Consider the following 115,343-nt stretch of genomic DNA (forward strand, 5'->3'; position numbering starts at 1 on the left):
GGCAAAGGGTGAAGCTGACGCTATCTTCGCTAAGATGGAAGCTGAGGCTAAGGGTAATCAGGAGATACTCACCAAGCAGGCAGAAGGTCTGAAGCAGATAGTTGCTGCTGCAGGCGGCGATGCAGATGCAGCCGTAAGACTCATCATCGCTGACAAGATGGAGCAGCTGATAGCTATCCAGGTCGAGGCTATCAAGAACATCAAGATCGACAAGATCACTGTTTGGGACAGCGGCGCTAACGGCGGTCAGGGCGGCGGTTCTACCGCTAACTTCCTGAGCGGTCTGATGAAGAGCGTTCCTCCTCTGAACGATCTGTTCGAGCAGGCAGGTATGTCTCTGCCTGAGTTCCTTGGCAAGGACATGAAGGATGCTCTGGAGAAGTCCCGCGAAGAGGCTATCCAGAGAGTTGCTGAGGAAGAGACCAAGAAGCTCGGCGCTAATGACGTTGAGATAATCGAGCCATAGTCGGCTAAAACTCATATCACCTCAAAATAAAAAAGATTCTGTCGGGTACGGCTCGTGCTGTGCCCGACAGAAGCATTATCTCTGATGATAATACAAAGGAGAACGAAATGGTCATAAACATAAAAAAGTATTTGTCGGCAGCAGCTGCGCTTCTGCTTACGGTGACTATACCCGTCAGCTGCAATCATTCTTCAAAGTCCGCAAAAAGCGGTAATGCTGATGATCCCTCAAGTCAGACAGAGGAAAGTACAGAGATCTCACAGGGCAGCGATTACAAATTTGAGACAAAGACACATCAGCTGGAGATAGACGGCAGTTATTATCAGGTGTACAGCAAGGAGATAAAATTCAATTATCTTGATAAACCATATGAGGAATGGCTTTCTTATGTAAGCCCATATGATGAATATGTACCTCTGTTATACAGCGATGACAGCGGATATTACACCACTCTGGATACCGTAGCTTTTGCTATACGCTACGCCTACGAGAACGGGATCGAGGAACTGGAATTCCCTGTTGAGTACGATTCTGCCCTTATTGACCTAGGCTGGCAGTACGCAGGACTTTCTTTTCCCGATGTCCCCATGACGGCAGGAGGCTGCGAATACCAGCTTACAGAGAACGGATATTACCGTATGAAGCTTTCGGATTCTGTACTGAAAGCGGCTTCTCACACCGATGAAGTTATTGCCGCCGCTAAGGAGATAGTCGAGAGCATACCGCCCGAATGTACCACTGATGCGGATAAAGCTTATTATCTTTATGACTGGGTATGTACAAATGTCGCCTATGACGAATACCATATAAACAGTACCGGTATGGTAAACAACGAACCGCAGTCAGTTTACGGAGCGATAGTAAAAAAGAGAGCCGTATGTGACGGTATCGCAAGTGCAATACAGCTGCTGTTCAATATGGCTGATATCGACTGCGGCAAGGTCGATGCAGATGCTATAAGTGCCGACGAATCGGGTCATGTCTGGAATTTCGCATACATCGGAGATGAGGTATGGGATTTCGATGCCACTTGGGATCTAAGAAACTATTACGAAACAGAGGACGATGAACTTACTTCCTTTGAAAATTCCGAATACTACAAATGGTTCGGTACTGAACGCAGTTCAAAGCTGGGAATGACCAACCTGAACGATAACTGCATATACTTCCTGCCGCCCACCGAAGAAAAGTTTTCCGCTGATTCTCCTGCGGCAAAGTGCGCGGATATCCTGGTGAACATTACAGATGAAAGCGACGACATCGAGTACATATACGACGGAAAATCACATACATCGGTGGAAAACGAAAAGCTGAGAGAAATTATCGATCAAAAGGGTCATGCGGTTTTGAAGTTCAATGATCCGTATCTTCTTGAAGGTTTCGACCATGAACTTGAACTTTATCGTGAACCAATATATAAAGAGAAAGATAATTCAGAGCTGGTATATGAACTTGACCTTGAAAACTGTTTGCTAGAACTGAGATAGCCAATTAGCTCCGGTTTGCGCCTTACAGCATGCCAGAGCTAATAATTTTTCATGTTTTATCTTTTAATTATTTTGAATTCGTGTAAAATCAACTAATATATTTATTTCAAACGTTTTCTTAAAATATCTTGTTTTTGCCACAAGTTTCATATCATTATAATTTCTTTTAACTAAAGTCACAATCATAGCATTGATAAATATATTTAACATTCAATTTTCGCGATAAACAGGGCAAATTCGGTTACAAAGTTTGTAACAATTTTAGCATTGATCATCTGCGATATAAATTTCTGACACTGCAATAGGCAAAATGACAAAAACAGTTATAAAAATTCGTGAAAATCGCCAACAAATATATAAGAACAAACATTCCTATACTATATATTGTATGTGCTTATTTTATCACAACTATATAGCTTGTAATTATTTTGTAACTAATGAACATAGCGTTTAAATTTAACTAAATATGCTTCACGTTAATAAACCTTATGGTTGACAATGCTAGTATTTTACTATATAATATGAATACAACAAAACAAACAGTACGAGTTAAGAACAATCATAAAAATATGTCCCTTTTGTTCACCCGGAGGTGAGTTCGTTGATACTTAAAAGAACAGCGGCTGTGCTCATGGCAGCGGCTATGATGTTTGGTACAGCTGCAGCATCTAGCAGCAATATCATCAAGGCTGCCGCAGCACAGGATAGAAACGGTGTATGTTCATACACATATATAGACGTCAGAAAAGACGCAGATAAGAACTCGGCTGCCAAAGGCTGGCTGGACGGCGGAGATGCAGTTAGCATACTCGGCGAGAAATACGACAGCAACGGTACACTTTGGTATAAGATACAATATGAACTTCTTATAGGTTATGTTCCCGCAGCTTCTATATCGGTAAACGGTTCTGCGTCAGCTGATTACAGCAGTGATTTTGAAAGCTATCTGGATTCTCAGGCTTTCCCTGAGAGTTACAGGATATATCTCAGAGAACTGCACAAACAGCACCCCAACTGGATATTCAAGGCTCAGCACGTTGGTATCGACTGGAATACCGCTGTAAGCGAGGAGACCGTAGTCGGCAGGAACCTTGTTCACAATGGTGCTCCTGATTCATGGAAGTCCAGAGCGAAGGGAGCTTACGATCCAAACACCGATACATGGTATCAGTTGGATACAGGCTGGGTAGCAGCTTCTGACGGTATAATAAAGTATTATCTCGACCCCAGAAATTTCCTGACCGAGAATTACATATTCATGTTTGAGAATCTCTCATACGACCCTGCTGTACATACAAAGGACGGCGTTGAGGCTATACTCCGCGGCACCTTCATGGACGGCGGATACACTTGCCCCGATACAGGCGAGTGGTATTCTTATGCAGATACATTTATGAAGGCAGCTGAGGTATCAGGCGTTTCGCCTTACCATCTTGCTTCGAGATGCCGCAATGAACAAGGCGTTTACGGTGCACCCCAGTCACTGGGTACAGTATCGGGCTATGAGAATTATTTCAATTTCTTCGATGTCGGCGCTTACGCTACTGCTTCGATGACAGCCGGCGAAATGGCTGCAAAATATGCTTCCAACTACAATGACAGCTATCTAATGCCCTGGACTAATCAGTACAGGTCTATAGTAGGCGGTTCGATATTCCTTGGCAACGGTTATATCACCAAAGAACAGGATACACTTTATCTTCAGAAGTTCGATATGACCGACGGCGGCAACGGATATTTCGCACATCAGTACATGACCTGTGTATTCGGACAAGCCAATGAAGCTGTCAGCCTGCTGAAAGCCTATAGTGATGAAGTTCTGGATTCTGCTATGGAATTCAAGATACCCGTATACAACAATATGCCTTCGTCACGTTGTCCCAAGCCTGATTCAGAATGGGACAACAATGATTATCTCAGTTCTATGAGTATTTCGGGTGTCAGCATAAGCCCTGCTTTCAACAGCTATACTGAGTCATATACCGCTAAGGTATCGGCTGACACCAAGAGCATCTACGTTTCGGCTAAAGCCAGCAGCAACAGCTCAGGTGTTTACGGCACAGGCGAGATAGCTCTTAAAGACGGCAAAAACACTATCGAGGTTTCATGCGTTTCACCTGCAGGAACCACCAGAGTATACAAGATCACTGTTAACAAAGCTTCCAAAACAACAAATACTACTGCAAAAAAGACATATTTGAAATACGATGTCAACGGCGACAACAAGGTAAATATAACCGATGTTATAGTTGTTTTAGCTCATATTTCAGGCAAGAAGTATCTGGTTTCGGCTGCTGAAAAAAGAGCTGATATCGACGGCAACGGCTTTGTCAATATGTCCGATGCTATGCTGATCATCAAAGCCGTTAAAGGTAAGTAAATAAAGATCTTTGCGAAGTATAGTAATATAGACCGCCCTGTCAGGTATCTGTCGGGACGGTCGCTTTTTTGTTGGATATGACAAATTTCACTTGACATTTAGGCAAATTAATATTATAATTATAATAACCGAGATCTTATACGGTAGAGAATAAATTTACGGCAATGCCCCTCAGGCTTGTCGGGTCAGGAGGATATATGCTGATATGCAATAAATGCGGAAAAACAAGCAAGCGCGGTAAATTCTGCGTGTACTGCGGCGGTGAGCTCACCGAGTTCTTTAAGCTGAAAACTGCCGAGAATAACAACGCCCCCAAGGGCACCTGCCCTCAGTGCGGAAAGGAGTACACAGAGGGTGGATTCTGCGTATTCTGCGGCACTAAGCTAGACAACAGTACGGTAACTGAAACTGTTGTGGAAGCTGTTCCGGTTGTTGAAACTGCTCCTGTTGCAGAGCCTGTTGTTGAAACTCAGGCTATTGACGAGCCCGAGCCTGCCGCTACACCTGAGCCTGTGCCAGAAGTTGAAACAGCTCCCGTTGCCGAAACTGCTCCCATAGCTGAGACTGCTCCTGCTGAGGAGAGCCAGCTGAAATGCAGTGAATGCGGAAAGATACACAGCACCGGAAAATTCTGCACCGCTTGCGGCGGAAGTCTTGTGCCAGCGAACGCGCCTGCGGCTGAAACAATATCCGACAAGCTTGCCTGCGTAGTCTGCGGAAAAGTACATGATGGCGGAAAGTTCTGTACCTCCTGCGGCGGCGAGTTGAAACCTGTGGGCGAGGCTGTTGAAGCACCTGGCACCGCTCCCTCACTGACCAAAGAACCCGAGGCAGCGCCTGTAATAGAAAGCGCTCCTGTAGTTGATACTCCTGTCGGCGGACTTAAATGCGAAGTCTGCGGCAAACCCCATGATAAGGGCAAGTTCTGCACTTCATGCGGCGGTAAGCTTGTTTCTGCTTCTAACGAAACCGCTCCCGCGGCGGTCATCGAAAGCACTCCTGTGGCTGAAACTCCTGCAGGCGGACTTAAATGCGAAGTATGCGGCAAGCCACATGATAATGGCAAATTCTGCACTTCCTGTGGCGGAAAGCTCATCTCTGCGGCTAACGATACTGCTCCTGCAAATACAGAAGCTCCCTCAGCTGAATGGCTGAAATGCGCTGTTTGCGGCAAGCTTCACGACAAAGGCAAATTCTGCACAGCTTGCGGAGGTCAGCTTGTTTCTGCAAGCGCGGCAGTTGATCCAACTCCTGCTGTACCCACACCTGCCGAGCCTGTGGCTTCGGTAATACCTACGCCTGTATCCGCTCCCCTGCCAAATAATCCGACGGCACCTGTTTCTGTACCATCGGATGCGAGCGCAGAAGCTTCGGGCAAACTGGTATGCAAGGTTTGCGGCAAGATTCTGGATAAGGGCAAGTTCTGCACAGCCTGCGGCGGCGAACTTGTTCCGATGGACACCCAGTCTGTGACCGCACCTATTGCTGATAACAGCGGTCTTATTTGCCCCACCTGTGGCAAAACTTTCGAACGCGGCAAATTCTGCACGGTTTGCGGTTCAACACTTGTGGCACAGAATGCGGCTCCAGCGGCACCTGTAAATGACGGCAAGCTGCACTGCGTACAGTGCGGCGCTGTATTCGATCACGGCAAATTCTGCACCTCCTGCGGAGGTCAGCTTGTGACTTCGGATAAGCTGAATGTCTGAACTCTCGACAGATGTATTGATATGACAAAAAAATCATATGGCAGATTAATTCTCGGCGGTCACGATTTTCAGGTCAAAGACTGCGGAATGACAAAGTTCTATATATTCGACAACGACGAGGACATTGACGAGGAGCGGGATATCATAACCAAAACCGTTTCCATGGAAGTCAGCTTTGAAAAAGGGAGTTTCGACAATGAAGAGATCACTCCTAGGCTGAATATAAATGAGTTTCCCACGGGAAAAACTACTCTCAGTGAAATGATCGGCATGGAGTTTGAAGTATCGAGTATCAAAGAAGCCTTTGAGCGCGAGGATACTTTGTATGTCTTTGAACATGAGCCGCTAGTAAACTACAAATGGTCTATCATCGGCGTTGAAGATAATCTCGTGCACGTTAAGATAAGCGGAACTGCTATTACGGACGGCTACTCAAAGCCTCCTAAAACTGCGGTATTTGAGGGTGAGTTCTGGCTCGCGCATTAACCAAATAATGGATAACAAGGTATCGGCTTCAGCGGTGATAACGTATCATCGCTGATGTCGATGCTTTTTTATTCGCGTACAAGAAAGCACTTCTGACAGTATTTGTCAAAAGTGCCTTTAATAGGTTATTCACTGCATTTATCAAGAAGTGTTTCAATGACGAATTCAGCGAAATCGCCGTCTCCTTTGAAGACGCTTCTGTTGGGATTTTTAAGAAGCGGGTCGAGGGCTTCGGGGATAATGGCTAGATCTGCGGCTTCAAGCATGGGCAGGTCAATGGTGCTGTCCCCTGCGGCAATGATGAATGCGCCGTTTTCGCCCTGTGCAAGACGTTTCAGTGCTTTGCCCTTGTTTATCTCAGGGGGCAGGAAGTATATTTTTCTACCTGAGAGCATAACGTCAAGCTCGGTGATGGAACTGTATCTGTCCATAAATTCTCCCACATATTTGGGCTTGGCACAGGATATGTAGAGGTACATCTCATCGACTATCCTCACCACATTCAGCTTTTCGTTGCCCTCAAGCTCATCGCGGAGTTTTTCCATCAGTGGCATTAGTTCATCGGCGAAGCGCTTTTCACTGTTACGCCAATCCTCGTTTTGAATACCATTTTCAATGAGTATCGCGCCATTTGTGGTTATCGCTCTGGTATAACAGCCTTCGGGCAATTGTATCCTTTCAAACTGTGCCACGGAACGGGTAGTCAGGGGGACAAGCTCAACATATTCGGGGAGAGCTGACATCTGAGCGTGAACTTTCCCGCTCATGAAGCCCTGCTCGGCACCGTTTAGCATCTCAACGCAGATATCTCCCTCACGCTTGTGCTTGTATGAATGTATCAGAGTATTGTCCAGATCGCTTGCAAGTAGTATCTTTCTCATATCAGTTATCTGCCATCGCCTTGATAAGCCCGCAGGCACGGTAGTGTTTCAGCGGGTACTCCACAAGCTCGCAGCACTTTTCCTCGGCGAGCTGATACAGATGCCCCAGATGCTCATTATCATCAAGGCTGTGTACCAGCATTTTCCAAGGCATTCTGCGCAGAAGCACTCTTGTGGCTTCGCCGATGCTGGGCTTGACCAGATTTATATCGGAGATACCGAAATCGCGGCAGATGCTTTTTACCTCCTCCATGGTGTTTTCTGCTGTGTCGGCGGCATTATCGGTGAGGTCGTAGTCCTCAAAGCTGAAATGCTCCTCCACGGTATTTATAAATTTATAGGTGAGGTCTTTATGGGCGAGTTCTTTGTAGAAAACTGCGCCGTGAAAGTCCTTTTTGCCTATGATATCGTTTCTCAGGAAAGTTCTGCTCAAAAGCCCCGAAACTGTGGAATTAAGGCAGCTGCTGGCTATGAGGAAATCATCGTGAGTGCCACATTTTTCGGAGATAAAGGCGGGGTCTGAAAGCACACCGAGACCTGCACTCACCTGCGGATAATCTTTCATAGCCTCTTCAAGCTGTCGGGTGATAGCGCCCTTGCCTGTCCAGCCGTCAATAAACTGGATATCCTGAGGTTTATGCCTTGCCAAGATATAGTCCATGGCATTTTTGTCGATACCTCTGCCGCGGATAATGGAGATGGTGTAGTGAGCAGTATTTATGCCGTACTTCCTGTCCATATAATGTTTCAGCAGTACACCGATGGAAGTACCTGCCCTGGCGAGGGACACCAGTACTGCATTCTCGCCTTTGTCTTTGTATATCAGCTGTCCGAGCCTGCCTACGGCTTCGGCGGTTATTCCGCTGTACATATCAAGCGCCGTGTAAAAAGACTTCATGTACTGCTCTGAGGGTTCATACTCGATTGGCAGCATTTCGCAGTAATGTCTGCCGCCCTGAATCAGTTTTTCTCTTTCCTCGGTGCTTTGGGGCTTTACCTGACCTGTGATATCTTTAAGGAGTATCGTTACATCTTCATTTTTATATGAACCGAACATCAGCTATATCCTTTCTACGATTATCTCTTTGCAGCCGTAATGCCTGAATAACGAGCCGAGTTCGTTTACAGCGTCCATATTCTCGGGCGCGGAATCTGTCACGATGAGAACAGAATCGTACTTTGCAAGGTCATACAGGAAAGTCTGCCTGCCCTTTTCGTAGAAGCTTTGAAGCTTGTAGCCATTGAATATGGGATAGCCCTCGCTTCCGCAGATACCTATGGGGCTGCGGGTGGTGGCATGGAATTTTACGCTGTTGTATGCGCCGCTGTTTTCAAGCTTTTCGGCTATGATAAGTCCCGCATACATACACTCCTCGGTGCCAATAACGGCAATATCCCTGCCTGAGGGTATCATGGTGCTGTCGGCTGAATTTATCATTTCATGGCGTGCGAGGATGTTATCGATGTACTCCCCTATCACGACGCCTGTTCTGGGTGAAGTGTCGCCATCCTCTTTCAGCAGATAAGCCGCCTTTATCATGTCATCGCTTTTATCGGCACAGGGCAGGTCGGACGCACCGCGTATCTCGAATTTGTTGACCATCTCGGTGTAATCCACGTTGTCTATCTTCAGCAGCTGACGGCATATCATTCCGTGCATTTCAAGTCTGCGGACGTTTTCCTCGCTCATGCGGTCGATGATGGAAGCAGCCACTATCTGCTTATCGCACAGCTGCGGAAATTCGTCCCTGAGCTGTTCTATCATGTTCACAAGGGTCTTGCCAGTGGAAAACTCATCATCCACGAAAATGACGGTGTCCGTGTTGTCGAGGGCGGCAGCAAAGCCGTCAGCAGACAGCTTCTGCTCGGTGGCATGGCTGTGTTCTTCCTGAAACTCTATCCATTTGCTGACCTCGGGGACTTCCTCGCGGGTGGTCTGGATATATACGCAGTCACTGCCCATATACTCTGCAACAGCTGCACCGATGGCAGTTGCTGTTTCAGCAAAGCCTACTACCAGCTTTGTACGTGGGAATTCCCTCTTCAGCTTTGCGCCCAAGGTGCGCAGCATAGTCAGGCAGTCATTTGGGCTTACGGGGATATGCTTGCCCTGCAGTGGGTCTACCAGAAGATATGTGCGCTTGGTGTTATGGAAGCGCTTTGCAAGATGCATCAGCTGCGGGAGAGTGTATTCTCTGAGTTGTTCGCAGTCCTCAGCAACTGATACGTTCATCACCGAGCTGCCCTTGATGACACAGGTCAGTTCACTTTCAAAGCTGTTTCTATTCTCTGATGTGAGCTTGTTTTTCATATTGCTTTCTCCTTTATGTTTGATTCGTTTTATGCCTTTTAAAATGCCCGCGTAAGACCGTGAGCATTATAAAAAGCACCCGATACCATTACTGTAAACACGGCTCGCACAAAAGCGTGTGAGCCGTGTACAGTTGATATGGTTATTGCTTATTCAGCTGTATTGCCGGAGCCCGAAACTGCCTTTCTGATAAGGTCAACGGGTATCATAGTAATAGCCATGAGGACTACTACTACCCAGCCTGTGATACCGAAAGGTACACAGCTGAACATCTTACCAAGCCACTGGAAAGGTGCCAATGGGATAAGACCGCAGTTTACAATAACTGCCTGAACAGCGATGATAGCGCACATAACTCTCAGGAAGCCGGGGTTCAGGTTAAGACCCTTGAAAATACCGAACTTCTCGTCTCTTACATTGAAGCCGTTTGCAAGTGCGCTGACGATGAACAGTACGAAATAGCCTGTTTTTAGCTTATCAACATCACCGTCAAAGAAATTCTGGCAGAGCAGACCCTTTGAGAGATCCTTCATCACGTCGCCGACACTGTTGCCAGCGGCAGGTAACAGGAAGAACAGGAAGCTCATGATGGTCAGCCATGCGCCCATAACGCCGATCTGTACAGCCATAGGCTTGCTGATGATGCTCTCGTCTCTTCTTCTGGGCTTTTCGCGCATATACTTTTCAAGTGCGGGCTCATTACCCAGCATGATAGCGCCGAGGCCGTCCATAACCAGGTTAACGAACAGCAGGTGTGTAACTTTCAGAGGTTCTTCGATGCCGAAGAAAGGTCCAAATGCGGATACAAGTACAGCTGCAACGTTGATTACCAGCTGGAACTTACAGAACTTAAGGATATTGCGGTAGATAGTTCTGCCGTAGAGTATAGCGTCCTTGATGGACTTGAAGTTATCGTCGAGGATAACGATCTCGCCTGCTTCCTTAGCAGCTTCGGTACCGCTGCCCATTGCGAAGCCGACATCAGCCTTTTTAAGTGCAGGGCTGTCGTTTACGCCGTCGCCTGTCATACCTACAACAAGGTTCATTTCCTGGCAAAGTCTTACCATTCTGGACTTATCGGTAGGCAGTGCTCTTGCGATAACTCTGATCTTGGGTATGATAGCCTTCAGCTCTTCATCGGACATCTTATTCAGCTCAGCAGAAGAAAGTGCAACTTCATCGTCGCTCTGGATAAGTCCTGCGTCCTTAGCGATAGCCTTGGCAGTTTCAAGACGGTCACCAGTTATCATAACTACCTGGATACCAGCTTCCTTAACTTCCTTGATAGCTTCCTTAGCCTCAGCACGAACGTCATCACGTATACCAACAAGACCGATGATAACAACATCGTCGTTGATCTGGTTCTCTACCAGGGGCTTCTCGGAATAACCGAAGCTCAGCACACGCATAGCCTTGTTAGCAAGGGCGTCGATCTTAGCATTGAGCTTGTCCATATCGATATCCTTGATATTGCCGTCAGCATCAAGGTACTTTGTAGCCTTTGCAAGGAGTCTTTCGGGAGCGCCCTTGTAGAAGGTCTTGCCCAGATTGTCGATCCTCGACTGGCTGAACTTGTTAGCGGAGTTGAAGCCCTGATATGTGGTTACTTCATATTCCTTGTTATCTTTCAGTGCGTTGAAATCAGCCTCGCCGATGAAGTGCATCAGTGCCTGATCTGTGAAGTTACCGCCGATGACGTTGTGGTTGCCGTCGAACAGTGACTGTGTGTTCTTGCCGATGGAGATATCCAGCAGTTCCTTGACTTTCTTGCAGCCTGCAAGCTTATCATTAGGGATAACTTCGCCGTCAGCTGTGAAGAATTCAACAACTTCAAGCTTACCCTTGGTAATGGTACCTGTCTTATCTGAGAACAGAACGTTCAGAGAACCTGCGGTCTCTATACCCACAGCCTTACGAACAAGTACGTTGTGATCCAGCATCTTGCTGGTATTCTGCATAAGAACCAGGGATATCATCAGAGGCAGACCTTCGGGTACTGCACATACAACGATGATGATAGCGATGGATACGCCTTCAACGATCTTCTTGATAACAGCTGGAGCGCCAAGTGCAAAGAAATCAGCAGGTCCGCCGGCTTTGATAATGAAGTAGATAATATATACGATAGCGATAACGATAGCCGAAACGTAACCAAATACAGATATCTGGTTTGCCAGCTTAGCCAGCTTTACTTTCAGAGGTGAATCGGGTTCGTCCTCGTTCATCTCCTCAGCCATCTTACCCATCATGGTCTTCAGACCAACCTGTCTTACATCGAGGTAGCCTTCACCATCGATACAAACAGCACCTCTGAACAGCGAGTGCTCATCAACAAAGGTATCACCTGTGATGTCGGTAGGCATTTCAAAACCGGGAGCAGCTGCGGTCTTCTTACATTCCTCAGCCTCACCGTTAAGTGCGGAGTTATCTACCTTGATGTTACCGTGAACGAGAACACCGTCCGCGGGTATCTTATCGCCCGACTGGAGCAATATCAGGTCGCCTGTAACGACCTCATCGACCTCGATAACGTTTGTAGCGCCGTCACGGATAGCCTTACACTTATCCTTCTCGGCACTTTCTTTCAGTTCGATATACTTCTGGTCACTTGCTACATTTGTCTTTGCCGAAACGAATGCAACTATCAGAACGGCAACTATCGTTCCGATAGGCTCGTAGGGCTCGGCAAGTCCCGCAAAAGCCATTATTATCATCAGGGCTGCGATAGCAAGCAGTATCTTGATCATGGGATCTCCGAAAGTTTCAAGGAACTCTTTCAGAAACGTGGTGGGCTCTGCCTCGGGTATGGCATTCGAGCCGTTTTTCGCGCGAGATTCTTCGACCTGTTGTGAGGTCAAACCTTTTAAATCCATAGTTCAGTAAACTCCCTTACAGCTTTTTTCCAACGAAAACGTTAGAAATATTTGTCAGAAAATAAGGAGAAACCGCGGACTTGCCGCAGTTCTCCTGTTTTCTCGATTTGAATGGGGTATCACATACCCGCGTATCTCTTGGCAAGATCAGCGATACTGCCGTCGTTGGTACCCTGACCGATAGCATTGAACTTCCATTCATTGCCGTGTCTGTATATCTCACCGAATACCATAGCTGTTATGCCGGGGTAGCTCTCGGTAAGATTGTACCTGCATATCTCATTATTGTTCCTGCCGTCTACCAGCCTGATGAATGCATTTCTGATCATACCGAAATGCTGGTTCTTCTGCAGTGCGTGGTAGATATTTACGGTAATGACTATCCTGTCATACTGAGGCGGCACCTGAGAAAGATCAACTACGATCTGCTCATCATCGCCGTCGCCCGCACCTGTCAGGTTATCGCCCATGTGGACTACCGAACCTGTTGCATGGCGCAGATTGCCGTAATAGATGATATCATTCTTGTTGGTGAGCTTTCCGCCCTGAAGCACGAATGCCGAAGCATCGCAGTCGATGGTATCACCGCCAATGCTCTGCATACTGCCTGAGGTATTGCCGCCGAAGAGGTTGGAGAAGAATCCGCCCTGCTTCTGCGGTGCGGGAGCGGGTGCAGCCTCGTCCCAGCCCAGACCAACTATTACTTTTGAAAGTCCGGCACTTTCCTTGGAAAGGCTGACTTTTTGTCCTTTTTGAAGATTAATAGACATTATCAGGTCGCTCCTTATTCAGCGTCGATGCCGTAGTGACCGCAAAGTGCAGCCAGACCGCCCTGGAAGCCGCTGCCGATAGCGTTGAACTTCCACTCACCGTTATTTCTGTAAAGCTCGCCTACAACGATAGCTGTCTCGATGGAGAAGTCCTCACCGAGGTCGTATCTTACGATCTCCTCGCCTGTTGCCTGATCAACAACGCGGATGAAGGAGTTGGATACCTGACCGAAGTTCTGTCTTCTGTTGTCAGCATCGTATATAGTAACTGTGAATGCGATCTTGGAGATGTTTGCAGGCATCAGGCTCAGGTCGATCATGATCTGCTCATCATCGCCGTCTCCGCCGCCTGTCAGGTTATCACCCATATGTTTAACAGCGCCGCTTGAGTGCTCCAGGTTGCCGTAGAAGATGAATTCCTTTTCGGAAGGGCATCTTCCGCTGTCATCTGCCATGAAGCAAGCTGCATCCAGGTCGAAATCTGCACCTGAATCGAACGCATTAACGTCCCAGCCAAGACCGATCATGATATTTTTCAGTCCGGGATTTCCCTTTGTCAAGCTAACTTTCTGTCCTTTGCTAAGATTGATAGGCATAATTTTGTCCTCCTCATAAATACATTTTGGCTTTGTGCCTTTCTTTTGGTATGGGGCTTTGCCCCTTTATCTTTCTGTATTTGCATTATAACAGATTTTTAACTGCTTGTCCAGCTACGAAAGTTGGAACTTTCGCAACGGACAGTTGCAAATTACAGATAGCGTACATGATAAGCGGTTTACTTCCTCTTGTCGGGAACGTCGTAGTGAGCCTTGAAGTCCTCTTTGATAGCTTCAAGTCTGACCTTGTCTTCCTGACGCTTCTTTCTTGCCTCAGCCTCGATACCTCTGGTCTCCTCGATACCATTCATGATGGTCTTCCATGTGGTCTCAAGAGTCTCGATCTGTATCGAGCTGCCCGAAGCAAGTCTTGCGGTCATCTTGGACTGCTCAACTGTATTGTGGGCATTCTTTATCAGCATCTCGTTGGTCTTCTGATCCAGTGCTGCCATAGATTCAGCCTGTATCTTCTGTCTCTTCAGCAGTATAGCCTGAGCCAGTGCCTGCTTGAATATAGGCAGAGTGATGATGAATGCGGAGTTGATCTTTCTTACAAGGTTGTAGTTGGAGAACTCCATTGTCTTCAGCATAGGTATGGACTGCATAGCAACGTTCTCAGCTGTTCTCAGATCCTGTACTCTCTGTTCCAGCATCATCAGTGCCTGATTGAGGGACTGGAGCTCAAACTGTATGGAGTTATCGCCTGTCTTTTCAAGCTCATCCTGCTTCTGTGCTATGTAAGCTTCCAGCTCACGGCAGCCCTGCTCGCCTGCGAGGATATACTTTACAAGATCGTGATAGAAGTTGACATTAGCATCGAACATTGTGTTCAGCTTTCTGTTGGACTGCTTGATCTCGTCCTCGTATTTTCTCAACTGAACGTAGATCTTATCTACTTCATCGCCCATTGTGTGATACTTGGCAAGTATCTTATCCAGCTGTTTTCTTGCGTTGTTGAAGAACTTCTTGAAGAAAGAAGGATCATCCTTTATCTCGTCAGCATCGAACTTCGACATGATGTTCGCCAGAATCTGCATCAGTTTGCTGGTCTCATCTATCTGTGACATATTCATGCTGTTAAGCACCTGATCTGAAGCCTTTGCTATCTCATCGGCAGCCTCTGCGCCGAAAGATACGATAGAATCAAGGTTATCCAGCTCGATAGTGCTTACAAGAGCATCTACCTCGGGTGAATTAACGAGCTCGGTGGTCATCTTTTCTCTGTCTGCCACGATGTCATACTTTTCTACTACCGAAAGCTCTGTCTCCTGCTGTACAGGAGCTGCTGCCATTGTAGGCATTGCGTCTGTTGTCGGTGCTGCTGCGGGTGCAGGCTGTGGTGCAGCCTTTGTGAAATCAAGTCCCATAGTTATTTACCTCTCTTAAATATTCTTTCTCGCCATGAAGTTGGCTGTTTTTTAACTACAAATCTTCTCAAATCGGGCACGTTAAGATCATAGACGTACTGCCCTATCTGATGTTCCTCCATCACAGTTGTGTTGAAGAATTTTTCAACGCTCTGATATCCCGTAGGCACGAAGAAAACTATATCAAAGCCTATCAGGTTCAGGAATGCGATTATGATGGAATCCTCCAGCGATATCATTCTCTCGCCGGGATTTATATACACGAGTTTGGGATTCGACTTTGTGAAATCAAAGCTCTGTATTTTTCTGACCATATCCATATTAAGGTTCATAATGGTCGCGACTATCGTATATTCGGTGCCGTTTTCAAAAGTACCCTTTATCATACGGCTGTCGATGAGGAGCTGAAGCTTATCCAGCATATGATCCTGTATCTCATCACGCAGGAATCCATATCGGTAGCTGGGGTGATTCTTTATTACACGCCTTTGCAGCATACCTCTTTTAAGGAATTCGGTGCTGTAGCTCTTCATCTCGTTATAGCTGTCAGTGCTTATATAAGGCGCCTGAGTTATAAGGAACGTATCGGGAGTAAGCAGCTGTTTTATGCTGCCCCAGTACTGTTCCAAATCTCCGTCCTTAACACCCGATACCTTCGCGAATATGACAGGCATATTCACAACATCCTCAACGGTGCTGAAATTCGGGCGGTATTTAAGCTCCTCTTTCCACAGCAGAGCTATCTCCTCGTACATTGTTTTCAATGTCAGGGCATTCGCCTTTGAATACTGCCTGTTGCGGTAGATGCCCGAATCCTGATACATCAGGGTGTCAAGTTCGCGCTCAGCATGATAAGCAAGAGTGCCCATCTGTATCTGTGTGGTCTCTGACGGGAATTTCTTCGCATCGAGAGTCTCGGCACAGTTCTGCTCGAAAAGCAGTTTATCGGTAAGGCAGCATTTATCTGCATTAAGGTTGGGGACGAGTATCAATACGTCCACAGGCAGCCTTGCCAGAAATCTCAGGAACATAGCTTCATGCTCGTTCTTGCAGCCGCCCATCAGTATGAAGCAGGCAAGCTCGGGCATACGCCAGTTGGCGAAAAGCTGTGTCATATAGCGTTTCAGCCAACATATGATATATACCGCTTTATTTGTCAGCCTGTTGAGGTTGCTGTTATCGGCGGCACATTCGCCCAGCATGGTATCAACGAAGCTCTTCACCATTACCCTTTGCAGCTCGATATTGTTGCCGTAGCGTATCTGCAAAGCAAGGTCGGAAATCATCTGTTCGGGCTGGTTATAGTATTTTCTGGGAACGCCGTTTATCTCATCCGGTGTGGGAAGAGGTATTCCCTCGTCTATCACCACAACCTGTCTGCCACTCTTTTTAAGTTCGAGCTGCATCTGGTAAAGGTCGTTGAGGTAGGTCAGCTTATCCCAAACGCCGTTTATCCGTGTGAAGATGTTATAGAACATCTTGGGGTCTGTACCTCTCTCGGCGGCAGGCTTTTTGAAATCGGCGATATGTTCTTCTTCGCCGCTCATCCATGCGTTGGTGCAGTTGGTGAATCTCGGCTCGGGTCCGTAGAGCCTTTGCCTGTTAGCCTCAGCCTGCTGCATCTGGCGCATACCCTTAAGGCTGAAACCATCGGGGAAAGCACCCAATCCTGCGATATCCAGTTTATAGGATGTCTTCGACATAGGGTCGAGTTTCAGATATTCGTCATCGCCGTTATACTGCAAAAGCACCACATCGCACCCTGCATTTGAAAGCACGGTTATCAGCAGAAGTTCGTAGTTGCTGATATCGCCCTCATAGAGTATCTTCGGCACTTTGCTCTCGCCCAGCTGAGCTGTCACGCGCTCAAACTTATAGTAAAGCCAGCACATGAATTTTATATAGCAGTTTTTGAGCATATTATCATTCTTGCCCTGACTGCGCAGCTCATTCAAAGTATTATAAATAGAACCTGCCACGGCACCGCGCTGGTAATCGCTCATTCGGGGGAGCCATTTTTTCAGCTTCATTGTCAGGAAATTCAGATCCATCTTGAAATCCATGCCCATCATTTCTTCAAAATAGGCAAGGTTCTTATTATCGGGATTCGGTATCCTGCCCTCGATGATGACACCGCTTGTCCGTGCGGCTTCGTAATATTTTTTCAGAAATTCCGCTACCTGCTCGTTATATCCGCAGACGCGGTAAAAATAAACTCCTTTTTCGGGTCTTGCGCTAAGTTCCTTGAAGTAGTCATCAAGCCCGACCAATCTCTTATGTTCAAACATTCAGACATACCCTTATTTATCCGCAAAACAAGCCTTTTTCGGCAGTTTTTGGCGGAGCATTTTTTCTTTTGGATAATACCGTTATTAAGGTATTATTTTCCTTATCTATTATACCTCATTCAGCAAATAAAAGTCAAGAGTTATTAATAGTTTTGACTTCGATTCGTTAATTTAGATATATCGGCTCGATAATTGTTAGTCATTTCACCCAAAGTGAATATGATGATATTGTGAAAATCGACAGAAACGGTATCGCTTTGCTCAATGAATAATGAATAGTGAATAACGAAAAATGAATAATAAAGGTATCGCCTTTGGCGATGTTTTTTCTTGACATGAAAACGGCACTTCTGCCTTTTTGACAAAAGTGCCGTTATGGTTAATTTAGTAAAATTCAAAGCCATCTGCGCGGATAGCATCTATCAGGTCGGGGAGTATCTGCGCATTGGTGGCAGACACCGAATGCAGCAGATATATCGCACCGGGATGGGCGGCGTTTTTCAGCTTTTCAAGGGACTGCGCGGGGTCGGCCTGGTCGTCTGTATCCCAGTCAGCGTAGGCAAAACTCCACAGCATCGTCCGGTAGCCGCAGTCAGAAGTCACCGCAAGGGACTGCTCGGAAAATTCACCCATGGGCGGACGGAAAAGGTTCATCTCAACACCAAAATTTTTCTTCATATACTCATGAAAGTCAAGTATCTCACTGCGGGCGGTTTCTGGCGTAAGCGTTGGCATTGAGTAGTGATGCACCGAATGGTTTGCCACGGTATGACCCTCATCTATCATGCGGCGCACAAGCTCGGGATTTCTCTCGGCATAGTCCTGCACGAGAAAGAACACCGCTTTGACGTTTTTCTCTTTCAGCGTATCGAGTATTCCCGAAGTATAGCCATTTTCGTACCCCTGATCGAAAGTCAGGGTTATCTTTTCCGTATCCTCATTCAGCGCCGTTGCGTTGAACTTTCCGTATGTGCGGTTAAAATCCAGAGCGCCTGTGGTACGGTTCTTTTCGTCCACCTGAACGCCCTGTCCGTAGCCGTGTTTTTCTGACGAAAGAGCTGAGAGATCTTTTACTGCCTGGGCTGACATCATCACAGGTTCAGCTTCGGCGGTGGTGGTCTCAGGAAAATCCTCATTTTTGCCAGACTTCCCTGTTACACCGCAGGCAGTCAGCACACCCGCCGTGAAAACCGCCGCGAGCCTTGCAAGTATAAGCTTGTTCATGCACATTCCTCCTTTTTCACAGTATCTGCAAAAGCTGAGGATACATACATAAAAAGAGGACGAAAAAATTTTCCGTCCTCTTTGACAGCTTATTATCAGTCCTGAAGATAATTCTTCACAAGTGCCTGAAGCAGTTCATCTCGGTCAATATGACGAATAAGACTTCTGGCATTATTATATGTGGTTATGTAGGTTGGATCCTCTGAAAGGATATATCCTACTATCTGATTTACAGGATTATAGCCCTTTTCTTTCAGCGCATCATATACTTCCGTCAATGTCTTTTTAAGTTCGGATTCCTTATCACGCTGAAGCGAAAATTCCATTGTTCTGTCGTTCATATGATTCATCTCCTTGCTATACAGGATCACACCGCTGCAATCAGGCTGGCGTATATGTTCCTTTTTATTATTATACTCTATTTTTTGGAAAATAACAAGGGGTATAATGAATTTTATCAAATTTGCACAATTTTCGCAACAGAATTTTTACAATTAACATTTATCTCAGCTCTGCGCCGATAGCAGAAAGCTCCTTGATAGCCTTTTCCATTGCCTTATCAGCCTGATCATCGGTCAGTGTGCCTTCGAGAGATCTCATGGAAATGGAGTAAGAAACTGACTTCTTGCCTGCTTCGATCTGCTCGCCTCTGTATACATCAAAGAGTGTAACGCTCTCGAGTATTCCGCCGACAGCTTTCTTGATAGCCTTTTCGAGTGCAGCTGCGGGAACTTCCTCGTCACATACAACAGAGAGGTCTCTTGTGGATGCAGGGAACTTAGGCAGGGGCTTGTAAGTCTTGGTATCGCAGGAAAGCTCCATCAGCTCGGGGATATTGATCTTGCCGATGTAGGTTCTTGCTTCGATGCCGTAGTTCTCCATTACCTTGGGGTGGAGCTCACCGATCACACCTACCTGCTTGCCATCGACCTTGATAACAGCGCATCTGCCGGGGTGGAATGCGGAAACTTCGGGGAACTCGCAGTTCTCATCAGGTCTCTCGTACTCAACCTCTTCAACGCCAACTGCATTCAGCAGACCTTCTGCCATACCCTTGAGGGTGTAGAAATCAGCGGAACTGTCAGTGGTATCATAGAAACCGAAACCAAGTCTCATAGGCTCGTTAGGGAGTACTTCGCCCTCAACGGGGATATATTCATTACCCATCTCGAAAACATAGCACTCGGGGTTACGGTAGCTGAAATTTCTTGCAACAACTTCCAGTACAGAGGGAACGATAGTTGTTCTCATAACGCTGGTGTCCTCGCCGAGAGGATTCATGATGGTAACGGTATTTCTCAGCTTGCTGTCAGCAGGAAGAGCGATCTTATCGAAATACTTGGGTGAGATGAAGGAGAATGTCTCGATCTCGTTGAGACCCATGGAGAGCATAGCTGCCTTTACCTTGCGCTCATAGTTCTGCTTAGGAGTACGCTGTGCATTTGCAACACCTCTGATTATAGTATCGGGAATGCTGTTGTAGCCGTAGATACGCGCAACTTCCTCAGCGATATCAGCCTTGCAGCCGATGTCAACTCTGAACCAGGGAGCGTATACTCTGCCGTCCTTAACAGTGAATTCCAGCTTATTGAGAATGTTTATCATCTCAGCTTCGGGGATATCTGTTCCCAGAAACTTGTTTATCCAGTCAGCGCTGAACTCAACATTAAGGGGAGTTTCGTTCTGGTAATTCTCGTCGATGATCGTCTTTACAACCTCACCTGCGCCCAGCTCTTCAACCAGCTGGCAAGCTCTCATGAGAGCTTCATAGCACTCGTGGGGGTCAAGACCCTTGTCGTATCTTGAAGAAGCGTCTGTTCTCATTCGGAGCTTCTTAGCAGTTGTAGCAACGCTTGCGCCGTCAAAGCAGGCAGATTCAAATACAACGGTGGTTGTATCGTCCATGATGCCGCTGTACTCGCCGCCCATAACACCTGCTACCGCAACAGGCTTCTTAGCGTCTGCGATGACCAGCATTTCCTCGGAAAGCTCTCTCTCGATACCGTCAAGAGTTGTTATCTTTTCGCCCTGTTTAGCATTGCGGACATTTATCTCTGCACCCTCAACGTATCTCAGGTCGAACGCGTGCATGGGTCTGCCGTATTCCAGCATTACGTAGTTTGTGATATCAACGAAATTGTTGATGGGACGAACACCGCTGGCACGGAGTCTTTCTCTCATCCATCTGGGAGAAGGACCTATCTTTACGTTCTTTACAATAGCGCCGATGTATCTCTTACAGAGATCGGTGTTGTGTATCTTAACTTTCAGCATTTCATTAATATCGCCGTCAATGCCCTTGAATTCAGGCTTCTTGACTTTCAGTTCCTTGCCGAAAGTAGCGGCAGTCTCTCTTGCAAGACCGATAACGGACATACAATCGGGACGGTTGGAAGTTATCTCAAATTCAACAGTAGTATCGTTGAAACCTATAGCTTCACGGATATCCTTGCCGATGGTCTTGTCGCAGTCATCACCCAGGATGAAAATGCCATCCTCGATAGCGTAAGGGAAATCATGAACGGAAATACCCAGTTCGCCCAGAGAGCAGAGCATACCGTTTGAAGCCTCGCCTCTCAGCTTACCCTTTGTGATCTTTACTGTCTTGCCCTCGTGAAGTACGGTGGACTTGTGCTTTGCAACAGGAACGAAATCGTCCTTTTTAACGTTCTGTGCACCTGTAACTATCTGTACCAGTGCACCCTCGCCGACATCCAGCTGGCAGATGAACATATGGTCAGAATTGGGGTGAGGAACTATCTCCTTTACCTGACCTACCACAACATTCTCCAGATAATCGCCCTCAACGCCGTAACACTCCACCTTTGAGCCTGAAAGGGTAATACCCGAAACAAAATCCTTTATAGGCATATCGCAGTCAACATAATCTGCGAGCCATCTCATTGAAAGATCCATTTATTTATCCTCCGTTTAAATTATTTTTATTTCCAAGCCCGCCGCCCCACAGACGGCTGAGCCATACATACGATTTTTACTTTTTCTCCTCGATAAGCTTAGTGAAAGAATCAAACCTGCCTTTTATATATCTGCCTTCCTTTACAGTCACTATATGGCTGTCTTTTTCGCCCTTAATTTTTATGCTTATCTTGCCGTAGACATCACCTTCCGCCACTAGCTCTCCGATGGCTCCGTCGACATAATTCTGTTTAAGTGCGATATCGATACTTTCAATATCGCTGTACCTTGTAAGAAAGCATATATCCGGCACACAGAGAAATTTATCTGTGAAATAGAATTTTTCAAACCTACACTCGGGGGCAGCACCGTACAGCGACTTTATCTCATCTTTGCCAACATGAGCCATACACCGCTTCATTCCGGCAAAATAAGTGTTTTTGAAGTAGCCTAGCACCAAGCCCAGCAGATACAGCAGAAGCGCAATCATACACAGTGACAGAAGCCATACTATAGGCTTTGGAAGTTCGCGTATAAGATATGAAGATAACCAGATGATCACACCAACATATATACAAATACACAACACACCAAGTTTAGCCCGTTTTGAAGCTTTTTTGAAGAACCAAGTTCTCATAAATCTCATTAATGTCATACCGAAAACTCCTTCATGCTTTGGGTCAGCTATCACTGTGAGTGAGACTTTTTTTCTTTTCCTCGATCATACGCATGAATTTTCTCTGCTCTATAAAAAATGTTTCGCTGTCTGCGATACGTATATCTACTTTTCTGTTATCATCAAGCAGTACCCTGAGATAATAAGTTACATCGTTCGACCGCGGAGTAGGCATTTTTAATACAGACAAATCCTTTATTTTATCATAACGCAACAGAGCAAAATATGCCGGTGCGCAGAGGAATCTATCCGTCAGGTAGAAAGTGTCGTAATACATCTTGTCTGGAGGATTAGCGCCCAGACTCTCAAGTTCGTATTCTGACATTCCTTTCATAAGCTTTATCAGCTTAGGGTAAAGCGAGAACATTGCAATACCGCCAAAAGCCAGCAAAACAGCGCCTAAAAGTGTTACTGCACACCCAAGCTTTGTCACCGTCTTCAGCTGTGACTTTACACCTGCTATCGTAACAAAAATACCGATACCAAAAGCGACAAAGTGAATGACAAGATGTCCTATGCACATCTTATAGAACCAGTTGTTTCTGTAATTGCTCATATCTCACTCTCCCTTATGCAGATCGGTCTGTCTGAGTTTTGGGTTCAGTACGAACATGCAGTTTTTGCAGTTACTGCGGTGCGCGAAGGTAGCTTCCGATGCAGTTCCACAGTTCTCTTGTATGTTCACCAAGGAGTTTTTCTGCCCTGTCATAGGTCATCTTATCGTCCCACAGGGGTTCCAGCAGAGTTACCTGTACAAGATTCTGTACTTCTTCATCACCCTCTGCCGCAAACTCTTCGTACATATCAAAGATACGGTGCAGAGTTTCGTCTGATAAATGACCGTCACGCATCAGCAGTTCTTCGGTAAGCCTATTGAAGACATTCCCGAAAACTACATGAGGCAGGAACTCGCCATCATCTGTTTCAGCTTCGGTCTGTTCCTTTAATTCGGGGAAACGGTCGGTTATCGTTTCCGCACCAAGTTCAGCATATGCGATCATGGTCTGCACCTCACTTTATCGATATTCTGCTGTAAAAAGTAAGCCTATTCTCGTTACATTTCTGCAAATTCAGCATTCAGACAGCGGTCTTTCAGTGTACCGCAGACAGCTCCGAAAACATAGTCTGCAAAAGTATTATAATCACCGAATTTTCTGAAAGTATAGGTCTTGTCTGCAGTATGCTCCTGTTATATATCTTCCAGAATGTTCAGTCATATCAGAACTGCTCCAGGAATCTCATATCGTTCTCGTAAAGCAGACGCATATCGTTTATGCTGTAACGTCCCATGGTGATTCTTTCAAGACCGATACCGAAAGCGAAACCGCTGTAAACTTCGGGGTCGATGCCGCATTCTTCAAGCACCTTGGGATGAACCATACCCGAACCCAGAAGCTCTACCCAGCCTTCCTGCTTGCACATTGAACAGCCCTTGCCGTGGCAGTTGAAGCACATGAGGTCAACTTCTGCTGAGGGCTCGGTGTAGGGGAAGTGGTGAGGTCTGAATCTTACCTGAGTTTCCTCGCCGTAAAGACGCTTCATCAGCAGTTCAAGAGTACCCTTGAGGTCAGCCATTGTGATGCCCTTATCGATAACGAGACCCTCTATTTGGTGGAAGAGAGGTGAATGAGTAGCGTCAACAGCATCGGAACGGTAAACTCTGCCGGGAGAAATGATGCGGATAGGAGGCTTTCTGTTCTCCATAGTTCTTATCTGAACGGAGGATGTCTGTGTTCTCAGCAGAACGTTCTCATTGATATAGAATGTATCCTGAGTGTCTCTTGCAGGGTGGTGCTTGGGCATATTCAGTGCCTCAAAGCAATAGTGGTCTGTCTCGACCTCGGGACCTTCAACTATATCAAAGCCCATACCAAGGAATACTTCCTCGACCTGCTCGAGAGTTACCTGAAGAGGGTGAGCTCTGCCTATCTTGGTCTTCTTGCCGGGGAGTGTAACGTCAAGTCTTTCTGCTTTAAGACGCTCTTCCTCAGCCTTGCTCTTCAGTTCTTCCTTACGTGCGTTGAGGGCTTCCTCGATATCGCTTCTGACCTTGTTTGCCAGCTGACCGATCACAGGTCTTTCCTCAGCTGAAAGCTTGCCCATCTGCTTGAGAATAGCAGTAAGCTCGCCCTTTTTGCCAAGGAACCTTACACGGAAATCCTCCAGCAGCTTGATGTCGCTTATGCCCGAAAGTTCGGACTTTGCGCGTTCCTCGATGCTAGTTAACTGTTCTTTCATGTTTATCCTCCTAAAAAAATATATACTTAACTTGATTTATCTTATGGCTTACGTACTGTTTTAAGTATGTAAGTATCGTCATAAACAACTTTTCCGCCGTGGGACATCACAGCTTTGTATACGCCCTCAAAGAACGGAGTTCGGTACGGCTCTTCCAGCATGATGTGGTCGCTGTGGGTACCGATGTACTGTATGTACTCGTCGGCAGTGTACTCCCGCCTGCCTTTGAAATACTTCGTTTCAAGCCCTGTGAAGCCGTAGTTCACAGCGTTATCGTAAACGAAACCGCCCTTGTAGTTGGTGGGGGGCTTGAAGTAAGCGTCATAGACCTTCTGGATATCCGCAAACAGCGCGGGGTCGGGAGTCTGATAGTCTCCATGGAGATACATCATCGCCAGCATACCGCCGCTTTCCAGCAGTTCAAAAGTTTTTGAAAAGGCGATATCCTCGGGTATCCACTGTATCGTCGCGGCTGAGTAGATAAAATCGAACTTCGCACCGCCGAAATCATGTGTGATGAAGTCATCGTTTATAAGTGAAAAATTCTCCCGTCCGCCGTACTTCCTGCGCAGCATCTCGGCGAAATTCTCACCAAGCTCAATGGCGGTATAGTCACAACCCGTGGCAAGTATAGGCTCGGTAGCCTGCCCCGTGCCGGGACCAAGTTCAAGCACTTTTGTGCCCCTGCCTATGCCCGTCTTGGCGATGATATGCTCAAAAAGCTCGGGGCTGTAATGTATGCGCCATTTATCGAACTGCTCGGGTATCGTATCAAAGCAAAGCCTGTATTCCATACTCTCTCCTCTGAAACAAAAACGGTCTTGTCCAAAAAACAGGACAAGACCGATAATGACGTTCTTGTATACATTCAAGCTGTACTTGAATGTGACCACCCTGAGGAACCAACATTCCCCTTTCCCGTAACGCAGGCTCAGCGTCCGTGCTTACAAGCCAAAGCCTTCGGCACAGCCACTCACAAGTGAACTTCGGCACTCCGCGAAATAAACCGCTTTCAGCCCAACGGCGGTTCTCTCTGAAATCCGTGTTGAGTACTTACTCTCTTGGTCATAGTGTTTGATGTGATATTGATTTACAAAGTATATGATAGCATATTCTTTCGGGGATTTCAAGAGGTTTACAGAAATTTTACATTTATAAAACATATTCTTTTCTAGTGTTTTTATCAACAATTGTTTATTTCTCTTGATTTTTAAATATTATATATTGCTTCTGTTTAATTAATGACCATAAATATAATACTAGCCAGTATAGACAATAACACCATCTAAACCTTCTACTTGATCCAAAGTTGATAAAAAGAACTGATCCAAACTATGTGTTGAACTATCATCATATTCTGAGTGAAAGATACCTGCTAAAGCAAATTTTCTTCCATCTTCAACAAAAGCTACATTCGCTTCCATATTATTATCAAATTCAATGTTAACTACTTTGCTTCCAGAAACCTCTTCTACCTTTCTCCTAAAGCACTCACTCATAGGATAAAGCCCATCTTCATTATCGGGATAAGTCACTATCCCCGTAACTTCGGGCTGTTCAGCGGGCACAGTGGTTTCGGTAGTGCTCTCCGTTTCAGTGTTTTCAGGAGTTTCGGCAGCTTCTGTTTCCGTCTGTTCGGGAGTTTCTTCAACTACAACAGTTGTGGTAGTCGTTTCCGTCTGCGCCGCCGTTGTTGTAGTAGTCACTGTGGTATCATCAGCCTTTTTTTCGCCAGCAGTTTCTCCACAGCCCGACATGATTCCGAGAGAAAGAACAATAGCTAATGCAGAAACAATCATTTTGTAGGTTTTCATAAAAAACTCCCCTTTCAAACTAAATGTTAATGTTAGTATAGCACATATCGCAGACAATGTCAATATGTCACAAACATAGTTTTACAAAAACAAGCCCGCAGGTCACCCCGCAGGCTTGATTAACTATGTTTAATCTTTACTCAGATACTTCTCATGCAGTATATTATTATAAATAAATACCAGTACCGCCATGGTGATAATTATCGCGTAGCCCACAAAGCTCCATTTATCTGGGAACTGGTTCATGAAAAGTATACCGAGGATAGTCGAGAATATCACCTGTGAATAATCGTACACCGATATCTCTTTCGCGGGGGCGTGGGAGTATGCCGCGGTTATGGAGAACTGTCCGCCTGCCGCCGAAATGCCGGCGCCCAGCAGGAAGATGAACTGCCATATGGTCATAGGCTTGTACTGGATTATAAGGAAAGGAAGAGCAAACAGGCTTGAAAACGCCGAGAAGTACGCAACTATCACAGGGCCTTTCACGCCGTGCTGTCCTAAATAACGTACACAAGTATAGGCAAGACCTGCACCCATTCCGCCTAAGAATCCGCATATCGCAGGGAAAAGCTCAACATTCGAGAAAGTTGGCTTGATGATGAACAGACTCCCAAAGAAAGCACCCGCCACCGTCAGTGCCTGAAATGCCGTCAATTTCTCTTTCAGGAAAATAAATGAGAAAACTATAACGAAAAACGGCGACATTTTGTTCAGCATCAGCGCGTCCGAGAGGTGCATTTTGCCAAGGGCGTAGAAATTTCCCACCATGCCGATAGTTCCGCCGAAAGCTCTCACGAACAGCACCGCATGGTTCTTTTTGTCGCCTATCTCGAATTTCGTGCCGCTTTTTTTCAGCGAACCCAGCGCGATGAACAGTGCGAAAAAGTTTCTGAAAAAGACTTTCTGCATTGTGGGCAGATCACCTGATTTCTTTACAAAAAGCCCCATCAGCGCAAAGAAAAATGCCGATAGTACTATATAAAATACTGCCTTGTATTTACTCTTGACCATCGTTCTCACGCTTTCCGCGGGAGTTCATGTACTCATGCTCCCTTGCAAGTTCGCCCGCCAGCGCGGACACCGTCCAGTCTCTGTTATGGGGCGTTACCATAGCTTTCAACGGAATATCACAGCCCTTGCTCCTCAGCATAGTTACTGCCTTGTTGAGGTCTTTGCTGTCCAGTCCCGAGAAGATAAGCAGTTCCTCGGTAACTTCCGTTCTTGCTGTGCTTTCGGTATACCCCGAAAGTCCGCACACGTATCCCACACTGTCTGCGCCGCAGTCTTTGTCCGCCGCGGTGAACTTTCCACCCACTGCCGCCATGACTTCGGCGATGATTTCAGCCTTTTCCTGCGGGATATTCACACCCGCCGCCACCTTTGGCAAAGGCGAGCTGAGCCTTGCTTTCATTTTACCACTTCCTATAAACCGTGCTTATGGAGAGGATCCCACTCCATATCTTCCTTACTGTAAAAATCGTCATCGTCGGTGATGACTTTGTAATTTTTCTTCGGATACTTTATCTCCTCATGCAGTTTTTCTATCAGCGTGAGCTTTGACTTGGTGTCGATGAATTTCAGCACCGCAAGGCTGTCCTTGGGCTGATGATCGCTCTCGCCGCCCTTTCTGCTGACTTTTGTAAACTGCGACTTCTCACACTTTTTCAGCTTGAAACACATATTGCCCCTGCCGTCCTGAGATGAACGCTCGACTTCATCGTAATATAGGGTAACTTTCAGCATATCCCCCATGAGACCCAGCTTCTGCAGATGTTCAAGTCTGTCGGTATAGATACGAGTGTAAAGCCTTGTATCCCGCGATAGGGTGTAGTATCTGTACAAAATAATTCCCACCGCCGCATTACCTGTCGCAAGGAGCATTAGCAGTACCTTTATGATGATGAACTTCACAAACAGCGAAAGAGCGAATATCACTCCCGCAAGAATGAGATTTCTGTACATCTGTTTGGACATTTTCCTGTGTTCTGCAAGATCATTCAGCGCCTTAGCTTGCTTTTCAGTCCGCGAAAGCTTAGGCGGGAATACGTATATAGGCTCATTCTCCAAGTTCATCACACCTCTTTTCCAAAAATTTATTATATCATATCCCAAGTAAAAAATCAACCCCGCGGAAGCCGAGAAAACTGTATTATTCCGACGAAATTCCGTGTTTATTGGAATCAGATTTTTGATACTTGGGATTTCTCATCATCATCTGATCAGACTGTGATAATTACATATTTTAGTAACGGATTTTTCCTGAAAACCCGCAATTCTCGGCAAATTGTATTTCTACATCGGTAATTTTTACATTTTGTTCATGGAACGGCTTTCTGTGTATGGTATAATATTGTTTGACTTTGAATAAAGTCGATGATTCAACCAAACAGAAATGGGGGAAATACATGACATATATTTCAAGGAAATTCTGTGCTGCCATTGCATCTGCGGCGCTTGTGTTCTCGCAGGCAGCTGTGTGCGCGTTTGCAGACAGCGAGGAAGAGCAGGATGTCTCTGCCGCTGAAAGCTATGCGACTGAGGATGTTGTAACAACAGACGAAGAAAGTCGTTCCAACGTCAAATATGCAGCAGCAAAAGCTGAAGCAGCAGATGATGAAAAAGAACAGCAAGAAGAAAAAGAAGAAGAATACGCAAAGGGCGATGTTAACAACAGCGGTAAGGTCAATATCACTGACGTGACTTTGGTTGCAGCTCACATCAAAATGAAAAAGATGCTGAGTGAAAAAGGTCAGAAAGCAGCAGATATCGATGGAAACGGCAAGATAAACACCACCGATCTGAGAGCGATAATAGCTCAGGTCAAGGGTATAAGACCCATTAACTGGCTTGAGTTGCTGGAAACCGTCGATGAAAGCAGCATCGTTCCCGAAACGACGAAATTCACCAAACTGGATGATATCGTTTCAGTTCGAAGTGATGTTACGGTGAACTGGACAGCTGTTGAGGGTGTAAGCGGTTACGATGTCGTCATCTCGGGCGCAAAGAGAACCGAGAGGATCCAGCCCCGCTACAATAAGCTCACCATCAATGAGCTGAAATGGACTGATGATGATATCATCTCTGTAAAGGTAATGCCATTTAAATATTACAATACCCCCAGCAGACGCGGCGTTAAAAGCTTCTCTGACGGTTACGAGTGCAAGTTGCGTATCAAGCCCGCAAACGTGACAGGGCTAAAAGCTGTTTCCGAGCGCAACTATGTAAAGCTGACATGGAATGCTGCTGCAGATGCTGATGTTTACAACGTCTACTATAAAGTTGACGGCAAGGAACACTACTACGGTCAGTATTCCGAGCGCAGTTTAAAAATCAAAGCTTCGCCCGAGAAGGACTACGAGTTCAGAGTACTGGCGGTGAACACCTTCGGCAATAGCTATGAAAATGCTGATAAGTCACCTAAGGTAAAGGTACACACACTTCCCTACTATGCTAAAGCCGAAGCAGTACTTGATAAAGTGGGCTGGGATCTTCAAAAGGCATTCAATTGGTGCGTAATGCCTTACTCATACTATATCGACGGCGAATATCTGCCGAGAGACGGTTCTCCCGGAATGGAATGGTATGCTGACAGGGGCTTCAAAGCACACGAGGGCAACTGCTACGTTATGGCTGCCTGCTTCTGTGAAATGGCTAAAATGCTGGGTTACGATGCTCATCAGATTGCAAGCTGCACACTTAGCTGGGGTAGTTCCTGCGACCATTCATGGGTGGAGATAAACAACTACAACGGCAGCGGAAAGACATACATCTTCGATCCCGATTTCCAGTACGAAAAAGGTCAGAGCGGCTTCCAGATAACCTACGGTGATAAGGGTACATGGATGTATGATATAAACGGCACGGTAAAACGAGAGATAATGAGCTGATTAAATGGAGGAAAATAAAATGAATAATATAATTATGAAGAAAGCATCTATTCTTGCAGTAATAGCTGTTACTGCACTGAGCATTAGCGCCTGCGGCGATACCAAGAAGAACGATGAGTCCAAAAAAGATACCACTTCTTCTGTTGCTGTCGCAGTCGAAGTAAGCACATCAGATGAGGAAGTAGCAGTAGCTCCTGCACCTGTTGAAAGCAAGGTTGATGAAGCCCCAAAGGTAACAGAGATTGCTGAGAAGATCCACGTTGAGTTCAACAACAACGCTGGCGTAGCTATAACTCTTATACAGGTACTCGACAAGGATGGTAAGTGTCTTGCTGATCTGATCGAAGAGGGTGCTTTTATCTCCACAGGTATGTCCATGGGCTTTGAGATTCCTTCGGGTCAGGATCTGACTATCAGATACGGTACCGAGGATACTACTATTTTCGATATCAAAGGCGTAAACACAAGTGATTATACTTATATACAGCTCTGCCGCAACGTAAATGAACCTTCCTTAGAGTGCATGACAAAGGACGGCGAAACAGTTACCATCAAAGGCAAGTATGTATCAGGTTTTGAATACAGCGAGTATGCTCCCGGTGAGATCGATCCTAACTACAACGATAACACATACGATTATAATAACTACGATGATACTACCGACTATAACAACTATGATAACAATGCCGATTACAACAACGATGGTGACACCTATACCGATAATGGCGGCAATGGCGATGGTGGCTGCGTAGGCGACGACGCTTTCACATTCTGATATGAGCAAGGACACTGAAAAGAAAAGCAGGATACTGTATTTCAGCCGAATAAAGGCGCTTGCCTGCATAGCAGTCGTGGTTCTTCACGGCTGCTATATGACAGGCGGTGCTTTCGCAAGAAATAACATCGTTCGAATGACCACCCTGTTCACGGTGCGCAACCTGATGTACTGTGCTGTCCCGTCTTTCATGATGGTGAGCGGAGCGCTGATGCTGGACGCAAAACGAAAGATCGACTTCAAAAAGCTCTTCGGGAAATACCTGCCGCGTATGGTGATAGCACTGTTTGCTTTTGCCGAGATATTCGCGGTGTACGACCACGCAGTTTATCAGAAGGACTTCAAACCCACACACCTGCTTGAGGGCGTGCGTCACGCAGTCTTTGATACCTTCACCGAAAACGGCATGAGCTGGTCACACACATGGTATCTTTACCTGATGATCGCCTTTTACCTTATGCTGCCGATATACCGCATCATAACGAAATCGGCTGACAAAAAGGAACTGCTGTATCTGCTTGGTCTGCTGTTCGTGGCTAATTCTGTGATAACAGCGGCTAAAACGCTTATCGGCTGTGACACACTGGTGTTTTACATATTCGCCAACAGCATCTTCCCGCTGTATTTCTTTCTGGGATACGCCATCCATGGCGAAAAGCTAAAGATAGGGCGGATAGTCAGTGTGATATTCATACTTATCGGCGCGGCGGGAATGATCTTCCTGACCTACTACCGTCTGCACACCGCAGATACCGAGACTGCTGAACGTGTGAAAAATATCGCTGATCAGTACTTCGCGCCACATACCGTGCTTGCCGCGATGGGAGTTTTCGCGCTGTTCAAGTCTTTTGACAATGGCAAGGAGATACCTCTCCTTGATAAAGCAGCGGCTGAGATAGACAAGTGCTCTTTCGGGATTTACCTGATACACATGATCGTGTACAAGCACATCTTCGCAGTGATGAAGTTTGACCCCTTTGCACACGGCGGCGCAGTTATGCTTATCCTGATAATGCTGATCGCTTTTGCAGTGTCTTATGCGATAACAAGAGTACTGAAATTTGTACCCTTAGTAAAAGAAATAATATAACACAAAACGGAGGATAGAAAAACTATCCTCCGTTTTTTATGATATACTGTTCAGGACAATAGATCAGTTGCTGAGTTCGTCCATCTGCTTGATGAGGTCACCGAAGAGTTTGAGGGCATCGGTTACGGGTTTAGTGGTGGACATATCCACACCTGCATTTTTCAGCAGAGTTATTGGGTCAGCCGAACAGCCGCCGCATAGGAAGCCTTCGATATAATCCTTAACAGCGGGAGCACCCTCTTTCAGGATACGCTGAGAAAGCGCAATCGCCGCAGAATAGCCCGTTGCGTACTGATAAACATAGAAATCATAGTAGAAATGAGGAATCCGTGCCCACTCCATCTTGATGTCTTCGTCCAGAACTATGCCGTCACCGAAGTACAGCTTGTTCAGGTCGCCGTAAATCTGGCAGAGAGTATCTGCTGTGAGAGTATCGCCCGAAGCGCATATCTCACTGCATTTAAGTTCAAATTCCGCGAACATGGTCTGCCTGTAAAGGGTGGTGCGGAACTGTTCGAGGAAATAGTTTATCAGGTAGGCTTTTTCTTTCTTGTCCTCGGTGTGGGCAAGAAGATACTGCATCAGCAGTGCTTCGTTGCAGGTCGAAGCCACCTCAGCCACGAAGATAACGTAATCGCTGTAAACAACGGGCTGATTCTTGTTGGAAAAATAGGAGTGCAGTGCGTGACCCATCTCGTGCGCCAGTGTGAACATACAGTCAAGGGTGTCCTTGTGGTTCAGCATTACAAATGGGTGTACCCTCGCACCCGCAGAATAAGCACCGCTGGCCTTGTTCTCGTTCTCGTATACATCTATCCAGCGGTTCTCAAAACCCTCTTTCAGTATCGAGATGTACTCCTCTCCCATGGGTGCAAGTGCTTTCAGAACAGTCTCCTTAGCCTCTTCAAAGGTGACTTTCATGGTGAAATCCGATACTATCGGGGTGTAGAGATCATAGAAATGCAGTTCGTCAACGCCGAGAAGCTTCTTTCTCAGAGCAACATAATCGTACATATAGTTCATGTTGTCGTGAACTGCCTTGATAAGGTTGTGATATACCTCCACAGGAACTTCGTTGGCTGAAAGCGAGCTTTCAAGGGCTGAGCTGTACTTTCTCGCCTTTGAATAGAATTCCAGCGCTTTCATCTGAGAATCGAGAGTTGCCGCACAAGTGTTGCGGAAACTGCCGTAGCCCTTGTAGATCGATGCAAACGCAGACTTTCTCAGCTCTCTGTCAGCATCCTTTACCAGCGGGATATAGCTGCCGTGAGTTACCTGATGTGTCTTGCCATTGCTGTCAACAGCGTCCTCGAATTTCAGATCGGCATCTGAGAACATTGAGTATATCTTATCAGCAGCATTGCCCATCTCGCCTGTCATGGCGATAAGCCTTTCCTCGGCTTCGGAAAGAACATGGTCTTTTTTCAGGCGGATACGGTCGAGATGTCTGCGGTAAAGTTCAAGACCGCTGTTTGCCTTGTAGAAGCCCTCAAGCACATCATCGGGTATAGCGATGAGTTCTGGGGTCTCGAAACTTCCTGCCGCACCGATAGCAACATATACGTTCATCAGCTGACCTGTATAGCCCTGATACTTAGCCACAGCTGTGTCCTCATCGGACTTTCGGTGTGCGTAGTTTGCAAGTGCATCGGCAGATACGGATATCTCGTCACACAGCTTTAAATATTCAAGCAGAGTATCGGCGCTTTCGCCAAGTCTGCCCTTATATGATGCGATAGTTTCGGGGAGCTTTTTGAAGTCCTCCAGAGCCTTCTCCCAATCTTCATCAGTAGGGAAAATATCTTCCAGCGCCCAGGTGTTCTCCTTAGCGACTTCACTTCTCTTTGGTATTCTTTCTTCGCTCATTTGTTATCCTCCGTTCGGTAAAAAATATAACAGTAATATTATACCATGTTCTGCTGTAAAATACAAGCGTTTTATAAAAAATAGTTTTTCGCGACTAACCAGAATCTTTACGGAATATTACAAGAACATCTACCATATCTTTGCCGTCAGATGAAAAGACAATATGATGTACATGACTTTTTAATTCGAGTGTTATTTTAACAAGTTTTCTAAAGTTTTAAACTGATTTTTTGGATATATATTGACATATGTTTCTGCGACTGTTATAATATAGTTAATAAGTATCAAGCTGATTATCATTTTGCTTGATAAATATTGAAGAAGGAGGAACTCGAATGGACAAGATTCATACGAATGTAGCAATTTATAACGCAAACGTCAATGATATGTAGAAAGGTCAGGTGTTATTTTATGAAAAAGAATTTATCGAATAATATGAAGAGAGTAGCAGCAGGTCTTTGCGTGGTCATGATGATAAGCGGCGCAGTACCTGTGGGCGTTATCGGCGGCGTTGCGGCTATAAATGCAAGTGCTGACACCCAATATGTATATACCCCTCCCGTTATCAGCTATCTGAAGGGTGATAAAGCAGTCAAGCTCAGCTGGAATGAGATAGAAGGCGCTGAAAGATACGCTATTGCAGGCTACATCAACGGCGAGTGGAAGATGCTGGACAGGACAGAGGACACGACCTATATACTTAGTGGTCTTACTGCAAACACAGAATACAGGGTATCAGTTATTCCAATGCTGAACGGAAAATACGTCAAGGATTTCTCCAACAGCATAGTTGTAACACCTAAGCCTGTTTATCCCAAACTCATCTCTATACAATACAACAAGACCTATCATCAGTTCAGGCTGAGCTGGAGCAAGATTCCTAACGCAGAGTGCTACGGTGTTGCTGTATATCTGGCAGGCAAGTGGAAGATAATCGATCAGAATATTTCTGCTAATACCACCACCTATACTTCACCCAAGCTGAGACCCGGCAAGTCCTACAAGATGATGATCGGCGCCAAGGTAAACGGCAAGTGGGATCTCACCAATGTGAACAGCAGATCTTTCACCGTTACTGTCAAGTAAGTACTGAATAATTCACTTTTTTATAGATCTTTAAGAACCGGGATTAAAATTATAGATAAAACGAAACCGCCATACTGCTTTAGTACGGCGGTTTTTCTGTAATGATATATACCGGAGCCCAATGCCCCAAAAATCACTTTTCATAAAGTCGGACTTTACTTCCTGCTGTCCTTACGGGGGAAAAGTTCGCTTATGAAACAATAAACTATCCCTGAGATACCTCCCGGGTCAGCAAGCAATGGTATCAGTTCGAGCCACGGGTGCTTGAATCTCAGCGATATGAGCACGCCCACAGCACACAATATCCCGCCGTAAAGCGGCGCACCCGAGGGAACATAACTGTCGACTTTTTCGGGATCCTTTCTGTTCTGCCTGAACTTGAATATAAGATAGTAGTTTATAAATATCATCGCCGCACCGGGCACGAAAAACACCAGCCCAGCCAGAAAGTATTGAAGTGCCATGGATCACCGCCTCCTTTAGATCAAACTCCCTGTCTATCTAATGGCAGGGGGGATTTATTATCTGTCGGTCTGCACATTTTTTCATTGGAAATATTGTTCACAATTTATGTTATCTTACTTATTTCTGTCTGGCAAAATATTCTCCAATTTCACCATCGTGAAAAGATAAAATAGCAAATACCATTTGGGTATTCCTTCTCTAAAGCGCATCGTCTCACAACCTCTATATTTGTATTGATTGCCATTTTCATCAATAATAATTCAATCGTTCTCAGGCTCAATTTTCCAAGGCAAAACAACTAACAGAGCAAACTCATTTCGGATAGTCAGTTTTGATATCTGTGCGGCTTTATAATAGTCAAACCAAACTAAGATATCGACTCCAGCGGTATCTGCTCTAAGTCCCATGTGCTGTCGGAGTGTATGGTTATCAGTTCGGCGCCGCGCTGTTTGGTCTCATTGTCGATGCCCGGCATTGCAAGATAGTCGATACTCATGCCGTATGTCAGGCGGATACCCTTGTATTCCAGCGATGCGTTGTTATAGTGGTCGTGTCCGCAGAACATACCGGTTGTGCTGCCAAGTTCGACTGCTGTATCGAACAGCTTGCTTGGATATTCGGAACAGCACACAAGATTATTCGTGATACCGCCGTGATCACCGGGGTTTTCGCCGAAGTAGTGTTTTACCTCATTACTGCCTTCAAGATAAAGCTCAGTGGCGGTCTTGTATTCCTGAAGCGGGATATGGAAAAACAGCAGCGAATTTACGGTGTGACCCGCTTCGGCGTTAAGGCGCTGAACTTCATCCGCGTACCAGTCGACCTGATCATCGTGGATATAATCGTAGACATTTAAGCCCTCGCCCGTGTAAGCATTTGAGTCGATCAGGAAAAGACCTGTATTCAGCGAACCATCGGAATTGCGCAGCTCGATAAGCTGATTGTTCCTTCCCATTATATCGGGCTGAACATAGGGGTACAGCAGATTTGCCGAGGTCTTATACGAAAGGGATTTATATACCTCATTGAGCTCGGTCTTGTTCAGAGTGGACATATTTTCGGTGTCGTGGTTGCCGTAGGTGAACGCCCACGGGATACCGGTATTTCGCATAAAAGCCGCAAACTGTTGAACAGGCGCGGAGTTGTTCAGCGACATGGACATAATGCCCATTGGGAAACACATATCACCTGTAACTATCACAAGGTCGGGGTGAGAGTGTTCGATCTCGGCATAGCAGGCGCGGAGAGCTTTCAAGTCTTCGGGGTAGGAATACAGGCTTCCGCCGATGTGGATGTCGGTCAGGTGAAGTATCTTGAAATCATCGGTGGTCTTGGTTATTGTATAAACGCCTGTATCTTCGTCATAGCTGATCTTATGGGTGTTATGCTGTACAACGGGTACTGAATTTATGTATGTCTGGGTGTACCATCTGTCGCGCTTAATAAAAGTAAATCCCGTGACTGCGATAATAGCAGAGGTGAAAACTGCTATCCTAAGTCTGTTTATCTCGATATTCCTGTAGGTGATCTTTTTTCTCAGGGTGAGGTCGTAGATGAGGAGCAGTATCGCAAACAGAATGCCAACAACGGGCAATATATTCATCGGGAAAATGACTTTGCTGCTGTAAATTACAGAGAAGATCGTCGCGCCTATCCAGTAAACCGCTGAAAAAATGATTATTCCGCGGACGTGCTTTCCGTATTTTGATATATCGGGTATTTTTATACGCCGCTGGAAAATCCACAGGCAAAGGATATTTTTTAGCAGGATAAATACAGGTATCTCAACTGCGATGCTGTTTATAAAAGCAGTTTCGTTGAACTCTGCGGGTTTTGAGTTGCTGTAGATATAGAAGAATATCTCCGCTATGAGTATTAGGAATACCATGGCAAATAATAGGGCGATACTGTTCAGCAGACGTTTTGTATACTTATCGCTTCGTCGGCGGAGATATTTATATGCTTCGGTGTCGTACTTATTTCCCTCAGCCTCTTTTTCCGTTTTATGGTATCGTTTAAATGGTATGTAGGCGCATAATAGCCAGAATGAGATAAAGCCTATATCCCCAACTGCATACCGCGGTCTGACAGCGATATCGTGTATCAGCCAGAAGAGCTGTAGTAGGGTCGCTGAAAGAAATAACGCTATACGATACACCCTGATACGCTGTTTCGTGATCTCTTTTCTGAGCGGTTGGAGTGCCTGTGCTTCGCCCTCTTTGCGCCATTTATCTGCGCTGTCCGCGGGATAGCCTGCAAGCTCTGCCATTTGTGAAAGCTTGCCGTATCTGCCAAGGAGTTCTTCCAGTGCTTCGTCCTCGTGCTTATCCGCTTTTATCTTGTCAAATTCGGTATTAAGTACTGCTTCTATCTTCGGCTGAGCTTCGTTTACTTCATCGGAATATGATATATCGTCAAACATCATATCGACAACAGCCTTGATCTTGCGATTGGGCTGAGTATCAACAGAGTTATTCTTCTTGCCCATAAGCGGACTTCCTTTCATATTATTTTGTTAATGACTTTTGCAATATTTAAATATTAATACAATTTATAAATATAATTCTTTGATTGTACATATATTATATCAATTTAATCGCGCTGTGTCAAGCGGACAAATATTTTTTCTCATGTATACGAGATCATTAAGCCGCGCTGAATGTAACTTTCGAGAAATATCAAAATATTTTTTCAAAAGCCCTTGACAAAGGGTAATTTTTCGTATATAATAAATGACATGATTTTACAGATCTGAAATATTAAAGAAAGGAGTGTTTAAAATAATGACAATGAATAAGATATCAGTCAATAACAATATTTTCAAAAGTCATTTGGTCACAGCAAAACGCTCCGAGGAGACAGGCGTTTAATACTCACGCTGTCTTGTGATATATATGCGTTTATGCCCCTGACCTGCTTTTGGTCGGGGGCTTTTTGTGCCATTTTTTTGAAAAAGAGAAAGGAGTGACCTGAAATGGAATATTTTGACGTAATGCCGAAACCTGTCGAAACGGAACTCGTCAAGCACGGAGTATTTGCTGATAAACTGCTGTACTGCGTTAAATCAGATCTTGATGCAGAGGGCAATTATATCGATGTATACCTGACATTTACGGAGGAAACGCTTTCTGTCATTTCGGGCTATGAGGAATTCGGGAAGCTGAAGCGTGGAGAAAAACGTCCTGTGCTGATGGATTTCAAAACCAGTGGATACGAGGAATATCCTCTTGCAGATATAAAAAAGATCTACGTTGACAGATACGCAAATGCCGCAAGACTTATGATTGTTCCCGCCGATGGCGAGGAATTTTCAATAGCAAGATTTTCACTGGGCTTTTCGGACAAGTTTGAAAAATTCTCCGAGAGAGTGAACAAGACCATCGCTAACGAACCGATAGACGATTCACTGCTTGAAGGCAAACACACACACTGTCCCATATGCGGAGAACCTTACCCCGACCCGAACAGACCTGTCTGCCCAAACTGCGTTGACAGGCGCTCGACTTTCCGCAGACTGCTAAAACTATTCGGAGAGTTCAAGTGGTCGGTAGCATTGATACTTCTGACGATACTCCTGTGCAACGTCATGGCTGTGCTGACCCCTGTTTTCGGGACAAAAATGCTATATGATGACATTCTCACAGAGAACGGCAAGCATTACGGACAGCTTGGGCTTATGGTGGGGATTGTTGTTTCGATAGATCTTATATCTCTTATCATGAGAGTTATATCGGGCGTTATAACCTCAAGAGTTGTGCCCAAAGTTGCACACAAGCTTAGAATAAGGATATTCAGTTCGATGCAGGAATTATCTCTCGACTTTTTCACAGGCAAACAAACAGGTTCGCTGATGTCGAGAGTTGACCGCGACAGCATGAACATATACTGGTTCTTTACGGATATAGTACCTTTCGGACTGACGAACATGGTAAAACTGCTGGGCATAACCGTTATCATGCTGACGTTATCGCCTGTGCTTTCCATCGGGCTTATACTGGCTATCCTGTTCATAATGATAGTGCAGTCAAGATTTTACAAATCCCAGAGAAAGCTTTACCGCAAATTTGACGTGGCAACACGCTCGGCAAATTCGGTGCTTTCAGATGCTATGAACGGTCAGCGGGTGGTAAAAGCTTTTGCAAACGAGAGTCTTGAAGCGGATAGATATTCCAAAAAGAACAGCGCGGCTTTCGCCATAAACTGCAATATCAATTCGCGTATTGCGGGGACAATACCTGTAATATGGACAGTCTACAGAATTTTCAGCAAGCTGTTTTTCTACATCGGTGCTGTGCTGGTCATCAGGGGACATCTGCTTTTTGGTTCGCTGACTGCTCTTGTTTCATACACTGAGCTTGCTTATGAACCTATCAATTTCTTCACATGGATAGGCGACCGCTGGGCGAGATGCATGGATGCAGCTTCCCGTATGTTTGAGATAACCGACGCTCTGCCCTCGGTAAAGGAAGCCGATGACCCTGTTCGCATGGAAAGAATGAAGGGAGATATCGAGCTTAAAAACGTAACATTTGAGTATGAAGCAGGACGTCCCATAATAAAGGACGTTAGCCTGAAAGTCGAAGCAGGAAAAATGTACGGTATCGTCGGAAAGACAGGTGCAGGAAAATCCACCATAATAAATCTTATGGCAAGGCTTTACGATGTAACAGGCGGTGAGATACTTATCGACGGCGTAAATGTGCGTAATATCGCATTTGAGGATATGAGGCGGTGCATCGGTATCGTTTCGCAGGAAACATATCTTTTCATCGGTTCTATCGCTGACAATATCAGATATTCCGACCCGAATGTTTCCATGGAAGAAGTAATATCTGCGGCAAAGGCGGCTAATGCTCATGACTTTATAATGAAGCTGCCCGATGGTTACGATACTAAAGTCGGTGAGGGCGCAGTATCGCTTTCCGGCGGTGAAAAACAGCGTATCTCCATCGCGAGGGCTATCATACAGCGCCCCGATATACTTATACTCGATGAAGCCACAGCCGCGATGGATACCCGCACGGAGCGCAGGATACAAGCGGCGATAGATAATCTGAAATCGGGCAGGACAATAATCTCAATAGCCCACAGGCTTTCGACTCTCCGTGATGCAGATATGCTCTGCGTGATCGAGAACGGCGAACTTAAAGAAACAGGAACACATGATGAACTCATAGCAAAGAAAGGCAAATATTTCGAGCTGTACAAAATGCAGTTTGAAGCCCTGGGATTCATCAACAACTAAGGAGGCAAAACATGACTAACAACGAAGAGTTATACAAGGTCGATGAGCTGAACCTCCTCGACTGTAAAAAGATACATTTCACACATGAAAAAAGCGGATTTCTGACCCTTGAATATGAGGGTAAAACATATCACAAAACAGACCCCACAAGGCTCATACCTTTCTTCTCAAAAATCACATATATCAGCCTTTCATATGAGAACGAGGAGCAGGAATTCAGGGAGATAGGGGTCATCAAGGATATGGCTGATCTCGATGAAGAGCAGTACAATATACTGGACAACTATCTTAAATACAAGTACTTCATGCCTGAGATACTAAAGGTTTACAATATCCGTGATAATATGCAAGGCTCGATTTTCGTGAAGTCTCTGACGACTTCAGGCGAGAAAACTATATGCGTCAAGGACTGGTATCAGAACTTCCGTATGCTTTCGGATAATTATCTGTACGTCAACGATGCAGACGGAAACAAGTATTTCTGCGAAGATATACACAAGCTTGACAAAAAGAGCCTTGCGGTACTGGAGATGTTCACGTAATATCAGGCATCAGGCAAAATTACCCATAGCAAAGGAGGCTGATAAACATGAAGCTTATCTTGAAGCTGCCGCCCGAGAATGACAGCGGGATAGTGTATTCACTGCCCTTCGGATTCACGGAAAGCGGCGATAAATGTGACGGAATATTCGCTGTTACTGACACAGATATCCGTATATACATAGACGGCAAAGCTGAAGAAGTGTACAAGATATCGGACTTTACAGAATTTTTCGTCCGCCGCGGAGTTGGAACTTCCATGATACAGGGAAAGACCGCGAATGGCGAAGTCATCGGGCTGTGCGGATTTTCTCAAGATCTTTTTCCGCGTTACGGCGAAGTAGCAAAGCTGCTGAGTCACTACATACGCACAAATGAACTTATCAGGGACACCGGAGCAGACGAACCTGTCTGTCCGAAATGCGGTATGCCGCTGGAGGGCAGCAGCGAATGTGTCTTCTGCAAAAGCAAAACTTCTACCATGCTGCGGCTGGTGAAAATGATACTCCCCTACCGCAAAAGTTTTATTATCGCACTGATCTGCACGGTGCTGTCGCAGGCGGTATGGGTATCATATCCTTATCTGGACAGGCTGCTGATAGATAAATACATCACTCCGAAAAACGAACACCTTGCGGGTATCATACTGATAGGCGTATCGATGATGGTGCTTAAAATAATTGAGGGCGTGTTCAACTATTTCAATATGAAGCACAGCTTTAAAGTATCGCTGAATATCGGCAGGAATATCCGCGAATCTGTGTTCAGGAAATCTCAGCAGCTTTCGATGAACGCTATCTCGCGACGCACAGCTGGCGAACTTATAAACCGTATATCCAACGATGCGGCTAAGCTGGAAGATTTCATAACCGCGAACGGTAAGGATGCTATCGTTGATATATTCTCGGTTGTAGTCATCGGCGTACTGCTATTCACCATGAACCCGAAGCTGGCACTTATGGCGGTGTTACCCATACCCTTTGTACTCATGCTTTCCAAAAAGCTCCACGAGATCATGGCGGTAAACTACACTAGAGTATGGAAATACAGCACACATCACGGTGAACTTCTGCACGATATCCTTAACGGTATACGCGTGGTAAAGACTTACGGAAGCGAAAAGCGTGAGGCTGTTCGTTACAATGAATGTTCGGAAAAGCTGGCGAGAATGAATATCCGTGCCGAAACGATATGGTATCTGACGATGCCCTTTTCATGGTTCCTTATTACGGCGGGAAATTATTTTGTGCTGTATTTCGGCGGAAAAAGCGTTCTCGGCGAGACCATGAGCTTAGGTCAGCTGGTGCAGTTCACAACCTATGTTTCCATGCTTTACGGACCCCTCAGCTGGTTCATATATATCCCGAGAACCTTTGCGGACGCTTCTGTTTCGGCGGGTAAAATATTCGAGATACTGGACGAGCGTTCGGATATTATGGATAATGAGGATTCGCGTGAGATAGAAATCAACGGCGAAATCGAATTCAGCGATGTGAGTTTCGGATACAAAGCCTACGACCCTGTGCTGAAAGAGATATCCTGCAAGATTAATAAGGGCGAAATGATCGGAATCGTGGGACATTCGGGCGTAGGAAAATCCACAATGATAAATCTTATCATGCGCCTTTACGACTGCACCGAGGGTGAGATAAGCATCGATGGCGTTCCCATAAAAAATATCACACAGAACAGTCTGCGTTCACAGATAGGTGTGGTGCTGCAGGAAACTTTCCTGTTTGACGGAAGCGTTTATGACAACATCGCTTACGCTGACCCGACTGCATCTTTTGAGGATATAATCCGCGCGGCTAAGACTGCTAACGCTCACGATTTTATTGTGAAGCTTCCCGACGGCTACAATACCAAAGTCGGAAACAAGGGTTTTCAACTTTCAGGTGGTGAACGTCAGCGTATCGCCATCGCGAGGGCAATACTGCGCGACCCTAAGATACTGATACTCGATGAAGCGACGGCTTCCCTTGATACCAAAACAGAAAAGCAGATACAGCAAGCGCTTGACCGCCTGACCGAAGGCAGGACGACCATCGCCATAGCACACAGGCTGTCAACGCTTTCAAACGCAGACCGTCTTTTTGTGCTGGATAAGGGCAGACTTGCGGAAACGGGAACTCACAAGGAGCTGATGAGCCGGAAGGGCGTGTACTATAAACTTGTAATGGCACAGCGCGAGACTACAAAGATGAGGACGGCTGTGTGATATACAAAAAAATGCAAAAGACGAGGTCAGCAACTCCTCGTCTTTTGCTTTTTCAGATATTATTTCATGGATACATTTTCCGGATAATTCGACTTTTATGTATCTATATAAAGGGGCTTATTAGTTTTTCCTTTTTCTAATCATAAATGCCGCACTGCCTATCAGGATCAAAGATGCAAGTGTACTTCCAATAACGGACTTTCCTGTTTTGGGGTTGCTGTTGGTACTGTTTGAATTTGCGTTTGCCGTATTTGCACTGCTTGAAGTGCTTGTGGTCTTGGAAGAGCTTTCAGATACTGAAGACGATGATGCCGAACTTTCTGAAACAGATGTATCTGCTGCCGATGAAGATATGTCTGCATTTGATACACTCTCGGGTGCGGACTCCGGAGCCGATTCAGAAGATACTGTGCTTTCGGGAGCATCTACTTCGGCGGAACTTGAATCTTCTACCAGGGCAGGAGCTGCCTGAGTTACATGGATATAATTCTTGTGGCATCCTGAACCCATCCAGCAGGTGAAAAGGATATCACCGGGCTCATCGGGTGTGAACTCATAGATGAAGTTCTCGCCCTGCTGCAAAACAATATGACCCTCTTCCTTATTGTGAGTGTCAGTGCCGAATCCCAGACCGGGTATCTTTACAGTTGCACCGCAGCCCCTTGGCTCGGTACCCTCGGGAACGGAAACATACCACTGAACTGTTGTACCTTCCTCAACGGTTATATCGGTGCTTGTCCAGAGGTCGGCATAATCTGTAACCAATACCTTTACATTTTCTGTCTGTTCGGCTGAAACTTCAAAAGCTGTATTCGATGAAATTGCTGCTCCTGCGATCACAAATGATGCAAGCACTGCTGCACTGTTTCTGATAATTCTGTTCTTCATTTCTCTTTCCTCAACTTTCTTCAATTGATATTACTTTTATTACCTCATTTTCCATAGTACCCGTTACGGTGACATAAAGCCCGTCAACACGCTCTGTCTGTTCAAGATATTCAAGGGTGAGCTGCTGCCCTGCTTCATCGAACATATAGAATTTCCACGAACCATCCTCCTTCTGAATATCAAGACCATATCCGCTTTCACGACACCCCTCCATGAACATACAGTTCGTTTCGTGTATCGCGGGGTCTTCGATATCTGAACAGCACTCGTCCATCAGTACGCCGAAAAATGTATCATACTCTCCGCTGCTGACATCAGAGATTTGGGTCTTAATTTCCGTCTGCGGTTTTCTGACTTCGGCAACATCTGCATTTGCAGAAGCTCCGCAGCCTGTAAGAAGCAGCGCTGTAAATGCCGCTATTATCGTTTTTCTCATCAGAATGATCTCCTCATCTGATACCATTTTACTCCACCTATCACTGAGCCTTCCGAAATACCTTCGTTGACAAAACCGAAACGCTCATAAAATCCTATAAGAGATTCTTTGCAAGTGAGAACTGCACCACGTCTGCCTTCGGATTTTGCTATTGACAGAAACTCGTTCATGAGTGTCTGTGCGTATCCTCTGCGCCTGTGATCGGGCAGGGTATCAAGACCGAAAATCATCTGCCATGAACCTTTTTCATTGTGCATTTCGGGCTTCACGTACATCTCGTCCGTTAGATCTGGAATGTTGGTAACAAAGCCGTTTATAAACGAAATTATCTTATCGTTGTCATCGCAAAGCACTAAAAAATGATTCGGATATTTTTTCAGCCGTGCACGAAACTGTTCAAGCCCCGCAGCCTGTTCTGGCGGAAAACAGTTACTCTCTATTGCTGCTAATTCTTCAAGATCTTTTATGTTACCTTTACGCGATCTCACGTTTTATCCCCTCCTGTTTTGTCAAAACTCCCGCATCCATGCGGTATATCTTATGGGCAAAATCTGCCGCTGTGGTGTCGTGGGTGACTGAAATAACTGCCGTTCCCTGTTCAGCTGTTTTTTTCAGCAGTTCAAAAATTATCTGCGTATTCTCGTCATCAAGATCGTTTGTGGGTTCATCGGCGAATATCACTGAGGGCTTATTCACAAGTGCTCTTGCTATTGCGAGTCTTCTAAGTTCGCCGCCCGAAAGTTCATTGGGATAGGCATCTTTCAGTTCTGCAAGACCTACTGTTTTCAGAATTTCTTCTACTTCATTATCGGGTATATTTCTGCCGATAAGTGCCGCGGGAAGAAGCAGATTTTCGAGAACAGTGAGCGCACCGAGAGAGCTCTGACCCTGCGGAATGTATCCTATATTTTCGGCACGAAATTTTGAAAGTTCGCTGTCGTTAAGTGTGAAAATATCCTTGCTTTCATATTTCACCCTGCCCGAAGTCGGCTTGATAAGACCTGAAAGGATATTCAGAAAAGTTGTTTTTCCGCTGCCCGATCGACCGAAAATGACTGTAAGTTTACCGCTTTCAAACTCAGCCGATGTGGTTTCTACTGCTGTGACCTGACGGATTTTTCTGCCTTTTTTGATGTAGCTTTTGCTTATGTTTTCTGCAATGATATTCATATCAGTCACCCTCTCTTAGAATATTTCCCGTATCCGCACGGCTAAGCCTGTATGCCGAATATGCCGAGGATATCACACCTGTCAGCAGAACTGCCACAGCAGTGATGACCGCATATCTGATATTGCTGAAAATATCAGGCGAAAGATATGGAAGTCCTGTGCGCTGTTCTATAAGACTTCCAAATTGGAAAACCGTAACCGCCGTCAGCAGGATACCTGCGATTATCCCGCCTGCACATATGATAGTGCTTTCCGAAAAGACCTCTGCACCAAGCTGTTTTCTGGAAAAACCTATGGTCCGCATAATTGCAAATTCACGCCTGCGGACACCTGCCAGCACGGAAAATGCAGCTGTCAGTATCACCGCCGCGAGTATCCAAACTGCTGTTTTTATTATGCCGATGCTTCCCGAAATTGCCGAAAGTCTGTCAGCAGTACCCGTTATCATGGAGCGGGTGCGGACAGCTTCAACACCGTCAACGCGGAGATTTATCTCCCCAACCACCTGCGAGATATCATAACCATCCTTGACTTTTATATAAACCGAGGATATGACATCATCGGGACTCTGCTTTGAAAGGACACCAATCCCCTTTTCCATTGATGCCTTTATCAGTGTGCGGACTGTTTCAGGGGTGGTATAGATCGCTGTGTCCAGCCCTGTTCCCGTTGCATCAAGTTTGCCCACTGCCTTGCAGTCAACGCCGTAAAGTTTCAGCGTGTGACCCACCTTTGTGGAAAGAGATGAACCAACGATTATCTCATTCTCACCAAGTTTGCCGTCATAGCACTGTTTCAGCCATGGCTTTATGGAAAAATCGGAATCTTCATCAAAACCGATGATCTGCACCTGAACTGAGCAGCATTCTGCATTTGCAGAAACCAGGAAGTACTGCGGCGAGGTTAGTTCAACACCCTCTATCGACGCTATTTGCTCCTCTATGGACTTATCCATATAGAAATATCCCGGAGTACCCTGAAGAAGTATATTTTCAAGTTCGACTTTAGCTTCTGCATCTTCGGGAACGACGATTATATCAGCACCCAGCCGCTGTTCAAGGCTGTCAAGACCGTTTTTCATGCTTGCCGCCGCCACCGAACCGCCGAAAAGAGCAATCGTCATCAGCGCCGCGATAAGCACAAGTGCACCTGTCCTGAATGGCTTTTTTCTAAGATTTTTCAGCGGCAGAGTTTTCAGTTTCATTTATCTTTCTCCATTCTTTTGAAGTTAGTCACAGCATCTATAAGGGAGACCACAGCAAGCAGTGATGCTGTTACGGTAACGGCAGGTCTGAACACTGTGTGACAGCGCATGGTCTTCATCATGCAGAGGTTTATGGCTGTTCCCGGAATAAATATCACTGCCACCGCAAGTGTGAATATGCTTATGGCAAGACCTGTCTTTATTCCTCTTAGCTTTATGATCATCTTGGCAAATGTCTGAAGTACCAAAACTATGCCAATAACTGCGAACGCATTCTGTGCCCAGTGGCAAGCCATATGTCTGCCCTCTTCCGAATCGCAGGCTCTGAAAATTGTCAGCGAGCCTATGGTCAGCAAAAGCGACAAGACCAGTTCTGCTGTGTCATATATTTTTTCTTTCATAAAAATTATTCTTCCTCAGATCATATACTCGGGCTGAGGCTGTGCCTGCGCAAGTTCAAAATGCTCGAGTATGGATTTTCTCATAGCAAGGAATTCCGAACCGCCGCGGTGACGGGGTCTTGGGAGATCAACATCGATAATCTTGCTGATCTTTCCCGGACGCGGGGTCATGATTACTATCCTGTCACTGAGATATATCGCCTCGTCGATATCGTGGGTGACGAGTATCATTGTAATGCCGTTTTCTTTCCAGAGTTCAAGTATTTTGTCCTGAAGATCTGCGCGGGTGAAGGAATCCAGCGCACCCATAGGTTCATCAAGGAGAAGAGCTTTCGGTTCGTTTATAAGGGCTCTTGCTATGGCAACACGCTGTGCCATTCCGCCTGATATCTGGTGGGGATAGGATTTCTCAAAACCGTCAAGACCCACCATTGATATATATCTGCCTATCTTGTCCTTGTTTTTCTTGTAGACTTTGCGTGCTTTCAGACCGTAGGCTATATTGTTCTCAACATTCAGCCAGGGGAACAGACCGCCCTGCTGAAAAACATATCCGCGTTCTGGAGAAACGTCTGTTATTCTGCTGCCGTCTATGGTAAGTTCACCCGACTGCGGTTTATCAAGGCCTGCTATAAGACGAAGCAGTGTGGTCTTTCCACAGCCTGAGGGTCCTATTATGGAAATGAACTCACCGGGATGGATATCAAGGTCAACATTATATAGTGCGTTGACTTTGTTGCCCTCGGCATCGGAATATATTCTGTTTACATTGTTTACCGATATGGTACTGCTCATTTTTTCAGCACTCCTTCCTGCCAGCGCAGCGCACGCTTCTGGATACGTCCTATTATGTGATTTATCAGCGAGAACAGCACTGCCATTATGACGATGGCTGCCAGCACTTTGTAATATGCGCTCCATACTTTCGACTGGTTTATATAGTAACCCAGTCCACCGGGCTGACCCAGCATCTCGCTCATGACGAGGGTAGTGAAAGCCATGGCATTTGCTGAACTTATGCCTGTGAAGATATCGGGCATAGCATGGGGTATTGCAACGTTGAATATCAGACCGACCTGCGAACTTCCGAGTATCCTTGCGGCTTCATAGTTCTGCTTTGGTGTTGACTGTATGCCCTGAGCTGTAAGGAAAGCTATCTGGAACCATGCGCATATCACGATGAGAAATACTGCTGCTGTGAATGAATTAGGCAGTAAAGTCAGGGCGAAAGGCATCCATGCAACTGCGGGGACAACGCCTGTGATTTTCAGTATCGGGAATACCCAGTAATATACTTTCGGGAACCAGCCGATAAGTATTCCTGTACCAACTCCCAGAAGTACACCGCAAGAAAATCCTGCTGCGTATAATCTGAGGGAATATAGAGTGTTCTGTACTACGTACTCGCCATCGGCAAGATATGCTTCGATGACCTGTGCAGGTCCCGGGAAGAAAGGCTGTGCGAACACCTGGGTTTTTGTTCCGCCGATATCCCACACAGCCAGAGCGATACCCAGAGCAAACCTGAACGCTGCGGCTTTGCAGAATTTTCTGCGCTTGTCCTTATCTTTCAGCGACACGATTCCAACGCATAAAAATACCAGTATCAGAGCAGCCAGCAGAAAAATATATGCATCGTTTATATTAAGGCTGATGCTGAGACCGAGTGTGTTTATCACATAGGTCTTAAATTCGACTGCCGCTTTCTGGGGGAATACCAGATTTACTATTATCGCAGCAACAAAACCCGATATGGTGAGCAGTGCTTTCAGGGCATAATAGCCGTTGTGCCTGTATCCCCATTTCACTTTCTTTTCGGCAGTCGGCTTTTCCTTTTCAGCTGCGCTTTGCAGGCTGCCCTTTAAAGCTATCTGTCCATTCATACGTTACCGTATCTCCTCTCTTTACTGATTACTATTTTACTTCAACTTTCTGATAAATGTCCTTTGCGAACTGGTCGGGGTCGCTTTTGAGGTAGCCTATCTTTGCCAGACCGTCAACGAAGTACTTTACGTCCTCTTCAACGTGAGTATCCCAGTTTTCATCATGCTCGGCGGCTGACGGGAAACCGTAGCTCTTTATCAGATCAACTGCAAGTTCCTTGTCCTCGATGGAAGCGTAATTCTTATTGATTATGATATCAACCGATTCCTCAGGATTTTCGTATATCCACTCCTGAGCCTTGCGGTATGCTCTGAGGAGAGCTGCTACTTCTTCGGGATCTTCTTCAAGTATCTTGTTAGATGCGTAGAGGAAGCAGCAGAAATGATCTGCGAAATATGGGTCTGTACCAAGGTCGAAAAGTATGCGGACATCGCCTGCTTTTTCGTGGATAGAACCAAGCGGATCCCAGAGGGCTGCTACATCTATCTCGCCGCTTGCCAGCGCCTCAAACTCCAGATTGCCGTCTGAGTAGGGCAGGAATGTTACTTCACCGTCAGAAGGGTCAGCGGAGATGCCTGCATTTTCAAGCCAGAGAGATGCCACCTGATGAGGTGTGCCGCCTATCTCGTCAACACCGATCTTCTTGCCTTTCAGGTCTTCAACAGACTTGATATCGGAATCGGGATTTACCGCAAATTTGATACAGCCCTCATGCAGACCATCGACGACTTTTACGTTTATTCCGTTCTCGATAGAGGGAAAGAACTGGAAATCTCCGTTTACTATTGGGATAGAACCGTTGTTAAGACCTATCTTTCTTGTTTCAAAATCAGCAGAAATGAGAGTTACATCAAAGCCCTCTTCGGCAAAATAGCCGTTCTCATAAGCTATATAAATAGGTGCGCCGCAGAGGGCACCGTCCTTGCCGGGGATATCTATCTTACCGTATTTGAAATCGCCTGTGCTTTGTGCGGCATTATTACCAGCACCCTTTTTTCCATTATCAGAACTTCCCTGTTCGCTTACCGAGCACGATGCCAGCATAATTGCCGATGCCATTATTGCTGCAAAAATACTTTCCTTTTTCATTTCCAAAACTCCTTTGTGTTTGCTATCGTTTTTTGCGATGACTAAAGTTTATCCGAAAACAAGGCAAAAGTCAATTTGTAAATGTGATAACGTTGTCTTTTCAATTGCTGATATATACCGATCTGTATGAGATTTATGGGAGAATCTGTATCCGATATTGCGTTTTATGATAGTATTTCTGTCATTCGTGATAACGATATCTTTTCCGAAAACAAAGGGGTTTTCAAGGGCATTTAGTCGCAGAAATATTACATAAGAGGTGATTTTTGTGAAACGATAAGAATACGTTATCGTAAAATAGGTTTGTTATAAAAGATATTTATAACGCTTAATAGACGGCGGATATCGGCTGAAACAACATGAGATCAGTTGATATATAAGATAGAAAAATTCGCGAAAAAAAATTTAAAAACAGCTATTGACAGGGTCGGAAAAATGTGTTATAATCTAAAAACATATTAATCATATATGAAAACTATAATAAATAAAAAGGAGAGCGAGCATATGCCTATTAGATTGAAAGAAACACTGCCCGTTATTGAAAAGCTGAAAAAGGAAAACATCTTTGCAATGACTGAAGAACGCGCGATGCATCAGGATATAAGAGAGCTTAAAATAGCTGTGCTGAATATAATGCCCGACAAGGAAGAGACCGAGCGTCATCTTCTGCGCCTGCTTTCCAATTCACCTTTGCAGATCGAAGTTACATTTATAAGGCTCACAACTCATAAATATAAGAATACGCCCATGAGCTATCTGCTGAAAAACTATCTTCCCTTTTATCAGATAGAGCACAAGTATTATGATGGTCTGATCATCACCGGTGCGCCTGTTGAAAAGCTTGCTTATGAGGATGTTGATTACTGGGGTGAACTTTCGGCGATATTTGAATGGAGCAGGATACACGTAACCTCTACACTGTACCTTTGCTGGGCGGCTCAGGCAGGGCTTTACTATCATTATGGTGTGCCAAAATATGATCTTGACAAAAAGCTTTCGGGAATATTCAGGCACACTGTCACAGATCCAAGCAGCGAACTGGTGCGTGGCTTTGACAGGAATTTCTATGCACCTCATTCCAGATATACTGGCATCAGCAGAGATGAGATACTGAAAATAAATGAGCTTTCGATAATCGCTGAATCCGATGAGACAGGTGTATATATCGTCAGCGACGGCGGAAAGAACATATTCGTGAACGGTCACCCTGAGTATGATCTTTACAGGCTGGCTGAGGAGTATATCCGTGATACCGACAAGGGTATTTCACCTGATATACCGAAGAATTATTTCCCCGATGATGACCCCGATAAAGAGCCCGAGAGTAGTTGGATATCGGCTTCGAGCCTGCTGTTTTCAAACTGGCTGAACTATTTTGTTTATCAGATAACACCTTATGAATTCTGATATACTGCGCGGATGATGGTGAGTTGTCCGCGCTGTTTTTTATGTCATTTATTAAATATTACAGTGTTAACAATTCGTTTACAACAATTCATATTGACATTATAGGATTTATATGATATAATCTATATATCATATTGATTTAATAGGAATAATTCTGAAATATGAACCTGAATGATAAGGTCACATAAAAACAGCTTCTGTATTAAGGAGGACAAATGAAAAATCAGCTTATATATAAAGGAAATTTCGGATTGGAACGCGAGACTTTGCGTGTTGATAAAAACGGCAGACTTTCACAGACGGCGCATCCTTTTGAGGATGACGGCGAGATAACCCGCGACTTCTGTGAAAATCAGATAGAGTTGGTAACGCCTGTCTGTTCAAGCGTTGATGATGTTATGAAAGAGCTTGATCGTCTGGATAAAAAGGTTAGAAAAGCCCTCGATGATATGGATGAGCGCATCTGGCTTTACAGTAATCCGCCGCATTTTTCGGACGACAGCGAGATACCTGTTGCTGATTTCAAGGGTGATCTTTCAAGCAAGCGTTTCTACCGCGAAAAGCTTGAATTACGATACGGTAAAAGGCTGATGCTCTTTTCGGGAATACATTTCAACTTCTCATTTGATGACGAATATCTGAAAAGCATATCATCAGGCGAAGATTTTTCCGAATTCAAAAATAGATTCTATCTCAGGCTTTACAAACAGCTAAGCAGGCACAGCTGGCTACCGCTTCTGCTTACTGCTGCAAGTCCAATACATGACCGTTCGCTTTATGAAGACGGAGAAAAGGGTGGTACTGTCAGCAGATATTCTTCCATAAGGAGCAGCGAAAAAGGGTACTGGAACAGCTTTGTACCTACTCTGAAATTTGATAGTCTTTCATCATATGTTGACAGTATTCAGAAGTATGTGAACGAGGGAAAGCTGTTTTCGGCAAGTGAGCTGTATCTGCCAATAAGGCTGAAACCAAAGGGTGAAAACAGTATCGAGAATTTTGCAAATGGTGTAAGCCATATTGAGCTGAGAATGTTTGACCTCAACCCGCTGGAACCGCTGGGTATCAATGCGGATGATCTGCGCTTTGCTCATCTGCTTGCAGTATATCTTTCGGAACAGCCTGATTTTGAATACACCGATGAATTGCAGGTCCAGGCTGTACATAATCACAGAAATGCCGCACTGCTTGACCTTGAAGGTGTGACCATAGATGGTACCCCGATACTTGAACGTGCAGGGCAGATTCTCGATAAAATGTCGGAGCGTTTTTCTGACAATAACGAATATCAGAATGTCATAGCTTATGAAAAAGCAAAACTCAGCGACCGCATTTGCAGCAAAATTATAAATGAAAAAATCTACGGATAGAAGGTGATACAGATGTGTGAACTTATCGGCTTTTCTGCCGCCAGACCAACAGATATCAAAGAACAGCTCAAAGAATTTTTCTCTCACAGTGCAAGCAATCCTCACGGTTGGGGAATAATGTACGGTGACAGGCTGATAAGAGGATGTGAACGAGCATCTGACAGTGCTGCCGTTGAACGGCTGCTGCAAACTCTCGAAGACCAGACCACTACTCTGGGGCATATCAGATTTGCGACCGTGGGCTCGATAAAGCTTGAAAACTGTCACCCTTTCACAGGGCGGGATATAACAGGCAGACAATGGACACTTATCCACAATGGGACGATATATTCAGGCAGCAGTCTGATACCATACCTTAACAATCAAAGCGGTGATACCGATTCGGAAAGATTGTTTTTATTCCTGATGGATACACTGAACAGCGCTCAGCAGAATGGCGAACTTTCACAGCAGGAGCGCTGCGAACTTGTGGATAATTTCATTAAGGAGATGTCACACAAAAACAAGCTGAATCTCATGATATATGACGGAGAGCTGCTTTATATACATAAAAATATGAAAGACACAATGCTGTATCGTAAACTGGATTCGGGGTATTTATTCTCCACAACTGCCCTTGACGACAGTGAGTGGAATGACGTACCTATCGCACAGCTGATGGTATATAAAGAAGGCGAACAGGTATACATCGGCAGGCAGCACGACGGGATATTCATACCAAGCCTGCAATATATCAAGGCTATGGATGCTATGCATATCTGACACATATCTTGTATAGAAGTCTTTCGGAAAAAGTTTTGGGCGCTCATCGAGATAATACTACCGATGAGCGTTTTAGTTTATACGGTGAAAAGGAGAACAGTATGACACTTCAACAGATAAATTACGCGCTTATGATAAGCGAGAGCGGTTCAATGAACAAGGCGGCAGACAAGCTGGGGATATCTCAGCCGACCCTTACAAATGCAGTACGTGAACTTGAACGCGAGATAGGTGCTGAGATATTCCTGCGCACACCAAAGGGCGTTGTGCCCACAGCAGAGGGCGAGGAATTTCTTTGCAGTATCGGACAGCTGTACAGGCAGTACGAGCTTGTATGCGAAAAATATATCAACAAGGATATGAAGCGAAAATTCGGTGTATCGACCCAGCATTATTCCTTCGCCGTAAGTGCATTTATTGAGACGGTTAAGCAGTTTGGCACACTTGAATTTGAATTCGCCATAAGAGAGACCGAGACACTGAATATCATACACGATGTGGGCAGTTTAAAAAGCGAGATAGGTGTTTTGTATATCAGTTCATTCAACCGCAAGCCTATAACGAAACTTCTGGAAGAGAACGAGCTGGAATTTACAGGGCTGATAAAATGCCGCGCATATGTATATATGTGGCGCGGGCACCCTCTTGCGGGTGAAGAATCTATTGGGCTTGAACAGCTTGCGCCATACCCTTGTCTTTCATTTGAGCAAAACGGAAGCAACGGATATCTATTTGCCGAGGAAATACTCAGCGAGAATATCTATCCTAGAATGATAAAGGCTACTGACCGTGCCGCTATGGGTGAGCTTATGAAAACTCTGTACGGATATACACTGTGTTCGGGAATACTCTGTGAGGAAATGAACGGTAGTGATTATGTTGTTGTACCGTTCCGTGAGGACAGCGAAAATCACAATACAGTTATGGAGATAGGATATATCCGAAAGAAGCACGGAGCTCTCAGTGAGATAGGAGAAAGGTATATCGAGGAGCTGAAACTGAGTCTTAAAAAGAACGCAAAGCCCGAACCGATAAACACTGTTTATCAGGACTAATAAGGATATTTTATAACAAACGCCATATATGATAACGTATTCTTATCATCTCACAGATGATATATCATATATCTGCAAATCAGCTGAATTTAATGTCAAAAACTCCCGATTCTACAAGCAGATAACGTTGTCACGTTTTCGATAAAACGCTCTGATTATATACTGAAAATCGTGCATATCGATACCCATAACAGACTGGATTTGACTATCGATCGACAGTTGTATGACAACGATATCACCTTTTATCGTTGACCTTTTTACTGTTTTCGGGTAAACTGTAAACATCGAAAACAAAACAACACCGAAAGGAAGATCATTATGGCAGATTTAAGATTTGATACTAAGAAAATTAAGGCAGGTTACAGTCCTCTGGATAACAACCTCGCTATCTCGCCCCCCATATATCAGACAGCGGCTTACGATTTCAAGAATACCGAGCACGCGCAGAATCTTTTTACATATAAGGAAGCGGGATATCTTTATACACGTGTTGGCAACCCCACTGTTAACTATTTCGCTGAGAGAGTAAAGGCTCTTGACGGCGCAAAGAACGCTGTTGCAGTAGGTTCGGGCATGGCGGCTATAAGCTACACACTGCTGAATCTGGCAGTCGGCGGCGGAACGATACTTGCTTCACCCTACGTTTACGGCGGAACGATAGATGCATTTGACAGACTGTTCCCCGAGTTCGGTATTAATATCAAGCTCACAGAAGCTATACTTGACCCTGCAAAACTGGATGCTGAGATAACCGACGATGTTAAGGCGATATATGTTGAATCCATCAGCAACCCCAACGCTTATCTGCTGGATATCGATGCTATATCGGAAGTTGCTCACAAGCATGGCGTACCTGTTGTAGTTGATAACACCCTTGCAACACCTTACCTTTACAGACCTCTCGAACACGGTGCTGATATCGTTGTATATTCCGCAACAAAGGCGCTGACAGGTCACGGAAATATCATCGCGGGTCTTATACTTGACAACGGCGATATGTCACTGTACACCAAGGAGAGATATCCTCAGTTCTACAAGCCCATAGTAATGCTGGGCGGTAAAGCCCCTGCGGATATCTTCCCCGATAACTTCTTTATATTCCGCGCTATACTCGTTTACCTGAACCTGCTGGGCGCTGCGCTCTCACCTCAGGATGCATATCTCGGTATCATCGGTCTTGAGACACTTTCAGAGCGTGTTGCAAAACAGTCAAGAAATGCTGCAAAGATCGCTGCATATCTTGAGAGCTCACCTGCTGTTGAATGGGTACGCCACCCAAGCCTTGCAAGCTACAAGTTCAAAGAACTGGCTGACAAGCACCTCACAAACGGCGGCGGCGGAGTGCTGTCCTTCGGCATAAAGGGCACACCCGAACAGGAGGCTGAGTTCCTTAACAACATCAAGCTTTTCCACTATCATGTAAACCTCGGTGACGCACGTTCTCTCATAGTTGACTCGCCTAATACAACTCACTCTGAGCTGACCGAGGATGAGTTCAAGCTGGCTGAGATACCGCGCAATCTGATTCGTATTTCTGCAGGCTTAGAGGATGCTGACGATCTCATCGAAGACCTCGAACAGGCTTTCAAGGCGGCAGGACTGCTGTAATTATTCTGATATCTGGACATCTCCGTAATATACGGAGATGTCTTTTTGATATAAGTGGAATAACAAAAAATTCACAAATACCTAGTTGACAAGTAGGAGATAAAATGTTATAATCATATATGTCAGATAGGATTACATATATTTCACAGAGGGGAGCAAAAATATGTCTCTGAAAGAAATAGCAAAAATGACAGGAGTATCGGTATCTACCGTGGGCAGGATACTCAGCGACCCGAACCATAAATGTTCCAGTGAGGAAGTTAGGCAAAGGGTCATAGAAGCTGCCCGTGAGATAAATTATATCCCGAATGCCAATGCCCGATCCCTGAGAGCGGGCGGCAGGAATGAGGACAGGATATATCATATAAATATCCTTGTTACCCACCTGGGCAGCGGTGCAGCAGACCCATTCTATGATGAGCTGCTGATGATACTCGAAAAAGAGCTGAGAAACAGCAGCTGTATAGTCAACAACGTATGGCATCGAAGTGAGTTTTCAGATGAGAAGATAATACAAAGTGACAAGCTGCAGAATCTGGTGGAAGAACTTTACCGAGACAGTACGCATAAGTCAGACGGACTAATCATCATAGGCAAGGCTACGAGCCGTGCTCTTAAACAGCTGAAGACCAAGGAGAAGAATATCGTTTCGATAAACCGAAACTCGACCAATTATGAAGTCGATGAGGTGCTTTGCGACGGCAGCAGGATAGCCCGCACGGCGATCGCTTATCTTGCAAAACTTGGTCACACGAAGATAGGATATGTTGGTGACTGCCATAACGAATCGAGATTTAACGGATATCAGGCGGCGATGACCACATTTCATCTTTCACCGGATATCGACTATATCTTCGATACTACCCCGAATGAAGCCAACGGCATAGCGGCTCTGGAATACTTTTCGGGACTTGCCGATCCGCCATCGGGTATATATTGTGCAAATGATATCCTTGCGGTGGGTATGCTTAAAGCTCTTAACCGCCGAAGATCAAAGATATATTCACCATCCATCATATCCAATGATGATATCGATGCAGCACAATACACCAAGCCCATGCTGACAACGATATCACTACCTAAAAACGAGATGGTGCGCTTTTCGCTGATGCTTCTGCTGGACCGCATAAAAGGCGGACACAGGATAATCTCACGACTGGAAGTGGAAGGAACGCTGATAATACGCGAAAGCTGCCGTCCTTACGGGGAATTGAACGAACCTGAATACTACATCTGAAAGCGTGATAACGTTATCACATTTAGGTGTTGACAAATGGAAGAATATGTTGTACAATATAGTCACGATATAAATCATACTATACAGATATGAATGATATGAAAGGAAGTATGGACTATGAGCTACAACAATATTGAAACTGCGCTGATACACGGCGGTATATCAATAGATGAAAGAACGGGTGCTGTTAACGTTCCCATCTATCAGACATCCACATTCAAGCAGGATGGTCTGGGAAAGATGAGAGGATATGAGTATTCAAGAACAGGCAATCCCACAAGAGAAGCTCTTGAAGCACTTATCGCAGAACTTGAAGGCGGCCATGCAGGATTTGCTTTTGCCAGCGGTCTTGCCGCTGAAACAGCAGTCCTCAGCCTGCTTAACACAGGTGACAGAGTGCTGATATCTTCAAATGTATACGGCGGCACATTCAGACTGCTTTCCAAAATATTCAATCACTTTGATATAAACTATACTATATCGGATACAGAGGATCCTGAGGCTTTTGAAAAGGATATCACACCTGATGTGAAAGCAGTTCTGATCGAAAGCCCTGCAAATCCCCTGATGACCATAACCGATATACGTGCGATATCCGAGATAGCTCACAAGCACGGTCTTCTGGTCATCGTGGACAACACTTTCATGACACCTTATTTGCAGAGACCTCTTGAACTTGGTGCTGATATCGTTATCCACAGTGCTACGAAATACCTGGGCGGACACAGCGATGTTGTTGCAGGTCTGGCAGTAGTCAAGACTCAGGAGCTTGCCGAAAAACTGGCGTTCATACAGAATTCCACAGGCGGTGTGCTTCCTCCCTTTGACAGCTTCCTGCTGATAAGAGGTATCAAGACACTGGGTGTTCGTCTCGACAGACACGTTGCAAATGCCGAGGCTGCTGCCAAGTATCTCACTGAGCACCAGGCTGTGAAAAGTGTTCATTACCCCGGACTTCCTACCGACAAGGGATATGAAGTCAACAAGCGTCAGGCTAAAAACGGCGGTGTGATGATATCCTTTGAGCTGAAGGACAACTACGATATCAACACATTCTTCGAGAGCCTTGAGCTGATAACATTAGCTGAAAGCCTCGGCGGAGTTGAATCGCTGGTATGCCACCCATCAAGCATGACTCATGCTTCGATACCCGAAGAAATTCGTAAAAAGGTTGGTATAACCGATGGTCTGATAAGGCTTTCAATTGGTATCGAGAATATAGATGACATTCTGAACGACCTTGAACATGCTATCGCAAAAAGTGAGGTAAAGTAATATGCTGTATGAAAATATGCATGACCTTATCGGTCACACACCACTTGTCAGGCTGAAAAATATGGGGGTCTCCCCCGATGTACATATTTATGGTAAGCTGGAAATGTATAATCCCTCGGGAAGCGTCAAAGACCGCATTGGTGAATACATGGTCAAGGCAGCCGAAAAAGAGGGTCTCCTAAAAAAAGGCGGTACTATAATTGAAGCTACCGCAGGCAACACGGGACTGGGAATTGCATTCGCAGCACTCGGAAGAGGTTACAGAGTGATCTTCACCGTCCCGACGAAGTTTTCCGCTGAAAAGCAGGCACTCATGAGAGCGCTTGGTGCGGAGGTTATAAATACTCCCCGTGCTGAAGGTATGCTGGGTGCAGTACGCAAGGCTGAAGAACTGAAAGCACAGATACCTGATTCGATATCTCTTGGACAGTTCAAAAACCCCAACAATCCTCTGGCACATTATGAGGGTACAGGCAAGGAGATATTCGATGACCTGAACGGTGATATCGACTATCTGGTAGCAGGTGCAGGAAGCGGCGGAACTTATTCGGGTATCGTCAGATATCTTAAAGAACACGGCAAAACAGTCGGTATCCTCGCTGATCCCGAAGGCTCGACCATAGGCGGCGGCGAACACTCCGATTACAACATCGAGGGTATCGGCAATGATTTTATCCCTGATACGATGGATATAAGTCTTGTGGATAAGGTCATAAAAGTCAACGATGAAGAAGCATTTTCAACAGTACGCGATCTCGCAAGGAACGAGGGCATAATTGCAGGTTCGTCTTCGGGGGCGGCTGTGGCAGCGGCTTTAAAGCTGGCTAAAACTATTGAAAAGGGAAATATCGTGGTCGTACTGCCTGATAGAGGCGACAGATATTTCAGTACAGGATTATTCGGATAGCGGTGAGTTAATGGTTTTTAAAATAGCATTTGCAAGCTCCGACGGAGTTAAGGTAGACAGTCATTTCGGTGCGGCGGAACGGTTTTATATCGTGACACTGGACACTGAAAAAGAGGAATACGACATAACCGATCAGGTTGAAGTTCGCCCCCCTTGCAACGGAGGCTGGCACGAAGTTTCAAAGTTCGGCGCAGTGCTTGAACAGCTGAGCGATGTGTCTGCAATAGTTGCACAAAGAATAGGACCCGGGGCAAAGAAGTATATTGAAGAAAACGAAAAGGCTGTTTATCAGATACCGCTTGATATCGAGCAGGCAATATGTCTGCTAATGGAAGAAAAACAATGGGAGGTGGACAAATGGCGATCTCATACGAAGAGCTGACTACAAAGCATCCCTGCTTTGCAAGAGGCGAGAAAAACGGTTCGGGACGAATACATCTTCCCATAAGCCCGAGCTGCAATATCGAATGTCGATTCTGCGAACGCAGTTTCAACAATTACGAGATCCGACCGGGTGTCAGCAGAACAGTAATAACACCTGAGGAAGCTTTAGATGCTATCAAAAGGGCGCTTGAGGTCTGTCCCGATATACACGTTGCGGGAATTGCAGGACCGGGCGATACGCTTGCAAGTCCATATGCACTGGAAACTTTCAAGCTGATAAAAGAAGAATATCCCGAGCTTGTGAAATGCATGAGCACAAACGGACTTCTGCTTGCCGAAAAAGCACAGGAGATACTGGATGTGGGGATAGATTCACTCACGGTAACGGTTAACGCAGTCGATCCAGAGATCGAAGCAAAACTCAATGATGGTATCATATGGCACGGCAAACACTATACGGGTGTTGAAGCCGCTGAGATACTTATCGAGCAGCAGCTGAAAGGTATAAAGATACTCAGTGATGCGGGTATGACGCTGAAAGTCAACACGGTATTCGTTCCCGAGATAAACGGTGACCATATCGAAGAAGTTGCAAGAACAGTTGCGGAAGCAGGGGCTACGATATACAATATCATACCGCTGATACCAAATCACAAACTGAAAGACTGCCGTGAACCTGACTGCATGGAACTTGAAAGAGCGATACTGAAAGCATCAAAATATATAGATGTATTCAGACATTGCCAGCGGTGCCGTGCGGATGCGGTCGGAATACCAGGCGGCAAAGATTACGGTGAAGAGATATATCAGAACTTGCAGAGATTGACAAGAAAAGATACATTCTCGCACGGATAAAATACCATATGAAATATATGAGTAAATCTTAAAATACCATATACGGTATTTTATATATAGAAATATAAACTATTATTTGAAATGAGGTAAAGTAAAATGGCTAAGGAATTAAGACAGATTGCAATATACGGTAAGGGTGGTATCGGTAAGTCCACCACAACACAGAACCTTACAGCAGGACTTGTTGAGCGTGGAAATAACGTAATGGTTGTAGGATGCGACCCTAAAGCTGACTCCACCAGACTTCTGCTGGGTGGTCTGCACCAGAAGACTGTTCTGGATACTCTGAGAGATCAGGGCGAGGACGAGATCGAGCTGGACGCAATCCTGAAAGAAGGCTTCATGGGCACAAAGTGCGTTGAGTCAGGCGGACCTGAGCCCGGCGTAGGCTGCGCAGGACGCGGTATCATCACATCTATCGGTCTGCTTGAAAGACTGGGTGCATATACCGAGGATCTGGATTATGTATTCTATGATGTACTTGGTGACGTTGTCTGCGGAGGTTTCGCAATGCCTATACGTGAGGGCAAGGCTAAGGAGATATACATAGTTGCATCGGGCGAAATGATGGCTCTGTATGCAGCAAACAATATATCAAAGGGTATCGCAAGATATGCTCGTCAGGGCGGTGTTCGTCTGGGCGGTATCATATGCAACAGCCGTAACGTTGACCGTGAGGCTGAACTTGTAAGAGCGTTTGCTAAGGAACTTGGCACACAGATGATTCACTTTGTTCCCCGTGACAACGATGTTCAGCGTGCTGAGATCCGCAAGAAGACAGTTATCCAGCACTTCCCCGAGTCCAAGCAGGCTGACGAGTACAGAGCACTTGCAGAGAAGATCGAGCAGAACGATATGTTCGTAATACCCAAGCCCATGACTCAGGAAAGACTAGAAGAGATACTTGTTGAGTATGGTCTGATGGACGATCTGAAGGACGATTATAAGATCTAAGATAATTCATAATTCACAATTCATAATTCATAATTACTGACATGGATCAATGCTTTGTGTTTTTATCATAACTTACTTGATACTCTGATTTTATCAGAATAACAAAAATAAGAATAGGAGTTTTGATAATGAGTAAAGTTAATTTGAATATACCCGAAGTCGAGATACGTGAGATACGTCTCAACTCGATCACGGGATTTCAGGGAACTGCAAAGGAGCTTGTAGATGCTTGCTCTGCCTGCGGCGGAAAAATGAAGGACAAGAACCGTTCTTTCAGCCAGTGTCTCGGATGCGGCACATCAAACGCTGCCTGCACACTGACACTTATACAGGACGCTGCGATAATCTCTCACGGTCCTGTGGGATGTTCTACTTGCCTGCATGAGTTTGCTTTCACCTACCGCGTAAATGCATATCTCAGACAGCTTGAACATCCTACACAGAGAAAGATATACTCCACCAACTTGGAGGAAAAAGATACAATCTACGGCGGCAGTAAGAAGCTTGAAGCTGCTATCCGTGAGGTACACAAGCGCGCTAAGCCCAGTGCAATATTCGTTATAACCACCTGTGCGGCAGGTATCATCGGTGATGATGTTGAGAGCGTTACCAATGCCGCTCAGAAAGAACTTGGAATACCCGTAGTTGCAGTATTCTGCGAGGGCTTCCGCTCTAAGATGTGGACATCTGGCTTTGATGCAGGATATCACGGTATTGCAAGAAAGATCATCAAGCCCGCAAGACAGAAGAGAAATATCATCAATGTTATCAACTTCTGGGGTAGTGATATTTTCCGTGAGTGGTTTGCAGAGTTCGGTTATGAGCCTAACTACATCACACCATTTGCAACTGTGGACAGCCTGAGCTATTCAAGTGAAGCTGCCCTGACCATACAGGCATGTTCAACACTGGGTTCATATCTCGGTGCAGCTCTGGAACAGCAGTTCGGCGTTCCCGAGATACGCAATTCGCCCCCTTACGGTATTGCACAGACCGATCGCTGGTTCAGAGAACTGGGTCAGATAATCGGTAAGGAAAAGGAAGTTGAAGAATTCCTGAAGCGTAAAAAGGAAGAATATATGCCCAAGATCGAAGCTCTCCGCGAGAAACTAAAGGGCAAGACCGCATATGTTACCGCTGGTGCTTCACACGGACACTCCCTGCTGGCTCTGCTGAAAGAGCTGGGCATGGAACCTCAGGGTGCTGCGATATTCCACCATGATCCTCAGTATGATAACGAGGATGAGCGTGCTGATACCCTGAGACATACAGTATCGGATTACGGTGATGTACCCAACTACAACGTCTGCAACAAGCAGGAATTCGAGCTTGTTAACGTACTCAACCGCATCAAGCCCGATATACTTCTGGCACGTCACGGCGGCATGACTCTCTGGGGCGCAAAACTTGGTATACCATCACTGCTGGTGGGCGATGAGCATTTTGGTATGGGCTATGAGGGTCTGGTAAATTACGGCGAGCGCATACTCGAAACTATCGAAAACGATGAGTTCGTAAAGAACCTGGCTAAGCACTCAGCTAACCCCTACACTAAGTGGTGGCTGGATCAGGAGCCTTACACATTCTTGGGAAAGTAAAGGAGAAACAATATGGCAGGATTGATTGAACAGGAGCGCTACACCTGTGCCATAGGCGCATTACAGACAGTAGTAGCTATTCCCCGCGCTGTGCCGATACTTCACTCGGGTCCAGGCTGCGGAGTTATGATAAAGGGCTTTTTTGAACGTTCGTCAGGTTACGCCGGCGGTGAAACTGCACCCTGCACGAACTTCAGCGAAAAGGAAGTTGTGTTCGGCGGAACGGACAGACTTCGCAATATAATCAAGAATACCTACAAGGTACTGGACACCGATCTGCAGGTAGTCGTTACAGGATGTACCGCAGGTATCGTTGGTGATGACGTTGCAAGCGTCACCGATGAGTTCCTCTACGAAGAGGACAGACCCATAGTTCACGTTGAAACTTCGGGTTTCAAATCCAACAATTATGTATCACATTCAGCAGTTGTGAATGCTATAATCGACCAGTATGTAAGCCGTTTTGAGGAAGAAAATCCATCCCGTTCGGAGAAGAATCTGGTGAACGTTATAGCTTCCATACCCTATCAGGATCAGTTCTGGAAGGGCAACCTGAAAGAATACAAGAGACTTCTGGAAGGTCTCGGTCTGAAAGTAAATATCCTTTTCGGACCTCATTCGGGCGGCGTAAAGGAATGGAAGACTATTCCAAAGGCAAACTTCAATGTGTTCGTATCTCCCTGGTACGGCGAGCCCATAGTTAAGAATCTCCAGCGCAGATACGGTCAGCCTTATTTCAAGTTCGGCTATCTGCCGATAGGTGCAAACGAGACTACAAAGTTCCTTAACGGCGTGGTAGATTTTGCACTTGAACAGGGTGCTGAGATCGACGAAAAGAAGGCAAGAAAGTTCATCGAAGAAGAGGAAAAAGCTTACTATGAAGAGCTTGACAACCTCGCAACTTTCCTGCTGGAATTCCGTTACGGTCTGCCAAGCTACGTACATATTCTCCACGATGCGGGATATGTTGTTGGTCTGACAAAGTTCCTGCTTCACGAAACAGGACTTGTACCCAAGGAACAGTTCATCGTTGATAATGTTCCCAAAAAGTATCAGGAACAGATCGAAGCAGACATCAAGGCTACATCTGACAAGCGTGAGATCCCTGTATATTTCGACCCCGATGCAGGTGCTATGCAGGACGTTATCAGAGGTCTTGAACACAAGGGCAGAGGTCTTATCCTCGGCAGCGGCTGGGATAAGGAACTTGCAGCCGAGATCAATGCAGACTTCCTCTCCATCGCTTGTCCTACACCTTACCGCATAGTTATGACAACGAATTATGTTGGTTATACAGGCGGACTCAGAGTTATAGAGGATATCTACAACACTGCGCTTGCAACTTATAAATAAGCAGATATCTCCTGTCAGCCGACAGGAGATATTTTTAAAAGTGAGGTATATGATATGTCAAAAATTGCAGTAGCAACATCTGATGGTTTTACAGTTAACGAGCATTTCGGTCACGCGAATTTCTTTCGTGTATATGAGCTGAATGAAACAGGTCATACATTTCTTGATGTGCGTGATGCGGTTGCAGCTTGTCAGCATTCCCTCGGTCATGATACTACCCGTTTCGATAAGATAATCGAGCTGCTTTCGGACTGCGACGCTTTGCTGGTACAGAAGATCGGCGAAGGTGCAGCAGCGTATCTGATATCGAAAAACGTCCGCGTGTTTGAGGTAAGCGGACAGATAGATGCTGTGCTTGATAAGTTCGTTGAAGATAAGATAATATAGATTCAAAATCCCCTGTCAGATGACGGGGGATTTTTTACAGCAGATATAATATAAAGTTAACTGTTGACATTATCAATATTTAGCAGTATAATATTAATCACAGACAGATCAAAAAATATAAAGGAGACGGACACCATGAAAGCAAGATTAAAGAAAAAATTTTTAATCATTTTTATTGTACTGGCACTGCTTTTAATTACAGCAGTCTGGTATTTTCAGTTCACAAAGATCGGCTATATCCAAAGTATCCCATTCAGACCGGAATTTCAGGAAATAGAGAATAATGTATATCTCAACAAGGATAATTCACTGACCCCCGACGAGATCCTTGAAGTGACCTCAGAAGCAAAAGCACGTGTAAAAAACTTTTACGGGGATATGCAATGTCTTGATAACACCATGGTCGTCATCTGCGACGACAAGAAGATATCAGACAAGATAGGTGAAAAAGACACAACAACTTTTCTATTCCCTACCAAGAAAGATTATATCTGTTTATCTAATGAGTATTTCAATGTTGATGTTGTCGCACATGAATTTACTCACGCTGAACTGCACTCATATCTTTCATCCAACACTCAGCGAAATCTGCCGGTATGGTTCGATGAAGGACTTGCAACACAGAATGATTACCGCGAAAAATACAACTATGAGAACTGGGTCAAAAGGACTGACAACGGTAAAAAAGCTACTCCTTTGAAGGATATGGATTCATACTCCGAGTTTCAATCTAAAGATGAAGACGAGCGTCAATTTCACTATTTATGCGCAAAGCATGAGATCAAAGAATGGCTTGACAATCATTCTGTACAGGAACTGATGGAACTGGTCAAGGCTGTGAATGACGGCGAAGATTTCTATGTTTTATATAGCCAGCCCTGATATTTCATGACCAAAAATATTACCCCCAAAGCGCAGATCTGTCCGCTTCGGGGGTCATTTTTCTATTAAAATATTATCTGGGTTTATATCGTCCATATCAGATATAGTACATATAATTTTTCTTTTCAGCGTGTTCATTCTGACACTCTTTGATAAGATCGGCAAGGGACATCTGCTCGGTAAAACGCCGCATATAGTTGTTGATATTTCCCCAAAGACAGCTGTTCACCGAAGCCCTGATATTGTTGTTTTCCTGATCTTCATCTGCCTCGTATGTATCGGCAAGGATATTGTTATCTAGGGCGTTTAGTATCTCGGAAAGGAATATCTTTTCAGCAGGACGTGTGAGGACATATCCTCCGTGAGAACCTTTCTGACCCTTTACAAATCCGCCCTGACGTAGTCCCAGGACTATCTGTTCAAGATATTTCTGGGATATATTCTGTCTTTCAGCAATCTCCGCAGACGATACTGTATTCCCCTTTTCCGAATTAACAGCAATATCTGCCAGCGCTACGATACCAAGCTCGACTCTTGTTGAGATCTTCATATCAGCTGTCACCTCCATTCAGCAGCTTCTCCATTGTGTTCCAGCTAAGCAGAGCACATTTTACTCTTGCGGGCATTTTTGAAACGTTCTGCAATGCCCCTGCCTCTTCTAGTTCTTCAAGTTCTTCATCGGATATCTTTCCCTCTATCATCTTATGGAAAAGTGAAGCGTAGTACCTTGCTTCATCGGGAGATTTTCCGATTATCAGCTCCAGCATTATATCTGCCGATGCCTGAGATATAGCGCAGCCCAATCCCGTAAATGAACCGTCAGTGATAAAACCGTCATGTATATCAAGATGCAGCTCGATATCATCACCGCAGGTAGGGTTCAGACCCTTACACACATGGGTCGCACATGGCAGCTCATGCCTGTGGAGCGGGTGCAGATTGTGGTCGGCAAGCACCTCGCCGTAAAAGTTATCCGTCATATCCCATTCTCCTTCTTATTGTTTTCAGCGTTTCGATAAAACGCTTTATATCCTCTTCGTCATTATAAAATGCAAGACTCATTCTTGTGGTGGACTGCACACCCAGATGCTGATGCAGAGGCTGTGCGCAGTGATGTCCCGCGCGTATCGCTATATTGTCCGCATCGAATATCGCTGCGATATCGTGTGGGTGAACACCCTCGATGGTAAAGGTTAGTATACCGTGGTGATCCTCAGCTTTTTCCGAACCGATGATATTCACGTAAGGTATATTTTTCATTTCGTTGAATGCAAGTTCGGTAAGCTCGTTTTCTCGCTTTTCGATGGTTTCAAATCCGATATCGTTGATATAATCTATAGCCGCTGCAAGACCAACTGCACCGCCAACATTCACGGTGCCTGCCTCGAACTTATGAGGAAGTTCAGCATAGGTCGCACCCTCTCGGGTTACATACTCTATCATCTCACCGCCCGAAAGGAAGGGAGGCATTTTTTCTAGTAGTTCTTCACGACCGTAAAGTACGCCGATACCCATCGGTGCCAGCATTTTATGTCCCGAAAACGCGAGGAAATCAACGTCAAGATCATTGACATCAACAGGGATATGAGGAACGCTCTGGGCTCCGTCACAAACGATCAGTGTTCCGTTTTTATGGCATATCTCAGCAAATTCTTTTATCGGATTAACTCTGCCGAATACATTGGAGATCTGCGCTATTGCAAATATCTTTGTCCTGGGTGTCAGGGCTTTTTTCAGATCATCTGCCTTATATTCACCGTATTTATCGCAGTCGAGATATTTGATCGCTGCACCCTTTTCTTTCGCAAGCAGCTGCCACGGAAGAAGATCTGAATGATGCTCGGATATCGCAACAAGTATCTCGTCACCGCTGCCGATATTCGCCCTGCCCCAGCTGTAGGCGATAAGGTTCAGGCTCTCGCTGGCATTCCTTGTAAAAATGATCTCTTTGGTACTTTTGGCACCGATAAACTCACGAACTTTTTCGCGGGAATTTTCATATGCATCTGTAGCCTTTACGCTGAGATCATAAAGTCCTCTCAGCGGATTGGCATTCTCCTCCCGATAGTATTTCTCAACACGTTCAAGCACCTGACGGGGCTTCTGCTGGGTTGCGGAATTATCGAGATAAACCAAATCTTTATATTTTTCAAAGACAGGAAAATCTGCCTTTGAGATCAGTTTCTCACTCACTTTCATCACCTCTTCCGAGACGCGCATATATACGTGCAAGCGTCTCCTTGTCATCTATCCTGCTGATGACCTTTGCAAGCTTTGCCTGAGCCGCAAGGTCGTATATTTTTTCTTCGTCGATACCTCTGGACTGCATATAGAAGAACTGCTTTTCATCGATTCGTCCCACTGACGCACCGTGACTTCCCTCTACATTTTCCTCAGCGCATAGTATCAGCGGAACTGTCTTGTTGACGGCGGTATCGCTCATCAGCAGGACTTCTTCTTTTTCAGCACCCTTGGCACCGTCGGAACCGTTTTTGAAATCGATAGTGCCCTTGAATGTCTTTTCAGCATCTCCGCCCAGAACACCGCTGGCATTTATGCGGGATACAGTCTTTCTGCCGTGATGATCGGCTAGAAGGTTGATATCAAGCTTGTCACCATCGTCAAGCTTGAATCCGATATCAGCTTCAAAAGATGCTTTTCTGCCTTTAAGATCGGTAACTATCTCGCTTACAACTTCACCGCCCAGAAACAGCTCAACCAGTTCCAGTGTTGCATTTTCGCCAAGCTCTGCCGTAACTTTCGACTTAGCCTGTCCCTTAACATCAAACACCTGAACAAGCTTCACCTTTGAACCGTTTTCAGCGCTGATGTGGATATCCGAAGAACCCTCGCGGTCGATGTATACTACTTCGGACTTGCTCTCGTTTTCCGAAACGGATATCTCACTTGAATCAGTTTTAAATTCTTTTATATCATGCTTGTAATCATTCACACCGAGCCATCTGAATGTTGGCACGGGCAGAATATTTATTTTTGTTTCGCTCATATTATTCACCCTATGCCTCCCTGCATTTCAAGACCGATGAGGTTATTCATCTCAACTGCGTATTCCAAAGGAAGCTCCTTAGAAACGTTATCCGCAAATCCGCGGACGATCATTGCTCTCGCCTGCTCTTCACTCAGTCCGCGGGACATCAGATAGAAAACTGTTTCATCACTGATACGTCCGATCTTAGCTTCATGCCCGATATCGCACTGTTTTGTGCGTATGTCCATAACAGGCACGGTATCAGATCTTGATATACTGTCTAACATAAGGGACTCACAGTTTACCGAACTCTTACTGCCCTTAGCGTTTTCCTTTACAACAACCGCACTTCTGAAAGTGCTTACGCCGCCGCTCTTCGAGATGGACTTTGTGTTCATATACGAAGAAGTCTCAGGGGCATTGTGAACCATTTTTGCACCTGTATCAAGGTTCTGACCCTCACCTGCAAAGGTTATGCCTGTGAACTCCGCACTCGCTCCCCTGCCGTTTAATATGCTCATAGGATAGAGATATGAAACGTGAGAGCCAAAGCTACCCGATACCCACTCTATCGTTCCGTTTTCTTCTACAAGAGCTCTCTTTGTGTTGAGATTGTACATATTCTTCGACCAGTTTTCTATGGTGGAATATCTCAGCTTTGCTCCCTTGCCGACATACAGCTCGACACAGCCTGCATGAAGCGATGCTTCGTAATATTTCGGTGCTGAACATCCCTCGATAAAATGCAGATAACTGTTCTCTTCAAGGATTATCAGCGTATGCTCGAACTGTCCTGCGCCTTTTGCGTTCAGTCTGAAATAGCTTTGCAGAGGTATATCCAAGTGTACATTTTTTGGTACGTATACAAAGGAACCTCCCGACCATACCGCACCGTGAAGTGCCGCAAATTTATGATCTGTCGGGGGTACCAGCTTCATAAAATGTGACTTTATGATCTCTGCATACTTAGGATCATGCATAGCGCTTTCAAGGTCGGTATAAACAACGCCAGACTGCGCAACCTCCTGACGGACATTGTGATATACAAGCTCACTGTCATACTGCGCACCCACACCTGCCAGCGACTCACGCTCAGCCTGCGGGATACCCAGCTTCTCAAAAGTCTCCTTGATATCCTCGGGAACGTCCTCCCAGTCCGTCTTCATACGGTTTTTCTGACGGATATATGCAACGATGCTGTCAACATTCAGCCCTGATATATCGGGACCCCAGTCCACCATAGGTGTACGATCATATATTTCAAGAGACTTAAGACGGAACTCCCGCATCCAGTCGGGATCGTTCTTTTCATCGGATATCGCTTTGATTATTTCGGGCGCTATGCCGCTTTCAAGATATTCGCTCTCATCCTCTTCATAACGAAAATCATATCTCGAACGGTCGATATCGACCACCTGTGTTTTACCCTTCATCATCTCACTCCCTGCCCGCGAACTGCTCAAAGCCGTTCTCGATGACCTCATCTACCAGCTCTGCGCCGCCTTCCGATACTATACTTCCTGCCGAAAGGATGTGTGTTTTATCAACGGTCAGCGCTTCAAGTATCTTTGTGTTATGAGTTATAACTATCAGCGCTCCGTTTGTCCGCTTTTTATATTCTTCAATGCCCTTGGACACTGTCTTAACCGCATCAACATCAAGACCCGAATCTGTTTCATCGAGTATCGCCAGCTTAGGCTCCAGTATAAGAAGCTGAAGTATCTCGGCTTTCTTCTTTTCACCGCCAGAGAATCCAACATTCAGGTCACGGTCGGCATAAGAGCTGTCCATATCAAGAAGTTCCATAGCTGCTGCCAGCTTTTTCTTGAAATCCCACAGCTTCAGATGCTTGCCTGTTACCTGTTCAAGTGCGTTTCTTAGAAAATCCGAAAGCGTGATACCGGGTATCTCGATAGGATTCTGGAATGAGAGGAATATACCGAGCCTTGCACGCTTGTCCGCGCCAAGTGCTGTTATATCCTCGCCGTCAAATATCAGTTTTCCGCCTGTAACTTTATATTCTGGACTGCCCATGATCACCGAGCCGAGAGTTGATTTACCTGCGCCGTTATGACCCATAACAACGTGAGTTTCACCCTCCGATACTTCAAGTGATACACCATGAAGCAGTTCCTTATCCTCAGCCGCAGCCGAGAGATCTTCTATCCTGAGTAATTCTGACATACTATCTTTCCTTTCTTATCTGAGGAAATATTTTATTCCTATGATTTTGCTATGATTTATTATACAGTGTAAATTATAGTTTGTCAATAGGAATTATATATTTTCATCTAAAGTTTACTTTTCATATATAGTTAGTCGGAAATTGTTGTGCATTATCACCAGACAAGAAAAAAGTGCAAACAATTTCCGCCAGCAGCACTCCGGCAGTATACAGCATAATTAGATTCTGCCAGTGCCAAAGCTTTTTCGTACCTGATTAAGAAGAGCCCGATTATCTGATCATCTGCCACGTTGTCTCACCTTTCTTTATTATATAAAAAATCCCACATAAAAACGTATTCATTAATACTTCTGCCGGTATATCATATATCTAAAATATGGAAAAATTATACTATAATATTTATAAGAATATTCACATAATATCAGATGACTTTTGACCTCATCGGTATTATAATAGGTGTATTATTTTATAACGGAGGTATATGATGTCACGCAGCAGGATAATGACTGAGGGCAGCGAAATAGAATGTATAATCAGCTTTACGCTGCCACTATTAGCGGGAAATCTTTTGCAGCAGACCTATAATTTTGTTGATACCATGATAGTCGGCAAATATCTTGGCGATGATTCGCTAGCGGCTGTGGGTGCGACAGGCTCGATAACCTACCTGTTCTATACGCTGTGCATAGGACTTTCGATAGGTGCGGGAGTGCTGATATCACAGTATTTCGGCGCAGCACGTCCTGACAGAGTACGGGCGGCGGTTGTCAATTCGGCTGTGATAACGCTGATATTCGCCATAGTAGCAACCATACCTTCCGTGCTTTTCGCAAGGCAGGTGCTGACTTTTCTCGGTGTCAAAGCTAACCTCCTGGGGCGTGCTGCAACATATATGCAGATAGCCTGCGCGGGTACGATATGCGTTGCCGCATACAACTGGATAAACTCCGTCATGAGGGCGCTGGGCGATTCAAAAACTCCGCTGATATTTCTGATAGTATCAACGATACTGAATGTCATACTTGATCTGCTGTTTGTGATGGTATTCAAGATGGGCATTGGCGGCGCGGCATTTGCTACTGTTCTCGCTCAGGGTATATCAGCGGGAAGCTGCATTATCTACTGCTTTAAGACGAATACTGATATCCGCCCCAAAGAAGGCGAATGGAAGATCGACCCTAAACTCATACAAAAATGCATTACCACAGGAATTCCGATAGCTGCACAAAATGGTCTGATATCATTATCCATGGTAGCTTTGCAGAGCGTTACAAACAGATTTGATGAGAGCATAATGACAGCATATACCGCAACAATGAGGATAGAACAGCTTGTTCATCAGCCATATTTCAGTATGAGCGCGGCAGTGACCGCTTTCACGGGACAGAACATCGGCGCGGGCAAGCAGGAACGTGCGGTAAAGGGATATAAGTCTTCAATGAAGATAGGCTCGATATTTGCAGCAGTCATGTTCGTGCTGTTTGCATTTTTCGGCAGGAATGTTATCGGTATTTTCGTCAACGGCAACCATACAAAAGAAATCGGTGCCCTCGCACTTATCATCACTGGCAGCTGCTATATCCCTCTGGGCGCTATTCACATCACAAGAGGATTCTTAAACGGCGCAGGTGATACAGGCTATTCGCTGGTCAACGGTATCTCCGAAGTATTTTGCAGGATATTTTTCTCATTTGTCCTTACAAGGATACCATACATCGGCTGGCGCGGGATATGGATAACAACTGCCTTAACATGGGCAATAACAGGTGCTGTCAGCATATTGAGATACAAAAGCGGCAAATGGAAACTCAAAGCCGTTAAATAAATTACAAAGTGCCCGAATCACGTTTGTGTGATGCGGGCACTGTTTTATTATCTATCAATTTGGTACTATCATTATTCTGCCGCTTATCTTGGGCAGCGGGAGTCTGTACTTTCCCGCCAACTGCGGACCGCAGGCTGCAGATCCAACACCTGCCATAGCAAAATCTGCGCATATGACATTGTGTGCGCACTTTACAAGTTCATAGTTGTGACGCTTTGCAGCAAGTTCTTCCTGAGTGTATTCAGAAGCGCTGAAAGAAAAGCCGTCAGGGTTTAAAAAGTCGAGCTTATCGCACCCGTTTGTCAATGACATTCTGGTACAGTCCCAGTGAGAACCGTTCTCCTGAGGTCTGATATAGTCCTCATGCATATCGGCGATCTTTGCGCTGAAATTGCCGACATATGACGCCTGATGTTTGTCGGTATAGCTTTCATATTCTCCATAGCCGAAATAATCAACGCTGTCAAAATCCTTGTCAACAAACAGCCTCAAACCGAACCTCGGCAGGAATTCCACCTTGTTTGAAAACTCCGCATCACATTTGATATCCAGTTCTCCGTTGTTACCGATACGGTATTCGGCTGTCATTCTTGCAAATGGCTGATGTATACTCCAGCCGAAAGACTCCTTCACCCGAATCACTGCACAGCCGTTTTCAGCGGATATACTCGTTTCATATACTTTTGTGATATAGTCATTCAGATGCGCCGCATACCAGTCATTCTTCATTATGTCGTTGTCAACAGGGGCACGGAAGAAGTTGTACTCCATTGGCTTTGCAAGCAGATTTTTTCCGCCCTTGAAAATTCCATCAAACCGCGCTGTCCGTCTGTTGAAGACGTATCTTATCTCCCCCGCTGTTATCTCAAACTTAAGTGGTGTTTCGTTAAATTCCGAAGCTTCCCCCTCTGCGGGAACTGACTTTCTTTCAGCCGTGAAAATCTTTATCTGGTCAAAGCAGACTTCCTCACCGTCAGCAAAAACGCTATAGCCGTTCTTCGCCACGAAAATAAATCGGATATATGCGTCGCGGTCAAAACTCTGTGCGACTTCGGGAATAGTAACTTCTGCGCTGCCCATGGGGTCGGCAGAAAAATCAAAACTTCCAGATGCAGCCTTTCCGCCGTCGTAGGTTATCTCCCAATTGCAGGTGAGATATTCACCCGCATCGATAAAGCGAAGCAGGTTGTTTACTGCAAATCTGTCAGCGGATATCCGCGTTACGCGAACAGGGCGATATACCTGCTTCATTTCGGCAAGACCTGTATGTGGTGTTCTGTCAGGATAGCAGAGGGCGTCCATGCAGAAATTTCCGTCATCGTGTTTTTCGCCGCTGTCACCGCCGTAGCCGTATTTCGGCTTGCCGTCCGCAGTATATCCGAGTATTACCCCATGGTCAGCCCATTCCCAGACAAGCCCGCCAATAAGCCTTTCACTTTTCATGAAAAGCTCATGGTATGCTTCAAGGTCGCCTGGACCGTTGCCCATGGCGTGGGAATATTCGCACAATATAAATGGGCGTTTTTCGTCCTCTCTTTCCAGAAATTTTTGTATATCTTCGGGCGAAGTGTACATCTCCGAAACCATGTCAAGAATGTCATCGGGGGTTTCATCAAGCTTGTAGGTGCTTTCATAGTGCACAGGACGAGTGTTGTCCATGGATTTAATAAGCTTTGCGGCTTCACGCAGATTTTCGCCGTATCCCGATTCATTTCCCAAAGACCATATCACCACGCAAGGACGGTTCACATCTCTGATGACGAGAAGACGCTCGCGGTCGAGTAGCGCTTCACGAAAAAGTGGATCTTTCGCGATAAGCGCAATGCCATTATATGCGTTCTCCGCCGACCATTTCAGGTCATTGTAAACACATACACAGCCGTGAGTTTCAAGGTCGGCTTCATCGATGACATACAACCCAAGTTCATCGCACATCGCATAGAATTCAGGGGCGTTGGGATAGTGTGAAGTACGTACAGCGTTGATATTGCTGCGTTTCATTAGAGTAAGGTCATGAAGCATTTTCTCACGGTCAGCATAATATCCGGTGTCAGGATAGCTGTCATGACGGTTCACACCGAACAGCTTGATATGCTTGCCATTCAGTCTGAAAATACCGTCAACTATCTCAACTTTTCTGAAACCAACTTTCTCTCCGATAAGCTCGCTGTCCGTTTCTATCTCCAGACGATAAAGGTATGGGCTTTCGGCAGACCAAAGCCTGACATCTGCAATCTCACATTCAAAGGTCTTATCCTCAGATGCTTCGCCCTCGCAGATCAGCTTTTCACCGTCATACAGCCTAAGTTTCGACGATGCACCCTCAACAGATACACGCAGTTCACCCTTTGTAAAAGAACCGTCAGGCTTGGCAGTGATACGTAAATTTCTCAGACATTTTTCGGGACGCGAAAGCACATAAACATCACGGAAAATGCCCGAAAGCCTGAACTTGTCCTGATCTTCAAGATATGTGCCGTCACACCATTTAAGAACAGCCACGGTCAGGCGGTTTGTGCCCTCATGCAGAAGTTCGGTGATATCAAATTCGGAAGTGTGATGTGACACCTGCGAATATCCCGCAAAATCACCGTTAACATACAAGTACAGACAGCTGTCAACACCCTCAAAACAGAGGATACGCCTCAGACCATCGGCGGTATAATCATAATCTCTGCCGTAAACACCCACAGGGATATCATCGGGAACATAGGGCGGGTCGTAAGGTATCGGGTAGTTGACATTGGTATACTGCGGCTTGTCATAACCGCAGAGCTGCCAGTTTGAGGGGACAGATATAGTTTTATGATCTCTCATATCCGTAAGATCATCGGGCATATCAATAATGCTTTCGCAATAAACAAAGTCCCATAGACCGTTCAGCAGTTCAAAACGCTGTGAGTTCTCGCGCTCGGCAAAAGCGTTCTGACCTTTCGCAAACGGTATAAAATACGCATGATCGGGCAGAGTACCGATATGAAGCGCATGAGTGTCTTCGTGATATATCATTTCTGACTTTGGTGAACCTTTTTTTGCAATAACTGAAATATCCATAATCTCTCCTTTTCTTACGAATAACACAGAACGTATCGTATTATATTTATTATACCCTTATTGACAAAACTGTCAATAAATGATAGTATATTGTTATAACAATAGTACCATCTTTTTGCGGAGGTATGAAAATGTATTTCTATGATTATCCCATCAAGAACAAGGAACTCGGTCTGCCCATATTCATTGACAATATCGGCAAGCACACCTGTCAGCCTCACACTGTCAGGAGCGGAGGCTTCCCTCACCCGCAAATACTCTACTGCACCAAGGGCTGCGGAGCGCTTCGCATTGACGGCACCACCACTGAAATATCGCCGCATACCGCCATATTCCTGCCTGCAGGATATCCACATGAATACTATCCCACTTCCGATGACTGGGATATTCACTGGGTGGTGCCCGACGGATATGCCTGCACTGATCTGCTTAAATATATCGGGCTTGAAAAGCCCTCTGTCTTTGAGATAAAAGATATGGCACTGCTGGAGCATTTCTTCTCACGTATGCACGAATCTATTCTCGGTGACAGCATCAACGGCAATCTCAGAGCATCGGGGTATTTGTATAATTTTCTCATCGAGCTATACCGTCAGAAAAGCTCTGGCAGAGTTGTCAGGACTTCCAACCGTGCCATCGTCACTGCCATTGACCACATCAACAACAGCTATATGAACAAGATAACAATGGAAGAACTATGTACTGTGACAGGACTTTCAAAACAGCAGCTTTGCCGCCTTTTCAAGCGATATCTCGGCTGCCGCCCAATGGAGTATATCGCAAAACGGCGTATTCAGACCGCCAAGGAACTGCTCTCCACAACGGATATGTCAGTCGAAGCTATATCCGAAAAGGTGGGCTTCTGCAGCGGAAGCTACTTCACAAAACTGTTCTGCCGTTACGAGGGAATGACACCAACACAGTTCAGGATCATATAAGCACAAAAAACGGATAGCCGCCGATTTAGACGGTCTATCCGTTTTGCATTTTATCAGCCCTCGATAGCTTTGATAAGGTTTATCATCTCGATAGCACCCTCAGCACACTCGCTGCCCTTGTTGCCTGCCTTTGAACCTGCACGCTCTATAGCCTGCTCGATGTTTTCTGTGGTGATAACACCGAACATAACAGGAATGCCGCTTTCAAGAGAAGTCTGTGCTATACCCTTTGCAGCTTCGTTGCAAACCAGATCATAGTGAGAAGTGCTGCCTCTGATTATAGCGCCAAGGCAGATAACAGCGTCATACTTGCCAGACTTTGCCATTTTCTTTGCAATAAGCGGTATCTCGAAAGCACCCGGTACCCATGCAGTGTCGATAGCATCCTCAGATATGCCGTGACGGACAAGAGTATCAACAGCGCCGCCCAGCAGCTTTGATGTGATGAATTCATTGAAACGTGCAACTACGATGCCCACACGCACGTTTTCGGGGATAAGTTTTCCTTCAAAAGTGTTCATAATAACAGCTCCTTAAAATATTATCAGTAGTCAAGAATATGACCCATTTTATCACGTTTTGTCTTCAGGTAGAACAGATCGTATGCGGTGGCAGACATCTGTATCGGCACACGTTCCTTGATCTCGATGCCAAAACCGCTGAGACCATAGATCTTATCAGGGTTATTTGTGAGAAGTCTGAGAGTCTTGCAGCCAAGGTCACGGAGTATCTGTGCGCCTATGTAGTACTCTCTCATATCACCGGGGAATCCCAGCGCAAGGTTAGCTTCAAGAGTATCCATGCCTTTGTCCTGAAGTTCATAGGCACGCAGCTTGTTTATAAGACCAATGCCTCTGCCTTCCTGACGCATATAAAGCAGTATTCCCCTGCCCTCGTTCTCGATTTCTGTCATTGCCGCCGCGAACTGCTGTCCGCAGTCACATTTCAGCGAACCGAAAGCGTCACCTGTAAGACACTCGGAATGTACGCGGCAGAGTATGTCCTCGCCGTTTCCGATATCGCCTTTTACAAGCGCCACATGGTGTTCGCCGTTGAGCTTGTTGATAAAGCCAATAGCACGGAACTCGCCGTACTTTGTAGGCAGCTTGGTATCAGCCACACGCTCAACCAGCTTATCATTTACCTTACGGTACTCTTTCAGCTGACTGATGGTTATAAACTTCATGCCCCATTCCTTGGCTTTTTCCTGAAGTTCCTCAGTGCGCATCATTGTGCCGTCATCGCGCATTATCTCACAGCAGAGACCACATTCTTCAAGTCCTGATAACCTCATGAGGTCAACAGTAGCCTCGGTATGGCCCTCACGTTCCAGAACACCGTTCTTCTTGGCGGTCAGCGGGAACATATGCCCCGGCCGACGGAAGTCCTCTGGCTTTGAGTTAGGATCTGCAAGAGCTCTCGCGGTATATCCCCTCTCCTCAGCAGAAATACCGGTAGTTGTATCCACATGATCTATCGACACAGTAAATGCGGTCGAATGATTATCGGTATTAAAATCCACCATCTGAGGCAGATGAAGTCTGTGACAGATAGCCTCGCTGACGGGCATACAGATAAGCCCCTTAGCGTGCGCAGCCATGAAGTTCACATTCTCGGTGGTAGCGAACTGAGCCGCACATATCATATCGCCCTCGTTCTCTCTGTCCTCATTGTCGGTGACAAGTATCACCTCACCGTTACGCAGAGCTTCAAGCGCTTCTTCAATAGTATTGTATTCAAACATATATGCCCACTCCTCAGATAAATCCGTTCTTCATAAGCTGCTCCATGGTTACGCCGCTCTTTTTCGGCTCGGCGGGACGAAGCAGCTTTTCCACGTATTTTCCTATTATATCAGTTTCGATATTTATTATATCCCCCACTTTTTTATATGGCAGAATCGTCTGCTCAGCGGTGTGGGGTATCACCGATACAGTAAAATCCGTATCCGTCACCGCTGCCACGGTAAGGCTTATGCCGTCCAGGGTTACAGAGCCTTTCTCAACTATATACCTCAGCAGTTTATCGTCCGCCGATATGGTATACCGTACAGCGATGCCGTCCTGCTTTATATTGCTAACAGTTCCTGTACCGTCGATATGACCCGACACTATATGTCCGCCGAAACGTCCTTCCGCCGACATCGCTCTTTCGAGATCCACCTTGCTTCCCTGTTTCAGCGTTCCCAGAGAAGATCGGCTAAGGGTCTCGTTCATAACATCAGCCCTGAATATCTTACCGTCATGGTTGGTAACCGTAAGGCACACGCCGTTGACTGCGATACTGTCCCCTACTTTCGTACCATCAAGGACTTTCTCTGCGGCTATGCGTATAAAAGATGCATTACCGTTTCGGCAGACCTCACATACAGTACCCGTTTCCTCTATCAGTCCCGTGAACATCTCTTCACCCGTCCTTCTATAAGTATGTCGCCGTCAAGCTCGGATATCCTGCGGTCTTCCAGCAAGAAAGCTTCATCGGGCACAGACACGCCCTGTCCGCCCACAGGAGTTTTTGCTGTACTTCCCCCGAATATCTTAGGCGCTACGTATGCCATCACCTTATCAACTATGCCGCTTTCAAGTGCAGACCAGCCCAGCGTTCCGCCGCCCTCGATAAGCACGCTGTCTATCTTTTCTTTTCCGAGATATGTCATCAACGCCGCAAGATCGGTACTGCCATTTTTATCAGGCATACTCAGCACCTTACAGCCGTACTTTTCATACTCCCTGATACGCCCGCTGTCCGCATCACCACAGACTATCAGCGTTGGAATTTTATCCGCAGTGCGCACGATATTGCTGTCAAGTGGTGTACGCAAATGGGTGTCACAAATTATCCTCAAAGGGTCCCTGCCGTTTTCGATGCGGCAGGTAAGCATGGGGTCATCTGCCAGCACCGTGCCTACACCCACCATTATCGCAGCATGACGCAGCCTTTCGCGGTGAACGTGCTTACGTGCGGTCTCACCTGTTATCCACTGTGATCTTCCTGTATAGCAGGCGATCTTTCCATCAAGTGTCATGGCATATTTCAAAGTAACAAAGGGCAGACCCGTTGTTATGAACTTGAAGAATATCTCATTAAGGCGGTCACATTCATCTTTCAGCACACCTTCGGCGACTTCAATACCGTGATCTCTGAGTATGGCCGTTCCCTTGCCCGCCACCAGCGGATTAGGATCGGAAGAACCCACAAACACCCGCTTTATGCCGTGTTCTATCACCGCATCAGTGCAGGGAGGCTGTTTTCCGTGATGACAGCAGGGTTCCAGGGTGACATACATATCAGCCCCTCGGCAATCTATGCCCTTTGCGTCACATTCCGCAAAAGCACTGCGCTCGGCATGGAGATCGCCGTACCTTTTATGATATCCCGAAGCGATGATTTCACCGTCACGCACTATGACAGCTCCCACCATAGGATTCGGCGAAACGAATCCCATGCCGCGTTCAGCCAACGCGAGAGCCCTGCGCATATAGTCTTCATGCCCCATGATGACACTTCCCCTCGTAAAAATACAAAAAGCCCCCGCAGCATACGGGGGCAGAACATTCGATTTACCGTAAAAACGGCGCAGTCATCTTCTTTCATCCGGACTATACCGTCGGCTCCGGGATCACACCGGATCAGCCGCATTGCGGCTCGCAGGCTATAACTGCCGGTCAGGAATCTCACCCTGCCCCGAAGACAACTAAATTATATCACAGCATCACGCTGTTGTCAATAGGCAGAATGACATTTCTGCCATAAAAATCATATTTGTTTTTCAGACCTCAGCCTTTACTCCACATCATAAAATCATCGTACACAAGGGGCTTTGAATAATAATATCCCTGAAAACTGTCAACGCTGTACTGCCTGAGTATATCGCCCATACCAGCTGTCTCTACGCCCTCGACACAGACACTTGCGCCACAGGTGTTAGCCATCATGACGAAAGTCTTCACCAGTTCACGCTCCTTGATATCCTCTTCTATCCTGCTGACAAGGCTCCTGTCGATTTTTATCGTATCGAAAGGAAGCTCCTTGACTATGCCGATAGATGAAAAGCCTGTACCAAAATCATCGAGAGCCACCTTTACTCCCCTGCTGCGCAGACTGCATACAGCATTGCCCAGCAGGTCGATATCCAGAAGCCTGCATCTTTCGGTAACTTCAAGGCACAGGTTCTCAGGGGGATAGCCTGTCTTTTCAAGAATATCCATAACCATATCCACAAAATCAGCTTTCTCGATCTGTGAATACGACAGATTGACATTGATGGTAAAATCAGGATATTTCTCCCGCATTTTCTGAGCATCTTTTACTGCTGTCGTGAGTATCCATTCACCCAGCGACGGAAAGAGCGGATCCTGTTCCAGCAGAGGTATAAAGTGATCCGGGGGCACCATGCCGTACTCTTCACTTCTCCACCTCAGCAGTGCTTCAGCACCTTTGAGCTTCTCGGACTTAGCATCCACAAAAGGCTGATACATAAGGTAGAATCCCTCAAAGCCTTGTGTTATCGAGGCTCTTATGGCATGGAATTTCTCTATCCTCTGCCTGTTTCCGCTTTCGAGATCATTGTTGAATAAAACAAGATCACCGCGTCGTTTTATCTTTGATTCATTATACGCAAAGGAAAGGCAGGTCATTACCGTCTGTGAATCGATGTTGAAGTTATCTATATTTATCATGCCCGCATTGAGTTCCAGCATGATCTTTTTGTCATCTATGACTATGCCTTCTCTGAAACGAGCACGCAGATTGTTATACCGTTCAATTGTTCTCTCAACTGAAATATCTTTGGTGCTGAGTAAAGCAAACTTTGTACCGTCCAGTCTGTACACACTGGCGAAATCCGCTGAATTATCAAAAAGAAACCGACCTGTCTTCTGCAGTACAAGATTTCCGAAATGATAACCGTAGATCTCATTGATCTCCGAAAACTTTGCAATACCCACAAGACCGATGTGCATAACATTGTTTTTGACAATGTTCGACTGCACCTCATCAAAGAATCCGTACTGATTTCTAAGTCCTGTAAGGCTGTCGATGTTGCTCTGTATGCCGTGATCTCTTATAGCGCCCACAAAGTATTCGGGTTCGCCGTTTTCATCTTTCAGCACTATACCGCGGCAGGTGCATACATTGTATTCTCCGTTTATTCTCCTTGCGCGGTACTGCATATCATGGCCTTTGCTTTTGCCTGAAAAAATGTCCGCAAGACCGCTGTGATATGCTTCCCTGTCCTCCTCATGGATATGCTCCTCCCAGATATCTCCCGCGCCGTACATATATTCCGAGGGCAGTCCGTAAGAATCCACTGCCGCCTTTGACCATCTGGAAAAATCATACTTCATATCACAAATGTAGATATACATCCCGTCAGCGGCTATGCAGTTCATCTCGAACATACCGTCAAGTACCCTCTTGCGTTCCGCAGGTATGCGCTTTGCGGCTTCCTCCGTCTTATTGATCTCAGCAACAGGTCTGCCGTCTTTCAGCCTGAGTTTGTCCTGATACATATTCTCGTCAGCACGCTTGAAAACATCCGAGAACTTCTTATCGTTCAGCTTGTCATATACACCTATGCCTACAGCCAGCACAGGACCATCATTTTTCTTGAAGTTTTCAAGAGATAATTTTCGCAGTGTTTCAACAAGTGAAATGCGTTTTTCGTAATCCGAACCTGCAAGCACTGCTGTAAATTCATCTCCGCCAATCCTGAAAACAGGGCTGTGGGCAAAAAGTCCGCATATTATCCTGCATGAAGACTTGATATATTCGTCTCCCGCCTTATGACCTTCATTGTCATTTATGGTTTTAAGATCGTTGATATCACATATCACCACAGCGAAAGGAGAATGTCCCGCACCGCTGTCCATGCTGTTCTGGATAGATTCTTCAAACTCACGGAAAGCGATCATATTTCTGGTCTCTGTCAGACCGTCCCGCCTTGCAAGCTCATTGGCTTTGTTGAGCGCATCTATCTGCTCCTGTTCCTTCTTGACTTCTTCATCTATATTTTCAAGACCGATGATAAAATGCGTTTTATCTCCCGAACGCATTACCGTCAGCCTAGTATGGGTGGTTCTGCCACGCGACCTTAACCTGAAATCAGCACTGTACTGGCTGTTGGTTTCAAGGGATGTGATCATATAGTCCTTGTCGCATAACGAAAGTATCCTGTCCCTGTCCTTTGGGTGTACCTGCTTGTTGATGACACTGACAGCTTCGTTATAAAAATCCTTGCCGTCAAAGTTCAGCGAGCCGTCAACCGCAGGATGATCCGATGAATACCGCGAATAATCCCCGGTACTGCTGTTGACATAGTATATAACATCATAGCGCAGAGCAAGGGTGTTTACAATATGACCGTAAGCCGCTTTCTCCTTCATGGTCTCTTCAAGAAGCTGCTGAGTTTTTACTTCATCATTGATGTTCTCGATACCAACTAGGATATGCTTTTTATCATTCGCCCATATCTGAAGACAGCGACAGTGCATCACCGAACCGCCCACCATAAGTCTGTAGGTAAGATTGAATGACTTTACTTTTTTCAGGTTTTCCAATATGGTCTGCTTTTTGAACTGCGGTATTACTCTCTCCTGATCTTCGGGGTGAACATATTTCTTCATGTTTTTGTGGCTCTCGCTGAAGAAATCGTCGCCCTCCGCGGGAACATTCAGGCTCTTGTATATATCCGTGGAGGAATATTCAAAGTATCCGTCAGTCTCCATATCGACATAGTAAAGCGTATCGTAGTGCGCAGCAAGGCTGCCCGCGATCTGATTATAGACCTCAAGCTCATACTTATTCTTTTCAGCCTTCTGTCTTTCTCTAACTTCCTTGTCAACATTTCTGATACCAATAACAAAGTGATTGGTATCTTCACCCACACCCCTTATCAGGCTGAGGGCATGATAGACAGGCTTACCACTGAGTATCACACGATACTCAGTCCTGTATTCGCCGCCTTTTTCCAGAATTGAAAGTAGGTTATCTCTCCTGAGATCCTGCAGGAATATATGTCTGTCCTCTTCATATATGACACGTTCAACATCTTCTTCAAGATCAGCAAAGAAATCCTTGCCGCCTTGTTCAAGTTTGATCGACCGTGAAGAGGCATCAGAAGAATACCACCAATACTCGCTTGTTGCTGCATTGATGTAATATATACCTTTATATTCGATAAGCAGTGTTTCTGCTATTTTTAAGAAAACGGGATCGTTGTTTAGCATAAATAATACCTCCTGCAAACAAGGCAAAATGTATTTATATAATTATACACTATTTCGTTAAGAAAATCAATACAATGATTAATATAATATGAAATTTCAAATATCCAAACAAATATTACAGTGCGATATTGGTCGAAATCACAAGATATTAAAATATTTAAGTAAAACTGAGATTCAGATATAATAGTGCCCCTCAAGGGATATTCCCATTGAGGGGCATTAATATGGAAGAACAAATCTGTAAAGCTAAGTTAAATCGGGAATTTCCCTTATCTTGCGGAATGGGCATAGCTTGCGATGCAATTCTTTTTATCGGAATATTTTGCCTTTTCGCGGGCGAATATCACGATGAAAGCCGCAGAATTTATCAGCAGTGCGCCTACCCATGCGAATATCTCAGCAGCTGCAGTGGCTTTGAAGCCCATGCTGTCGATAAGAAGAACTATCGCGCCAATGCGTAGCACCATTTCAGCTATGCCCGAAAGCATTGGCACAAACGGGAATCCCATTCCCTGCACACCGTTCCTGATAACGAAAAGCATATCGACTGAAAGTATCATAACGCCGCAAACAGGCAGGAACTCTGCCGCGTAGCTTATCTGCTTTTCGCCTGAAAGTATCAGCGAAGCAAGCCATTCGGGGAAAAATACCATCACCGAACCGAACACCAGATATGCCGCGCCTGCAATGCCAAGGCAGACTTTCAAGCCGTCCCATATCCTGTCGAAACGCTTTGCGCCGTAGTTCTGGCTTGTATAGGAAGACATGGCTGCACCAGCGGTTGCGGCAGGCTGCATGAACATATTCAGATATCTGCTGCAAGCCGAGTATGCCGAAGTGAACGCAACTCCAAGACCGTTTACGAAATACTGCACAGCCATACAGCCCACAGCAGTAATTGAATTCATAAGCGCCATAGGTATGCCGTTTCCGAGAAGTACGGAATACATCTTTGTGTCATGGGAAAAATCCGACTTCGAAAGGGCAAGGAAATCTGTTTTGCGCAGTTTATCGAAGCACACAGCACCCGAAAACACCTGTGAAACGATAGTTGCAAGCGCCGCACCTCTCACGCCCCAGCGGAAAATGAAAATGAACACCGAGTTGAGAGTGATATTCATTACCGAGGATACTATTATAGCTTTCAGCGGTGTTTTGCTATCACCGAGAGCACGGAGTATCCCCGCGCACATATTGTACATTATGGTAGCGGCAAGTCCGCCAAAAAGAATGTAGCCGTATTGCAGGCTCTCCTCAATTATCGAAGGATCTGTTCTCAGCAATATAAGTATAGGTCTGAGAAAAAACGCGCTGAAAAGGGTGAGCAGTACTGTTATCACAGAGGCAAGTTCAATGGAATGCGCCAGTGTCCTGCGTAGCTTATCCATGTTCTTTTCACCAAAGCTCTGAGCTATCAGTATGGAGAATCCGTTGGAAAGTCCCATAGAAAAACCTATTATCAGAAAACACAGCGACGACATATTACCTACTGCAGCAAGTGAATCGTCACCGAGACCTTTTCCGACTATGGCGGTATCAGCAAAAGAATACAGCTGCTGCAGTGAATTCGTCAGCAACAAAGGAAAGAAGAAACGCATTATAAGTTTGAACGGTCTGCCTTGTGTAAGGTCGGAAGTACTGTTCATTAAAAGAGATCCTCCTTTTTTGATTGCCCTATTGATTTTTTTTAATATTTGTGTTACAATATTTATATATAATTGGAAAAAACTGCATAAGAAAGGAATCAGCCTATGAGTTCCCTTTTTGAAAAGCAGGACAGCCTTAATTCGCCTATCGAAACTTTCATTTTTGATACCGAAAAAATGAGCTTTCCCGTAAAACCACACTGGCATTATTTTGCTGAATTCATATACGTTATCAACGGTAAAGCCGCCGTAACCTGTGACGGTATACCATACGATGTATCAGAAGGAGAACTGATGATATTCTACCCCTCCTCTGTACATTCAATAATGTCTGCCGACGGAAATCCTATTCTTTTCGCGGGACTTAAATTTGATCCCGCCAAATTCCCGAATTCTTCGTCATATGCACCATCAGTTACTGCCGTTTTCAGATACGCACGATCAAAAGATATGCGGATACATTTTAACTCTGCCGAATCAGACGAGCTCAACTGCCGTGAGATCTTCGATGACTGCGTTAAGGAGACCGAACATTATCTTTACGGCAGGGATATTATCCTCCGCTCCCAGATCTATCGTCTCATTTTCGGAATTGTAAGAAAATGGATATCCTCAGGCCTTGATATCAACGGCTGTCCCGCGAACTCGGCAGATGTTTTCGGCATTGAAAATATCGCAGAGTATATCGACAGCTGCCTCGACGAGAATATCCGCGTAACGGATATCGCCGACAAATGCCACATGAGCTACTCGGGCTTTGCGGTAAAGTTCCGCGAACAATACGGCATGAGCTGTAAGGAATATATCGAGCGTATGCGCATATTCAAAGCCGAAGAGTATCTTCTTTTCACCGATCACGACCTGACTTTCATCAGCCAGCAGACAGGCTTTTCCGACTGCAGCCACTTTATCCGCAGCTTCAAACGCCAGCGCGGGCTGACACCGAAACAGTTCCGTATATCAAAAAAGAGATCGGGTGGTTGACGTATTACATTATAACACCACTTGCCGGATAAAAATATCACTATTTGCTTCAAAAATTGTATAAATCTATAAATGTTTCCTCAGACCGTTGAAAAGCGACGGGAGATTTGCTATTATATGAGCACGGAAAATCAACAGACCCACCAAGGAGGTTTATCATGAGAGTATTGCTTATCGGCGGCACGGGAACTATCAGCATGGCAATAACAAAATTGCTTTTGTCAGGTGATAACGAGGTCTATCTGCTCAACAGAGGCAGCAGGAACAGCGGACTTGAAGGTAATATCAAATTTATAACAGCGGATATCAATAACGAGGAAGAGACCACTGAAAAGATCAAGGATATGGAATTTGACTGCGTGGCTGAATTCATCGGATTCGTTCCCTCACAGGTCGAAAGAGATTTCAGGCTTTTTAATGGCAAGACCAAGCAGTATATCTATATAAGTTCTGCATCTGCATACCAGAAACCACCTCAGAGCTATCTCATAACCGAGGAAACTCCTCTTGAAAATCCTTACTGGGAATATTCAAGGAACAAGAAAGCCAGCGAGGAATATCTTTTTGAAAGATACCGTAAGGACGGCTTCCCTGTTACTATTGTACGCCCCAGCCATACCTATGATGAACGCAGCGTCCCCCTTGGGGTACACGGAAACGGCGGAAGCTGGCAGGTCATCAGACGTATCATGGAGGGCAAGCCTGTTATAATCCACGGCGATGGTTCCTCACTCTGGACGATAACCCACAACAGCGATTTTGCCAAGGGCTTTGTGGGACTTATTGGTAAAAAAGAAGCCATTGGACAGGCTTACCATATCACCTCCGATGAAAGCGTCAGCTGGAACAGCATATACAAAGCTATTGCCGATGCGCTGGGTGTTGAACTTAATGCATACTATGTATCCTCGCAAATGTTGGCAGCTATGGGCAAAGAATATGACTTTACAGGCAGTCTTATCGGTGATAAGTCAAATTCGGTTATATTCGATAACTCAAAGCTGAGGTCGCTGGTTCCTGATTTCAAGGCGGAGATAAGCGCGGCAAAGGGTATTGAAATGACTGTTAAAAACATCCTCGCACACCCCGAATACCAACATGAGGACAAGGAATTCGACCTGTGGTGTGACAAGGTAATTGATACTATCGAAAAAGCAAAGGAGAATATGAATGGTTGATGTAAAAGGACGCTGGGCATTTATAACAGGTGCCGCAAGAGGTATCGGATACAGAGCAGCGCTGTTCATGGCTGAACACGGCTGTAATCTTATAGTTCATGGCAGAACTCCCGCCCACTGTGAAAAGGTGGTAGCGGAAGCAAAAGCGCTGGGTGTACAGGCTTATGCGGTAAGTGCTGAATTTTCCGACATTTCGCAGGTAGAAAAAATGCTTGCTGATATCGACGCTCTCGGTGTGACAGTTGATATAGTACTGAACAACGCAGGCATACAGGTGGCTTACAGAACAGAATACCTAGATACGCCTGCTTCTGATTACACAGAAAGCTTCAAGATAAACACCATAGCACCAATGATGATAACCTATCATTTTCTCGAAAAAATGGGCAAAACAGGCTTCGGCAGGATCGTTAACACCACCAGCGGCATCCGTCTTGAACCCGAGCAGGCAGGTTACAGCGCAAGTAAAGCCGCACTCGATAAGGTTACTATGGATCTCGCATCAAAATACAACGGCACGGATATCTGCATAAATATCACCGATCCGGGCTGGTGCAGAACAGACCTCGGCGGTCCTCATGCACCCAATGACCCCGACAGCGCTCTTCCCGGAGTTGTGGTCGGTGCGTTCATCGACGACAAAAAGTCGGGAAGAAATTTTGCGGCAGGAAATTTCCACGGAATGACCCTTGAAGAAGCAGTTAAAAAAGCTGAAAGCGATATACCCGTTTACACAGGTTCCATCGGACTTTGATCTAAAGGAGGACATTTATGAATAACTTCAATTTTTACAGCCCAACAGAATTTGTATTCGGAAAAGACAGAGAAAATGAGTGCGGAACTTACGTAAAAAAGTTCGGCGGAAGCAAGGTTCTCATTCACTACGGCGGAAGCTCCGCTGTAAAGTCGGGATTGCTGGACAGAGTTAAGAGATCCCTTGAAAACAGCGGTATCGCTTACTGCGAGCTGGGCGGCGTACAGCCCAATCCCCGCGACGGTCTTGTATACAAGGGCATAGAACTTTGCCACAAGGAAAATATTGATTTCATTCTCGCTGTCGGCGGAGGCTCGGTAATAGATTCTTCCAAGGCAATTGCGGCTGGCGTTCCATATGACGGCGATTTCTGGGATTTTTACAGCGGTAAGCATATCGATAAGGCTCTCTCGGTGGGAACAGTACTGACCATAGCTGCGGCAGGCAGCGAGGGTTCGGGAGATTCTGTCATCACCAAAGAGGACGGTATGCTCAAAAGAGGTGCAGGCGCTGATGCACTGCGCCCCAAGTTCTCGGTAATGAACCCAGAGCTGACACAGACACTTCCCGCTTATCAGACAGCCTGCGGTGCTACGGATATCATGGCGCACGTTTTTGAAAGATATTTCACCAACACAACAGAAGTAGAGATAACTGACCGTCTTTGCGAGGCAGTGCTCATTACAATGGTGAAAGAAACTCCCAGAGTTATCGCAGACCCCAATAACTACGAAGCGAGAGCGAATATCATGTGGGCAGGAATGGTGGCTCACAATAATATCGTAGGTGTTGGCAGAGAGCAGGACTGGAACAGCCACGGCATCGAGCATGAGCTTTCAGCCCTGTATGACTGCGCTCACGGTGCGGGACTTGCCGTTATCATGCCTGCATGGATGGAGTTCGTTTACAAGCATAACATCATGCGTTTCTGCCAGATGGCAGTAAGAGTTTTCGGCTGCAAAATGGATTTTGAGAACCCTGAAAATACTGCACTTGCAGGTATAAAAGCTTTCCGCAGGTTCTTGCACGATATCGGTATGCCGATCAATTTTGCAGAGCTTGGCGCTAAAGAAGAGGACATTCCCGCACTTACCGAGAAATTCGGTCTTGGTGATGGCAAAACAGGCGGTTTTGTACATCTCTCCTCCGAAGATGTAACGCAGATATATAAGATCGCTGCAAAAGCTTCACTTCCACAGTAATTAGAACATTCCGAAACACAAGGTTTAACCTGTGCTGTGCTCGGTAAAAAAGATTCTGAATGTCTTTCAGAGGGAAGAATATCATATAACGGACAGCCGCTCTGTAACGGCTGTCCGTTATTATTTCTGTGTTCAAAAAATCTCCGACCGATCTGCATTTCATTTCCCAAAAAGCTTGAATCGATCAAGCTTTTGTGGTATAATATAAAAAACACAGTTCAGCAACTTCGGGAGGTGCAGATATGGATAGATTTATGGCAATAGCTGTCACGGAAGCAAGAAACGGTATCCGCGCAGGACACGGCGGTCCTTTCGGGTGCGTTATCGTGAAGGATGGTGAGATCATCGGCAGAGGACATAATGAAGTTGTTCTGCAAAAAGACCCGACCTGTCACGGTGAGATAATGGCAATACATAATGCCTGTAAAACACTGGGCACTTTCGATCTTTCAGGCTGTGAACTTTACACCACAGCTGAACCCTGCCCCATGTGCCTTGGGGCTATCCGCTGGGCGAATATAAAAAAGGTCTACTACGGCTGTAATGTCTCCGATACTGACAAGATCGGTTTCCGAGATCAGCAGTTTTATTCCGAAACCGCTGACTTTCTTGAAGAACTCGACCGCAAAGAATGTCTAGAGGTCTTCTATGAATACCGTGACATCGAAGACAAGATCGGTTACTGAACCCTATGTTACAAAGAATTTACGCACATAACGCAAAAACGGCAGTCCGCACGGAACTGCCGTTTTTATATTCTCCAAAACCGATAATTACCTTACAGTAACAGTTATCGCATTCTTGATAGGATCGGTTGTATTCCACTTGCCGTTAACTCTTGCAGCTACAGCGACCCTGTAGGTCATGCCGGATGTCAGGTTCTTGGGAGTTACATAGCTGTTTGTAGTAATATTGGAAGTCTGAACTCTCCACTTGCCTGCCAGATATACAGCAATGCCGTACTTGTCAGCACCATCGACCTTATCCCAGATGAACTGGATCTGATGATACTTGGAGTTGGTTATAGCCCTTACATTCTTAGGATAATCATCATTCTGGGGATCGGGATCACCGAAGGATGAATTATCAAATACCACGTTCGCATTGTTCAGGAAAGTCGAATTTGAAGGCTTATCAATGCTGTTCCACTTGTCCTGTGTGCCGTAGAATGTGATTGTCGCACGGCTGTTTACGTCAGAGAATGCATAACCATCGATCTTTGTAAGGTTGCTTGAAAGCTTCAGCTCGCTGAGCCTGTTGCAGTATGAAAATGCCATCAGACCTATGTAAGTTGCACCCTTTGCATCAACAGAAGTCAGGTTCTCACAGTAGAAGAATGTGTTGTCACCGATTTCCTTAACGCTTGTAGGGAAAACAACGGAAGTAACATCATTGTTTCCTGCAAAAGCGCTGGGAGAAACGTACTTTACACTTGAAGGTACAGTAACATCGCCCTTGGTAGTCTTAGCGTCGATAAGAGCGCCGTTAACGATGACCATAGGGTTCTGTTCACGCTGTGCTTTCAGCCAGGGAGTGGAATCAAAGCACTTATCGTGTATCTCTACCAGCTTGTTCGGGAATTTAACTGTATCGAGACTGGTGCAGTACTCAAATGCGTGCATCTCCATAACTTCAAGGCTTGAAGGCAGAGTTACAGACTGAAGATTTGTAGACATCGAGAACGCATAATATCCGATCGTCTTTACGGAATCTGGTATTGAGATGCTTGTAAGCTTAGTGCACTGGAATGCATATCTCGCAATAGCGGTAACAGGCAGACCATCGATAGTTGAAGGTATAGTCAACGAGGTAGTACCGTCGGTACAGCTGTAAGCCTCGATATGGTCGGAATATTTATAGTACTTCAGATTGCCCGAAGTTCCCACAGTATAGTTAGTATCGGTAGGTCCGTAAGCAGCACTTGCAGTTATCTGTGCATTAGGGAATACACCCTGAGCTGCCATCGAAGAAACGGACGCAGCCATAACTGCAATAGCTAAAGCAGTTGTTCTGATAATTTTTCTTCCTGTTGTTTTCATTTTCACACTCTCCATCTCATTTAATTAAAAACACATCCATATCGAATAAAAGCATAGCTACACCGGCTATATAAATGTTTTATCCAATATAACGATTTTATTATATCATATAACAAATCCTTTGTCTACAAAAATTTTCAAATATGAATGTAAACTTTTTGCGGTTTTGTCAATGCGAACTTGACTACATCAAGAAGAATGCAGAGTTCAGGAGCAAGGCAGGGCTTAACTGCTACATAGAGCGTAAGGACGGGCACAACTGCTGTGACTGGTGCTCGAAACTTGCAGGGCGTTATCGCTACCCCGATGAAGTCCCGAAAGATGTGTACAGGCGGCATGACAACTGCACCTGTGATGTATCCTACGTTTCGGAGAAAGGGCGGCAGAACGTTCACAGCAAGCGGTGGGCTAATGAGCAGGCTAAGGCTCAGAGGATAGAGTATGCGGCTAGTCTGCCTAAGCCTATGAAGCTGACTAAAGCAGAGGCGATTGCGAAAGAGTCCGAGATTTTGGCTCGTAAAGAGTTGACTTATGACGAAAAAAGCGGTATAATGAATACGGTGAATAACACTCAGGATTTCATGGACCGTGAACACCATAACACACTAAGCCGTAAGGTAAACAAAAGCTGAGTTGTTCGATTTAGTTAAGGAGTTGATGGGATATGATGGCAAAAGCAAGTAACAGGGAGATAGAGCTATTAAACCAGCTTGCCCCTTGGCTCATAATAAGCGAAAAAGATGGCGAACCTGCAAAACTGAAACCAGATGCTCCCGATGAGATAAAGAAACTCTATAAAGAATGGCTTAATATGTAAACCGATTGACTAAGTTAGGCGATTTTTTCATACCCGAACAACAAAACACCCGAACCCACCTCAAAGCCGCCTCCTGCTGCTGATGAGGAAATAACCGCTATGCTTGAAACGTTGGGAACAACTGCAAGCGGGCTCATAGACGACTAGCATTTGCGACCGACATCAATGTCGGCGGCAGGTGCTTTTTTTATACCTATAAGGATCAATTCTTCTGCTTGCGATATTCAAGGGGTGTGATACCACAGCGTTCTTTGAACTGCCGCGTGAAATGCTCGTAATTCCGATAGCCGCATTTTCCTGCGATATCATGGGCTGTCAGGTTTGTGGAAGTCAGCAGCATCTTTGCGTACTCCGTCTTGGCGTTGATGAAATCCTGTACGAATGTCACGCCGAAGATCTTCTTATAATAGTACTGAAAAGACGCAGGGCTCATGCGTACTTCATGCGCCGCCCATGTTACCGAGCGCGGGATGTAAGGCTCGGCGTATATCTTATGGCGGATAGTCAGCAGTATCTCATGCTCGGCATCTTTTATCTGCTTGTCGGGCAGATAAAGTGTATCGCTGACGCGGTTGAATATCAGCCACATATAGTGCTCCATATTCTCCTGCGCATATGGTGACCCCGAGGTATATTCGTCAGCGATAGCCTTGATGCACCAGCTTAAAAACTCAACAGAATCCGTCGGCACTCCCTTGGCATAGGGTATCTTTCTTTTCAGAAATTCCGCTTCTTCACCCTCACTGAAACGAAAATGTACCCAGTCGTTCGCAAATTCATGCTTTGGAACACACCTGTAATACTGCGCCACGCCCTGAGGATAAATAAAGAAAGAATTCTTCGGAACAAAGATATCTTGACCGTCTATCGTGAAAATGGTTTCGGTTTTGAGTATCAGCAGCAGACAGTCTCCGCTGCCATTGGGACGCTCGATAAAAAAGTCCGTATCGTGCCTGTGATTATAGCCAACATTATTGATTATCATCATATATCACCCGATTTTTTCTAAAAACATCATTCAAGTTATATTATATATCATTGAATTCTCATTGTCAACAGTGTATAATAAATTTAGTTCAGGGGACAGCTTTATGCGCATTATTCACAATGGATATGTGGATTAATGTACATTATCTACAAGGGGTTAATTCAGCACACACTTAGCAACAGGTTAATACACGGCTGATTTTTTCTGTCCCCATCACAGTCAAATGGTCAGATAAGGCTGTGACAGCAACCAAAACAGGTCTGCCGCTTAAATGAGAGGAGTATGCGGCAGACGAGAGCAAAGCAAAACTTTATGATTTAGAAGGGGTAGTTTTTTATGAAAACTAGAAGCAAAAAGACTCTTGCGCTTTCAGTGGTCTGCGCAATGGCAGTTTCCTGTCTTTCAGCCATTGAACCTGTCCGTGCTGAAGCCGCTTTCGAGAAAAACGCTCAGCAGACTGTTGCCGATATGGGTCTGGGGTGGAACCTGGGCAACTCGCTGGACAGCTATTCAGGTACTACGGTAGGTTCTAACAGAGGAAGCACATCTTCCGAAACGGCATGGGGAAATCCCGCAACGACCAAAGCCATGATCGACATGGTAAAAAAATCGGGTGTAAAGACAGTTCGTGTACCCGTGACCTGGTACGAACACATGGATCCTGTCACCTACAAGATCGACGAAACATGGATGAACAGGGTCGAAGAGATCGTAAACTACGTACTCGATGATGATATGTACTGCATCATCAACGTACATCACGATACAGGTGAAAAGGGCTGGCTGAAAGCAAACAGCACGAACCTTCAGACAAAGAAAGCCATGTTCACATCTATCTGGGAACAGGTCAGCGACAATTTTGCCGATTACGGCGACAAGCTTCTGTTTGAGGGCTTCAACGAGATACTGGACGACAGTGCAAATCAGTGGTGGATACCAAGCTCGGAAGCTTGCCCCATCTCCAACGATCTCAACCAGATATTCGTTGATACTGTTAGAAAATCGGGTGGAAACAACGCTAAGAGAAATCTGATATGCAACACCTACTGCGGCGGTGCAAACAATGAGATCACCAGCCAGTACGTTCTGCCTAAGGATACCATCAGCGACAGACTGATAGTTGAAGCTCACGTATATCAGCCATTTGAGTTCACCCACGAAAGTTACCCCGAGATAACATCGTGGACAAAATCTCCGCTGGATAATGTGCTGGATAATCTCAACAGAACATTCTCCCAGAAAGGCATACCCGTTATCATCGGTGAGTTCGGCTGTGCAAACAAGAACAATATGGATCAGATCACTTCATGGGCAAAGTACCTTGTAGAGAAGTGTACAAATTACGGTATGTGCTGCATCTGGTGGGATAACGGTTCTCAGTATAAGATCTACAACCGCCGCACACTGAAAGTTACTCAGCCCGAACTGCTGAATACTATGCTGGCAGCTGCAGGTTCAGAGGTTAACGTTGATCCTCAGAAAGAGGTCAAAGGCGATATCAACGGTGACGGCAAGCTAAACGATACCGACAAGGAACTGCTCCGGAATTATCTGGTGAAAAAGTCCACGAATATCAGCATGAAAGCCGATATCAACAAGGACGGAGAGATCGATATCCTCGATCTCGTTGAGATGGAAAGAGCTATCCTGAACCCCGAGACTGTTCCCGATGAGAATAATCTCTGTGCCAACGAAGACAACTGGGCAAGCTGGACCGATACCTCAGAGGGCGGTCAGGGCGAGCTGTTCTATGTTGACAACGGCGTATCAATGCAGGTAGATAAGGGCGGTAATTACGAATGGAACGCACAGTTCTTCTATGATGCCATCACCCTTGAACAGGGCGCTACTTACAAGCTCTCATTCGATTATATCAGCAATAAGCCTCAGTCCACAACTGTTATCGTAAATCAGGGTCACGGTGATTATTTATCATATTACAGCGATACCCTTAACTGGACGACCTCAGCTCAGCATTATACCGCAACTTTTGATTATACTTCAAAGACCGACAATGCCTGCCGTGTAACATTCAATCTTGGAGGCAAAGGCGTGAACGTTCCTTACAAGGTAACTGTCACAAATCTTTCTCTTGTCAAAGTCAGCGGCGGTTCTTCCACAACAACACAGCCTTCTACAACAGAACCTACTGTTACAACAGGAACAAATATGACATCTGATGCTTCCAAGTTCTCAGGCTGGGCAAATACCGAAGGCGGCGCGTCTGCAACATTCAAGAATCTGAGCAACGGTCTTCAGATCGCTGTTAAGAATTCAGGTACAGACGTTTGGCACGTTCAGGGTATGTATCCCGACCTCACACTTGAAAGAGGAGCAACTTACGAGATCTCATTCGATTATCAGGCAGACAAGTCCGTAGAGATGGGCTATAAATTCCAGCAGAATTATGACCCCTACGATCAGTACTTCTACGCACCTCTGAACTTCACAACTCAGAAGCAGCATTATTCCAAGACTTTCGCGATGACCGAACCTACTGATGATAATGTTGCCTGCGTATTCACCTGCGGTGGTGTAAATGCTCCCGTTACAGTTACCATCACCGATCTCGTTATTAAAAAGATATCTTGAATATAACCTCTTTAGTTGAAAGATCACCTTACAAAAAACTCTCTGTCAGAGCGGCAGAGAGTTTTTTGCTTATATTTTTTTATGATCAGCGTCCCAGAAGCTTCCGCTTCATTTCAACAAGATCCATGATATCGATCTTGCCGTCCATGTTGAAATCAGCCTGTGAAAAATCGTTCAGACTGCCTTGTTTTGCAAGATATCTGTGAAGCATATCGGCATCATTTTCATTAAATACACCGCTTCCGTCAACGTCACCGCTTATAGTAACAACAGGGTTTATCACAAAAGCTTTCTTGGCAACAGGCTCAAATACATAATCTGATCCCTGACCGTTGGCATCCACCAGCTTGTAGCTTCCGTCAGCATTGCACTTTATAGTGTAAGTTCCGCTCTTGCCGTTTTCCTCTGTGAGAGTGTATCTGCCGTCGCTGAGACGCTTGACATTGCGGTTTCCTGTCACCTTTCCGTCGGATACTCTGCGGAAACTGTACACGCCATCGTTTACAGCAGGGCAAACAGGAGTTACCGAGAAGAGCTGACAATCGAAAGTATTGTAAGGATACTGGGCGATATTTCCGCCGTTTTCCTTTGACCACTCAAACACATCAAGGGAGCTTTTCGCACCCGAGCACTTGGTAAGGAATGCGTAATATCCGTTGCTTTCAACTACCTTGAACAGCTGATTATCCGCCCCCGTATAGGTCGAAAGTTCAACATTTGTGCCGTCAGCCCCGGTATTGTATGCAACAGAAATGACCTTAGACTCGTCACCCACCGATGCGATCCTGCACCAGCCGCCATCTTCAGCAATGATACGGAACTGCTGTGCAAAGCAGCCGTTCTGATCCCACTGCTGGATATTTGTGCCGTTGGCGGTACTGCCGTTTGGCAGGTCAAGGGAAAGGTTACTGTTCTTATTCACGATGTAATAGCTGACACCAGAAAGCAGATCAGTGCCGCTGACTTTCAATGAAGCGCCCGGTTTTTCATTCGTTACGGAATCAGTATTGTACACAAGATCGTATCCCGCGTTGGTATAATCCCCTGTCCAAGCGCGCTCAGTGCCGCTGAACTGATCGTTCTTTGCACCCCAGACTGTCTGGTTATTACTGCCCACAGCGGTGAAACTCATGACCTTTTTGCCCTTCTCATTCTTTCCTGCGTAGAAATAACCCTTGTAGGTCTTGCCATCGATGACCAGAGTAGCATCGGCGGTAGTTCCACCCTGCTTCCATGTGCCGCTTGCGTCGCCTGAGATAGTTCCGTTTGAATTCAGATATATGGTCTTATAGTTGATGATATTGCCGTTGGTTGCATTTCCGTGATTGATATACTCATACTTTCCGACGATATCACTTTCATTGTATCCGCCCTTTGAAAGCTTATCCCCCGCATATTCAAAGGGAGTAACAACAGGCCAGCCCTCAGCGTTGAAATACATCTGATGAACACGCACCTGATGTATCTCATAGCCGTCATCGAACCTTGCGTGATATACAAGATACCACTGACCGTCATCATCACACAGAACGGAATTGTGACCACAAGCCATGTACGCTTTGTCAAGCGTCGAGAACTTGTAGTTGCCCATCACTTTCAGTCCCACGGAATCAAGGTTTGTGTTGGAATTCAGCACCGCGGGATTTCCTGCGGCATCAACGAAAGGTCCGAGGGGTGACCTTGAACGTGAAACACGCATATTGTATCCGCCCGAGGAAGTCAGACCGCCGTAGGTCGTCCAGAGGTAGTAATACCCTGTATCTGCATTGTATTCGATGAAAGGACCCTCACCGGATTTGCCGTAGCCGCCTGCTATCTTCGTGCCGAAGTAGCTGTCCACCATTCTGCCGTCAGAAGTCTTTCCTGTTTTCGGGTGGATACACTTGCCTGTTTCGGGGTCGATCTCCAGCGTGAAGATACCACCCGACCAGGAACCGTAGGTCATGTACATCTTGCCGTCAGTACCGTAGTATATAGTGGGGTCGATGGCATTAGGGAACAACTGATTATTGAAATCATGATTATTGAACCAGCTGTTATTGTAAGTTACCTCACCACTCGCCATAAGTTCATCTATATTGGTAGATGTATATTTGCGGTTAACGCTCTTGCTTGAACTGTAAACATAGCTGTCAGTGTCGTAAAATCCCGAATATATCAGCGTATCACCAAAGGTATAAGTTCCCTTGATGTTCTTCGACCACGCATAGCAAATAACCGAACGCTTGTAAGTCGAGCTTGTGCAGAAGTACATCACATAAGCGCCGCGGCTTCCGTCAGGACATTTAAAATCGGGATTCCAGATAACATCGGGAGCCCATACGGCAAATCCGCCCTTGCAGTCCTCCAGATCTTCGCCTGACCATGCAAATGCTTTTTTCAGGTTTTCCGAGAGATTGCCAAACTCCACATTGTTTGTACGTGCATAGCCGTTGGAAAAAGTATTCCAGTTCATGAGATCACTTGACTGTGCCGCATCTATATGTGAACCGAATACATAGTACATACCGTTAGTCTTGATGATAGACGGGTCATGTACGGAAACTCTCTGTCCCGCCGCATTTGCGCCGATGCTGCTCATACCCGAGATACTCAGGCTAAGTGCCAACAGAGCTGCGCTGATCCTGCGCTTTTTCATAATTATTCCTCCTTAGTCCTTTGATTAAATTTTCGGATAAATGTATTATTAAATATTATAACATATAATCCGAATGCTGACAATAACATATACGGTCATTTAGCTAACATTTTCGGTCAAAAAACGTCATCGGCAAGACTTGTATTCGTTTATTTTTTTGATTTCATATTTTTTTAATTTAAACAAAAATGCCCCGTTTTGCGCACACAGCACAAAACGGGGCTGATCATGACTAACGGATATCAACCTTGTGATCGTTCATCTTTCTGAGTATTTTATGGTAATACATAGCTTCGTCAGCTTCAAGTATCAGGCTGTCAAGACGTACCTCCTCGGTCAATCGGCTCAATGCTACGCCGATGCTGGCAGTCACTGAATATGGCTTCTGTAATTTGTCCGTATACTTTTTCAACGCCTGATAGAACCGCTCCTTCTTCATATCCAGAACGATATCATCATAGGGTCCGATGCCGATGATGTAGAACTCATCTCCTCCCGCACGTACACAAAGCTCGTGTTCGTCCGTTATCGAAGCTGCCACATCTCCGATAGTTTTGATGGCATCGTCACCCTCCTGATGTCCGAAGTTGTCGTTTATGTATTTCAGACGATCCATATCGATAACGCAGACAAAAAGCTTATCATCGGGAGCGGCATCTCTCCGCATTTTCTCAAACTCACTGTGCATTCCTCTGCGGTTGAGAAGTCCCGTCATCTTATCATGGAATGACATATCCACAAAATGATGCTTTGAGCGCACCATTTCAAGGGCGTTGTTTGCAAATCTAAGCCAGTTGCGGTAAACAAGATTGATCTTTTCCTTTTCCGAAAGCTTTCTTTGCAGCACAGAGTATCCGAGAGTATTATCGCCGAAGTGCATGGGCGAAAAATAATAAACATAGGGAACGTCACTGTCTTCAAACATTCCCGGAAGCATCTCCTTTGTACTGAACACCTTTGCTTCGGTGTTGGAACAAAGATCGCCGCGGCAATCTTTCGATCTGCGCATGACAAGCTTCATTCTGTCGGTATAGCCTTTCTTGTCCTTTTCGTACATATCCAGCCAATCCTCGCACATACACAGGTAAAAATTCTCATAAGGGAAAAGAATGTACGCCGCATCATAGAGATTGCTTATACATTCATCGGGTGTCTGCGATGCAGTCAGCTTTTCAGGTATATAGCTCTCCATTAGCATACCGATGTCGATATTATCACTGAACAGATCCGTTGAGTAGTTTTTTGAGATAAAGTACATGGATGATTTTACCATATCCAGTGTTTTTTCGATATCGGGCTTGCAGCCGCAGCTTTTGCCAAGATGAAGCATATTAGCAAGATCCGGCTTGAATGGTATTATCTCCTTATCGGGTTCGATCTCAGCGGTTATAATGTCAACTGCATCAGCAGCACATTTTGCAAAGTTCGATTCTATAGTGGTGAGGGATATACTGTTAAGGAGCGCTTCATGAGTTGCTTCAAACCCAAACACACGGATATCTTCGGGAACTCTGACATCGTTGACACGAAGTTCCTCCATAAGCCCGAGAGCCATATGATCGCTGGAAGCTATAACAGCATCGGGCATGGATATTTTTCCCGATAATATATCATCAGCCAGTTTCTGACCGCTGAAATACCAGAAATCACCGTAGATGATATGTTCGTCCCTGACCTGTATCCCCAGCTTTGAAAGCTCGTCCAGCATGACAGCAAGGCGTGATTCAGCTTCGGGATTTCCCTTTTGTCCCGTCAGCAGACATATCTCTTTGCAGCCGTGTACATTTACAGCATGGCGGCAGAGTTCACGGAACATAAGGTCATTATCGCTTCTGACCATTCTGATATCACCGATAGGGATACCTACTCCCACCACAGGAGCATCCGTCTGTTCTCTTATCCTTTGGCAGATCATCTCGGCATTCTCGAACCTGTTCTGCAGCACAAGGCTTATTACATCAATAACTATCCCGTCAAATCTTGAAAAATCAGGAAGATCATATATAGTCATCTCGCCCTCAACATATTCTCTGAAAAAGAAATCCGGCGCTGTCATCGCAGAAAATACAGCCACATTGTAACCGTATTTTTCACACTGTTCAAATATACCTGATGCAAGTCTGTTGGCGTGTACCGATTCCGGAACAGCAGTCAGAAAACATATAGTTTTACGTTCGGACATATCATCACCCCTTTCATATCCTGTAAGCCACGGGCATGACCCGATGCTTCACAGAACTATTTACAGCAACTGTTTCTATTAAATAATTATACAGCATAAAGCAATTAATGTCAATATAAAAATTGTGAAAAACTTACATTTCCAGAAAAATATATTTTTTAATTAACGGATATGGTGCACAAAATCACACAGCTTTTTTATCCCTTAATTAAGGATATTCAAGTTATTCGATGATTGTTTACAAATATAAAAGTCTACTACTTGTATAATCTATTGACAAAGCTGTAAAAATTCGGTATAATATACACGCAGTTCAAACTGCAACTAGTTTTGAAGAGTAAAATTACGTTCGTTAAGTGTTGACTGAACGGGGAGTTGTCAGTCAAACGAAAAGCCGTGCAGATGATCTGCGGGCTTGCGGTTCGTATTTTGCATCCCGCTTCATAGGACAATAGACAAAAGACTCATGGCAGTATATCTGCCTATACGCCTTCTTTTCTGTCGTATGATGTGGAAAAGGAGGTTATTTTTATGCAGACAAACAATTCAGCAGCAAGAAACAACATCAGGGTATTCGGAACTGTAGCTGTTATGACAGCTTCGGCGATACTCGCAACCCTCAGTATCATACTGGGCAAGTTTCTCTCTATACCTGTGGGAAACAGCATACGCATAGGATTTGAGAATCTTCCTATCGTAATTGCATCTATCTTCTTCGGTCCTGTGATAGGCGCGACAACAGCAGTCGTTGCGGATATCGTAGGCTGTATACTTCACTGTTATGCTATCAATCCCATAATAACTCTGGGCGCACTGTGCATCGGTCTTATCTCGGGTTTGGTTTACGGACAGATAGCTAAAAATGACGCAGAATACATAAGCACAGACAGAGGAATGCACTGGGTCAAGATATTCATAAGCGTTATCTCAGCTTATGCTGTCGGTTCAATGGTCATAAAGTCGCTGGGACTGTATATTGCATACGGTACACCTCTCCAGACCATAGTTTTCCGTGTTATCACCGCATCTATCAGTGCAGTTGTCGATACGACAATAATCTGGGGACTTATACAGAATAAAGGTCTTATGAGAACACTGGGCAGGATAACAAAGCGATGATGTACGAAGAAGCACTTGATTATTTGAAGACCGCTGCTTCACGTGGCAGTGTACTGGGGCTTGAACGTATAAAAGAACTCCTGCGTCTGCTTGGCGAACCTCAGGAAAAGCTGAAGATAGTACATATCTCAGGAACCAACGGAAAGGGCTCGTTTGTAGCCATGCTGTCATCGGTACTGCGTAGTTCGGGATACAGGACAGGCAGTTTCTGCTCACCTGCAATGACAGGCGTTACCGACAGCTATCGTATAAACGGCGCTGAGATCTCAAAAGAACGCTTTTCCAAGCTTATCGCCACTATCAAACCAATTGCAGAATCAATGGCTGAAAAGCCCACCGAGTTTGAAGTCATAGCGGCGGCGGCATATCTGCTTTTTGTGGAAGAAGGCTGTGATATCGCTGTGGTTGAATGCGGCATGGGCGGCGACGGCGATGCTACCAATCTTATGAGCGCTCCCCTGCTGTCCGTCATAACCAATGTTGCCCTTGACCACTGCGGATTTCTTGGCAATACCATCGCCGAGATTGCAGGACACAAAGCCGGTATAATCAAACGTGGCTGTCCCGTTTATTTCGGCGGAAGTGACAGCGATGCACTCGCTGTGATATCAAAGCACGCGGAACAGCTTGGCGCACCTCTCACACTATTTGATGACAGCCCGCTTTCAGACATAAAATACAGCCTTGATGGTATATCTTTCAACTGGAACGGAGAACGTTTCAGCGTACCACTGTGCGGCACATATCAGCGCGATAACATCGTCAACATTATGCGCTGTGTAGATATACTGCGAAATTCAGGCTTGATGATCAGCACAGACAGCCTGCGCAGAGGTCTTGCGGAGACAGTATGGAAGGGCAGGTTTGAGGTAATGCGCCGCGATCCTTATATTGTATTCGACGGTGCCCACAACCCCGATGGCATCGCTCGTGCGGCAGAAAGTATTGAAATGTACTTTCCCGACAAGGTAGTTCTGCTTATAGGCGTTATGGCGGATAAGGACTACAAACTGTATACGGATATGCTGGGCAGGTTCATAGACAAAGTCTTCACCGTGACTCCCGACAACCCCAGAGCGCTGGATAGTGCCGCACTTGCCGATGTATTTTCTGAAAAAGGCATACCCGCCGAAAGCTTTGAAAAGCTTCCCGACGGTGTATCAGCTGCATACAGTTACGCCAAAGAAAAGGGTTTGCCTATGATGGCGCTTGGCTCGCTGTATATGTACCGCGAATTCAAGGAAGCTATGGGGCTTATCCCCGGTTAATAAGTTTTCACACATAAACAAAAGATCATCGGAGCTGATATTCCGATGATCTTTTTTATCTGCTGAAGACCAACACAAATGTTCCACGTGGAACATTTGTACCACAGCCAAAGCAACACAAGAAAAGTATCCCCTGTCACAGTGACAGAGGATACTTTTTCGGGGAAATGTTAATTTAGCTGAGACTCCAACTATCTACAGTTGCGTTGTTGTTGAATACGAAGTAGAGATCATTCTTGCCACTGAGGTTTATAACAGGAACAGTTATCTCCTGCATGGAAGAACCTGCGGGTATCTCTACATATGTAACAGCTGTTCCGCTTGCACTGCCTGTGCATACCTTTACGATACAGCCTGTGCTGGAAGAAGCCTTGATCGTCAGGTTCTGAGGATCACTTCCGCAGTCAACACCCTGAACGCGGTACCAGCTTCCCTTCTTAGCCTGTACCATAGAAGAAGCTCCGCTGCCGCTGATGGTGATGCCGCCCTGATGCGAGAATGTAGCTGCACGCTGAGTCTTGTATGGATCAAAGGACTTGATCTGGCTCAAACCCTTCTTAGTGCCTGTAACAGCCTGTATAGTACCATCGGAATTGATGTTCACCTTGTCGATATGAGTGCTGCGGTATCCGCCCTTGAGTCCCATGCTGTCCTGTAAGTACTGTGCATGGTATGTCAGGTACCACTGATTGTTGAACTTGAAGAATGTGTGGTGGTTGTTTCCGCCTGTGCCGAAGAATGTACCTATGCCCTTGAATGCTTCGCCCTTGTAGGTGAAGGGGCCGAGAGGACTGCTGCTGACCATGTAGTTGATAGCGCCGCCTGTCAGACCATACTGATTTCCGCCGGTGTTGAAATTGGAGCAGTAGCTGTAATAGTACTTGCCGTTGAACTTGTGTATACCGCTGTCCTCAAAGAGATAAGGTGCATCGATGGCCTGAGGTGTACCAACGATAGAAGTCATATTATCGCCGAGCTTTACGCATCTTGCAGTCTTAGGATGAGCGTACTGTGAGTTTGGAACACCGCCGCCGAAGTACAGGTAGCCTGTGCCGTCGTCATCGACCAGTACAGCGGGGTCAAACAGCCATTCAACGTTGCCGCAGTTAGGAGTCTGACGGGAGATCAGTGCCTTGCCGATAGGATCTTTCCAGGGACCTGTGGGGCTGTCAGCTTCCAGTACAGCTATTCCGTTGCCGCCGTTTGCGAAGTACAGGAAGAACTTCTCCTTGCCGTTGATCTTCTTATGGCAGGCAGTAGGTGCCCAGGAATTTCCGCCCCATTTGCAGAGACCGTTAGAACCTGCTGCATTGATGAGGCCGTGATCTGTCCAGTTTACAAGGTCATCGGAAGAAATGCATCTCAGGCAGTTTATGGAACTGTACTCAATGTCCTTGACCTTGCCGTTGCTGTACAGCAGATGGTCATCTGTCATAAAGATGTATACTCTGCCGTTGTATTCCATTACTCCGGGATCTGCGCCGAAATACTGGGATATCAGAGGATTGTTCTCGTTATCCTTCTTGTAGCATCTCTCAAGATTTACATTGCCGAACTTGCCTGCCATCTCTGTGAGATCCATCTTAAATACTGTCGGGAACTTGTCTATCTTACCCATGATATAATCCTGAAGTGCGTTGATATCATCGTTGTTTACCTCACCGCTCTTGTCAACATCGGCAGCCTTTTCAGCATTCTTATCCTCGAATCCTCTTATCAAGCCGCGCTTAGCAAGAATAAGATCCATAACATCTATATCGCCGTCGAAATTGACATCGCCTCTGCCGTCACGCTTGGGCTTTGAGGTGCTACCTGAACCGCCTACACTTACTACCTTTGCTTCGTCAATATAGAAATTGCCTGTAACATCTACAGTCTCAACATAGAGTACCATGTCGCTTGCGTCATTGGGAAGCTGGAAGCTTGGGTTTGAAAGCTCCATCCACTGTCCGCGGGAAGCTGTGCCTTGCGCTATGTGAGCGTAGTTTACAGTACCTGTCGAATCGGTATACTGAAGTGAAAGCATGAATGTCTGCTGGCTTTCACCTTCCTCGTAATCTACGTGTATGCTGAAGCTATAGCTCTGACCGGGTATGAAGTACGAAGTATCAAGAGTCTTCTGAAGACCCTGCCATGCGCTGGTACGGTCTTTTATAAGAAGTGCGTTAGTTCCTGCATAAGGATGTCTGCCGCTGAGCGTTAACTCGCCTGAACCTCTTACCTCCCAGTTATCACTGCTGTCCTCAAAGGTATCATAGTAATAATAGCTATCCTCGGCGTTTGCTTTGATAGCAACATCTGCCGGCAATGCTGATTGTGTAAAAAGCATAGCTCCCGCTAAAGCCGCGGTAGTCAGCTTTTTAACATTCGAGCTGATTTTCATGTCAATTCCCCCTCCGAATATGTATAAAAACAATTAAGAATCCCGTCACCAAATTGGCACATATTCTATTTTGTTATTTAATTATACTAAATTCATTTAAATCGGTCAACTCACATTATGAACATTTGACGTAAAATGTGGACATTATTTTGTTCAATTTTTTATTATTTTTATCAAAAATTAAATGTTATCACACATAACAAAACATCTTAAAAACTCCGTAACAGCTGAGTTATCCTCACTTTCATGATACACCGCGATGATAATATCTACAAATGTTAATATCTTAATATCGCATCCAATACTATTTGGAAAAAATTGTCATCAAGCTAAAAAACCTAAAGATGACAGCAGTTTTAATACTCTTTCAGGATTTAACCTATTACAGCATTTATCCTACGCTGTTTTTGAAACCGATTTCAACAAAGTCACGAAAATATAAAGCAGATATAGGTCAATTCGCGGAAAAATCTTTTTACTTATTGACAATCTTCTTATAATATTGTATAATATCACCATATTAAACTGTCTGCATTGTGTTCTGACAGGCAGATGGAGAGGGGAATGTATTTTATGTTGAAAAAAATCATCTCAGGGCTGACCGCTGCAGCATCTGCCTGCACGATAGTCCTCGCTCCGGTTTCGGGCATAGCCGAAAAAAGTGCGGCTATTATCACCGCGAGCGCAGCAACTCCCGATTCTTATCACGATGACTGGCTTCACGTAAACGAAAATGCCGAAGTCGTTGATATGAACGGAAATCCCGTATGGATGACCGGTGTAAACTGGTTCGGTTATAACGTAGGAAGCCAGGTATTTGACGGCGTATGGAGCATCAATATGCATCAGGCGCTCAACGAGATAGCTGACCACGGCTTCAATCTGCTCCGTGTGCCCATGTCCACTGAGATACTTCTGCAGTGGAAGAACGGCAAGCCCGATCCTATCATCAAGATAAACGAGTGGAAAAACCCCGAGCTTACCATTGACGGTCAAGTGGGTGGCAAGCCGATGTACAGCTTTGATATATGGAACAAGGCTGTGGAATGGTGCAGAGAGAACGGCATCAAGATAATGATGGATATCCACTGCGCTACCACGAACGCTGCAGGTCATAACTACGCCCTGTGGTATGATGACAAATACAGTGAGCAGGACTGGCTGGATGCACTGGCATGGTTTTCTGACTACTACAAGGATGACGATACCGTTATCGCTATCGACCTCAAGAACGAGCCTCACGGCAAAAAGGATGACGGCATCTTCGCTAAGTGGGACGGTTCCAAAGATGCAAACAACTGGCGTTATGCCGCTGAAAAGGGCGCTAAAGCCTGCCTCGACAAGAACCCGAACCTGCTTATAATGGTAGAGGGTATCGAGTGCTATCCCAAGTTTGAAAAGGGCTTCGACTGGAATTCAAATTCCACCGATTATGCTCATTACGGCGACCCTGATTATCAGCCTTACCATGGCGCTTGGTGGGGCGGCAACTTCCGCGGTGCAAGAGATTATCCCGTAAACCTCGGCAAATATCAGAGCCAGCTGGTTTACTCACCCCATGACTACGGCCCTCTGGTTTATGAGCAGTCATGGTTCCACCTGCAGGGCAAGGGTCCCAACTACACAAGCTATAAGTTCGACAGAGAATCTCTGCTGAAAGAATACTGGTATGATTCATGGGCATTCCTGGTAGAAGAGAAGATTTCTCCTCTGCTGATGGGCGAATGGGGCGGACGTATCGACAAGGAGAATGACCCCTCAGGTGCAAACAAACACTGGATGGAAGAGCTTCGTGATTATATGATCGAAAAGCGCATCCACCACACATTCTGGTGCTTCAACGAGAATTCCAGCGATACAGGCGGACTTATCGCCAGCGACTGCAACTGGGATCACTGGGACGAAGAAAAGTATGAGTTCGTTAAGCCTTCGCTGTGGCAGGACGAAAAGGGTAAGTTCATCAGCCTTGACCACAAGATAAAGCTGGGTCAGTCCGGAAATGGTATATCACTCAGTGATTATTATTCCACTTCACATTCTGATCCTGATCCCGACCCCAAGCCTCAGAATAATGATTATCCTAAGAACATTAAGGTCAATTACAGCGCTCAGTATCATCAGGTACAGTTTATGTGGGATAAGGTACAGGGTGCTGACAAGTACGGTATCGCTGTTTACCTTGCAGGTAAGTGGAGAGTTCAGACTTCCAACATCACGACCAACAACTACGTAACTCCCAAGAACCTGACTCCCGGCATGACCTACAAGGTTGCTGTTGCCGCAAGAGTCAACGGTAAGTGGAACACGACCGATCCTATCAAGAACGCTATCACTGTTACTATTAAGTAATATAATTCACAGAACCTATAACGGCAGTTTCTTCGGAAGCTGCCGTTTTCTTCTGTATAAAAAACACCGCCCGTACCATAAAAAGCACGGACGGTGATATTATTAATAAGCGTTCGCCAACAGAACAAAATTATTTGCTCTTGGCTTTCTTATCCAGAATAGCACTTTTAAGTGCACCTGTTGGGTCTTTCACCAGTAAAACTATGACCCAGATTACCAGAGCCAGTGCGATGACCGACAGACCAAGGAAAGTATCATTCAGCATATCAGCCGCAGCAGGCTGAAAGTATTCAGCGCCGCTTTCAAGATATTCGACCACTGCATCTACGAGCCACATCAGTGATGCGCCCCAGAACATATACAGCAGAACGCCTGTTTTCAGCTTTCTTGCCTTTTCGCTTGAATACCAGATAACTGTGGATACCACAGCCGCAATTACAGTAATAAGAAGTGTCATGCAGTTGCACCCGCTTTCTTTTCGGATTTATTAACGGAAGCTGTTATCTTATTTGATGCTATCACCAGACCAGCCCATACAGCGGTAACAAGTATCGCCATGGCAGAACCCGATGTCGCCATTTCGTGAAGCATTTCCGCGGTATCAGCGGGATCATTCGCCGCTGTCAGGAAGGGAAAGAACGGTGTTACTTCACCGTGCCAAACGTGCTCAAAAGCAAGCAGTCCCGAGCCGCCCCAAAGCATACCGTTGAGCCATTTCAGCTTATCGGCAAAGCTGAGCTTCATCTCACCGCTGTTTTTATTATCAGCGCTCTCCTTTTTCGCTGCCACTTTCTGTATAACAGTTGTAACTATCGCCTCTGTTGCAGGCACTATAAAACAAGCCATTTTTATTCCTCCAAATTATTTATCCCAGCCAAGCGCTTTTCTCTTGGCTTTCATATCAGCAACTATCTTTTCGCCCAGCTTGACGGGGTCGGTGTCAACATTCATGGACGAACCGAGAGTCTCCAGTGTACCGTATTTCAGGAACTCGATAACGTTCTTCGAGCCGTATATCTGAGCTTCAACGCAGTGATAGGAGCTTATACCGTTGAGTCTGAATCCCAGCGACGCATCTACGCCCTTTTCGTTGCCCCATTCGGGCGATGAAAATGCAAAAGGCATCTCATACATCTTATGGCCCAGCGCACCTGCAACTCCTGCAAATATTCCCGATGAACGTGTATTATCGATACATTCTCCCACGTGCCATACAGGGGGCAGATCGGGTTCAAGAAATTCTCTCAGGCTCTCCCCTGCTTTTTCCTTGCCCGATACAGCACAGTATCCCAGCTTCATCAGCGGGAAAGAAGCACAGCCGTTGGAGATTATCAGAACATTGTTTTTCAGCAGAACATCAGCCACATCTACAATGCACTTTTCGTACAGCACCTTGGGATTGTTACAGCCAACCATATTCACGATACCCAGTATCCTGCCGTCCTTGATAGCTTCTGCAAGGGGCTTCATGCTTCCGAAACGTCTGTGGATATACTCCACCGAGAAACCGACTTCGGCTTCCACCTCGTATGGCGGTATGTAAACGGGTATGCCCTTTCTGGCTTCAAAGCTTTCGATGGCACGGCGGACGATCTTCTCAGCGAGCGCCTTTGTCTCGCCGATATTTGAATGGTGATGATCGTATTCGTAGCGTTCAGCACCCGGAAGTCTTGCAGATTCGCTGGTGGTAACGACGGTAGTCTTGAAGCAGTGTGCAACTTCCATAATGGAGGGGAATACGTCCTGAACATCGGCAACCCAGAGATCAAGAGCGCCTGTTCCAAGTACCAGTTCGGCGGATACAGCATTTGAAAGTGGTATGACACCCGCGTATCTGTACATAGCCGAAAGTCCCGAACAGCATATGCCGTAAAAGCGTATGCCCTTTGCGCCTGCCTTTTTGGCAAGTTCTATCAGGTCTTCACGCTTTCCTGCTTCAACTATCTGGCTGACAAGCAGAGGCAGATGACCGTGTACCGCGATGTTTACATAACCCTTTTCAAGAGCGCCGATATTTACCTTTGAAGTAACTCTGTCGCCAACACCGAACAAGCTGTCCGTCGCGATAGAAGCACCCACAACTCCCGAGAATGTGAAAGCAAGACCGCATCTCAAAAACTGCTGCATAACCGACTTCCAATCACCGTCAGTAGCACATCCCGATTTATGATATGCCTCAAACACCTCGTGGTACGCACTTATGGGCAGTATATCCAGGTCTTTCCAGACTTCCTGTCTTTCGGGAACAGCACAGGCTGAAATAGTCTTGTACTCACCCGGCACCGATCTGGACATATCTTCAAGAAGTGCATCGGCAAGATCTTTGGCAACATTTTTCAGCTGACGATTCTTCTGCTTGATGCCGAAAGCTTCAGCAGTGGAGCGTATTTTCTGCTCGCCAAGTATCGGAACATCAAGCTTGCCCTCTGCCGCCCATTTCAGTGCAAGCATTACTTCTCTCGCGTGCATACCGTGCTGTGCAGCACCTGCCGCAGCGGAACGAAGCAGATTTCTGGCAACGATGAGATCAGCATCAGCACCGCAGATACCCTTTGGGGATTTCGCAGTTATACGGCATGGTCCCATATTGCATATCTTACAGCATATGCCTGCCAGACCGAAATTACACTGGGGTTTCTGCTTATCAAAGCGGTCGAACGCAGTATCTATACCAAGCTGTTCCATGCGCAGCAGCATTTCCCTTACAGCAGGGTCGGGGGTCTGATCGATGACGTCCTGCTTGCTGGGAAAAGTCTTTTTATATTCTGTAACCGCATTCATATAATCCCTGATGAATGCCTGCGGATCATCAGCTTCGCCCTCGCCGTGGCTTGCCTTCAATATCACAGTAGGGATACCGTGTTCATCAAATCCGATGATATTTCTGTGTGAATGGATATGCGCAGGCGAATGATGGTCGTGCTCATGTTCGTGATGATGCTCATGTTCATGATCATGACAGTGATTATGTATTTTCTCGCTCATAATACCAGCCTCTCGTAATAATTCTCAAATACATATTATATCACAATAGTATGATTTATTCAATTCTTGGTCGGTCAATAAATACACCATAAATCAGATATAATACTCTATATATTCGTCGGTCTTCATATTGAAAAGTTCAAATATGCGGTCACGGACGTATAAAAAGTTCTCGCCTGTCCTGTTGCGGTGTTCGCCCAGTGGAACCTTAACGATGCTCTTTATCCTGCCGGGGTCAGCCATCATCACAACTATCCTGTCAGCCAGAAATACCGCTTCTTCGATATCGTGGGTAACAAAAATTATAGTCTTTTTCTCTTCGTGGGAAATCCTGAGGATATCTTCCTGAAGTTTCATTCTTGTAATAGCGTCAAGTGCGCCGAAGGGTTCATCCATAAAGATGATATCAGGGTCTACCGCCAGACCTCTTGCGATAGCCACTCTCTGCTGCTGACCGCCCGAAAGCTGCTTAGGATAGCGCTTTTCATACCCGCTGAGCCCCACCAGTTCCAGATACTTCTGTGCGATGGCAGCACGTTCAGATTTGGGAACTTTTTTGGACTCAAGTCCCAGTTCAACATTTTTCTGAACATTTCTCCAAGGTAGAAGTCCGTAGTTCTGGAAAATTGTTATATTGTTTATAGATGGCGCAGATACTTCTTTGCCGTCTATCTTGACACTTCCGCTGTTGACCTTTTCAAAACCTGCGAGGGCATTCAGCAGTGTGCTTTTTCCGCAACCCGAAGGTCCCAGCAGGCAGATGAACTCACCTTTTTCGATATCAAGAGATACATTATCAAGGGCAACGAACTCTTTGCCGTCCTGAACATAATTCTTGCAGGCATCTTTGACCTCAATATACATCACGCAGCACCTCCCCAAGATTTAAGTATCAGCTTTTCAATGAGTTTCAGCAGACCATCAAGCAGTATACCGATGATACCGATAACAAGTATCGTTGCAAGCAGTATATCCGCGCGGATATTGTTTCTCGCGTCGATTATCTGATAGCCGAGACCCGACTGTGCGCCCACCATCTCGCCTGCAACAAGGAATATCCATGCTGTTCCCAGCGCAAGATGGATACCGTTTGCGATCTGGGGAAAAGCCGCAGGGAAAATAACTTTCCAAGTCAGCGCAGGCTGTTTTATGCCGAAATTCTTAGAAACTTTCAGGTATACGGGATCGATATTTCCCACCGCCGATACCGTTGACAGCAAAACAGGGAAAAATGCCGCAATAAATATGATAACGATAGCAGGAACATCACCGATACCGAACAGCAGGACGATAAATGGCATCCACGCTGTAGGTGAGATAGGTCTCAAAAGCTGCACCGCAGGATTGATATACTGAAAAAGCTTTGGTATCCTGCCAAGTATCAAACCCAGTACCACAGCAACGATCACCGAGCTGAAATATCCCGTAACAAAGCGGTACATACTCGTTCTTATATTCTCAAACAGTTTTCCGTTCTCTATCAGTTCTACCAGAGCATCAAATGCCATTTTAGGCGACGGGAACAATGCCTTGTCGTAACTGCTGACAGTGAACAGCAGCTGCCATATCAATATCAGTATCGAGACCGATATAATTACATTTTTCAGAGAGAGTAATTTTTTCAAGTTGATCACGCCTTATCAAAAATCATTTTTCACAAAATCCGCATAAGCAGGAGGGTTATCTGAAAGTCCGTATTCCTTGACTTTATCTGCAAGCTCATTGTAAGCTTCCTCGGTTATGTCAAGGTCATTGTAGGAAATCCACTGCAAAGATGTATCAAGTACATCATCTGTCTGATTCAGGTACTTCTTAGCCACTTCTTTTGCTTTTTCCTTATCAAGGGCATTTCCTGCCGACTTATAGCTTTCAACAAATGACTTTGCATCATCATAGCGCTCATCAATGAACTTGTCAGTCAGCACCAGTCCACAGCAGAGGGATTCTTCCCAAAGTTCTTCGGAACTGAAAAGCACCTTTCCTACACCAAGGTTCACGCCCATAGCACCAAAGGGTTCAGCAACGCAGTAACCGTCTATCTGACCGCTTGCCAGAGCGGATGGCATCTCGGTGGGCGCAAGCTCGGTGACATTCACATCTCCGATATTAAGACCCGCTGTTGCCAGAGCATCATTCAGCAGTATATTGTGTGATGACTGTCTGTGAGGTATAGCGAAAGTCTTGCCCTTGAGGTCAGCGGCAGAATCAATATCGTTTGATACAATGATAACATTTCCGTCGCGGTGTCCCAGAGCCACGGCTTTCACCCCGATACCTTCCTCCTTGGATTTCATCGCAAGCTCTATCAGCACCGATGCGCCGTCAACTCTGTTTGAGTTGAGAGCGTCCAGCAATTCTGCCCATGAACCGTACTTTACAAGCTCAACTTTCAGCCCCGATTCCTTTTCAAGCTCCTCAGCCTCTTCAAGCAGTGCCAGGGAATGAGTTATGGGGAGATAAGCTATCTTTACACTGTTTTCGCTGTCCTTGCTGTCGGATTTTCCGCAGGAAACAGCAGAGAACGCAAGTGCAGCGGAAATTATAAATGCAGGTAATCTTTTTTTCATAATATTTTTCTTCCTTTCAGTATCAATAATTTGATCTCAGTATTATAATAGTACCTATCTTTAATATTACTAAACATATAATTTATCTCAAATATATATTTCATATAGGTTTGGTAGGCTTTGCTTATTATACATCATAAACACCCCTCTGTCAAGAGAAAAAACAGCGCAGAAAAAAAAGTCGTACAAATTACTACAATTTTACTAGGAATTAGAAAAATTAATTGTGATTATTCACACAATCAAGGCGGTAACACAAAAGCATTTACAATTAATAATAGGATATATGGTTGACTTACCTACTGTGATCAGATATAATAATAATGAGCGTAAATTTGAAATACTAACAAGGAAGATGATATCTATGAGCTTAAATGTTCTGCTGAAAAAGATCGGCAGAAAAAGAGCGGTCTCATTTTTGATACTGTTCATTATTTGCATCGGGGCGGTGATATTCACCGAGAACGACTATTTTCTTTATAACAGAACTATAGCCGAGGTCGTTTCAGTGTCGGAAGACCTCACACGCACATCCCCTGCCATGATAAATTCAACGGAATATCAGTACACTCAGCGGCTGACTGTTGAAATAAAAAACGGCGAACACAAGGGCGAACTTGCGACGGTAACAAATAAATATTCTTCCTCACTTGTGACCGATGAAAAATTCTC

99 protein-coding genes and 2 riboswitches (2 of these 101 cut by a window edge) are annotated in these 115,343 nt (G+C 45.5%); of the genes, 42 read left to right on the forward strand and 57 right to left on the reverse strand.

Going from position 1 to position 115,343, the window contains the following annotated elements; translation table 11 throughout:
• The 5 genes from BMY75_RS06405 to BMY75_RS06425 form a co-directional block, all read left to right on the forward strand.
• On the forward strand, positions 1 to 466 hold the 3' portion of the coding sequence (locus BMY75_RS06405; protein ID WP_074831368.1) for a flotillin family protein. It extends 995 nt beyond the left edge of the window; only the last 466 of its 1,461 coding nucleotides appear in the window; its start codon lies off the left edge, out of view; it ends in the stop codon at positions 464 to 466.
• A gap of 59 nt (positions 467 to 525) precedes the next feature.
• Positions 526 to 1,953 (forward strand): transglutaminase domain-containing protein, encoded by a 1,428-nt coding sequence (locus BMY75_RS06410; protein WP_139199735.1) that lies wholly within the window; start codon positions 526 to 528, stop codon positions 1,951 to 1,953.
• 601 nt (positions 1,954 to 2,554) lie between these two features.
• Positions 2,555 to 4,333: a dockerin type I domain-containing protein gene (locus tag BMY75_RS06415; RefSeq protein ID WP_074831374.1), complete on the forward strand. Its 1,779-nt coding sequence runs from the start codon at positions 2,555 to 2,557 to the stop codon at positions 4,331 to 4,333.
• A gap of 197 nt (positions 4,334 to 4,530) precedes the next feature.
• Entirely contained in the window at positions 4,531 to 6,042 is a 1,512-nt protein-coding gene (locus tag BMY75_RS06420; protein ID WP_074831377.1) for a RodZ family helix-turn-helix domain-containing protein, read from the forward strand.
• A gap of 21 nt (positions 6,043 to 6,063) precedes the next feature.
• Positions 6,064 to 6,528: a hypothetical protein gene (locus BMY75_RS06425; RefSeq protein ID WP_074831380.1), complete on the forward strand. Its 465-nt coding sequence runs from the start codon at positions 6,064 to 6,066 to the stop codon at positions 6,526 to 6,528.
• A 125-nt stretch (positions 6,529 to 6,653) separates the two neighbouring features.
• Here BMY75_RS06425 and BMY75_RS06430 read toward each other — a convergent pair whose 3' ends face one another.
• The 16 genes from BMY75_RS06430 to BMY75_RS06505 all read right to left on the reverse strand — a co-directional run bounded on the left by BMY75_RS06430 (position 6,654) and on the right by BMY75_RS06505 (position 25,462).
• On the reverse strand, positions 6,654 to 7,409 hold the full coding sequence (locus BMY75_RS06430) for an HAD hydrolase family protein (RefSeq protein ID WP_074831383.1): 756 nt from the start codon (positions 7,407 to 7,409) through the stop codon (positions 6,654 to 6,656).
• A gap of 1 nt (position 7,410) precedes the next feature.
• Complete coding sequence (locus BMY75_RS06435; RefSeq protein ID WP_074831386.1) at positions 7,411 to 8,466, reverse strand: cysteine protease StiP family protein; 1,056 nt, start codon at positions 8,464 to 8,466, stop codon at positions 7,411 to 7,413.
• Positions 8,467 to 8,469: 3 nt separating this feature from the next.
• Entirely contained in the window at positions 8,470 to 9,720 is a 1,251-nt protein-coding gene (locus tag BMY75_RS06440) for a phosphoribosyltransferase domain-containing protein (RefSeq protein WP_081350464.1), read from the reverse strand.
• A gap of 149 nt (positions 9,721 to 9,869) precedes the next feature.
• Positions 9,870 to 12,593 (reverse strand): calcium-translocating P-type ATPase, PMCA-type, encoded by a 2,724-nt coding sequence (locus BMY75_RS06445; RefSeq protein WP_074831389.1) that lies wholly within the window; start codon positions 12,591 to 12,593, stop codon positions 9,870 to 9,872.
• A gap of 119 nt (positions 12,594 to 12,712) precedes the next feature.
• Positions 12,713 to 13,363 carry a TerD family protein gene (locus BMY75_RS06450; RefSeq protein ID WP_074831392.1) on the reverse strand — a complete coding sequence of 217 codons (651 nt, stop codon included), beginning with the start codon at positions 13,361 to 13,363 and terminating at the stop codon, positions 12,713 to 12,715.
• A 14-nt stretch (positions 13,364 to 13,377) separates the two neighbouring features.
• On the reverse strand, positions 13,378 to 13,959 hold the full coding sequence (locus tag BMY75_RS06455) for a TerD family protein (RefSeq protein WP_074831395.1): 582 nt from the start codon (positions 13,957 to 13,959) through the stop codon (positions 13,378 to 13,380).
• Between the two features lie 179 nt (positions 13,960 to 14,138).
• Positions 14,139 to 15,326, reverse strand: coding sequence for a toxic anion resistance protein (locus BMY75_RS06460; protein ID WP_074831398.1), 1,188 nt, complete (start codon positions 15,324 to 15,326; stop codon positions 14,139 to 14,141).
• Positions 15,327 to 15,328: 2 nt separating this feature from the next.
• Entirely contained in the window at positions 15,329 to 17,614 is a 2,286-nt protein-coding gene (locus BMY75_RS06465; protein ID WP_074831401.1) for a YceG family protein, read from the reverse strand.
• A gap of 384 nt (positions 17,615 to 17,998) precedes the next feature.
• Positions 17,999 to 18,838 (reverse strand): polysaccharide deacetylase family protein, encoded by an 840-nt coding sequence (locus BMY75_RS06470; protein ID WP_074831404.1) that lies wholly within the window; start codon positions 18,836 to 18,838, stop codon positions 17,999 to 18,001.
• Between the two features lie 95 nt (positions 18,839 to 18,933).
• Positions 18,934 to 19,179: an IreB family regulatory phosphoprotein gene (locus tag BMY75_RS06475; protein ID WP_013498984.1), complete on the reverse strand. Its 246-nt coding sequence runs from the start codon at positions 19,177 to 19,179 to the stop codon at positions 18,934 to 18,936.
• Positions 19,180 to 19,339: 160 nt separating this feature from the next.
• Complete coding sequence (gene pheT, locus BMY75_RS06480; RefSeq protein ID WP_074831406.1) at positions 19,340 to 21,754, reverse strand: phenylalanine--tRNA ligase subunit beta; 2,415 nt, start codon at positions 21,752 to 21,754, stop codon at positions 19,340 to 19,342.
• A 76-nt stretch (positions 21,755 to 21,830) separates the two neighbouring features.
• Entirely contained in the window at positions 21,831 to 22,409 is a 579-nt protein-coding gene (locus BMY75_RS06485) for a hypothetical protein (protein ID WP_074831409.1), read from the reverse strand.
• A 25-nt stretch (positions 22,410 to 22,434) separates the two neighbouring features.
• Complete coding sequence (locus tag BMY75_RS06490; RefSeq protein WP_037287040.1) at positions 22,435 to 22,986, reverse strand: hypothetical protein; 552 nt, start codon at positions 22,984 to 22,986, stop codon at positions 22,435 to 22,437.
• Positions 22,987 to 23,056: 70 nt separating this feature from the next.
• A complete protein-coding gene (locus BMY75_RS06495; protein ID WP_074831412.1) occupies positions 23,057 to 23,431 on the reverse strand; it encodes a DUF7674 family protein in 375 nt (124 codons plus the stop codon).
• Positions 23,432 to 23,648: 217 nt separating this feature from the next.
• Positions 23,649 to 24,668: a phenylalanine--tRNA ligase subunit alpha gene (pheS, locus tag BMY75_RS06500; protein ID WP_074831415.1), complete on the reverse strand. Its 1,020-nt coding sequence runs from the start codon at positions 24,666 to 24,668 to the stop codon at positions 23,649 to 23,651.
• Positions 24,669 to 24,709: 41 nt separating this feature from the next.
• Positions 24,710 to 25,462: a class I SAM-dependent methyltransferase gene (locus BMY75_RS06505; protein WP_074831418.1), complete on the reverse strand. Its 753-nt coding sequence runs from the start codon at positions 25,460 to 25,462 to the stop codon at positions 24,710 to 24,712.
• A gap of 27 nt (positions 25,463 to 25,489) precedes the next feature.
• On the opposite strand from BMY75_RS06505, the gene BMY75_RS18220 reads away from it, so the two are divergent.
• Complete coding sequence (locus BMY75_RS18220; protein WP_207646262.1) at positions 25,490 to 25,651, forward strand: hypothetical protein; 162 nt, start codon at positions 25,490 to 25,492, stop codon at positions 25,649 to 25,651.
• Between the two features lie 276 nt (positions 25,652 to 25,927).
• Here the strand turns inward: BMY75_RS18220 and BMY75_RS06515 are convergent, their stop codons facing one another.
• The 4 genes from BMY75_RS06515 to BMY75_RS06530 all read right to left on the reverse strand — a co-directional run bounded on the left by BMY75_RS06515 (position 25,928) and on the right by BMY75_RS06530 (position 28,558).
• On the reverse strand, positions 25,928 to 26,482 hold the full coding sequence (locus BMY75_RS06515) for a hypothetical protein (RefSeq protein ID WP_074831424.1): 555 nt from the start codon (positions 26,480 to 26,482) through the stop codon (positions 25,928 to 25,930).
• A gap of 129 nt (positions 26,483 to 26,611) precedes the next feature.
• Positions 26,612 to 27,496: a DMT family transporter gene (locus BMY75_RS06520; protein WP_074831427.1), complete on the reverse strand. Its 885-nt coding sequence runs from the start codon at positions 27,494 to 27,496 to the stop codon at positions 26,612 to 26,614.
• Complete coding sequence (locus BMY75_RS06525; RefSeq protein ID WP_074831429.1) at positions 27,483 to 27,896, reverse strand: DUF3783 domain-containing protein; 414 nt, start codon at positions 27,894 to 27,896, stop codon at positions 27,483 to 27,485. Before BMY75_RS06525 ends, BMY75_RS06520 begins: the two co-directional genes overlap by 14 nt.
• 11 nt (positions 27,897 to 27,907) lie before the next feature.
• Positions 27,908 to 28,558, reverse strand: a complete 651-nt coding sequence (locus BMY75_RS06530) for a hypothetical protein (protein ID WP_242940187.1) — start codon at positions 28,556 to 28,558, stop codon at positions 27,908 to 27,910.
• Positions 28,559 to 28,890: 332 nt separating this feature from the next.
• On the opposite strand from BMY75_RS06530, the gene BMY75_RS06535 reads away from it, so the two are divergent.
• From BMY75_RS06535 to BMY75_RS06545, 3 genes are read left to right on the forward strand one after another with little or no spacing between them, the layout of a single operon-like run.
• Positions 28,891 to 30,372 (forward strand): dockerin type I domain-containing protein, encoded by a 1,482-nt coding sequence (locus BMY75_RS06535; protein WP_074831432.1) that lies wholly within the window; start codon positions 28,891 to 28,893, stop codon positions 30,370 to 30,372.
• Between the two features lie 19 nt (positions 30,373 to 30,391).
• Positions 30,392 to 31,147 (forward strand): hypothetical protein, encoded by a 756-nt coding sequence (locus tag BMY75_RS06540; RefSeq protein WP_074831435.1) that lies wholly within the window; start codon positions 30,392 to 30,394, stop codon positions 31,145 to 31,147.
• A 1-nt stretch (position 31,148) separates the two neighbouring features.
• Complete coding sequence (locus BMY75_RS06545; RefSeq protein WP_074831438.1) at positions 31,149 to 32,237, forward strand: acyltransferase; 1,089 nt, start codon at positions 31,149 to 31,151, stop codon at positions 32,235 to 32,237.
• A 63-nt stretch (positions 32,238 to 32,300) separates the two neighbouring features.
• Here BMY75_RS06545 and pepF read toward each other — a convergent pair whose 3' ends face one another.
• Positions 32,301 to 34,103, reverse strand: coding sequence for an oligoendopeptidase F (gene pepF, locus BMY75_RS06550; protein ID WP_074831440.1), 1,803 nt, complete (start codon positions 34,101 to 34,103; stop codon positions 32,301 to 32,303).
• Positions 34,104 to 34,514: 411 nt separating this feature from the next.
• On the opposite strand from pepF, the gene BMY75_RS06555 reads away from it, so the two are divergent.
• Positions 34,515 to 35,189, forward strand: a complete 675-nt coding sequence (locus BMY75_RS06555) for a fibronectin type III domain-containing protein (protein ID WP_074831443.1) — start codon at positions 34,515 to 34,517, stop codon at positions 35,187 to 35,189.
• A 155-nt stretch (positions 35,190 to 35,344) separates the two neighbouring features.
• On the opposite strand, the gene BMY75_RS06560 is transcribed toward BMY75_RS06555, so the two are convergent.
• Both BMY75_RS06560 and BMY75_RS06565 read right to left on the reverse strand, forming a co-directional pair.
• Entirely contained in the window at positions 35,345 to 35,653 is a 309-nt protein-coding gene (locus tag BMY75_RS06560; RefSeq protein WP_074831446.1) for a hypothetical protein, read from the reverse strand.
• A 368-nt stretch (positions 35,654 to 36,021) separates the two neighbouring features.
• Positions 36,022 to 38,142, reverse strand: a complete 2,121-nt coding sequence (locus BMY75_RS06565) for a metallophosphoesterase (protein ID WP_074831449.1) — start codon at positions 38,140 to 38,142, stop codon at positions 36,022 to 36,024.
• Positions 38,143 to 38,628: 486 nt separating this feature from the next.
• On the opposite strand from BMY75_RS06565, the gene BMY75_RS06570 reads away from it, so the two are divergent.
• The 3 genes from BMY75_RS06570 to BMY75_RS06580 are packed head-to-tail and all read left to right on the forward strand — an operon-like array spanning position 38,629 to position 43,657.
• Positions 38,629 to 40,899: an ABC transporter ATP-binding protein gene (locus BMY75_RS06570; protein ID WP_074831451.1), complete on the forward strand. Its 2,271-nt coding sequence runs from the start codon at positions 38,629 to 38,631 to the stop codon at positions 40,897 to 40,899.
• A gap of 11 nt (positions 40,900 to 40,910) precedes the next feature.
• Positions 40,911 to 41,441: a DUF1854 domain-containing protein gene (locus tag BMY75_RS06575; protein ID WP_074831454.1), complete on the forward strand. Its 531-nt coding sequence runs from the start codon at positions 40,911 to 40,913 to the stop codon at positions 41,439 to 41,441.
• A 47-nt stretch (positions 41,442 to 41,488) separates the two neighbouring features.
• On the forward strand, positions 41,489 to 43,657 hold the full coding sequence (locus tag BMY75_RS06580) for an ABC transporter ATP-binding protein (RefSeq protein WP_242940188.1): 2,169 nt from the start codon (positions 41,489 to 41,491) through the stop codon (positions 43,655 to 43,657).
• Between the two features lie 120 nt (positions 43,658 to 43,777).
• On the opposite strand, the gene BMY75_RS06585 is transcribed toward BMY75_RS06580, so the two are convergent.
• From BMY75_RS06585 to BMY75_RS06625, 9 genes are read right to left on the reverse strand one after another with little or no spacing between them, the layout of a single operon-like run.
• On the reverse strand, positions 43,778 to 44,545 hold the full coding sequence (locus tag BMY75_RS06585) for an LPXTG cell wall anchor domain-containing protein (RefSeq protein ID WP_074831460.1): 768 nt from the start codon (positions 44,543 to 44,545) through the stop codon (positions 43,778 to 43,780).
• A gap of 10 nt (positions 44,546 to 44,555) precedes the next feature.
• On the reverse strand, positions 44,556 to 44,981 hold the full coding sequence (locus BMY75_RS06590; RefSeq protein ID WP_074831463.1) for a putative periplasmic lipoprotein: 426 nt from the start codon (positions 44,979 to 44,981) through the stop codon (positions 44,556 to 44,558).
• Complete coding sequence (locus tag BMY75_RS06595) at positions 44,981 to 45,469, reverse strand: GNAT family N-acetyltransferase (protein ID WP_074831465.1); 489 nt, start codon at positions 45,467 to 45,469, stop codon at positions 44,981 to 44,983. Before BMY75_RS06595 ends, BMY75_RS06590 begins: the two co-directional genes overlap by 1 nt.
• Positions 45,456 to 46,151, reverse strand: a complete 696-nt coding sequence (locus BMY75_RS06600; protein ID WP_074831468.1) for an ABC transporter ATP-binding protein — start codon at positions 46,149 to 46,151, stop codon at positions 45,456 to 45,458. Before BMY75_RS06600 ends, BMY75_RS06595 begins: the two co-directional genes overlap by 14 nt.
• A gap of 1 nt (position 46,152) precedes the next feature.
• Complete coding sequence (locus BMY75_RS06605; protein ID WP_074831471.1) at positions 46,153 to 47,355, reverse strand: ABC transporter permease; 1,203 nt, start codon at positions 47,353 to 47,355, stop codon at positions 46,153 to 46,155.
• Positions 47,352 to 47,756, reverse strand: a complete 405-nt coding sequence (locus tag BMY75_RS06610; RefSeq protein WP_074831474.1) for a DUF4418 family protein — start codon at positions 47,754 to 47,756, stop codon at positions 47,352 to 47,354. Before BMY75_RS06610 ends, BMY75_RS06605 begins: the two co-directional genes overlap by 4 nt.
• A 15-nt stretch (positions 47,757 to 47,771) precedes the next feature.
• Complete coding sequence (locus BMY75_RS06615; RefSeq protein ID WP_074831477.1) at positions 47,772 to 48,551, reverse strand: ABC transporter ATP-binding protein; 780 nt, start codon at positions 48,549 to 48,551, stop codon at positions 47,772 to 47,774.
• The gene (locus BMY75_RS06620) at positions 48,548 to 49,639 is read right to left on the reverse strand and encodes an ABC transporter permease (RefSeq protein ID WP_074831480.1); all 1,092 of its coding nucleotides are present in this window, start codon (positions 49,637 to 49,639) and stop codon (positions 48,548 to 48,550) included. Before BMY75_RS06620 ends, BMY75_RS06615 begins: the two co-directional genes overlap by 4 nt.
• Before the next feature lie 31 nt (positions 49,640 to 49,670).
• Positions 49,671 to 50,729: an ABC transporter substrate-binding protein gene (locus tag BMY75_RS06625; protein WP_074831483.1), complete on the reverse strand. Its 1,059-nt coding sequence runs from the start codon at positions 50,727 to 50,729 to the stop codon at positions 49,671 to 49,673.
• Between the two features lie 504 nt (positions 50,730 to 51,233).
• On the opposite strand from BMY75_RS06625, the gene BMY75_RS06630 reads away from it, so the two are divergent.
• The 15 genes from BMY75_RS06630 to BMY75_RS06700 all read left to right on the forward strand — a co-directional run bounded on the left by BMY75_RS06630 (position 51,234) and on the right by BMY75_RS06700 (position 66,763).
• A complete protein-coding gene (locus tag BMY75_RS06630) occupies positions 51,234 to 52,136 on the forward strand; it encodes a homoserine O-succinyltransferase (protein ID WP_074831486.1) in 903 nt (300 codons plus the stop codon).
• A gap of 215 nt (positions 52,137 to 52,351) precedes the next feature.
• Positions 52,352 to 53,506, forward strand: coding sequence for a glutathione synthase (locus BMY75_RS06635; protein ID WP_074831489.1), 1,155 nt, complete (start codon positions 52,352 to 52,354; stop codon positions 53,504 to 53,506).
• 12 nt (positions 53,507 to 53,518) lie between these two features.
• Positions 53,519 to 54,268, forward strand: a complete 750-nt coding sequence (locus BMY75_RS06640) for a class II glutamine amidotransferase (protein WP_074831492.1) — start codon at positions 53,519 to 53,521, stop codon at positions 54,266 to 54,268.
• A 101-nt stretch (positions 54,269 to 54,369) separates the two neighbouring features.
• Positions 54,370 to 55,323, forward strand: a complete 954-nt coding sequence (locus BMY75_RS06645) for a LysR family transcriptional regulator (protein ID WP_074831495.1) — start codon at positions 54,370 to 54,372, stop codon at positions 55,321 to 55,323.
• Between the two features lie 318 nt (positions 55,324 to 55,641).
• Entirely contained in the window at positions 55,642 to 56,931 is a 1,290-nt protein-coding gene (locus tag BMY75_RS06650) for an O-acetylhomoserine aminocarboxypropyltransferase/cysteine synthase family protein (RefSeq protein WP_074831498.1), read from the forward strand.
• Positions 56,932 to 57,094: 163 nt separating this feature from the next.
• The gene (locus tag BMY75_RS06655) at positions 57,095 to 58,168 is read left to right on the forward strand and encodes a LacI family DNA-binding transcriptional regulator (protein WP_074831500.1); all 1,074 of its coding nucleotides are present in this window, start codon (positions 57,095 to 57,097) and stop codon (positions 58,166 to 58,168) included.
• 117 nt (positions 58,169 to 58,285) lie between these two features.
• The gene (locus BMY75_RS06660) at positions 58,286 to 59,443 is read left to right on the forward strand and encodes a trans-sulfuration enzyme family protein (protein ID WP_074831503.1); all 1,158 of its coding nucleotides are present in this window, start codon (positions 58,286 to 58,288) and stop codon (positions 59,441 to 59,443) included.
• A gap of 1 nt (position 59,444) precedes the next feature.
• Positions 59,445 to 60,350, forward strand: a complete 906-nt coding sequence (locus BMY75_RS06665; RefSeq protein ID WP_074831506.1) for a PLP-dependent cysteine synthase family protein — start codon at positions 59,445 to 59,447, stop codon at positions 60,348 to 60,350.
• Positions 60,351 to 60,360: 10 nt separating this feature from the next.
• Entirely contained in the window at positions 60,361 to 60,732 is a 372-nt protein-coding gene (locus tag BMY75_RS06670; RefSeq protein ID WP_074831509.1) for a NifB/NifX family molybdenum-iron cluster-binding protein, read from the forward strand.
• Complete coding sequence (locus BMY75_RS06675) at positions 60,708 to 61,589, forward strand: radical SAM protein (RefSeq protein ID WP_074831512.1); 882 nt, start codon at positions 60,708 to 60,710, stop codon at positions 61,587 to 61,589. The genes BMY75_RS06670 and BMY75_RS06675 overlap by 25 nt, the downstream gene beginning before the upstream one ends.
• Positions 61,590 to 61,685: 96 nt before the next feature.
• Positions 61,686 to 62,543 (forward strand): nitrogenase iron protein, encoded by an 858-nt coding sequence (gene nifH / locus BMY75_RS06680; RefSeq protein ID WP_002851636.1) that lies wholly within the window; start codon positions 61,686 to 61,688, stop codon positions 62,541 to 62,543.
• Between the two features lie 128 nt (positions 62,544 to 62,671).
• Positions 62,672 to 64,141 (forward strand): nitrogenase component 1, encoded by a 1,470-nt coding sequence (locus BMY75_RS06685; RefSeq protein ID WP_074831515.1) that lies wholly within the window; start codon positions 62,672 to 62,674, stop codon positions 64,139 to 64,141.
• 12 nt (positions 64,142 to 64,153) lie between these two features.
• Positions 64,154 to 65,494 carry a nitrogenase component 1 gene (locus BMY75_RS06690; protein ID WP_074831518.1) on the forward strand — a complete coding sequence of 447 codons (1,341 nt, stop codon included), beginning with the start codon at positions 64,154 to 64,156 and terminating at the stop codon, positions 65,492 to 65,494.
• A 54-nt stretch (positions 65,495 to 65,548) separates the two neighbouring features.
• Positions 65,549 to 65,881 carry a NifB/NifX family molybdenum-iron cluster-binding protein gene (locus BMY75_RS06695; protein WP_074831521.1) on the forward strand — a complete coding sequence of 111 codons (333 nt, stop codon included), beginning with the start codon at positions 65,549 to 65,551 and terminating at the stop codon, positions 65,879 to 65,881.
• Positions 65,882 to 66,016: 135 nt separating this feature from the next.
• Positions 66,017 to 66,763, forward strand: a complete 747-nt coding sequence (locus tag BMY75_RS06700) for a hypothetical protein (protein WP_074831524.1) — start codon at positions 66,017 to 66,019, stop codon at positions 66,761 to 66,763.
• Positions 66,764 to 66,860: 97 nt separating this feature from the next.
• Here BMY75_RS06700 and BMY75_RS06705 read toward each other — a convergent pair whose 3' ends face one another.
• Genes BMY75_RS06705 through sufC form a run of 6 tightly spaced genes read right to left on the reverse strand, consistent with a single transcriptional unit; the run spans position 66,861 to position 71,936 of the window.
• Positions 66,861 to 67,313 (reverse strand): RrF2 family transcriptional regulator, encoded by a 453-nt coding sequence (locus tag BMY75_RS06705; RefSeq protein ID WP_074831698.1) that lies wholly within the window; start codon positions 67,311 to 67,313, stop codon positions 66,861 to 66,863.
• A 1-nt stretch (position 67,314) separates the two neighbouring features.
• Positions 67,315 to 67,743, reverse strand: a complete 429-nt coding sequence (sufU, locus tag BMY75_RS06710; protein WP_074831527.1) for a Fe-S cluster assembly sulfur transfer protein SufU — start codon at positions 67,741 to 67,743, stop codon at positions 67,315 to 67,317.
• A complete protein-coding gene (locus BMY75_RS06715) occupies positions 67,733 to 68,962 on the reverse strand; it encodes an aminotransferase class V-fold PLP-dependent enzyme (protein ID WP_074831530.1) in 1,230 nt (409 codons plus the stop codon). Before BMY75_RS06715 ends, sufU begins: the two co-directional genes overlap by 11 nt.
• A complete protein-coding gene (locus BMY75_RS06720) occupies positions 68,949 to 69,770 on the reverse strand; it encodes a SufB/SufD family protein (protein WP_139199737.1) in 822 nt (273 codons plus the stop codon). The genes BMY75_RS06715 and BMY75_RS06720 overlap by 14 nt, the downstream gene beginning before the upstream one ends.
• Positions 69,771 to 69,775: 5 nt before the next feature.
• On the reverse strand, positions 69,776 to 71,185 hold the full coding sequence (gene sufB / locus BMY75_RS06725) for a Fe-S cluster assembly protein SufB (RefSeq protein ID WP_074831535.1): 1,410 nt from the start codon (positions 71,183 to 71,185) through the stop codon (positions 69,776 to 69,778).
• Positions 71,186 to 71,189: 4 nt separating this feature from the next.
• Positions 71,190 to 71,936: a Fe-S cluster assembly ATPase SufC gene (gene sufC / locus BMY75_RS06730; protein ID WP_074831538.1), complete on the reverse strand. Its 747-nt coding sequence runs from the start codon at positions 71,934 to 71,936 to the stop codon at positions 71,190 to 71,192.
• A 485-nt stretch (positions 71,937 to 72,421) separates the two neighbouring features.
• On the opposite strand from sufC, the gene BMY75_RS06735 reads away from it, so the two are divergent.
• Positions 72,422 to 73,762 carry an MATE family efflux transporter gene (locus BMY75_RS06735; RefSeq protein WP_242940189.1) on the forward strand — a complete coding sequence of 447 codons (1,341 nt, stop codon included), beginning with the start codon at positions 72,422 to 72,424 and terminating at the stop codon, positions 73,760 to 73,762.
• 54 nt (positions 73,763 to 73,816) lie between these two features.
• Here the strand turns inward: BMY75_RS06735 and BMY75_RS06740 are convergent, their stop codons facing one another.
• Positions 73,817 to 76,816, reverse strand: coding sequence for a glycoside hydrolase family 2 TIM barrel-domain containing protein (locus tag BMY75_RS06740; protein ID WP_081350465.1), 3,000 nt, complete (start codon positions 76,814 to 76,816; stop codon positions 73,817 to 73,819).
• A gap of 131 nt (positions 76,817 to 76,947) precedes the next feature.
• Between BMY75_RS06740 and BMY75_RS06745 the strand changes: the two genes are divergently transcribed.
• Positions 76,948 to 77,754, forward strand: coding sequence for an AraC family transcriptional regulator (locus BMY75_RS06745; protein WP_074831544.1), 807 nt, complete (start codon positions 76,948 to 76,950; stop codon positions 77,752 to 77,754).
• A gap of 53 nt (positions 77,755 to 77,807) precedes the next feature.
• Here BMY75_RS06745 and ribH read toward each other — a convergent pair whose 3' ends face one another.
• The 6 genes from ribH to BMY75_RS06780 all read right to left on the reverse strand — a co-directional run bounded on the left by ribH (position 77,808) and on the right by BMY75_RS06780 (position 86,626).
• The gene (gene ribH, locus BMY75_RS06750) at positions 77,808 to 78,275 is read right to left on the reverse strand and encodes a 6,7-dimethyl-8-ribityllumazine synthase (protein ID WP_024857231.1); all 468 of its coding nucleotides are present in this window, start codon (positions 78,273 to 78,275) and stop codon (positions 77,808 to 77,810) included.
• 23 nt (positions 78,276 to 78,298) lie between these two features.
• Positions 78,299 to 79,498 (reverse strand): bifunctional 3,4-dihydroxy-2-butanone-4-phosphate synthase/GTP cyclohydrolase II, encoded by a 1,200-nt coding sequence (locus BMY75_RS06755; protein ID WP_074831547.1) that lies wholly within the window; start codon positions 79,496 to 79,498, stop codon positions 78,299 to 78,301.
• 13 nt (positions 79,499 to 79,511) lie between these two features.
• Entirely contained in the window at positions 79,512 to 80,156 is a 645-nt protein-coding gene (ribE, locus tag BMY75_RS06760; protein WP_074831550.1) for a riboflavin synthase, read from the reverse strand.
• Positions 80,141 to 81,250, reverse strand: coding sequence for a bifunctional diaminohydroxyphosphoribosylaminopyrimidine deaminase/5-amino-6-(5-phosphoribosylamino)uracil reductase RibD (gene ribD / locus BMY75_RS06765; protein ID WP_074831553.1), 1,110 nt, complete (start codon positions 81,248 to 81,250; stop codon positions 80,141 to 80,143). Before ribD ends, ribE begins: the two co-directional genes overlap by 16 nt.
• Positions 81,251 to 81,332: 82 nt before the next feature.
• Positions 81,333 to 81,450: riboswitch (FMN riboswitch) on the reverse strand.
• An 80-nt stretch (positions 81,451 to 81,530) separates the two neighbouring features.
• Positions 81,531 to 84,980, reverse strand: coding sequence for an EAL domain-containing protein (locus BMY75_RS17465; protein ID WP_081350467.1), 3,450 nt, complete (start codon positions 84,978 to 84,980; stop codon positions 81,531 to 81,533).
• A 269-nt stretch (positions 84,981 to 85,249) separates the two neighbouring features.
• Entirely contained in the window at positions 85,250 to 86,626 is a 1,377-nt protein-coding gene (locus BMY75_RS06780; RefSeq protein ID WP_074831556.1) for an MATE family efflux transporter, read from the reverse strand.
• A 105-nt stretch (positions 86,627 to 86,731) separates the two neighbouring features.
• Between BMY75_RS06780 and BMY75_RS06785 the strand changes: the two genes are divergently transcribed.
• From BMY75_RS06785 to BMY75_RS06805, 5 genes are all read left to right on the forward strand, one after another.
• The gene (locus BMY75_RS06785) at positions 86,732 to 87,610 is read left to right on the forward strand and encodes an AraC family transcriptional regulator (protein WP_074831560.1); all 879 of its coding nucleotides are present in this window, start codon (positions 86,732 to 86,734) and stop codon (positions 87,608 to 87,610) included.
• A 158-nt stretch (positions 87,611 to 87,768) separates the two neighbouring features.
• A complete protein-coding gene (locus BMY75_RS06790) occupies positions 87,769 to 88,788 on the forward strand; it encodes an SDR family oxidoreductase (RefSeq protein ID WP_074831563.1) in 1,020 nt (339 codons plus the stop codon).
• Positions 88,781 to 89,542 (forward strand): SDR family NAD(P)-dependent oxidoreductase, encoded by a 762-nt coding sequence (locus BMY75_RS06795; RefSeq protein WP_074831566.1) that lies wholly within the window; start codon positions 88,781 to 88,783, stop codon positions 89,540 to 89,542. Before BMY75_RS06790 ends, BMY75_RS06795 begins: the two co-directional genes overlap by 8 nt.
• Positions 89,543 to 89,559: 17 nt before the next feature.
• A complete protein-coding gene (locus BMY75_RS06800) occupies positions 89,560 to 90,744 on the forward strand; it encodes an iron-containing alcohol dehydrogenase (protein WP_074831569.1) in 1,185 nt (394 codons plus the stop codon).
• Positions 90,745 to 90,986: 242 nt separating this feature from the next.
• Complete coding sequence (locus tag BMY75_RS06805; protein ID WP_074831572.1) at positions 90,987 to 91,430, forward strand: nucleoside deaminase; 444 nt, start codon at positions 90,987 to 90,989, stop codon at positions 91,428 to 91,430.
• A gap of 87 nt (positions 91,431 to 91,517) precedes the next feature.
• Here the strand turns inward: BMY75_RS06805 and BMY75_RS18800 are convergent, their stop codons facing one another.
• Positions 91,518 to 92,783, reverse strand: a complete 1,266-nt coding sequence (locus tag BMY75_RS18800; protein WP_074831575.1) for a leucine-rich repeat domain-containing protein — start codon at positions 92,781 to 92,783, stop codon at positions 91,518 to 91,520.
• A 158-nt stretch (positions 92,784 to 92,941) separates the two neighbouring features.
• Here BMY75_RS18800 and BMY75_RS06815 point away from each other — a divergent pair, with 158 nt between their 5' ends.
• Both BMY75_RS06815 and BMY75_RS17950 read left to right on the forward strand, forming a co-directional pair.
• On the forward strand, positions 92,942 to 93,415 hold the full coding sequence (locus BMY75_RS06815) for a hypothetical protein (protein ID WP_139199739.1): 474 nt from the start codon (positions 92,942 to 92,944) through the stop codon (positions 93,413 to 93,415).
• 32 nt (positions 93,416 to 93,447) lie between these two features.
• Positions 93,448 to 93,600, forward strand: a complete 153-nt coding sequence (locus tag BMY75_RS17950) for a hypothetical protein (protein WP_170844266.1) — start codon at positions 93,448 to 93,450, stop codon at positions 93,598 to 93,600.
• A 14-nt stretch (positions 93,601 to 93,614) separates the two neighbouring features.
• On the opposite strand, the gene BMY75_RS18640 is transcribed toward BMY75_RS17950, so the two are convergent.
• Both BMY75_RS18640 and BMY75_RS06820 read right to left on the reverse strand, forming a co-directional pair.
• Positions 93,615 to 93,737 (reverse strand): hypothetical protein, encoded by a 123-nt coding sequence (locus tag BMY75_RS18640; protein ID WP_278289165.1) that lies wholly within the window; start codon positions 93,735 to 93,737, stop codon positions 93,615 to 93,617.
• Between the two features lie 65 nt (positions 93,738 to 93,802).
• Positions 93,803 to 94,588 (reverse strand): AraC family transcriptional regulator, encoded by a 786-nt coding sequence (locus BMY75_RS06820; RefSeq protein ID WP_242940190.1) that lies wholly within the window; start codon positions 94,586 to 94,588, stop codon positions 93,803 to 93,805.
• A gap of 336 nt (positions 94,589 to 94,924) precedes the next feature.
• Here BMY75_RS06820 and BMY75_RS06825 point away from each other — a divergent pair, with 336 nt between their 5' ends.
• The gene (locus BMY75_RS06825; protein WP_074831584.1) at positions 94,925 to 97,180 is read left to right on the forward strand and encodes a cellulase family glycosylhydrolase; all 2,256 of its coding nucleotides are present in this window, start codon (positions 94,925 to 94,927) and stop codon (positions 97,178 to 97,180) included.
• An 85-nt stretch (positions 97,181 to 97,265) separates the two neighbouring features.
• Here the strand turns inward: BMY75_RS06825 and BMY75_RS06830 are convergent, their stop codons facing one another.
• A complete protein-coding gene (locus BMY75_RS06830) occupies positions 97,266 to 99,818 on the reverse strand; it encodes a family 43 glycosylhydrolase (protein ID WP_074831587.1) in 2,553 nt (850 codons plus the stop codon).
• 232 nt (positions 99,819 to 100,050) lie between these two features.
• The gene (locus BMY75_RS06835; protein ID WP_074831590.1) at positions 100,051 to 102,000 is read right to left on the reverse strand and encodes a GGDEF domain-containing protein; all 1,950 of its coding nucleotides are present in this window, start codon (positions 101,998 to 102,000) and stop codon (positions 100,051 to 100,053) included.
• Between the two features lie 331 nt (positions 102,001 to 102,331).
• Positions 102,332 to 102,444, forward strand: a riboswitch (THF riboswitch).
• 87 nt (positions 102,445 to 102,531) lie between these two features.
• Between BMY75_RS06835 and BMY75_RS06840 the strand changes: the two genes are divergently transcribed.
• Both BMY75_RS06840 and BMY75_RS06845 read left to right on the forward strand, forming a co-directional pair.
• On the forward strand, positions 102,532 to 103,119 hold the full coding sequence (locus tag BMY75_RS06840) for a folate family ECF transporter S component (protein WP_074831593.1): 588 nt from the start codon (positions 102,532 to 102,534) through the stop codon (positions 103,117 to 103,119).
• Entirely contained in the window at positions 103,116 to 104,387 is a 1,272-nt protein-coding gene (locus tag BMY75_RS06845; protein ID WP_074831596.1) for a bifunctional folylpolyglutamate synthase/dihydrofolate synthase, read from the forward strand. The genes BMY75_RS06840 and BMY75_RS06845 overlap by 4 nt, the downstream gene beginning before the upstream one ends.
• Positions 104,388 to 104,562: 175 nt before the next feature.
• Here the strand turns inward: BMY75_RS06845 and BMY75_RS06850 are convergent, their stop codons facing one another.
• Positions 104,563 to 106,770, reverse strand: a complete 2,208-nt coding sequence (locus BMY75_RS06850) for a family 43 glycosylhydrolase (protein ID WP_074831599.1) — start codon at positions 106,768 to 106,770, stop codon at positions 104,563 to 104,565.
• Positions 106,771 to 107,343: 573 nt separating this feature from the next.
• Here BMY75_RS06850 and BMY75_RS06855 point away from each other — a divergent pair.
• Positions 107,344 to 109,119: a glycoside hydrolase family 5 protein gene (locus tag BMY75_RS06855; protein ID WP_074831707.1), complete on the forward strand. Its 1,776-nt coding sequence runs from the start codon at positions 107,344 to 107,346 to the stop codon at positions 109,117 to 109,119.
• A gap of 130 nt (positions 109,120 to 109,249) precedes the next feature.
• Here BMY75_RS06855 and BMY75_RS06860 read toward each other — a convergent pair whose 3' ends face one another.
• From BMY75_RS06860 to BMY75_RS06885, 6 genes are all read right to left on the reverse strand, one after another.
• A complete protein-coding gene (locus tag BMY75_RS06860) occupies positions 109,250 to 109,576 on the reverse strand; it encodes a hypothetical protein (protein ID WP_074831602.1) in 327 nt (108 codons plus the stop codon).
• Positions 109,573 to 109,965 carry a hypothetical protein gene (locus tag BMY75_RS06865; RefSeq protein ID WP_074831604.1) on the reverse strand — a complete coding sequence of 131 codons (393 nt, stop codon included), beginning with the start codon at positions 109,963 to 109,965 and terminating at the stop codon, positions 109,573 to 109,575. The genes BMY75_RS06860 and BMY75_RS06865 overlap by 4 nt, the downstream gene beginning before the upstream one ends.
• Before the next feature lie 15 nt (positions 109,966 to 109,980).
• Positions 109,981 to 112,104, reverse strand: a complete 2,124-nt coding sequence (gene cooS / locus BMY75_RS06870) for an anaerobic carbon-monoxide dehydrogenase catalytic subunit (protein ID WP_074831607.1) — start codon at positions 112,102 to 112,104, stop codon at positions 109,981 to 109,983.
• A 93-nt stretch (positions 112,105 to 112,197) separates the two neighbouring features.
• Entirely contained in the window at positions 112,198 to 112,968 is a 771-nt protein-coding gene (locus tag BMY75_RS06875) for an ABC transporter ATP-binding protein (protein WP_074831610.1), read from the reverse strand.
• Positions 112,968 to 113,729, reverse strand: coding sequence for an ABC transporter permease (locus tag BMY75_RS06880; protein ID WP_074831613.1), 762 nt, complete (start codon positions 113,727 to 113,729; stop codon positions 112,968 to 112,970). Before BMY75_RS06880 ends, BMY75_RS06875 begins: the two co-directional genes overlap by 1 nt.
• A 15-nt stretch (positions 113,730 to 113,744) precedes the next feature.
• A complete protein-coding gene (locus tag BMY75_RS06885) occupies positions 113,745 to 114,671 on the reverse strand; it encodes an ABC transporter substrate-binding protein (protein WP_074831616.1) in 927 nt (308 codons plus the stop codon).
• Positions 114,672 to 115,035: 364 nt separating this feature from the next.
• Here BMY75_RS06885 and BMY75_RS06890 point away from each other — a divergent pair, with 364 nt between their 5' ends.
• Positions 115,036 to 115,343, forward strand: the 5' portion of a protein-coding gene (locus tag BMY75_RS06890) for a YibE/F family protein (protein WP_170844267.1). The gene runs 838 nt beyond the window's last position; the window shows 308 of its 1,146 coding nt (coding positions 1-308); the start codon lies at positions 115,036 to 115,038; its stop codon lies off the right edge, out of view.

The organism is Hominimerdicola alba (assembly GCF_900109655.1).
GTDB lineage: Bacteria > Bacillota > Clostridia > Oscillospirales > Ruminococcaceae > Hominimerdicola > Hominimerdicola alba_B.

What these genes read in the sequence shown, in the direction of transcription:
- BMY75_RS06420 (WP_074831377.1), top strand. Translation starts at nt 4,531, where the DNA reads ATGCTGATATGCAATAAATGCGGAAAAACAAGCAAGCGCGGTAAATTC.
- BMY75_RS06425 (WP_074831380.1), top strand. Translation starts at nt 6,064, where the DNA reads ATGACAAAAAAATCATATGGCAGATTAATTCTCGGCGGTCACGATTTT.
- BMY75_RS06430 (WP_074831383.1), bottom strand. Translation starts at nt 7,409, where the DNA reads ATGAGAAAGATACTACTTGCAAGCGATCTGGACAATACTCTGATACAT.
- BMY75_RS06435 (WP_074831386.1), bottom strand. Translation starts at nt 8,466, where the DNA reads ATGTTCGGTTCATATAAAAATGAAGATGTAACGATACTCCTTAAAGAT.
- BMY75_RS06440 (WP_081350464.1), bottom strand. Translation starts at nt 9,720, where the DNA reads ATGAAAAACAAGCTCACATCAGAGAATAGAAACAGCTTTGAAAGTGAA.
- BMY75_RS06445 (WP_074831389.1), bottom strand. Translation starts at nt 12,593, where the DNA reads ATGGATTTAAAAGGTTTGACCTCACAACAGGTCGAAGAATCTCGCGCG.
- BMY75_RS06450 (WP_074831392.1), bottom strand. Translation starts at nt 13,363, where the DNA reads ATGTCTATTAATCTTCAAAAAGGACAAAAAGTCAGCCTTTCCAAGGAA.
- BMY75_RS06455 (WP_074831395.1), bottom strand. Translation starts at nt 13,959, where the DNA reads ATGCCTATCAATCTTAGCAAAGGACAGAAAGTTAGCTTGACAAAGGGA.
- BMY75_RS06460 (WP_074831398.1), bottom strand. Translation starts at nt 15,326, where the DNA reads ATGGGACTTGATTTCACAAAGGCTGCACCACAGCCTGCACCCGCAGCA.
- BMY75_RS06465 (WP_074831401.1), bottom strand. Translation starts at nt 17,614, where the DNA reads ATGTTTGAACATAAGAGATTGGTCGGGCTTGATGACTACTTCAAGGAA.
- BMY75_RS06470 (WP_074831404.1), bottom strand. Translation starts at nt 18,838, where the DNA reads ATGAACAAGCTTATACTTGCAAGGCTCGCGGCGGTTTTCACGGCGGGT.
- BMY75_RS06475 (WP_013498984.1), bottom strand. Translation starts at nt 19,179, where the DNA reads ATGAACGACAGAACAATGGAATTTTCGCTTCAGCGTGATAAGGAATCC.
- pheT (WP_074831406.1), bottom strand. Translation starts at nt 21,754, where the DNA reads ATGGATCTTTCAATGAGATGGCTCGCAGATTATGTTGACTGCGATATG.
- BMY75_RS06485 (WP_074831409.1), bottom strand. Translation starts at nt 22,409, where the DNA reads ATGACATTAATGAGATTTATGAGAACTTGGTTCTTCAAAAAAGCTTCA.
- BMY75_RS06490 (WP_037287040.1), bottom strand. Translation starts at nt 22,986, where the DNA reads ATGAGCAATTACAGAAACAACTGGTTCTATAAGATGTGCATAGGACAT.
- BMY75_RS06495 (WP_074831412.1), bottom strand. Translation starts at nt 23,431, where the DNA reads ATGATCGCATATGCTGAACTTGGTGCGGAAACGATAACCGACCGTTTC.
- pheS (WP_074831415.1), bottom strand. Translation starts at nt 24,668, where the DNA reads ATGAAAGAACAGTTAACTAGCATCGAGGAACGCGCAAAGTCCGAACTT.
- BMY75_RS06505 (WP_074831418.1), bottom strand. Translation starts at nt 25,462, where the DNA reads ATGGAATACAGGCTTTGCTTTGATACGATACCCGAGCAGTTCGATAAA.
- BMY75_RS06515 (WP_074831424.1), bottom strand. Translation starts at nt 26,482, where the DNA reads ATGAAAACCTACAAAATGATTGTTTCTGCATTAGCTATTGTTCTTTCT.
- BMY75_RS06520 (WP_074831427.1), bottom strand. Translation starts at nt 27,496, where the DNA reads ATGGTCAAGAGTAAATACAAGGCAGTATTTTATATAGTACTATCGGCA.
- BMY75_RS06525 (WP_074831429.1), bottom strand. Translation starts at nt 27,896, where the DNA reads ATGAAAGCAAGGCTCAGCTCGCCTTTGCCAAAGGTGGCGGCGGGTGTG.
- BMY75_RS06530 (WP_242940187.1), bottom strand. Translation starts at nt 28,558, where the DNA reads ATGAACTTGGAGAATGAGCCTATATACGTATTCCCGCCTAAGCTTTCG.
- BMY75_RS06535 (WP_074831432.1), top strand. Translation starts at nt 28,891, where the DNA reads ATGACATATATTTCAAGGAAATTCTGTGCTGCCATTGCATCTGCGGCG.
- BMY75_RS06540 (WP_074831435.1), top strand. Translation starts at nt 30,392, where the DNA reads ATGAATAATATAATTATGAAGAAAGCATCTATTCTTGCAGTAATAGCT.
- BMY75_RS06545 (WP_074831438.1), top strand. Translation starts at nt 31,149, where the DNA reads ATGAGCAAGGACACTGAAAAGAAAAGCAGGATACTGTATTTCAGCCGA.
- pepF (WP_074831440.1), bottom strand. Translation starts at nt 34,103, where the DNA reads ATGAGCGAAGAAAGAATACCAAAGAGAAGTGAAGTCGCTAAGGAGAAC.
- BMY75_RS06555 (WP_074831443.1), top strand. Translation starts at nt 34,515, where the DNA reads ATGAAAAAGAATTTATCGAATAATATGAAGAGAGTAGCAGCAGGTCTT.
- BMY75_RS06560 (WP_074831446.1), bottom strand. Translation starts at nt 35,653, where the DNA reads ATGGCACTTCAATACTTTCTGGCTGGGCTGGTGTTTTTCGTGCCCGGT.
- BMY75_RS06565 (WP_074831449.1), bottom strand. Translation starts at nt 38,142, where the DNA reads ATGGGCAAGAAGAATAACTCTGTTGATACTCAGCCCAATCGCAAGATC.
- BMY75_RS06570 (WP_074831451.1), top strand. Translation starts at nt 38,629, where the DNA reads ATGGAATATTTTGACGTAATGCCGAAACCTGTCGAAACGGAACTCGTC.
- BMY75_RS06575 (WP_074831454.1), top strand. Translation starts at nt 40,911, where the DNA reads ATGACTAACAACGAAGAGTTATACAAGGTCGATGAGCTGAACCTCCTC.
- BMY75_RS06580 (WP_242940188.1), top strand. Translation starts at nt 41,489, where the DNA reads ATGAAGCTTATCTTGAAGCTGCCGCCCGAGAATGACAGCGGGATAGTG.
- BMY75_RS06585 (WP_074831460.1), bottom strand. Translation starts at nt 44,545, where the DNA reads ATGAAGAACAGAATTATCAGAAACAGTGCAGCAGTGCTTGCATCATTT.
- BMY75_RS06590 (WP_074831463.1), bottom strand. Translation starts at nt 44,981, where the DNA reads ATGAGAAAAACGATAATAGCGGCATTTACAGCGCTGCTTCTTACAGGC.
- BMY75_RS06600 (WP_074831468.1), bottom strand. Translation starts at nt 46,151, where the DNA reads ATGAATATCATTGCAGAAAACATAAGCAAAAGCTACATCAAAAAAGGC.
- BMY75_RS06605 (WP_074831471.1), bottom strand. Translation starts at nt 47,355, where the DNA reads ATGAAACTGAAAACTCTGCCGCTGAAAAATCTTAGAAAAAAGCCATTC.
- BMY75_RS06610 (WP_074831474.1), bottom strand. Translation starts at nt 47,756, where the DNA reads ATGAAAGAAAAAATATATGACACAGCAGAACTGGTCTTGTCGCTTTTG.
- BMY75_RS06615 (WP_074831477.1), bottom strand. Translation starts at nt 48,551, where the DNA reads ATGAGCAGTACCATATCGGTAAACAATGTAAACAGAATATATTCCGAT.
- BMY75_RS06620 (WP_074831480.1), bottom strand. Translation starts at nt 49,639, where the DNA reads ATGAATGGACAGATAGCTTTAAAGGGCAGCCTGCAAAGCGCAGCTGAA.
- BMY75_RS06625 (WP_074831483.1), bottom strand. Translation starts at nt 50,729, where the DNA reads ATGAAAAAGGAAAGTATTTTTGCAGCAATAATGGCATCGGCAATTATG.
- BMY75_RS06630 (WP_074831486.1), top strand. Translation starts at nt 51,234, where the DNA reads ATGCCTATTAGATTGAAAGAAACACTGCCCGTTATTGAAAAGCTGAAA.
- BMY75_RS06635 (WP_074831489.1), top strand. Translation starts at nt 52,352, where the DNA reads ATGAAAAATCAGCTTATATATAAAGGAAATTTCGGATTGGAACGCGAG.
- BMY75_RS06640 (WP_074831492.1), top strand. Translation starts at nt 53,519, where the DNA reads ATGTGTGAACTTATCGGCTTTTCTGCCGCCAGACCAACAGATATCAAA.
- BMY75_RS06645 (WP_074831495.1), top strand. Translation starts at nt 54,370, where the DNA reads ATGACACTTCAACAGATAAATTACGCGCTTATGATAAGCGAGAGCGGT.
- BMY75_RS06650 (WP_074831498.1), top strand. Translation starts at nt 55,642, where the DNA reads ATGGCAGATTTAAGATTTGATACTAAGAAAATTAAGGCAGGTTACAGT.
- BMY75_RS06655 (WP_074831500.1), top strand. Translation starts at nt 57,095, where the DNA reads ATGTCTCTGAAAGAAATAGCAAAAATGACAGGAGTATCGGTATCTACC.
- BMY75_RS06660 (WP_074831503.1), top strand. Translation starts at nt 58,286, where the DNA reads ATGAGCTACAACAATATTGAAACTGCGCTGATACACGGCGGTATATCA.
- BMY75_RS06665 (WP_074831506.1), top strand. Translation starts at nt 59,445, where the DNA reads ATGCTGTATGAAAATATGCATGACCTTATCGGTCACACACCACTTGTC.
- BMY75_RS06670 (WP_074831509.1), top strand. Translation starts at nt 60,361, where the DNA reads ATGGTTTTTAAAATAGCATTTGCAAGCTCCGACGGAGTTAAGGTAGAC.
- BMY75_RS06675 (WP_074831512.1), top strand. Translation starts at nt 60,708, where the DNA reads ATGGCGATCTCATACGAAGAGCTGACTACAAAGCATCCCTGCTTTGCA.
- nifH (WP_002851636.1), top strand. Translation starts at nt 61,686, where the DNA reads ATGGCTAAGGAATTAAGACAGATTGCAATATACGGTAAGGGTGGTATC.
- BMY75_RS06685 (WP_074831515.1), top strand. Translation starts at nt 62,672, where the DNA reads ATGAGTAAAGTTAATTTGAATATACCCGAAGTCGAGATACGTGAGATA.
- BMY75_RS06690 (WP_074831518.1), top strand. Translation starts at nt 64,154, where the DNA reads ATGGCAGGATTGATTGAACAGGAGCGCTACACCTGTGCCATAGGCGCA.
- BMY75_RS06695 (WP_074831521.1), top strand. Translation starts at nt 65,549, where the DNA reads ATGTCAAAAATTGCAGTAGCAACATCTGATGGTTTTACAGTTAACGAG.
- BMY75_RS06700 (WP_074831524.1), top strand. Translation starts at nt 66,017, where the DNA reads ATGAAAGCAAGATTAAAGAAAAAATTTTTAATCATTTTTATTGTACTG.
- BMY75_RS06705 (WP_074831698.1), bottom strand. Translation starts at nt 67,313, where the DNA reads ATGAAGATCTCAACAAGAGTCGAGCTTGGTATCGTAGCGCTGGCAGAT.
- sufU (WP_074831527.1), bottom strand. Translation starts at nt 67,743, where the DNA reads ATGACGGATAACTTTTACGGCGAGGTGCTTGCCGACCACAATCTGCAC.
- BMY75_RS06715 (WP_074831530.1), bottom strand. Translation starts at nt 68,962, where the DNA reads ATGAAAGTGAGTGAGAAACTGATCTCAAAGGCAGATTTTCCTGTCTTT.
- BMY75_RS06720 (WP_139199737.1), bottom strand. Translation starts at nt 69,770, where the DNA reads ATGAGCGAAACAAAAATAAATATTCTGCCCGTGCCAACATTCAGATGG.
- sufB (WP_074831535.1), bottom strand. Translation starts at nt 71,185, where the DNA reads ATGAAGGGTAAAACACAGGTGGTCGATATCGACCGTTCGAGATATGAT.
- sufC (WP_074831538.1), bottom strand. Translation starts at nt 71,936, where the DNA reads ATGTCAGAATTACTCAGGATAGAAGATCTCTCGGCTGCGGCTGAGGAT.
- BMY75_RS06735 (WP_242940189.1), top strand. Translation starts at nt 72,422, where the DNA reads ATGTCACGCAGCAGGATAATGACTGAGGGCAGCGAAATAGAATGTATA.
- BMY75_RS06740 (WP_081350465.1), bottom strand. Translation starts at nt 76,816, where the DNA reads ATGGATATTTCAGTTATTGCAAAAAAAGGTTCACCAAAGTCAGAAATG.
- BMY75_RS06745 (WP_074831544.1), top strand. Translation starts at nt 76,948, where the DNA reads ATGTATTTCTATGATTATCCCATCAAGAACAAGGAACTCGGTCTGCCC.
- ribH (WP_024857231.1), bottom strand. Translation starts at nt 78,275, where the DNA reads ATGAACACTTTTGAAGGAAAACTTATCCCCGAAAACGTGCGTGTGGGC.
- BMY75_RS06755 (WP_074831547.1), bottom strand. Translation starts at nt 79,498, where the DNA reads ATGTTTGAATACAATACTATTGAAGAAGCGCTTGAAGCTCTGCGTAAC.
- ribE (WP_074831550.1), bottom strand. Translation starts at nt 80,156, where the DNA reads ATGTTCACGGGACTGATAGAGGAAACGGGTACTGTATGTGAGGTCTGC.
- ribD (WP_074831553.1), bottom strand. Translation starts at nt 81,250, where the DNA reads ATGGGGCATGAAGACTATATGCGCAGGGCTCTCGCGTTGGCTGAACGC.
- BMY75_RS17465 (WP_081350467.1), bottom strand. Translation starts at nt 84,980, where the DNA reads ATGCTAAACAACGATCCCGTTTTCTTAAAAATAGCAGAAACACTGCTT.
- BMY75_RS06780 (WP_074831556.1), bottom strand. Translation starts at nt 86,626, where the DNA reads ATGAACAGTACTTCCGACCTTACACAAGGCAGACCGTTCAAACTTATA.
- BMY75_RS06785 (WP_074831560.1), top strand. Translation starts at nt 86,732, where the DNA reads ATGAGTTCCCTTTTTGAAAAGCAGGACAGCCTTAATTCGCCTATCGAA.
- BMY75_RS06790 (WP_074831563.1), top strand. Translation starts at nt 87,769, where the DNA reads ATGAGAGTATTGCTTATCGGCGGCACGGGAACTATCAGCATGGCAATA.
- BMY75_RS06795 (WP_074831566.1), top strand. Translation starts at nt 88,781, where the DNA reads ATGGTTGATGTAAAAGGACGCTGGGCATTTATAACAGGTGCCGCAAGA.
- BMY75_RS06800 (WP_074831569.1), top strand. Translation starts at nt 89,560, where the DNA reads ATGAATAACTTCAATTTTTACAGCCCAACAGAATTTGTATTCGGAAAA.
- BMY75_RS06805 (WP_074831572.1), top strand. Translation starts at nt 90,987, where the DNA reads ATGGATAGATTTATGGCAATAGCTGTCACGGAAGCAAGAAACGGTATC.
- BMY75_RS18800 (WP_074831575.1), bottom strand. Translation starts at nt 92,783, where the DNA reads ATGAAAACAACAGGAAGAAAAATTATCAGAACAACTGCTTTAGCTATT.
- BMY75_RS17950 (WP_170844266.1), top strand. Translation starts at nt 93,448, where the DNA reads ATGATGGCAAAAGCAAGTAACAGGGAGATAGAGCTATTAAACCAGCTT.
- BMY75_RS18640 (WP_278289165.1), bottom strand. Translation starts at nt 93,737, where the DNA reads ATGAGCCCGCTTGCAGTTGTTCCCAACGTTTCAAGCATAGCGGTTATT.
- BMY75_RS06820 (WP_242940190.1), bottom strand. Translation starts at nt 94,588, where the DNA reads ATGATGATAATCAATAATGTTGGCTATAATCACAGGCACGATACGGAC.
- BMY75_RS06825 (WP_074831584.1), top strand. Translation starts at nt 94,925, where the DNA reads ATGAAAACTAGAAGCAAAAAGACTCTTGCGCTTTCAGTGGTCTGCGCA.
- BMY75_RS06830 (WP_074831587.1), bottom strand. Translation starts at nt 99,818, where the DNA reads ATGAAAAAGCGCAGGATCAGCGCAGCTCTGTTGGCACTTAGCCTGAGT.
- BMY75_RS06835 (WP_074831590.1), bottom strand. Translation starts at nt 102,000, where the DNA reads ATGTCCGAACGTAAAACTATATGTTTTCTGACTGCTGTTCCGGAATCG.
- BMY75_RS06840 (WP_074831593.1), top strand. Translation starts at nt 102,532, where the DNA reads ATGCAGACAAACAATTCAGCAGCAAGAAACAACATCAGGGTATTCGGA.
- BMY75_RS06845 (WP_074831596.1), top strand. Translation starts at nt 103,116, where the DNA reads ATGATGTACGAAGAAGCACTTGATTATTTGAAGACCGCTGCTTCACGT.
- BMY75_RS06850 (WP_074831599.1), bottom strand. Translation starts at nt 106,770, where the DNA reads ATGAAAATCAGCTCGAATGTTAAAAAGCTGACTACCGCGGCTTTAGCG.
- BMY75_RS06855 (WP_074831707.1), top strand. Translation starts at nt 107,344, where the DNA reads ATGTTGAAAAAAATCATCTCAGGGCTGACCGCTGCAGCATCTGCCTGC.
- BMY75_RS06860 (WP_074831602.1), bottom strand. Translation starts at nt 109,576, where the DNA reads ATGACACTTCTTATTACTGTAATTGCGGCTGTGGTATCCACAGTTATC.
- BMY75_RS06865 (WP_074831604.1), bottom strand. Translation starts at nt 109,965, where the DNA reads ATGGCTTGTTTTATAGTGCCTGCAACAGAGGCGATAGTTACAACTGTT.
- cooS (WP_074831607.1), bottom strand. Translation starts at nt 112,104, where the DNA reads ATGAGCGAGAAAATACATAATCACTGTCATGATCATGAACATGAGCAT.
- BMY75_RS06875 (WP_074831610.1), bottom strand. Translation starts at nt 112,968, where the DNA reads ATGTATATTGAGGTCAAAGATGCCTGCAAGAATTATGTTCAGGACGGC.
- BMY75_RS06885 (WP_074831616.1), bottom strand. Translation starts at nt 114,671, where the DNA reads ATGAAAAAAAGATTACCTGCATTTATAATTTCCGCTGCACTTGCGTTC.